This window comes from Scleromatobacter humisilvae (assembly GCF_023231945.1).
GTDB classification, from domain to species: Bacteria; Pseudomonadota; Gammaproteobacteria; order Burkholderiales; family Burkholderiaceae_C; genus Scleromatobacter; species Scleromatobacter humisilvae.
In genome coordinates this window covers 1-110,592 of the sequence record NZ_JAJLJH010000002.1, presented here as the reverse complement: position 1 = coordinate 110,592, position 110,592 = coordinate 1, and the positions used below count along the sequence as shown (strand labels likewise).

The window sequence follows — 110,592 nt, the reverse complement described above, 5'->3', positions numbered from 1 at the left end:
GCCCGAGGTAACGCGTAGACTCCGCGCCGGACCGAACTTTGTGCGGCCGATGGTCGTGATAATTCACGCTGTTCACGCCAGTCTTGGAGAAACACAGCATGTCCATGTTCCCCGCCGCCACCTACCAGGCCCGCCGCGCCGCCCTGCTCGCCCGCCTGCGCGACGCCGGCGCATGCGGCCTCGTGCTGCTGCCGGGCCACGTCGACAGCCCGATGAACTATCGCGACAACGCGTACGAGTTCCGCCAGGATTCGAGCTTCCTGTACTTCTGCGGCCTGCAGCAGCCCGAGCTCGCGCTGCTGCTGGACATCGACGACGGCAGCACGACGCTGCACGGCGACGACATCGGCATCGACCACCTCGTGTGGACCGGCCCGCTGCCCAGCGTGGCCGAACGTGCCGCGCTGTCCGGCATCGAGCGCACGGCGACGAATGCCCGCCTTGGCGCGACGCTGTCGACCGCCCGCACGGCAGGTCGCGACGTCCACTTCCTCAAGCCCTACCGCGGCGAGACGCGTCTCGCGCTGGCCGCCTGGCTGGGGCTGGCCGACGCGCAGATCGACGCCGCCGCCAGCCGCGCGCTGACGCTGGCCGCGATCGCGTTGCGCGCGGTCAAGAGCACGTCGGAAGTCGCCGAGATCGAGAACGCGCTGCACGTCACGCGCGACATGCACCACCTGGCGATGCGGCTGAGCCGCCCGGGCGTCGTCGAGCAGGAGATCGTCGGCGCGATGGAAGGCCTCGCGCTGGCGCACGGCCGCCGCCTCGCGTACCCGTCGATCTTCACGAGCCGCGGCGAGATCCTGCACAACCACGACCACTCGGTGAAGCTGAAAGGCGGCGAGCTGATCGTCAACGACACCGGCGCCAACTCGCCCATCGGCTACGCGTCCGACATCACGCGCACCATCCCCGTCGGCGGCAGGTTCACGGGACTGCAGGCCGAGCTCTACGACCTCGTGCTGGACGCGCAGACGCAGGCCATCGCCGCCGTCGCGCCGGGCGTGCCGTATCGCGACATCCACGGGCTCGCCTGCCGCGTGATGGTCGAGGGCATGAAGACGCTGGGCTTCATGCGCGGCGATGCCGCCGAGGCCGTGCAGGCCGGCGCACACGCGATCTTCTTCCAGTGCGGCACGGGCCACATGATGGGCCTGGACGTGCACGACATGGAAGGCCTCGGCGAGAACGACGTCGGCTACGGCGAGGGCTTCACGCGCAGCACGCTGTTCGGCCACAAGTCGCTGCGGCTCGCGCGGCCGCTGCAGCCGGGCTTCGTCGTGACGATCGAGCCGGGCGTCTACATCAACCGCTGGCTCACCGAGCGCTGGCAGGCCGAGGGCCGGCACGCGCAGTTCATCGACTACGCGATGTTCGACAGGCACGCCGACTTCGGCGGCATCCGCATCGAGGACGACATCCTCGTGACCGCCGACGGCCGGCGCGAACTGGGGCCGCCGATCGCGCGCACGCGCATCGACGTCGAGGCGCAATGCGCCAGTTGAGGAGCCGCCTGCCTTGAAAGCGTTTTCATACGCGGCCACAATCGGCCGCCCATGAACACGACCGCTTCCAAGACATGGCACGACGCCTCCTGACGGCGTGCCTCGCCGCCCTCGCGACCGGCTTGCACGCGCAGACGCCGATCGCGACCCCCGACGCGCCCGACTTCGGCCCGAACGTCCGCATCTTCGATCCGGCGACGCCCGCCGCGACGATCCAGGCGGCGCTCGACAAGGCGTTCGACTCGATGCTGCTGAGCCCCGACGCGGAGTTCGGCCCGCAACGCTTCGCGTTCCTGTTCAAGCCGGGCCGCTATGCCGTCACCGCCCGGGTCGGCTACTACACGTCGGTGCAAGGCCTGGGCCGCGAGCCGGACGACGTGCGCATCGCCGGCAACGTCGTCGCCGACAGCGGCTGGAACCTGCACGACCGCGACAACGCGCTGATCAACTTCTGCCGCTCGGTCGAGAACCTGGCGGTCGAACCCGCGGGCGGAACGACGACGTGGGCCGTCTCGCAGGCGGCGCCGATGCGGCGCGTGCACGTCGCCGGCAAGCTGCGCCTCAGCCCGTCCAACGACGGCAACGGCAAGGGCTACTCGAGCGGCGGCTACCTGGCCGACAGCCGTGTCGACGGCGTCGTGGAAACCGGTGGCCAGCAGCAGTGGTACGCGCGGGACAGCGAGGTCGGCGGCTGGCGCAGCGGCGGCTGGAACGCGGTGCTGTCGGGCGTGATCGGCGCGCCGCCGACATCATTCCCGACGCCACCCGTCACCACGCTGGCCACCACGCCGCGCTCGCGCGAGAAGCCGTGGCTCTTCGTCGACGAGTCCGGCAAGTACCGCGTCTTCCTGCCCGTGCTGCGCACCGACGCGTCGGGGGCGAGCTGGCGCGCGGGCTCGCCGACGCCCGGCACGTCCATCCCCTTGCGGCACTTCTTCGTCGCCCGACCCGGCGACACCGCAGCGACGATCAACGCCGCACTGGCAGCGGGCCTCGACCTGCTGCTGACGCCTGGCGTCTATCCGATCGACCGGACGATCCGCGTCACGCGGCCCGGCACCGTCGTGCTGGGCCTGGGCTTCCCGACGCTGCAGCCCGTGGCCGGCGTCACGCCGATGGCCGTGGCCGACGTCGACGGCGTGCGCCTCGCCGGCCTGCTGTTCGATGCCGGCACCGTCGACAGCGCCGCGCTGCTGGTGGTCGGCCAGGCCGGCTCGACGCTGCGCCACGCGGCCGATCCGGTGACGATCCAGGACGTGTTCTTCCGCATCGGCGGCGCCGTCGCGGGCAAGGCCACCACCAGCCTCGTCGTCGACAGCAACGACGCGATCATCGACCACGTGTGGGCCTGGCGCGCCGATCACGGCAGCGTGAAGCCGGGCTGGAACGTCAATCCGGCCGACACCGGCGTGCGCGTCGACGGCGACCGCGTGCTCGCCACGGGGCTGTTCGTCGAGCACTTCCGCAAGGCCGAGGTCGAGTGGAACGGCGAGGACGGCCAGACGGTCTTCTTCCAGAACGAGATGCCCTACGACGTGCCGGACCAGGCCGGCTGGAGCAGCGGCCGCGGCCAGGGCTGGCCTGCCTACAAGGTCGGCGACCGCGTGAAGCGGCACGAGGCCTGGGGCCTGGGCAGCTACTGCTTCTTCACGCGCGACGGCCGCGACTCGCACGTCGTCGCGTCGCGCGCGTTCGAGGTGCCCGAGACCGCCGGCGTGCGGCTGCACAGCCTCGTCACGGTCTCGCTGGCGGGCCGCGGCACGATCGCGCACGTGGTCAACGACAGCGGTGCCGCGACGAAGTCGGCCGGCGCCGAGGCGATCGACCTGGTCGGCTATCCGCAGACTGCATCGGACAATGGCGCGAAGCCCTGAAATCGACGCCCAACCTGTCTAGGGGACTGATGTCGAAACGCGACTCCGAGAATGTGCATAATGGGTTTCATGCCCGTGGAACAAGACCGTGCACTCCCAACAAGAAGCCGCCCAGGTTGCCTGCGCGGCTTTTTTGTTTCCTGAACCCCAACTCGCGACTCGTACGCACCCACATGCCACTTCCGAAGCCTCCCGCCACTCGCGCAGCTCTTCTGTCGGCTGCTGACTACGAATCGCAATCGGCTCCCAAGACGAGCCGCCGCAGCCAGAAGGCCGCGGACCCGAAGTCGAAACTGCTGGATCTTCATGACGACCGTGCGGAGACGGCCGTCGCCAAGGCGGCGCCCAAGCCCGCGCCAGCTCCTGGCGTCACGGCGCGCGCGCCCGGCACCGGCGGCGGCCTGCCCGTGAAGGCCCCTGCCGCGTATCCGATCGCGCCGGCCCCGGCGGCCAGGCCCAAGACGAGCCTCGGCGGCGCCCGCAAGCGCGCGCGCTCGGGCGGGCCGTCCAAGCTGTTCGTGCTCGACACCAACGTGCTGCTGCACGACCCGACGTCGATGTTCCGCTTCGAGGAGCACGACGTCTACCTGCCGATGATCACGCTGGAGGAGCTCGACAACCACAAGAAGGGCATGACCGAGGTCGCGCGCAACGCGCGCCAGGTCTCGCGCGACCTCGACGGCCTGGCCACCGAGGGCTCGCTCGATCCGGTCGCGGGCATCCCGCTGTCGAAGACGGGCCATCGCGAGGCCGGCGGCAAGCTGTTCTTCCAGACCCAGTTCCTCGATGCCAAGGCGCCCTCTGGCCTGCCGCAGGGCAAGGCCGACAACCAGATCCTGGCGGTCGTGCAGGCGCTGCGCGAACAGCATGGCGCGCGCGACGTGGTGCTGGTGTCCAAGGACATCAACATGCGCGTCAAGGCGCGCGCGCTGGGCCTGCCCGCGGAGGACTACTTCAACGACAAGACGCTGGACGACGGCGACCTTCTCTACACCGGCGTGCTCGCGCTGCCCCCGGATTTCTGGGACAAGCACGGCAAGACGATGGAGAGCTGGAACCAGGGCGGCCACACGTTCTACCGCATCGTCGGCCCGCTCGTGCCCTCGCTGCTGATCAACCAGTTCGTCTACCTCGAGACGCCGGGCGCCGCGCCGCTGTATGCGCGCGTCACCGAGATCACCGGCAAGTCGGCGGTGCTGAAGACGCTGCGCGACTTCACGCACGCGAAGAATGCCGTCTGGGGCATCACCGCGCGCAACCGCGAGCAGAACTTCGCGCTCAACCTGCTGATGGATCCGGAGGTCGATTTCCTCACGCTGACCGGCACCGCCGGCACCGGCAAGACGCTGGCCACGCTCGCCTGCGGCCTCGCGCAGGTGATGGACGAGCGCCGCTACAGTGAGATCATCGTCACCCGCGTGACGGTGCCCGTCGGCGAGGACATCGGCTTCCTGCCCGGCACCGAGGAAGAGAAGATGGGCCCGTGGATGGGCGCGCTCGACGACAACCTCGAGGTGCTGTCCAAGGGCGACGGCGGCGCCGGCGAATGGGGCCGCGCGGCGACGCAGGATCTCGTGCGCTCGAAGATCAAGGTCAAGAGCCTGAACTTCATGCGCGGCCGCACCTTCCTCAACAAGTTCGTGATCATCGACGAGGCGCAGAACCTGACGCCCAAGCAGATGAAGACGCTGATCACGCGCGCGGGCCCGGGCACGAAGATCGTCTGCCTCGGCAACCTCGCGCAGATCGACACGCCCTACCTCACCGAGGGCAGCTCGGGCCTGACCTACGCGGTCGACCGCTTCAAGGGCTGGCCGCACGGCGGGCACATCACGCTGGCGCGCGGCGAGCGCTCGCGGCTGGCGGATTTCGCGTCGGACGCGCTCTGAACAGGCGTCGCCGCCAACGAGAAGGGTCGCCGCGGCGACCCTTTTTTCATTGACCGGCCACGAACGTCACTTCTTCAGCCAGTCGAAGAACGCCTGCGAGCTGCCGTCGCGTCCGAGGAAATCCTTGACGACCTGCTGCGGCGGCTTCTGCGCGCCCTCGGCCAGCACGGTGGCGCGGAAGCGCGCGCCGACCTTGGGGTCGAGCTTGTCGGACGCGAACGCGGTGCGCATGTCGGCGGCCACCGCCTGGCTCCACAAGTAGCCGTAGTACCCGGCACCGTATCCACCGGCGATGTGCGCGAAGCCGCTCGGGAAGGTCGTTCCGGAGACGTAGCCCAGCGAGGTCGCGGCTTCCATCTTCTCCCACGTCTCCATCGGGTCGGGCGAGGCCGCGCCGTGCAGCGCGAGGTCGTAGGCCGCGTAGAGCTGCTGGCGCGCGACCTGCGAGCCCTTGCCGAAGTCGCGCGCGGCGCGGGCCTTGTCGACCAGGTCGTCGGGCACGGGCTTGCACGTCGGGCAGACCTCCTGGAAGACCTTGAGCACCTTCTTGTCGTAGACCCAGTCCTCCAGCATCTGCGACGGCGCCTCGGCGACGTCCTGCGCCACGTTCTCGCCGGCGTCGCTGGCGTAGCGCGTGGCCGACAGGTTGTCGCGCAGCGTGTGGCCGAACTCGTGCATCAGCGTCTCGAGCTCGCGCAGCGTCAGGCCCCGCTTGTCGAAGTTCACGACGAGCGCCGACTGCGCCTGGCGCGGCACGCTCGTCGCGCCATTGCGGTAGTTCCACGTGGCCGCGCGGTTGTACTTGCCGTCGCGCGGGGTCGGGTCGACGAACAGCGTGGCGATCTTCCTGTTGCTCGCGACGTCGGTGACGGCCCAGGCCTGCACCTCGGGCGCCCAGACGTTGGCGTTGGCGACCTTGTCGTAGCGGATGCCGAACATCTTCTCGGCGACGCGCATCACGAAGCGCAGGCTGTCCTGCGGCGGGAAGTACGGGCGGAACGCCTCGTCGTCGACGTTGAAGCGATCGTGCAGCACTCGCTCGGAATAGAACATCGTGTCCCAGCGCTGCAGCTTGGTGGACTCCAGCGGCTGGCCGAGATGGCGCGCCTTGGCCTGGCGCAGCTCGGCGACGTCGTGCTGGTCCTGCTCGGCGACCGCGGCGCGGACGTCGTCCAGGAACTTCGCGGCCCGCGCGGGCGACTCCACCATGCGCCGGCGCAGCACGAACTCGTCATAGCTCGCGAAGCCGAACAGCTTCGCCTGCTCCAGACGCAGCTGCTCGATCTGCGCAAGCAGCTTCAGGTTGTCGGGGCCGCCCTCGTTGGTCTTGGCGCGCCACAGGCGCTCGCGCGCGCCGGCGTCGTCGGCGGTCTGCATCACGGTGGCGTAGATCGGGCCGTCGATGGGCAGCGTCACCCTGCCGCCGGCGTCGCGCGGCTGCTCCTTCCAGGCTGACTCCGGCACGCCCTTCAGCTCGGCGTCGGTGAACGCGACGAGCGTGCGGGCGTCGCGGATGTTGCGGTTGAACTGCTGGCTCAGCGTGGCCAGCTTGTCGGCGATGGCCTTGGCGCGGGCCTGCTTGTCCTTGGGCAGCGCGACGCCGGAGTCCTCGAACGCCTCCAGCGCGCGCTGCGCGGCGCGCTTGTCGACCGGATCCTTCAGGACGGCCACCGTCTGCTTCGCGCCCTGGTAGACCGCCTCGTTCATGCCCAGCGTCGCCTGGAAGTCGCTCCAGCGCTGCTCGCACTTCTCGGACTCCGTGCGCACGTCGGCGTCCGGGTGCACGTTCTGCAGGAAGATCAGCGCGCCGCTCTGGTCTTCCTCCCAGTTGTAAAGGTTCTCCCAGCCCTTGAGCCAGTCGGCGCCGGCCTTGCGCTTTTCCAGTTCCTTGACGCGCATCAGCGCGCCCTCGAGGCCGGTGGTGCACGCCGAAGCCACCTGCGGGCCGTGGTCGAACTTCGGGAAAGGCAGGTCGGCGACCGGGTTCTCGACCACCGGCTTGACCGGAATCGGCTTCGGATGGGCCGGGGCGCGCCGGCGCGCGGGTGCCGCGTCGGCCGACGGCACGGCCGTCGCCAGGGCGGCCGCGAGCGCCAGCGCGGCGGGAAACACGTTCGATCTCTTCATCGGCTCTCCGGGAACGGGAAACGCTGCTCGACAGGGGTTCGTGGCGCCTTGCCGAGCGGCCGCGCGATTGTCACTGCGTGTAGACGGAAATTCCGCGCACGATGTGACGAGATGCAGATTTACCGACCCGAAACGTTCGTGCAAACCCTGCTGGACGGCACGTAACTGCATGCAAGTCTTTGTATTTGCTCAGGTTTTATCCGCCACCCTGGTTGACCCGAAAAGCTGGCATACGTTATGCTGGCCCCGTGCGAATTATCAAGAACAACCGAGGGGCCACGGCATCCGAGCCGTCCCGCCACCTCTCCCGACTCGTTGGGATCCTGATGATGTCGGCGGCGCTTGGAGCGCCGCTGGGCACGGCGCTGGCTGCCCCGCAGTCCGTGCGCCAACCCGCGATGCGCCCGGTCGACGACCAGGGCCTGCTCGACTCGGTGGCCAGCTCGGTCGCCAGCAAGGGCTCGCAGCTGATCTCCACGGTGCGCGACGGCACGACCAACCTGGTCGATTCCGCCATGAACTTCCTGGGCGTGCGCTACAAGCTGGGCGGCAACACCGCCGAGACCGGCTTCGACTGTTCGGGCTTCACCCGCTACGTCTTCGAGTCCAGCCTCGGCCGCGTGCTGCCGCACCGCGCCGACGAGCAGGCCAACGCGCCCGAGCTCGCCAAGGTCGACAGGAAGGACCTGAAGCCGGGCGACCTCGTCTTCTTCGACACGATGCGCCGCACCTTCTCGCACGTGGGCATCTACCTCGGCGACGGCAAGTTCATCCACTCGCCCCGGACCGGTGAATCCGTGCGCATCGAGGACATCAACATTTCCTACTGGGCGCGCCATTTCACCGGCGCGCGCCGCGTGCCCGAGCTGGCCGACGCCAACGGCAACGCCAACACCTCGATGCTGGCGTCGCTGACGGCGCGCTTCTCGGGGCAGAGCGCGCTGGACAAGCCGGTCGTCACGCCCGTCGCCGCGGCCGCCGCGCCGACGGCCCAGCTGGCCTCGCTCAATCCGTCGGGCCTGCGCCTGGGCAGCACGCTGCCGTCGCTGCCGGCCACGGCGCCGACGTCGCTTGGCCCGACGCACGAGCCGTTCGCCCGCGCGATCGCCGAGCGCTGAGCATTCCCCCGATTCCGCCTGCACGGCCCGCCTCGCGCGGGCCGTGTCGTTTCCGGCGATAGCCCGACCGCCGTCGCAAGCGCGCGGGCCGGGCACAATCGAGGCATGGGCAAGATCTTCGCAATCAACGACCTGCGGCGCGGCCCCGCGCCGACGGGCCTGCGCGCGCCCGCAAGCGGCCTCGCGCCGGGCCAGGATCGCCTCGACACGCTGGCCCGGCCGTTGCGCGACCTGCGCATCTCCGTCACCGATCGATGCAACTTCCGCTGCAGCTACTGCATGCCCAAGGAGGTCTTCGACAGCCACCACGTGTTCCTGCCGCAGTCGGCGCTGCTGAGCTTCGACGAGATCACGCGGCTCGCGGGCCTGTTCGCGCAGGCCGGCGTGCGCAAGCTGCGCCTGACCGGCGGCGAGCCGCTGCTGCGGCGCAACTTCGAGCACCTCGTCGAGATGCTGGCCGCGCTGCGCACGCCCGACGGCCAGCCGCTCGATCTCACGCTGACCACCAACGGCTCGCTGCTCGCGCGCAAGGCCGCGGCGTTGAAGGCCGCGGGGCTCGGGCGCGTCACCGTCAGTCTCGACGCGATCGACGACGCCATGTTCCGCCGCATGAACGACGTCGACTTCTCGGTGGAGGACGTGCTCGAGGGCATCGCCACCGCGATCGCCGTCGGCTTCGCGCCGGTCAAGGTCAACATGGTCGTCAAGAAGGGCACGAACGACGACCAGATCGTGCCGCTGGCGCGAGCCCTGCAGGCGCGCTTCGGCAACGATGTCGTGCTGCGCTTCATCGAGTTCATGGACGTCGGCTCGACCAACGGCTGGCGCCTCGACGACGTGCTGCCCTCGCGCGACGTGCTCGCGCGCCTGCGCGAGATCGGCCCGCTGACCGCATTGCCGGCGAGCGCCGAGGGCGAGACGGCGAGGCGCTGGCGCTTCGATGACACGGGGCAGGAGATCGGCCTCATCTCGAGCGTCACCGAGGCCTTCTGCGGCAATTGCAACCGTGCGCGGCTGTCCACGGACGGCCAGCTGTACCTGTGCCTGTTCGGCACGCACGGCCACGACCTGCGCGCGCTGCTGCGCGGCGGCGTGGACGACGGCGAGATCGCCGCGGCGATCGACCACCTCTGGGCGCATCGCGACGACCGCTACTCCGCGCTGCGCACCGCCGCCACGCCGCCGCACGCCGCCGAAGAACGCCGCGTCGAGATGCACTACATCGGCGGCTGATGCCCGCCACGCCCGCGCGCGACGCCATCACCGGCCTGGTCCTGGCCGGGGGCCGCGGCCAGCGCCTGGGTGGCGTCGACAAGGGCCTGCAGCCCTGGCAGGGGCAGCCGCTGGTCGACCACGCGCTCGCGCGCCTCGCGCCGCAGGTGCGCGGGGTGATGATCAGCGCGAACCGCAACGCGCTCGCATACGCGTCACGCGGCGCGCGCGTGCTGGCCGATGCCTCGGACGACTTCCCCGGCCCGCTGGCGGGCATCCTGGCCGGTCTGCGAGCGTCGACGACGCCCTGGCTGGCCGTCGTGCCCTGCGACTCGCCGCGGCTGCCGGCCGATCTCGTCGAACGCCTCGCGCAAGGACTGGGCGATGCGCCGGGCGCAGTCGTGCGGCGCGGCGAGCGGCTGGAGCCGGTCTGCTGCCTGTTGTCGACGGCGCTGGCCGACGATCTCGAACGCTACCTCGCGGACGGCGGTCGCAAGGTCGAAGGCTGGGTCGCGCGGCACGCGGCGCCGGTCTCGTTCGACCGCCCCGACGACGCGGCGGCCTTCGCCAACATCAACACGCTCGACGACCTCGCGCGCTGATCAGCCCTGGCCGCCCAGCGCGGCCTGCACGCCCTTGTTGGCCAGCATGTCCGCACGTTCGTTGCCCGGGTCGCCGGCGTGGCCCTTGACCCAGTGCCACTGCACGTCGTGCGCGTTGGCGAGCGTCTCGAGCTGCTGCCACAGCTCCACGTTCTTCACCGGCTTGCCGTCGGCCGTCTTCCAGCCGCGGCGCTTCCAGCCGTGGATCCAGGTCATGATGCCGTTGCGCACGTATTCGCTGTCGGTGTAGATCGCCACGCTGCAGCGCCGCGTCAGCACCGACAGGCCCTTGATGACCGCGGTCAGCTCCATGCGGTTGTTGGTCGTCTGCAGCGCGCCGCCGAACAGCTCGCGCTCCTTGCCGCTGGCCGACAGCCAGCAGCCCCAGCCGCCCGGCCCGGGGTTGCCCTTGCAGGCCCCGTCCGTGTAGATCGTCACTTCGGTCGTCGAGTTCTCTGTCATGGGCGGCATCGTACCCGGGCGGCGTCTGCCTCGCTGTCGCGCAAGGCGAGCCCGCCACGATGAGCGTCAATGTCGCCGCACGCCCCTCTGGCGAGGTCCTGCTATCGCCGGGTCGCCGCGGTGCCGGGCCTCGCGGTCGTCGTCGCCTTCAAATGACGTGCCCCGCTAACGCCGCCGATTGATCGTCGCCACCGCCGGTGCCGTCGCCGTCTTCACGGCCTGCTTGCGCACCTTGCCCACCAGGTGCATCCCGCGCACGCGCTTGACCGCCACGAGGAAGTAGACCGCGCCCAGCACCGGCCACCAGCGCTCGCCCACGCGCTCCATCCACTCGAAGCGCGACAGCCACTTCTCCGAGCTCCACGGCGGCCGGTAGCAGCCGAACTTGCCGACCTCGATGTCGAAGCTCAGCAGCCGCAGCCAGTCGCGCAGCCGCCAGTAGCCGATGAACTCGCCGGCGCTCGGCAGGAACAGCGATTCGTCGGCCATGCGCAGGCTGTGGCCGGTGCGGCCCAGGCGCTGGCGCATGGCCCACAGGCTCACCGGGTTGAAGCCGACGATGACGAGCTTGCCGTCGGGCACCAGGCAGCGCGTGGCCTCGGCCAGCGCCAGGTGCGGGTCGGCGGCCATCTCCAGCGTGTGCGGCATCACGATGAGATCCAGGCTGCTGGACGCGAACGGCAGCGCCTCGGCGCAGCAGTGCAACCCGACGGGTACCTTGAGCGGCTGCGTGGAGATGCCAAGATCGCGCGGCGGCGCGATCTCCTGCGCCTCGGGGACGACCAGGCTGTCGCTGGCGAGCCAGCGGTTGGGCATGCGGTTGGCGCGCAGGCCGTCGAGCGAGGGCAGGCCCATCTGCAGCGCGTGATAGCCGAAGATGTCGAACACGGCGCGGTCGATGCGCTCCTGCTCCCACGCGAGCAGCACCTGGCCGGGCGGCGTCTTGAGCCACCCCGCCAACTCTATAATCGCAGCGCTTCTCTCCATGGATCTGATCGCCCTCCCCGCCTTCGCCGACAACCTCATCTGGATGCTTCACGACGGCCGGCAGGCCATCGTCGTGGATCCCGGAGCGGCGGCGCCTGTCAGGAACGCGTTGCGCGAGCGGGGTCTGCGGCTCGCGGCCATTCTAGTGACCCATCATCATCCGGACCACGTCGGCGGCCTGGCGGAGCTCGAGCCGCTGGTCGAAGGCACGATCTTCGGCCCCGCGCACGAGGCCATGCCGGTCGCGGTGGAGAAGATGTCGCAGGGCATGGCGTTCGGGCTGCTCGGCGCGCGGGTCGAGGTGCTGGACGTGCCCGGCCACACCGCCGGGCACATCGCCTACGTCGTCACCGAGCCCGGCGGCGAGCCGTGGCTGTTCTGCGGCGACACCCTCTTTTCCGGCGGCTGCGGCCGGCTGTTCGAGGGAACTCCGGCGCAGATGCGGCACTCACTAGATCAGCTCGCCGCATTGCCGGGCGAGACGCGCGTCTGCTGCGCGCATGAATACACGCTCTCGAACCTGCGCTTCGCGCGCACGGTCGAGCCCCACAACGCGGCCCTGGCCGAGTACGAGACCCGCTGCAAGGCGTTGCGCGCCGAAGGTGCGTGGACGCTGCCGTCGACGATCGCCACCGAACGCGCCGTCAACCCGTTCCTGCGCGTGCGCGAGCCCGAAGTGGCCGCGTCCGCCCGGGCCCACGGCGCGGCGTCGGCCGATCCCACCGCTGTCCTGGCCGCCCTGCGCGAATGGAAGAACACGTTTTGAATCTCACTCCCCCGACCCGGCGCCTGCCGCTCGTCACCGCACTGTCCTTCGTCCTCGCGCTGACGCTGGCGGCCTGCTCCTCGGTCGACCTCGGCCGCGCGGCCGCGCCCGTCACGACGGCCGCCGCGATGGCGCCCGCCGAGACCGCGTCCGCGGCCGAGCCCGCGGCGAGCGCCGCCTCGACGCAGGTCGCGACGTCCACGAGCGGCGCGGCCGGCGCGCCGGCGGCGGCCGCGTCCGACGCGGAGGCCATGGACGCCGATGACGACGACGACACCGACACGGCCGCGAAGTCCGCGCCCGCCGTGCTGCCGCCGTACGACCCGCTGCAGCCGGAGGCCAAGGTCAACCTCGACAACAGCGCCGCGCGCTCCGACCTGTGGCATCGCGTGCGCGACGGCTTCGCGATCCCCGACCTCGACAACGCCGAGGTCAAGGTGTGGGAGCAGTGGTACTCGTCGCGCCCCGACTACGTCGGCCGCATGACCGCGCGCGGCTCGAAGTACCTGTTCCACATCACGCAGGAAGTCGAGCGGCGCCACATGCCCACCGAGCTCGCGCTGCTGCCGTTCACCGAGAGCGCGTTCAACCCGCAGGCGATGTCGGTGGCCAAGGCCTCGGGCATGTGGCAGTTCGTGTCGGCCACCGGCAAGGACTTCGACCTCAAGCAGAACATCTTCCGCGACGACCGCCGCGACGTGCTCTCGTCCACCCGCGCCGCGCTCGACTACCTGCAGCGCCTGCACGACATGTTCGGCGACTGGCGTCTCGCGCTGGCCGCGTACAACTGCGGCCAGGGCACGGTGCAGCGCGCGATCGCCCGCAACCTGAAGGCCGGCCTGCCCACCGACTACGAGAGCCTGAGCCTGCCGGTGGAGACGCGCCAGTACGTGCCCAAGCTGCAGGCGGTCAAGAACATCGTCATGCACCCCGATGCGTACGGCCTGACGCTGCCGCCGGTCGGCAACCACCCGTACTTCCTCAGCGTGCCCATCGAGCGCGACATCGACGTCGACACCGCGGCGAAGCTGGCCAACGTGCCCATCGACGAGTTCCGCATGCTCAACCCGCAGCTGGACAAGCCCGTGATCCTCGCGGCCGGCACGCCGCAGGTGCTGCTGCCCTACGACAACGCCGACGACTTCGTGCGCGCCGTGAAGTCGCACCAGGGCGCGCTCGCCACGTGGACGGCCTACGTCGTCGGCAAGACGATGCGTCCGGCCGACGCCGCCAAGGCCGTGGGCATGAGCGAGGCCGAGCTGCGCGAGGTCAACCACATCCCCGCGCGCATGCTCGTGAAGTCCGGCTCGACGCTGCTGGTGCCGCGCTCGGCGCAGCACATCGCCGACGTCTCGGTGGCCGTCGCCGACTCCGCCGCGATGGCGCTGGCGCCCGACCTGCCGCCCACCCGGCGCGTCAACATGCGCATCGCCAAGGGCGGCGAGACGGTGGCAGCCGTCGCCAAGCGCTGGCACGTGTCGCCCACTGAAGTCGCGACGTGGAACCACGTCAAGCCGACGGCGAAGTTTGCGGCTGGCAGCACCGCGGTGCTGTTCCTGCCGCGCTCGACTTCGCTCGCGCGCGCGCCGGCGCATCCGGCGCCGACCAAGGCGGTCGCGAACGCGCCGGCCGGCAAGGCGGTCGTCGCCAAGGCCCCCGCTGCGAAGACGCGCGTCGCCCAGACGCCCAACGCCCGCAGCGGCGCGCACGTGGCCGTGTCGAAGGCGCCGCGCAGGACCGTCGTCGCGCACAAGGCCGCCGGCACGCCCGCCAAGCCCGTCTCCAAGACCAAGGTCGCGCAGCCCTGAGTCCACGAACCTCGAAGGACACACGATGAGCGCTTCCGTGATCGAGACCTGGCACCACCTGGTGCGCACCGGCGACGTGGCCGGCCTGCGCGAGCTGGTCGACGAGGACGCCGTGATGCACTCGCCCGTGGTGCACACGCCGCAGCGCGGCCGCAAGCTGACCGTGATGTACCTCGCGGCCGCGTTCCAGGTCTTCCGCAACCCGACGTTCCGCTACGTGCGCGAGATCGTCGGCGCCCGCGACGCGATGCTGGAGTTCGAGACCGAGATCGACGGCATCCTCGTCAACGGCGTCGACATCATTCGCTGGAACGACGCGAACCGGATCGTCGACTTCAAGGTGATGCTGCGCCCGCTCAAGGGCGTCAACATCATCCACCAGAAGATGGGCGAGATGCTCGCCGCGGCGCAGAAGCCTGCGGCCTAACCCGGATCCCTCTCGAACGCGATCACGCCGTTCGGCAGGTGCACCCACGGGTGGCGCCGGCAGTCGTAGACCGAGACCTGCGGCGGCGGGAACGACGGATCGCCGAACGCGCCGACCGCCACGCCCACCGAGGCCTCGACGCCCTCTTCCGTGTGGAACACCGTCGAGCCGCAGATCGGGCAGAAGCGGAACCGGAACCGAGCGCCCGCGTCCCCGGCGCGCACGTAGTCGGTGGCCTCGCCGGTGACCATGAACGGCGCCTCGAAGCTCGCCAGCGCGGCGAACACGCTGCCCGTGCGGCGCTGGCATTCGAGGCAATGGCAGACGCCGATGCCACGCGGCTGGCCCCGCACCTCGATGCGAAGCTGGCCGCAGGAACACGAGGCGATGCGGGTCGCGGCGGGGTCGGTCATCACGGTCTCCGGGATCGGTTCGTCGAGCGCTGGGGCATCATGCCGGCGTGAACGATCAAGTCAAGGACGCCCCGCCGCACGCCGTCGCCCGCCTTCGTGCAACCTGCATCGCGCTGAGCCCGACGCGGCCCCGTCTCGACCGCGGCGAGCCGCGCCAGCAGCGCTGCGCCGCCTGCCGCCTGCCGCCCAGCCATTGCGCGTGCGCCCTGCGCGCGAGCGTGCCCACGCGCGCGGGCGTGTGCCTCGTGATGTCGGAGTTCGAGTCGCTCAAGCCCAGCAACACGGGCTGGCTCGTCGCCGATGTCGTGCCCGACACGTTCGCCTTCGCGTGGTCGCGCACCGCGGTCGATCCGGCGCTGCTCGCGCTGCTGGCCGATCCGCAATGGCAACCGGTGGTCGTGTTTCCCGGGGAGTTCGCGGCGCCGGAGCGCGTCGTCACCGAGTTGCCATCCGACCCGACGCGGCGTCCGCTGTTCATCCTGCTGGACGGCACCTGGGCCGAGGCGCGCAAGGCGTTTCGCAAGAGTCCGTATCTCGACCACCTGCCGGTGCTGGGCCTGCAACCGGAACAGCTCTCGCGCTACCAGCTGCGCCGCTCGTGGCACGAGCACCATTTCTGCACCGCGGAGGTGGCCGCACTGTGCCTCGCGCTGGCGGGCGACGCGCACGCGGCGCAGTTGCTCGAGGCCTGGCTGGACGTGTTCAGCGATCGCTACCTGCGCGCGAGGCAGAGCGTGGCGCCCGATCCCGAGGATTCGACTCATCGGCGCTTGCACAGCCTCGCTTCAGTGTCACGACAGACGACAACCAGCCCCTAATCCGCAGGCCTTGACGCTGCCCATGACACGGCGGCTAATCGGACACCTTTCGCCAGCACGGGAGTCCCTCCGATGTCGCACGCCCGCAAGCCCCTGACGCTGCCCGACGCGCTCCGCCGCGCAGGTTTCCTGAGCCTCCTGGCGCTGTCCGCGCCGATCGCCAACGCGCAGGTGACGGTCGTCTCCGGCACCTGGAACGCGTTCCGCGACAACCGCTCGACGAACGACATCCATTCCAGCCAGGGCGACGAGGTCCAGTACGGCGCCGACATCAGCGGCGGCTCCGCAGGCGACTTCGTGCGGGCCTTCGATCCGACCACCGGCATGGCGACGGGCTGGTCGCAGTGCGGGCCGTTGGCGGTCAACGAGAATTTCTGCTCCAGCTCCTTCAAGTATTCGTCGACCGTCATCAACGTCGACGATCCGTGGCGGATCCAGTTCACCAACAATCCCGCGGCCGGCCCCGAGGTTTCGGCGGCGGCGCCGAGCATCGCGGCGGCGCCGCTCATCCCCTTCCCGACCAACGTGACGATCTCGGCCGGCGCCACGCCGCTCACGCCCGTCATCAGCTGGACGGATCCGGCAGGCTATGTCCCGAACGGCATTCGCATCAACATCTACGACAAGGGCCAGATCCTCCCGAACGGCGTGGCCAACAACACCGAGAGCATCACGCTCACCGGCGCGGCCGCCGCCGCCACGTCGTTCACGCTGCCGGCGCCCGGGGTGGCGCTCAAGCTCGGTGGCAACTACGCGATCGGACTCCAGCTCATCTCGGGTCGCGGCGGCGTCGTGACATCGAACAACGCCACGTTCCTGTCGCGCTCGCAGTCGTACTTCGATTTCAGTCCGCAGGCGAGCGGGCCGCTCGACGTGCAGTTGCCGACGATCACGTCCGACGGCGTCTACAGCTTCCACGTCGGCGACGTTTCCTCGTCGTCCATCACCTTCATCGACCCGGCGGTCGCGACCGGCTACACCTATGCAACGGCGACCGGCGAGCCGAACTTCAAGTCGGTGCTGCTGCCCGACACGGGCGGCGGGCATTTCACGCTGACGTTCACGGTCGACGGCGTCACGCAGAGCGTCAGCCTCGATGCGGGGGCGCAGTTCTTCTTCCCGGGCGCCGGCGTGTCGACCTTCGTCGTTTCGGGCATCGACCCGGCGGCGGGGATCGATCCGACGAATGGCGAGGCCTTCATCACCGGACTGACCTTCGAGTCGGACGGGAGCTTCGACGGCACCATGACGCCCATGACCTTGACGGTCGGGGCCGTGCCGGAACCCGGCTCCCTCGCGCTGATGCTGGGCGGGCTCGCGTGCGTCGGCTTCGGCGCGCGCAAGCGAAGCGCAGCCGCGCGCGCGTCTCGCTGAAGCGCCTACAACTGCGCCTCGATCGCCGCCCTGTCGATGACCGACCACACCTGCGCGATCTTGCCGTCGCGAAATTCGTAGAACACGTTCTCCGCGAACACGATGCGCTTGCCATTGACGGCCACTCCCTGGAATTCGCCCGCGGGCGTGCAGTCGAACGCGAGACGGGCCGCGACATTCGGCGGATCGCAGGTCACGAGTTCGACGTTGAAGCGCAGGTCGGGGATCTCGCGGAAGTCGCTCTCGAGCATCTCGCGATAGCCCTGCAGCCCGAACGCGCGGCCGTTGTGGACGGCGTCGTGCGCCACATACAGCCCGAGCCGCGGCCAGTCCTGCGCGTTGAGGCAGGCGATGTAGTCGCGGTAGGTCGTGGCGAGTTCCGCTTCGGTCATGGGCATGGCGTTGGACGCAGTCTGGGGAAAGGAGAACGTGTCAGGATACCGGCTTGGCGGGCGCGGGCAGTCTCGACAGCATCGAATCGACCGCGCCCTTCAGGCTGCCGCGGCCGGCCAGCCAGGGCTGCCAGTCGTCGCGCAGCACCGGCACATAGGCCGGCCAGGCGCGACTGTAGACCCCGTTCTTCTGCGCGTACTCCACGTAGCCGCTCACGCCGTCCTGCGCGAGCACGTCCGACACCGTCGTGCCGACCGCCTCGAACAGCGCCGCGTGCCACAAGCTCTCCGGCACCGGGCGCCCCATCGCCTTGGCCTCGGTCTCGATCAGGTCGACCAGCTGGTCGTCCGCGCCGGTGTGCGACGCCTCGTGCCAGATCATCTCCAACGAGGCGAGGCCGTCGTAGCCCGGCCGGCCGCTGGGCAGCACGCTTTGCGGCGGGGGCGAGTCGGTGTACGCGCCGGTGAATTCGCCGGTCTCGACGACGATGTCGTCGCGGATGGACGCCGGGAAGCGCGCCTCGAAGATGCGCTCGAGCCGCGGCTGGATCCGCGCGCCGTAGCGCGCCTCGAGCACCTGCACGCGGGCGATCCATTCGCGATTGACGCGATCCTGGCCCGCCCACAGGCAACGCGCGTAGGCCGGCGCCGCGCGGTCGAGGACGGCCGCGAGCGCGGGCGGCAGGCCGAGTCCGTCGGCCCGCTCGAGCGCATCGTCGGCTCGCGCGAGCGCGTGCTTGATGTCGCGCAGCTGGTCGTCGAACAACAGGTTGCGCTGGCCGAAGGCGCTCGCGTAGTACGCCACGGCCTCGTGCATCGCGGCCATCTCGACGCCCGTCGGCGGCGCGCTCCACTTCACGTTGTCGATGCGGCCCGGGTGGCGCGCCGCATCGACCAGGAAGTGATGCAGGTTCATCAGGAACGCGCTGTGGAACTCGAAGCGCGTCGTCGTCGGCGCCGGCACGGGCGCCTCGGCGGCGCAGCCCGCGAACAGCGGCAGGGCGATGGCCAGCGCCAGCACGGATCGTTGGATCGTCATCGCGGCATGTTAGCGCCCTGCCCGCGTGCGCAGCGACACCTGCGTCGGCCCTGGTCGAGCCCGGCTCGATGGCCGGTCAGGACGCCTCAGCGCCGATCCGCCAACGCGTGCGCAATGGTCGACAGGTCGACGTATTCCAGCTCGCTGCCGGCGGGCACGCCGCGCGCCAGGCGCGACACGGTGATGCCGCGCGCCTTCAGCGCCTCGCCGATCACGTGCGCAGTGGCCTCGCCCTCGGCGGTGAAGCTGGTGGCCAGGATGACCTCGGCGGCCGGCTCGCGCTCGATGCGTTCGAGCAGCGGGCCGACGCCGATGTCGCGCACGCCGACGCCGTCCAGCGGGCTGAGCCGCCCCATCAGCACGAAGTACAGGCCCTTGTAGCTGCCGGTGCGCTCGAGCGCCGACTGGTCGGCCGGCGTCTCGACGATGCACAGCACGTTGGCGTCGCGCTCGGGATCGGCGCAGACGTCGCACAGCGTGTGCTCGGTGAAGGTGTGGCAGCGCTCGCAGTGGCGGATGTCGTGCACAGCGCCATCGAGCGCCGTCGCAAGCCGCATGGCGCCCTCGCGGTCGTGCTGCAGCAGGTGGAAGGCCATGCGCTGCGCCGACTTCACGCCGACGCCGGGCAGGATGCGAAGTGCCTCAACCAACGAAAGAAGTCGTGCCTCGCTCATGGATGTTCAGACTTTGCCGGCGCTGCCGCTCGGGCAGCGGCCGGAAGTTCAAGGGAGCGCGGGATCCGGCTCTGCCGGGCCCGTCGCGACCGGCCCCCTCGGGGGGCAGCGGGCGCCAGCGAGCGTGGGGGCGTCAGAAAGGCATCTTCATGCCGGGAGGCAGCGGCATGCCGGCGGTGACCTTGCCCATCTTGGCGGAGCTCACCTCTTCGGCATTGCGCAGCGCGTCGTTGAACGCGGCGGCCACCATGTCCTCGAGCATGTCCTTGTCGTCCGCGAGCAGGCTCGGGGCGATGGTGACGCGGCGCACGTCGTGCTTGCAGGTCATCGTGATCTTGACGAGGCCGTTGCCGGCCTGGCCGTCGACCTCGATCGTCGCGAGCTCGTCCTGCACCTTCTTCAGGTTGTCCTGCATCGCCTGGGCCTGCTTCATCAGACCGGCGAGTTGACCTTTCATCATGGGGTACGACCTTTCGTGTTCGTTGGAGCCATCAACGGCCCCGGGAGGGAATCAGAGCGGCTTGACGGAGCCGGGAAGGATGCGCGCCGTCTGGAACTGTGCCAGCAAGGCACGCACCGTGGCGTCGGACTGGATCTCGTCGATCGCGGCGCGCTGCCTGCGGTCGGCCTCGGCGGCGTCGCGCTTGAGCGGCGTGTCCTGCGGATCGCCCATCTCGACGACCAGCTGCAGGTTCTGGCCGGTGAGCTCGCGCAGGATCGCGCCCAGCTTGTCGGCCAGCGCGGGATTGCGCAGCGTCTCGAGGTTGACGCGAAGCCGCCAGATGGGCGCCTCGCCGTCGGCGTCGCAGTGGACGAGCTCGGACTGCATCGCCAGCGCGCGCACCATCGCGATCAGCTTGCCGGCCTCGGCGCACTGGCCGATCAGCGCGTACCAGCGCGTGCCGAGCTCGGTGCGCTCGAACGGCGGCAGCGCGGGCGGGGGCGCGACGCCTTGCGGCGCGGCCTGGCGCGGGGCGGGTTCGTCGTCGTACTCGGGCTCGAGTTCGTCGAGGCTCGGACGTGCACGCTGCACCGGCGGCGGCGGATTGCCGTTGCGGCCGCGCGTGGGCGCGGGCAGGTCGTCCAGCAGTTCGTCGGGCTCTTCGTCGGCCCAGGGCGGGCCGTCGTCGTCCGACACCGTGGCCGTCGCGACCGCACGCGCCGGCGGCGTGCGCAACAGCGGCGCCGCGGGCGCAGGCGCGACCGGCGCCGGCGCGGGACGGGCAGCGACGGCCGGCGTGGTCGCCGAGGCAACCGGTGCCGCGGCAACTGGCGCGCTGGCCGGCGCCGCCGCGGGACGCGGTGCCGCAACCGGACTCGCCGCGGCGACGGGCGCCGCAGCACGCGGCCCATCGGGCTGACGCGCCGCCGGCGGCGTACTGCCGCCTCCGCCGCCGGAACCGCCGCCATCGGACGGGAACGCCATGAAGCGCAGCAGCACCATCACGAGCCCGGCATATTCGTCGGGCGCCAGGCTCAGCTCGGCGCGGCCGTGCACGGCGATGCTGTAAAGCAGCTGCGTCTCGTCCGGCGCCATCAGCGCGGCCAGCGTGCGCGCGGCCTCGGTGTCGGAGTCGCTGGCGTCCAGCGAGCCCGGCAGCGCCTGTTCGACGGCCATCTGCTGCAGCAGCCGCGCCACTTCTTCCAGCGTGCCCGCGGCCGACAGCCCCAGCCCTCGCAGCGCGTTGACCTCGCCCAGCATCGCGCCGGCGTCGCGCCGCGCGAGCGACTCGACGATGCGGTTCGCATGGCTGCGGTCGACCGTGCCCAGCATCGCGCGCACCGCCGACTCCTCCAGCATGCCGGCGCCGTAGGCGATGGCCTGGTCGGTCAGCGACAGCGCGTCGCGCATCGAGCCGCGCGCGCCGCGCGACAGCAGCCGCAAAGAACCGGCGTCGAACGGGATGTTCTCCGAGCCCAGCACCTGCTGCAGGTGCGACGCGACCGTCTCGGGCGCCATCGGCCGCAGGTTGAACTGCAGGCAGCGGCTCAGCACCGTCGGCAGCATCTTCTCGGGGTCGGTCGTGGCCAGCACGAACTTGAGGTACTCGGGCGGCTCCTCCAGCGTCTTCAGCAGCGCGTTGAAGGCATCCTTGGTGAGCTGGTGCGCCTCGTCGATCATGAAGACCTTGTAGCGCCCCACGCTCGGCTTGTAGGCCGCGCGCTCGATCAGGTCGCGGATCTCGTCGATCGAACGGTTGGACGCGGCGTCGAGCTCGATGTAGTCGATGAAGCGGTCGCCGTCGATCTCGGTGCAGGCCGTGCAGACGCCGCACGGGTGCGCGGTGATGCCGCCCTGCCCGTCCGGCCCGGTGCAGTTGAGGCTCTTGGCCAGGATGCGCGACACCGTCGTCTTGCCGATCCCCCGCGTGCCCGTGAACAGGTAGGCGTGGTGCAGCCGGCCCTGCTCGAGCGCATGCGTGAGCGCGCGCACGACGTGATCCTGCCCCACCATCTGCTCGAAGGTGCGCGGGCGGTACTTGCGTGCGAGGACGACGTAGCTCATGCGGTCGATTCTAGTTGACGGCTCCGCCCGATCCGGCCGCCGCGAGGCATCGATTCCGCACCCCCCGAGGGCGATACCTCAAAACGCCGGCGCCGCATCGCGGATAATCCCGGGATGTCTTCGCACACCCCTTCCAACCCGGACACGCTCAGCTACGAACAGGCCGGCGTCAACTACGACCTGATCGACCCGCTGAAGGTCGCCGCCCAGCGCGCCGCCGCCGCCACCGCCACGCACCTGTCGGGCCACGGCTTCACCGAGGTCGCCGCGTCGCGCGGCGAGTCGGCCTATGTCGTCGACGTCGGCCCGTTCTACCTCGCCAGCATCGTCGAATGCCTGGGCTCCAAGGCGCTGGTCGCCGACGAGATGGCCGAGCTCACCGGCCAGAGCTACTACGCGGGCATCGCGCAGGACACCATCGCGATGTCCATCAACGACCTGATCACTGTCGGCGCCACGCCGCTGGTCGTGCAGGCCTACTGGGCGGCCGGCGGCAGCGACTGGTTCAGCGACAAGCAGCGCGCCAAGGCGCTGGTCGACGGCTGGAAGGCCGCCTGCGACACCTGCGGCGTGGCCTGGGGCGGCGGCGAGACGCCGGCGCTGGCGGGCATCGTCGAGAGCGGGCGCATCGACCTCGCGTCGTCGTGCACCGGCATCGTCAACCCGAAGAGCCGCCTGTCCGTGGGCGACAACCTGCAGGCCGGCGACGCCATCGTGCTGCTGAGCTCCAGCGGCATCCACGCCAACGGCCTGAGCCTGGCGCGCAAGCTCGTCGAGCGCCTGCCCAACGGCTACATGACCCAGGTCGAGCCGGGCGTGTCCTACGGCGAGGCCCTGCTGGCCCCGACCGCGCTCTACTCGCCCGTCACCGAGGCCATGGCCGCCGCCGGCCTCACGGTGCACTACAGCGCCAACATCACGGGCCACGGCTGGCGCAAGCTGCTGCGCCATCCGAAGCCCTTCACCTACCGCATCCACACGGTTCCGCCGGTGCCGCCGGTGCTGAAATTCATCCAGCAATGGGCCAAGCACGACGACCGCGAGGCCTACAGCACGCTCAACATGGGCGCGGGCTTCGCCCTGTTCATGCCCGCTTCGCAGGCCGCCGACGCGTGCCAGATCGCCGAGGATCTGGGCATCGGCGCGTGCATCGCCGGCAAGGTCGAGGATGGCACGAAGCAACTGCTGATCGAGCCGCTCAACATCCGCTTCGGCGACGACGACCTGCAACTTCGTTGACCCCCGGCGCCGGGCCGGCCCCGAGCCTCGCGTACAATGGTCTGTGACGGGCCTCCTCGCATGGAAGCACGGCCAACCGGGTCAGGTCGGGAACGAAGCAGCCCTAACTGTTGTGACCAGTGCCGGGGTAAGGCTCGTCACCTGTTCTTGCCCCTTGAAGACCGCCCTTGTGGCGGTCTTTTCGTTGGGGCATCGGCACGTCCGGGGCAGCCGAGTCCCGAGCCGACCCCCTGCCGCGTTGGCTACACTCCGCCCCATTCCGGGAGCACACGCATGGATTGGCTGGAGTTCACGAGCAAGACCATTGGCGAACTGGCCTGGCCGGCCGTCGCCGTGTATGTGCTGGTGACCCAGAAGCGCGGGATCGACGCGCTTCTCACGCGCATGAGCAAGCTCAAGGCGGGCGGCCTGGAGGCCGAGTTCAGTGCGAAGACGGAGTCCACCGCGGCCAAGATCGAAGTCCTAGAGGCGCGGCCGGTGGAGGCGCCCAAGCTGGATGCCGAGGCGATCCGGCCGCCGGTCGCGCAGGCGCGCGGACCAGGCGACCCGCATGCCGCCGGAACGGCTGGCACGCCGCCGGCGCTCGCGGGAGGCACCCAGTTGCTCTTTCGAAGCTACCTGGCGGAGAGCCAGCAGCAGCGCGAGATGCGGCTGCGCGACGAGCGACTGCGCGCCAGCGGGCTCATCATCGAGGAGTGGACCGACCTCGAGGACACCGTCCGCCACCTGGCAGCCAGCCATGGCCTGGCCAAGAGCGGGCAGATCGCCGCGATCCTCGCGGAGTTGCAGAAGCTGGGAGTCCTGTCGGCCCAGACCGTCGCGATCGTCAAGGAACTGGCCAATCTGCGCAACCAGGTCGCGCACGCCCGCTTCGAGCCAACCGAGGCGGCAGGCGACCAGTACGCCGACAGCTGCCGCAAGATCGAGAAGCGCATCGGCGAGGAAGAAGCGGCCTGGCAGGAGGCTGCAGCCTCCTTGAACGGCCCGTCGCATGCCGCGGTCGCGCCCACACCCTGACCTTGCCGGGAAGATGCCCGAACACGCGCCAGCCGCGCGCTGCTAGCATTTCGTCTCCCGGCTCGGAGGCGAAATCATGTCGCGCATCTCCCGAATCTGCGTCAGCGCCCTGCTCGTTGCCTGCGTTTCGTGGACGACTGCATTCGCGCAGCCCGCGCTGCTCGTCAAGCCACTTGCCGAACGACGCGTCGCCGACCTGCCGCCCGGCGAGCTCTTCTGGCGCATCGAGTCGGTCGACACCAAGGCCCAGGCCGACGCCGCAGCCGGGCCCCTGAGCCTGGTCGTCGAAGCGGACGGCAAGGCCTGGCTGTTCACGCTGGGCGCCGCCGGCGGCGCGACGCCAGGCACGGCCAAGGTCGCCGAAGTCGGCCCGATCCCGCGCGTCGCCGCCACGCACTACCTGCTGCGCATCAACGACGCCAGCGGCCCGCCCGGCAGCGTCACGCCCGTCCACAGCCACCCCGGCTCCGAGGCCTTCTTCGTGCTGAGCGGCGAGCAGAGCATCCGCGGCGAGCACGGCACCTTGCACGTGCAGGCCGGGCACGTCGAGCCGGGGCACGGCGCGGGCATGGCGATGCAGGTGTCCAGCAGCGGCACGAGCGACCTGCACGCGCTGGTGATGTTCGTGGTCGATGCCGACAAGCCGTTCTCGTCGCCGGCCGCGCTGCCCTGAATCAGCCCCCTCCTAGGTACGCAGCCACTTCTCGAGCCGCACGCCGTCCAGCCGATCGCTGTACATGCGCCGGACGATCGTGCGCTCGTGGTAGCCGCGTTCGCTGTAGAAGCTGCGCGCGGCCTCGTTGTCCATGCGCGCCTCGACGCGGATCCGCTGCGCGCCCGCGGCCCGTGCCGCGTCCTCGAGCCACTGCAGCAGGGCCGAGCCGACGCCCCGCCGCTGCTGCGACCGGTGCACCGCGAACAGCAGCAGGTGGGCGTCGTCCTCCGCGTAATACATGACGCCGAAGGCCGCCGCGGCCCCGGGCGGGCCGACGACGATGACGTTGGTGTCCGGGTCGTCGATCGCGCGGCGCACACGCGGCGCGCGCCACGTCCAGGGCAGGCCCGCTTCGATCTCGTCGCGGGACAGCGCGGCGATCGCGCCGGCATCGGCGCGCGTGGCGAGGCGAATGGTCAGGTGCGAGAGCATGGTGCGATGACAAGACTACCCGAAGCCGGGACGCCGGCGCCCAAGCCCGTTTCGCCGCAGGCGTGTCCCTTTTGGCGAAGGCAGGTCCGTGCGGGAGCGCCTATGCTCTGCGCCCATCCCGCCCGCCACGAAAGCCGCCCCTGAACGCCACGATCCACCCCGACGGCCTTCCGCTTCCTCAACGCACGTGGGCGATGCTCGCGATCGCCGTGGCGGTCACGATGGCGGTGCTCGACTCCTCGGTCGCCAACACCGCGCTGCCGTCGATCGCGCGGCACCTGGCCATCACGCCGGCCGAGTCGGTGTGGATCATCAACGCGTACCAGCTCGCCATCGTCGTGCTGCTGCTGCCGGTGGCCGCGCTCGGCGAGCGCATCGGCTACCGGCGGGTGTACCTGATCGGACTGGCGCTGTTCACGCTCGGCTCGCTCGCCTGCGCGCTGTCGGGCTCGCTCGAGGCGCTGGTGGTCTCGCGCATCGCGCAGGGCTTCGGCGCGGCCGGCATCATGGCCGTCAACGGGGCGCTGGTGCGCTACACCTTTCCGCAGGCCTCGCTGGGGCGCGGCGTCGGCCTCAACGCGCTGGTGGTGTCGGTCGCGGGCGCGATCGGGCCGACGGTCGCGTCCGGCATCCTGGCGATCGGGCCGTGGCAGTGGCTGTTCGCGGTCAACGTGCCGATCGGCGTGGCCAACATCCTGTTCGCCGCGCGCGTGCTGCCGTGGTCGACGCTGTCGGACAAGTCGCTCGACTGGCTCAGCGCCGCGCTCAGCGCGCTGACGTTCGGGCTGTTCTTCGTCGGCGTCGACACGCTGACGCACGGCGGCGGCCGGGGCGCGCTGGCCGCCGCCGAACTGGTGCTGGGCGTGCTCGCAGGCGTCGCGCTGTTCGTGCGCGAGCGCCACGAGCGGCGCCCGCTGATCCCGATCGACCTGCTGCGCATCCCGATCTTCGGCTTGTCGGTGGCGACGTCGATCTGCTCGTTCGCGGCCTACACGCTCGCGTTCCTCGCGCTGCCGTTCTGGTTCCAGACGGTGCTGCATCGCGACCAGGTCGAGACCGGCCTTCTGATGACGCCATGGCCCGCGGGCGTCGGGCTGGTCGCGCCCTTCGCGGGTCGCCTGGCCGACCGCATCCCCGCGGCGATCCTGGGCAGCGCGGGACTGCTGGTGCTGGCCATCGGGCTGGCGCTGCTGTCGCAACTGCCGCCGGACGCGTCGACGCCGGCCATCGTCTGGCGCATGGCGCTGTGCGGCCTCGGCTTCGGCTTCTTCCAGGCACCGAACAACCGCACGATGCTGGGCAGTGCGCCGCGCGACCGAGCCGGCGCCGCCGGCGGCATGCTGGCGACGGCACGGCTGACCGGCATGACCAGCGGCGCGACGATCGCCGCGCTCGTCTTCCGGCTGATGCCGCTGGATGGCGAGCACCTGTGCCTGCTGGTGGCCGTCGGCCTCGCGATCGCGGGCGGCCTGGCGAGCCTGTCGAGGCTGCGGCAGGCGGATGCGACTCGCGCCGGTTGACTGAACGACTGTCCTTGCGCCGCGGGAACTCCTTGTCCGCTGCAACCCTCAGTTAGCTCTCGCCGTGATCGCCGGCATCCCGATGAGCTGTTCCCGCATCTTCATCGGGGTTGCACCAAGCACCTTCGAACAGAGGCGGGCACGCGCGTTGCCGTATCGGTCGCGCTCGCAACGAATCACCACCGGAGCGCCGGTTTTCGCTCGCTCGGCAGGAAGAAACTTCCGATGTGGAAGTCCACACCCTGTCAACGAAGCCCCCGGCGTCCCGCGTTACAAGCACATGGACTCGATCGATGGTCGGTCGGTGATCCACACAACTCACCAAGGAAATCACAATGAGCAAGCTCCTCGCCGCCCTGATCGCTTCCCTCTTCGCTTCCGTCGCGATGGCCCAGGCCAGCGCCCCGGTCGCCACCCCCGCCGTGACCAAGGCCGAAGCCAAGGCCGACAAGGCCGACTCCAAGGCCATGAACTCGGAAGCCAAGACCGACGCCAAGGCTGACGAGAAGGTCAACAAGGCCGAGTCCAAGGCTTCGAAGAAGAAGGCCGAGGCGCACAACGACGCCATGAAGGACAAGTCGAAGGCGCAAGCCAAGGTCGACAAGGCCGACGCTTCGGACAAGCCGAAGATGGAAGCCAAGGCCGAGAAGAAGGCCGCCGATGCCAACGCCGACGAAGCCAAGGCCGACGTGAAGGCCGACACCAAGGTCTCCAAGGCCAAGGCCGAAGCGAAGTCGGACAAGACCAAGGCCGCCATCAAGACGGAGAAGACCAAGGCCGAAGGCCAGGCCGACGTCGACAAGGCTGCCGCCAAGCAGTAACCCGCACGCGCGAGGCCGTCGCCGCGAGGCGCGGGCTCGCCCGTCGAACGAAAAAGGCACCTCGACGAGGTGCCTTTTTCGTGCGCGATCGATACCCGGTGCCGTATCCGAGCCGGTCAGCTGGCTGGCGGTCTCACTCGGGAGCGCTCGCCGCGGCCGGCCCGGCCTTGCTGCCCGTCGACAGGAAGCGGTCCGCGCGGGCCTGCGCCTTCGCGATCGCGTCGGCGACGCTCTCCTTGCTCAGCGGCGCCGAGCGCTGGGCTGTCGACGCCGCCGGGGCGGCGCCTGGCGGCAGCGGAACCGCGACGCGCGCCGGGCTCGCCGCGCGCACGGACGCCGTCGGCACCGCAGCGGCGCGGGCCGCCGCGGCCAGCGCGGCGTCGACCTCCGCGTCGCTGCGCTGCGGCGGCAGGCCGGCCGGCGCCGCGACGGGGACGTCCTGCGCCTCGGATCGCACCCGCGCCGCCTCGGCCTGCGCCGCGACCGCGGGCGTGACAAGCGCCGCGTTGCTCGGGCTCGTGCCGGACAACAGGCCCGACTTCCACGCCAGCGCGCCGCCGGCCAGCACCACCGCCGCGCCGAGCGCCGCCGCCAGCACGAACTTCGCCGGCTCGCTGGAGCGGGCGCGCATGCGCGCGGGTGGTCTCGCGGCAACAGCTGGCGCCGCGGACGGCGCCAGCATCGGGATCACGGCCGGCTTGTCGTAGTGGGCGCCGGACAATACGGGCTCGGACTTCGGCGTCGGACTCGCCACGCGGTCGCTGCGCGGCGCCTGGCGCGACTCCTGCGCGAAGCGCGCCTGGGCCCCCGAGCGGGTCTTGATCGGCGAGTTCGCGATCGAGGCGCTCGGGTACTGCCGCCCGTGCTGCGAGGCGATGCCGGGATTGAAGCTGCCGCCCACCAGGTTGCGCGGCGCGTCGTCCTGCGGCGTGGGGTCGAACGCGACGTATTCGGTGCGGGTCCAGCCGCTGGTGTCGACGTCGTCGTCGGCGTGTTCCGCGCGCGCCTCGGCGTCTTCCGCGGCCAGCTGCGAATCGGTGAACGCCGCGCGCGCCATCGCCCGCGTGGCCATCAGTGCCGCCGAGGCGCGCTCCGAGCGTTCGATCTCGCGCTCGATGCGCGAGTCGAGCGTGGGCGGCGCGGGTCGGCCGAAATCGGACGCCAGCTCGTCGGCAGGCGGCACGGACGGGAACTCGCTCGCCGCGGCATCCCCGGGGGACGGCCGCGGGGCTTTCGAATGACTCATGACTGTGCTCGGGAAACACCCGGCCGCCGGTCCGTTCGAGCAACGACATCGCCGGTCAGTCCCGGCGCCAACACCGCTCCCCATCGTTTCACCACCGCGCGACCAACCAGTGGCAAATCTCTTGTTTGGACAAATTCTCCATGGAAATGCCGCGTTGGCAACAGAAACTTACACCCTCCTCCGAGGAATATCCGGTTGCGCATCCCCTGTTTGCCCGTCGCGGGGGCGATGCTAAACTGGCTGCTTGTCAGGAGAGAGCCGGTTCGCCGGCCGCCGAAGGCGCAGGGGCCGACGCCCCGAACGCTCAGGCAAAAGGACTGACGAGACGCCCGTCGACGCGGGCGTTCCTCACTGGAGAGAGACGATGCGGCCGCTTTGGCGAGATCGTCCACCGAAGGGGCAAGCGGCACCGGCACACCGGCGCTGCAATCTCTCAGGTAAAGCGGACAGCGAGGGCATCCACCCGCCCCTACGATGAGGGCGGACCCGACTGCCCTCGAAGGATTCCAGATGTCCGCTGACGCCAAGCTGCTCCACACCCCGCTGCATGCCCTGCACCTCGAACTCGGCGCCCGCATGGTGCCCTTCGCCGGCTACGCCATGCCGGTGCAGTACCCGGCCGGCATCCTGGCCGAGCACCGCCAGTGCCGCCACGAGGCCGCGCTGTTCGACGTCTCGCACATGGGCCAGCTGCTGCTCAAGGGTGCCGACGCCGCCGCGGCGCTCGAGACACTGGTGCCGGTCGACGTCATCGACCTGCCGCTCGACAAGCAGCGCTACGCCCTGTTCACCAACGCCCAGGGCGGCCTGCTCGACGACCTGATGATCACGCACCGCGCGGACGGCCTGTTCGTCATCGTCAACGCCGCGTGCAAGGACGCCGACCTGCAACACCTGCGCGACCACATCGGTGGCCGCTGCGAGATCGTCACGATGTTCGACCGCGCGCTGCTGGCGCTGCAGGGTCCGATGGCCGTGCATGCGATGGCGCGGCTGTCGCCCGGCATCGAGAAGCTCACGTTCATGACCGGCGGCTTCTTCGACGTCGCCGGCGTGCCCTGCTACGTCACGCGCTCGGGCTACACGGGCGAGGACGGCTTCGAGATCTCCGTGGCCGCGGCCGACGCCGACAAGCTCGCGCGCACGCTGCTGGCGCAGCCCGAGGTCAAGCCCGTGGGCCTGGGCGCGCGCGACTCGCTGCGCCTCGAAGCCGGCCTGTGCCTCTACGGCCACGACATCGACACCACCACGACGCCCGTCGAAGCCGCGCTGACCTGGGCGATCCAGAAGGTGCGCCGCCCGGGCGGCGCGCGCGAAGGCGGCTATCCCGGCGCGGACATCATCGGCAAGCAGCTGACCGTCGGCGCGCTGAGCAAGCGCGTGGGCCTGGTCGGCCTCGAGCGCGCGCCGGTGCGCGAGGGCACCGTGATCGTCGATGCCCACGGCCACAAGCTGGGCGTCGTCACCAGCGGCACGCTGGCACCCACCGTCAACCAGCCCGTGGCGATGGCCTACCTGCCGGTCGACCACGCGATCGTCGCCCACGAGGTCTACGCCGAGGTGCGCGGCAAGCGCCTGCCGATGCGCGTGGCCACGATGCCGTTCACCCCCAACCGCTACTACCGCGGTTGAACATTCCACTTCTCTCCCCGCCACCATCCAGGAGCCTTGCATGACGACCAAGTTCACGACCGACCACGAATGGATCAACATCGAAGACCATGACGCCGCTGTCGTCGGCATCACGCTGCATGCGCAGGACGCGCTGGGCGACGTCGTGTTCGTCGACCTGCCCGCCGTCGGCCGCACGTTCGCCAAGGGCGAGATCTCGGGCGTCGTCGAGTCCGTCAAGGCCGCGGCCGACATCTACATGCCCGTGTCGGGCGAGATCGTCGAGGTCAACGAGAAGCTGCGCGACGAGCCGGCGCTGGCCAACACCGACCCGCTGGGCGAAGGCTGGTTCTTCAAGGTGAAGATCTCCAACATGGCCGAGTTCGACGAGCTGATGGACGGCGCCGGCTACGACGCGCTGCTGAAGACGCTCTGACCGCTTCCCTTTCGCCCTGACCGGCGCGACGCGATCCGTCGCGCCCACCGCGCCTTTGCGGCCGCGTCCACCCGGCGCGCGCCGCGCGCCTCTTGCTGACCCACTGCCTGGAATTTCCGTCATGTCGCTGACCGCCCCGACCCCGCTCGCCGAGCTCGAGAACGCCGCCGAATTCATCGCACGCCACATCGGCCCCGACTCGTCGGACGAGACGCAGATGCTGAGCGTCATCGGCGCCGCATCGCGCGAGGCGTTGATCTCGGCGCTGGTGCCGGCCAACATCGTGCGCGACGCCGCGATGGCGATCCCCGACGGCACGACCGAGGCCAAGGCGCTGGCCGAGCTGAAGGCCCTCGCGGGCAAGAACCAGGTCCTGAAAAGCTTCATCGGCCAGGGCTACTTCGGCACGATCACGCCGGGCGTCATCCTGCGCAACATCCTCGAGAACCCGGCCTGGTACACCGCCTACACGCCCTACCAGGCCGAGATCTCGCAGGGCCGCATGGAAGCGCTGCTCAACTTCCAGACCATGGTCACCGACCTGACCGGCATGGCCATCGCCAACGCGTCGATGCTGGACGAGGCCACCGCCGCCGCCGAGGCGATGACGCTGGCGATGCGCATGGGCAAGAGCAAGAGCAAGGTCTTCTTCGTCGCCGACGACGTGCTGCCGCAGACGCTCGAGGTCGTGCAGACGCGTGCCCGCCCGATCGGCATCGAGGTCGTCGTCGGCCCGGCCGAGCAGGCCGCGGACAAGGACTGCTTCGCCGCGCTGTTCCAGTATCCGGGCGTCACCGGCCAGGTGCGCGTGTTGAAGCCACTGGTCGACGCGATCCATGCGCGCAACGGCCTCGTCATCGTCGCCGCCGACCTGCTGGCACTGACGCTGCTGCAGGCGCCGGCCGAGTTTGGCGCCGACATCGCCTGCGGCAACACGCAGCGCTTCGGCATGCCCATGGGCGCCGGCGGCCCGCACGCCGCCTACCTGGCCACGCAGGACGCGCTCAAGCGCTCGCTGCCGGGCCGCCTGGTCGGCGTCAGCGTCGACTCGCACGGCGCGCCGGCCTATCGCCTCGCGCTGCAGACGCGCGAGCAGCACATCCGCCGCGAGAAGGCGACGTCCAACATCTGCACGGCGCAGGTGCTGCCGGCGGTCATCGCCAGCATGTACGCGGTCTACCACGGCCCCGAGGGCCTGCGCCGCATCGCGCGCCGCGTGGCGTCGTTCACCGCGATCTTCGCGGCCGGGCTCAAGCTGCGCGGCGTCGACGTCGTCAATGCGCACGCCTTCGACACGCTCGAGATCGTCACCGGCCCGCAGACCGACGCCGTGCTCGCGCGCGCCGTCTCGGCCCACATGAACCTGCGCCGCGCCAGCGCGACGACGGTATCGGTCAGCTTCGACGAGACCACCACGCGCGCCTGCGTCGCCACCCTGTGGGGCATCTTCGCGCCGGGCCAGACGCCGCCGACCTTCGACGCCTTCGAGCAAGGCATCGAGCTGCGCCTGCCCGCCGAACTCGTGCGCACGAGCGGCTTCCTCGCGCACCCGGTCTTCAACACGCACCACAGCGAGACCGAGATGCTGCGCTACATCCGCCGCCTGTCCGACAAGGACCTGGCGCTGGACCGCAGCATGATCCCGCTGGGCTCGTGCACGATGAAGCTCAACGCCACCAGCGAGATGATCCCCATCACCTGGCCCGAGTTCGCGCACGTGCACCCGTTCGCGCCGGCCGACCAGCTCGAAGGCTACAAGCTCCTCGACGAGCAGCTGTGCAAGTGGCTCGAGCAGGCCACCGGCTACGCGGGCATCAGCCTGCAGCCCAACGCCGGCTCGCAGGGCGAATACGCGGGCCTGCTGGTGATCAAGGCCTGGCACGAGTCGCGTGGCGAGGGTTCGCGTGACGTCTGCCTGATCCCCGAATCGGCGCACGGCACCAACCCGGCGTCGGCGCAGATGGTGGGCATGAAGGTCGTGGTCGTGAAGTGCACGCCCGCGGGCGAAGTGGACATGGCCGACCTCGAGGCCAAGTGCATCGCGCACAAGGACGACCTGGCCGCGATGATGATCACGTACCCCTCCACGTATGGCGTGTTCGAGCCGGGCGTCAAGGCGCTGTGCGCGCTCGTGCACCAGTACGGCGGCCGCGTCTATGTCGACGGCGCCAACATGAACGCGATGGTGGGCGTCGCGGCGCCGGGCCAGTTCGGCGGCGACGTCAGCCACCTGAACCTGCACAAGACCTTCTGCATCCCGCACGGCGGCGGCGGCCCGGGCGTGGGCCCGGTCTGCGTGGTCGAGGACCTCGTCCCCTTCCTGCCGGCGCATCGCTCGGGCGGCCTGGGTGCGGACGACACCAGGCGCGTCGGCGCCGTCTCGGCCGCGCCGCTGGGCAACGCCGCGGTGCTGCCGATCAGCTGGATGTACGTGCGCATGATGGGCGCCGCGGGCCTGAAGCAGGCCACCGAGACGGCCATCCTCAACGCCAACTACATCGCGGCGCGGCTGTCCGGCCACTACGACATCCACTTCAGCGGCGGCGTCGCCGGCATCAAGGGCGGCGGCGTGGCGCACGAGTGCATCCTCGACCTGCGCCCGCTGAAGGACTCGTCGGGCATCAGCGCCGAGGACGTCGCCAAGCGCCTGATCGATTACGGCTTCCACGCGCCGACGCTGTCGTTCCCGGTCGCCGGCACCCTGATGGTCGAGCCCACCGAGAGCGAGCCGCTGGTCGAGCTCGACCGCTTCTGCGACGCGATGATCGCCATCCGCGCCGAGATCGCCAAGGTCGAACAGGGCAGCTGGCCGCGCGAGGACAACCCGCTGAAGAACGCCCCGCACACCGCGCAGGCCCTGCTCAAGGCCGAGTGGCCCCACGCGTACACGCGCGAGGACGCGGCCTATCCGGTGACGGCGCTTCGGCTGGGCAAGTACTGGTCGCCGGTGGGCCGCGTCGACAACGTCTACGGCGACCGCAACCTGTTCTGCAGCTGCGTGCCGATGAGCGACTTCGCCGAAGCCGCCGAGGCAGAGGCCGCGCAGGCCTGATCCCACCGTCGTTCACCGCTGCCAGGCCGCCGTCACAAGCGGTGGCCTGACCGCTCAAAGGCAATCATGGCAGTCTCGGTTTTCGACCTCTTCAAGATCGGCATCGGCCCGTCGAGCTCCCACACGGTGGGCCCGATGCGCGCGGCGCGCATGTTCTCCAGCCGCCTGCAGCACGAGGGCCTGCTCGAACGCACGGCGCGCGTGAAGGCCGACCTCTACGGCTCGCTGGGCGCCACCGGCAAGGGCCACGGCAGCGACAAGGCCGTGCTGCTGGGCCTGCACGGCCACGAGCCCGACACCGTCGACATCGAGCGCGTGCCGCTCGAGCTGGAGGCGATGCGCGCCAACAAGCAGGTGCTGCTGGGCGGGATGCACATCATCTCGTTCGACGAGGCCACCGACCTCATCATGCATCGCCGGGAGACGCTCCCGTTCCACGCGAACGGCATGCGCTTCACGGCCTTCGACGCGCAGGGCAACGAGATCGAGAATCGCGTCTACTACTCGGTGGGCGGCGGCTTCGTCGTCAGCGACGAGGTGGCGGCCGACGGCTCGAAGCAGAAGACGATCGCGCCCGACACCACGGTGCTGCCCTACCCGTTCCACAGCGGCGACGACCTGCTGCGGCTGACGGCGGAGCACGGCATCAGCATCGCCGAGCTGATGCGCCGCAACGAGCGCCACTGGCGCACCGACGAGGAAGTACACGCCGGCCTGATGAAGATCTGGCAAGTGATGCAGGACTGCGTGCGCCGCGGCTGCCGCACCGAGGGCGTGCTGCCCGGCGGCTTCAAGGTGCGGCGGCGCGCGGCGCAGCTCTACCGCGACCTCACCTTCAACCCCGAGGCCGCGATGCGCGACCCGCTGATGGTGATGGACTGGGTCAACCTCTACGCGCTGGCCGTCAACGAGGAGAACGCCGCCGGCGGCCGCGTCGTCACCGCGCCCACCAACGGCGCCGCGGGCATCGTGCCGGCCGTCCTCCACTACTACACGCGCTTCGTGCAGGGCGCCAACGACCGCGGCGTCGTCGACTTCATGCTCACCGCCGCCGCGATCGGCATCCTCTACAAGGAGAACGCCTCGATCTCCGGCGCCGAGGTGGGCTGCCAGGGCGAGGTGGGCGTCGCGTGCTCGATGGCCGCGGCCGGCCTCGCGGCCGTGATGGGCGGCACGCCCGAACAGGTGGAGAACGCCGCCGAGATCGGCATGGAGCACCACCTGGGCCTGACCTGCGACCCCGTGGGCGGCCTGGTGCAGATCCCGTGCATCGAGCGCAATGCGATCGCCTCGGTCAAGGCCATCAACGCCGCGCGCATGGCGCTGCGCGGCGACGGCACGCACCACGTGAGCCTCGACAAGGTCATCAAGACGATGCGCGAGACCGGCGCCGACATGCAGACCAAGTACAAGGAAACGGCCCGCGGCGGGCTGGCGGTCAACATCGTCGAGTGCTGAGATGCGAGGCCTCGTGCGCTCGCTGACGATGGCCGCGCTGGCCCTGGCCGGCTGCGCCTCGGCGCCGCAGCCCGGTGTCGCGCTGGACGAGGTGCGCGTCGACTCGCGCGGCGCCGACGCCGGCGGCGGCGGCGCCGCGTGCGGCGACTTCGCGCTGACGGCCGCGCAGGCGCGCTACTTCCTGGCGCGCTCGGTGGTCGTCAGCGACCGCCAGCTGCGCGACGGCTGGGACGTGCTGCCGTGCTACGTGCGCGGCACCGCGCGCTCGAGCGGCGGCGTCTGGCGCTGGGAGATCCGCGCCGGCGGCACCGCCACGCTGGAGACGCCGTCCGGCGCCACCGAGTTGCGCGCCTGCAGCGACTGCGACGCCGTCATCACCCGGCCCGCCAGGGCACGCAAGCCCTGATCACTTGACCGGCAGCGCCGGCGCCTTGTCCCAGTTCGCGAGCGCGGCCTGGGCCTCGCGGATGCGGCTCTCGTCGAGCTGCGTGAGCGCGTCGTAGCGCTTGTCGATCTCGACCAGCGCATCGCGCAGCAGCGCCGCGTTGCCGGGATCGTCGCCGAACTGCTTGCGCGCGTTGGCGATGTCGGCCTGCCGCTGTTGCACGCGGGCGGCCTTGTCGTCCTGCGCCGACTGCACGGCCTGCAACAGCGTGTCGCGCTGGCGCTGGCGCTCGTACTTGGCCAGCATGAGCTTGTCGACATTGGCCTTTGGCGGCGTGGCGACGGGCGGTGCGGCGGCGGCCACGGCCGACGCGCCCGAGGCCGCCGACGCCGGCCGTGCCGGCGGGTGCCCGTTCGGGATCACGGTCAGCTTCTCTTCCGACTTCGCGCCGAAGCACGGCGTCTGCTGGAACGTGATGGCGCCGTTGGCGGCGGTGCACTTGTACTGGGCGAAGGCGGTGCCGGCGCAGGACGCGAGCAGCAAGAGGATCAGGCGGGATTTCATGGCGCGGACCATATCATCCGCGCGTCCGTGCGCCGATTCGAAAAGGCCACCGGGCGCGAAACGTTCGCAACCGGTGGCCTCGCGTGAAGGCGGGGATCAGGCCATCACGGAGTCGGCCTCGGGCTCGGAGTCTGGCTGCGAGTCCGCCGCCTTCGACTGCGGCGCGATCATCGACAGCTCCTCCGGCGGGCCGCCGTCCTGGATCGGCCGCAGGAACGCGAGGATCATGAAGCCCAGCATGCCCAGCAGGCCCATCGCGGCCCAGCCACGGTGGTAGTGGTTGGCCTTCGCATACGACCAGCAGGCCCACACGCTGATCGCGATGGCCGCCGCCATCACGGCCGCAACGCCCGGCATCGGCACGCCGCTGATCGCCAGCACGATGCCCACCAGGCCGGTCAGCACCGCGGCGATCACCGCGCCGCGCGAGCTCGCGTCCAGGCGCGTCTTGAAGAAGCCGACCCACTGTTCGATGTAGGCGTAGATCACCGGCACCACCACCAGCGTCAGCAGCGTCGACGTGATGACGCCGCCGATGATGGCGCGGCCCATCGGTGCCTGCAGCTCGCCGCCCTCGTCGAGCGCGAGCGCCAGCGGGAACATGCCGAACACCATCGCCGCGGTCGTCATGATGATCGGGCGCATCCGGATCTGGCCCGCGCTGAGCACCGCCTCGGCCAGCGTCGCCCCGGCCTTGCGGGCGTGGTTGGCGAAGTCGACCAGCAGGATGGCGTTCTTCGTGACGAGGCCCATCAGCATGATCAGGCCGATCAGCGAGAACAGGTTGATCGTCGACTGGAACAGCTTCAGCGAGATCATCACGCCGATCAGCGACAGCGGCAGCGACGCCATGATCGCCAGCGGCTGCAGGAAGCTGCCGAACTGGCTGGCCAGCACGATGTAGATGAAGATCAGCGCCAGGCCGAGCGCCGAGCCGATGTTGCCGAAGATGTCGTCCTGGTCCTGCGCGGCGCCGCCGACGTCGAAGCGATAGCCCGGCGGCAGCACCGTGGCCTTGACGATCTTGTCGATGTCGGCGTTGACCTGCCCCACCGTGCGGCCCGACTTCACGTCGACGCCGGCATACACCGCCTGGCGGCGCTGCAGGTCCTGGCGCTTGATCACGTCGGGATTGGTGACGGGCTCGATGGTCGCGACGCTTTCCAGCGGCACCGGCGTGCCGTCGGCGGAGAACGCGACCGGCAGCTTGTTCAACTGCGCGACGCTTTCGCGGCTGGCCTGCGGCAGGCGCAGCTGCACTTCCACCTGCTGGCCGTCGGGCGTCGTCCAGTAGGTCGACACGTCACCCTGCACGTAGGCGCGCAGGCTGCCGGCCAGTTGCTGCGGCGTGATGCCCAGCTGGCGCGCCGCGTCCTGGCGCACGCGCACGGCGTACGCGGGCAGGCCCGGCTTGACCGAGGACTCGAAGTCGGTGACGCCCTTGACCTTCTTGATCTTCGCGCCGAGGTCGGCCGTGATCTGGTCGAGCACGGTCGGATCCGGGCCGAGGATGGAGATGAAGATCGGACGATTGCCGAGGGCGACCGAGATGCCCGGCAGCCCTTCGAGGCGCTTGCGGATCTCGTCCTCGACCTGGAACTGGTTGAGCTTGCGCTCGTGGCGCGGCTTCAGGACGATGCCGACGTAGGCCGTGTTGTGCCCGTTGTCGCCGCCGACCTGCGTCGACAGCGAGTCGACCTCGGGCAGCGCGCCGATGATGGCCTCGACCTGCTTCATCTTCTCGTCGGCGCGCGCCAGGCTGGTGCCCACCGGCATCGTGATGTTCATCCCGGTGTAGCTCTGGTCGGTCTGCGGGATCGCCTCGGCGCCGATGGTGGTGGCCAAGCCGATGGCGGCGACGAAGGTGCCGACCGCGGACCACAGCACGATGCCACGCGGGGTCAGCGTCGCGAAGCGCAGGCCGCGCTTGCCGCCGGTCAGGCGCTGGCCGTTGGCGCCGAAGCCGAAACCGTAGGCCGGCACCGGCGGCACGAACACGCGGTAGCGGCGGCCGCTGAAGGCCCAGGTGATCAGGCGTTCGTAGGTGTGGTGCAGCTTGGCCATCCCCCAGTCGACGCCGCGCATCATGTGGCCGATGCCCCACAGGCGCTGCATCGCCACGGCCGGCGGGTCGCGCCAGATCGACGACAGCATCGGGTCGAGCGTGAAGCTGACGAACAGCGAGACGATCACCGCGGACACCACCGTGATGCCGAACGGGAAGAAGAACTTGCCGACGATGCCCTTCATGAACGCGACCGGCACGAACACCGCGCAGATCGCGAAGGTCGTGGCCATCACGGCCAGGCCGATCTCGTCAGTGCCCTTGCGCGCCGCGGTGTGGTGGTCCTGGCCCATGGCGACGTGTCGCACGATGTTCTCGCGCACCACGATCGCGTCGTCGATCAGCAGGCCGATGCACAGGCTCAGCGCCATCATCGTCATGAAGTTCAGCGTGAAGCCGAAGGCGTTGATCGCGATGAACGACGCGATCACCGAGATCGGCAGCGTCAGGCCGGTGATGATGGTCGAGCGCCAGCTGTGCAGGAACAGGAACACGATGGCGATGGTCAGCAGCGCGCCCTCGCCCAGCGTCTTCTTGACGCCGTCCAGCGACTGCGCCACCCAGTCCGAGTTCGCGTAGATCATCTTCAGCTCGACGCCCGGCGGCAGCGTCTTGCGCATCTCGTCGGCGGCCGCCTTGATGGCGTCGCCGGTGCGCACGATGTTGGCGTCCTGCTGCTTGTAGATGTTGAACGTGACGGCGGCCTTGCCGTTGATGCGCGACAGCGAGTCGGGCTCCTGCTCGCGCTCGACGAGCTGGCCGACGTCGCCCAGCATCACCACGCCGCCGCTCGCGTTGCGCGAGATGACGACGTTGTTGAACTGCTTGGGATCGAGCACGCGGCCCTCGACGCGAACCAGCGAGTCCTCGTTCCTGTTCTGCAGCATGCCCACCGGCTGGTCGGTGTTGGCGCGCACGAGCGCGGCGCTGACGTCCGCCGGCGTCAGGCCGAAGCCGCGCAGGCGTTGCGGGTCGAGGTCGATGCGCACCTGGCGCGTGACCAGGCCCAGCGGCGTGACGCGGGCGACGCCCTCGACGCTGGTCAGGCGCTTCTGCACCGTCTGGTCGGCGATCAGCGACAGCTCGCGGTCGCTGCGGCCGTTGGCCAGCAGCGCAAGCACCACCGTCGGCTGCGCGTTCTCGTTGTCGAAGCGCGAGATGAACGGCGGCTTGACGTCGCGGTTGAAGCCGGACTGCACGACCGAGACCTTGTCGCGCACTTCCTGCGTCGCACGGGTCATGTCGACGGAGATCTTGAATTCGACGTAGGTCTCGCTGCGGCCTTCGTAGCTGTTGGAACGGATCATCTTGACGCCGGCGATGCCGTTGAGCGCATCCTCCAGCGGCTTGGTGATCTCGGTCTCGACCGCCCCCGGCGACGCGCCCGGGTACTGGACGTTGATGAAGACGACCGGCGGCGAGATGTCGGGCATCTGCTCGACGCCCAGCCGCTGGTACGAGAACAACCCGAGCACGCACAGGGCGACCATGACCATGGTCGCGAAGACGGGGTTGTTGATGGAGACGCGCGTCATCCACATGGGAACTCTCCTCGAAGTGAGGCCGTGGCTACGGCGCGGATCAACGGGTGGTCGTCGACAGGACGGCAGGCGTGGCGAGCGGCTTGGGCGTGGCCGCGGTGGCGACCGCGACGACGCGCGCCTTGGCGCCCTCGCGCAAGTTGTCGAAGCGCGCTCCCAGCACCGGGATGTCCGGCGACAGGCCCGCGAGCACCTCGGCGCGCTGGCGCACCGGGTCGCGCCGGCCGGTGGTGACGGTGCGGCGCAACAGCTTGCCGTTCTCCACCGTCCACACGTACTCCTGGCCCGAGGCCGAGCTGATCGCGCCGATCGGCACGGTCAGGCGCGGCGTCGCGTCGCCGATCTGCACCTGCGCGACGGCGTACTGGCCGGCGCGCAGCGTCTCCTTCGGGTTCTGCAGCTGCACGGCCACGCCGATCGAGCGCGTGCCCGCCTCGGCGGCCGGCGCGATGCGGGCCAGTTTGCCCTCGACCGGCTTGTCGATGCCCTCGATCTTGAGGCTCACCGACATGCCGGGCGACAGCCGCGCCACGTCCTGCGTGCCGACCGTGCCGGCGAGCTCCAGCAGGCGCAGGTCGACGATGTTGACGACCTGCTGCTCGGCGGTGACCTTCTCGCCGGCGACCACGAAGCGCTTGGAGACGATGCCGCTGATCGGCGCGATCAACGAGGCGTCGCGCAGCGCGATCTTGGCGGAGTCGAGCGCGGCCTGCGCGGCGGCGACCTGCGCCTTCGCGCTTTCGAGCTGGGACTTCGAGTTGTCGAGCGCGATCGGCGAGATGAAGTGGTCGTTGGCCAGGCCGATGTTGGAGTCGTGCGTGCGCTGCGCCTGGTCCATCGTCGTCCTGACCGCGGCCAGGTTGGCGCTGCGCTCGGCGACGTGGCTTTGCAGGTCGCTGATGTCGATCCGCCCGAGCAGCTCGCCGGCCTTGATGCGCTGGCCTTCCTGCACGTCCAGCGTCAGCAGCGTGCCGGTGGCCTTGGCGCGCACCATGGCCGTGTTCGGGGCGACCAGCGCGCCCGAGAACTCGACCATCTGCGGCAACGCCAGCGTCAGCGGCTTGGCCGCCTCGGACACGGTGAAGTCCAGCGGCACCTCGCTGGCCGCCGCGTCCGGCGCGTTGGCCGCCAGCGCGGCGCTGGCCGGCATGGCGGCCGCGCCCTTGCCGGCCTTGATCGCGAACCCTGCGCCGATAGCCACCACGATCGCCACCACCCCGAACACCAAGCGTTTGCGCATGTCCTCTTCCTTCGTCGTTTTTCCAGGCTCATCCTGAATTTCGACGGAGTGTGGATCGGGTGGCAGTGTCATGGGGGCAGATTGCGACGAAGTGCTGCTGGGCCGGGACGAGTTGCAGTGCGGTTGGACAGGCCGTGCGACCGGCCGACGAACCGCAGTCTACGGCGACGATCTGCGGCCGCCCAGCCCCCGCGCGGGCGGGCGCGTCACGCGACTGTCAAACGGCTGTCAGTCGCGTGGCGCGGACGCCGCAATCGGCGGCATGTCGAGCGCGACGTCGCCGCACTGGGCGCGGTGCGCCAGCACGTGATCCATCACCACCAGCGCCAGCATCGCCTCGACGATGGGCGTGGCGCGGATGCCCACGCAGGGGTCGTGGCGGCCGAAGGTCTCGACGACCGTCGGCTGGCCCGTGCGGTCGATCGAGCGGCGCGGCGTGCGGATCGAGCTGGTCGGCTTGATCGCGATGGACACGCGCAGGTCCTGCCCGGTGGAGATGCCGCCCAGCACGCCGCCGGCGTTGTTGCCGACGAAGCCGGCGGGCGTCAGCTCGTCGCCGTGCTCGCTGCCGTGCTGCGCGACGCTGGCGAAGCCGGCGCCGATCTCGACGCCCTTGACCGCGTTGACGCCCATCATCGCGTAGGCGATGTCGGCGTCGAGCTTGTCGAACAGCGGCTGGCCGAGCCCGACGGGCATGCCGCGGGCGATGACCTCGATGCGCGCGCCGCAGGAGTCGCCGGCCTTGCGCAGCTCGTCCATGCGGGCCTCGAGCGCCGGCACGACGTCGGCGTTCGGCGCGAAGAACGGGTTGAGCGGGATCTGCGCCTCGTCGACGAACGGGATGGCGATGTCCCCCAGCTGGCTCATCCAGCCGACGAAGGTGGTGCCGCGGTGCTCCTTGAGCCACTTGCGCGCCACCGCGCCGGCCGCCACCATCGGCGCGGTCAGGCGGGCCGACGAGCGCCCGCCGCCGCGCGGATCGCGCAGGCCGTACTTGCGCCAGTACGTGTAGTCGGCGTGGCCGGGGCGGAAGGTGTCGAGGATGTTGCCGTAGTCCTTGCTGCGCTGGTCCGTGTTGCGGATCAGCAGCGCGATGGGGGTGCCGGTGGTGAGGCCTTCATATACCCCGGACAGTATCTCGACCGCATCCGGCTCGTTGCGCTGCGTGACATGGCGCGAGGTGCCCGGACGGCGGCGGTCGAGCTCGATCTGGATGTCGGCCTCGCTCAGCGCCAGCCCCGGCGGGCAGCCGTCGATGACGCAGCCGATCGCCACGCCGTGGGATTCGCCGAAGTTGGTGACGCGAAAGAGTTCGCCGAAGGTGCTGCCTGACATGCGTCGATTCTAAGGGTCGGCGAGGTGGACGGCTTCGCGATGCGCGGGGCGGCGCTTCGCGCCCGTAATCGCCTCGTAATCCGGAAGGATTCCCATTCGCGCGCCGCCAATGCCGGGCGGCGTGAAATAGGCCACGCAGCCGGGCCTTATTCCCGCGTCGAGCGGCGCGCTTACGAGGCAAAGTGCTGGGATGCTGTTTCTCGGCCCCAGTTCAAGCGTCATGGGAGGCGCAATGGGCGCACAGGCGCGCCCGGCCGCCGTTCGCCTCGCCCCCCGCACGCTGCGTGTTTTCCCGGCGCTCGCCAGTGCGGCCGCGACCGTGCCCGCGTCCGCCGCGGCGGACGGCCGCGTCGAGCCGTCCATGGCCCTGCCGCTGTGGCTGTTCTGGCTCGTCGCCGCCACGCTGCTGGGCCTGGGCGCGGCCCTGTTCGCGCAGACGCTGCGCACCCGCCGCTCGCTGCAGCGCGAACGCCTGGCCAACCGGCTGATCGACCACAGCCCGCAGCTCGTCTGCGTGCTCGACCCCAACGGCGCCGTGCGCCACATGAACGGCACCGGCCGCCACTGGCTGCGCGTCACGCACCCGGAGATCGCCGGCCGCCGCCTCGACGAGATCGCCACGCTCGGCGTCGAGGAGCCGCAGGCGGCGACGCTGCGCGAGGCGGTCGCCCAGGCGGTCGGCGGCGCCATCGTCACGCACGAGCTCACCGTGAAACGGCCGGACGGCGGCGCCATGACGCTGGAGCTGTCGATCCGCGCGATCCCCCGCACGCGCGACGTGGCGCCCAACCTGCTGGTCGAGGGCCGCGACATCACCAAGCGCAAGTCCGTCGAGGACAAGCTGCACCTGGCCGCCGCCGTGTTCGAGCAGGCGCGCGAGGGCTTCGTGATCGCCGACCGCGATGGCCGCGTCGTCACCGTCAACCAGGCGTTCTGCGACATCAGCGGCTATGACGTCGACGAGCTGCAGGGCCAGCAGACCGCCGCGCTCGGCTTCGGCATCGGCCGGCGCGAGGTGCGCCGCCAGGTGCGCACCGCGCTGCAGACCAGCGGCCACTGGCAGGGCGAGGTCCGCACCTCGCGCAAGGACGGCAGCCTCTACACCTGCTGGGCCGCGATCACCCAGCAGCGCGACGCCCATGGCGCCGTCACGCACTACATCGGCATCCTCAACGACATCACGCAGTTCCGCGAGGTCGAGCGCAACCTGGTGCGGCTGGCGCATGTGGACACCCTCACCGACCTGCCCAACCGCAGCCTGCTCGCCGACCGCGTCGGCCAGCTGACGAGCGTGTCGCGCCGCGACCATCGGCCGTTCGCGCTGATGTTCATGGATCTGGACCAGTTCAAGAACATCAACGACACGCTGGGCCACAGCGTGGGCGACGCCCTGCTCAGCGAGGTTGCGCGCCGCCTGCAGGGCAGCCTGCGCGAGGTCGACACCGTGGCCCGCCTCGGCGGCGACGAGTTCGCGGTGCTGCTGCCCGGCGCCGACGCCGCCGGCGCGGAGCTGGTGGCCAGCAAGCTGCTGGAGCGCCTGGCCGAGCCGTGCATGGTGCAGGGCCACGAGCTCAGCATGACGATGTCGATCGGCATCGCGACCTATCCGTCGGACGGCGACGACTACGAGATCCTGTCGCGCAATGCCGACACGGCGATGTATCGCGCCAAGCACGAGGGCAAGGCGACGTGGCGCTTCTTCGCGGCGGGCATGCAGCAGCGCTCGGCGCGCCAGCTGCAACTGGAGTCGGCGCTGCGCCGCGCGCTGGAGCGCAACGAGCTGCTGCTGCACTACCAGCCGCAGCTGGACGGCAACGGCGAGCAACTCGTGGGCGTCGAGGCGCTGCTGCGCTGGAAGCATCCCGAGTTCGGCTTCGTCTCGCCGGCCGAGTTCATTCCGCTGGCCGAGACCAGCGGCCAGATCGTGGCGATCGGCGAATGGGTGCTGCGCACGGCCGTCGCGCAGCTGAAGGCCTGGATCGACGCCGGCGTGCCGCCGATGGTGGTGGCCGTCAACCTGTCGGCCGTGCAGTTCCGCCATGTGGGCCTGCCCAACGTCGTGGCGCGCGCGCTGAGCGACGCCGGCCTGCCCGCGCAATACCTCGAGCTCGAGCTGACCGAGAGCGTCACCGCCAACCCGTCGGCCGCCATCGCGACGATGGACGCGCTGCATGCGCTGGGCGTGCGGCTGTCGCTGGACGACTTCGGCACCGGCTACTCGTCGCTGAGCTACCTCAAGCGCTTCCCGCTGCACACGCTCAAGATCGACCAGTCCTTCGTGCGCGACATCGACACCGACCCCGACGACCGCGCCATCGTGCAGGCCATCATCCAGATGGCGCGCGCGCTGAACCTGAAGACCATCGCCGAGGGCGTCGAGACCGACGCCCAGCACCAGTTCCTGCGCCGCGAGGGCTGCGACATGATGCAGGGCTACCGCTTCTGCCGCCCGATGGACGCGGCGGCGCTCGAGATGTGGATCGCCGGCCGCGAGCCGCTGCCGTCACCCAACGTCGTGCCGATGATCGCGGCCTGAATGTGAGCCCCACGGTCGCTTGCGCTCCCTGCCCCCGAGGGGCCGGCCGCGAGCGGCCCGGCAGAGCCGGTTCCGCCGCTCCCTTGAACCTCAGTTGAGCCGCGCCCGCGGCAGCGCCGGCAAACAACGACGGCCCGAGGCGTGAGCCTTCGGGCCGCTTTTCTTTCGGGCGCCGAGCGCCTTAGAGGCTCTGGCCGACCTTGGTGTCCTCTTCCGAGGGCCAGTCGCGGATGTAGGCCTTGAGCATGCGGTTCTCGAAGTCCTGCGCCTCGACCACCGTTCGCGCGACGTCGTAGAACGAGATCACGCCCATCAGCGTCTGGCCGTTGAGGACGGGCATGTAGCGCGCGTGGCGGCCGAGCATCATGCGGCGCACCTCGTCGATCTCGGTCTCGGGCGTGCAGGTGAGCGGCGCGTCGTCCATCACCGAGCGGATGGTGACGGAGCCCAGCGTGCCGCCTTGTCGGACGGTGGCGCGGATGACCTCGCGGAATGTGAGCATGCCGGTGAGGTCGCCGTGCTCCATGACGACCAGCGAGCCGATGTCGTGCTCGGCCATCGTGACCACGGCTTCGTGCAGCGGCTGGTCGGCTGAAACGGTGAACAAGGTATTGCCCTTGACACGCAGGATGTCGCTGACTTTCATGGCAACGCCTCCTCGGGAATCCAGTGAAATGAGGGTTCCAACATAGCACACAATCGCGACGTTGGGCCCCCTGTCGGGCCCTGAGCGCAGCGCTTCGATACTGCACCGCAACACATCCCGGAAAGCCTCCATGCCCGGTCCGTCCGACCCCGCCTTCGATACCCTCGCCCTGCACGCCGGCGCAGCGCCCGATCCCGCCACCGGCGCGCGCGCCACGCCCATCCACCTGACGACGTCCTTCGTGTTCGAGTCGAGCGAGCACGCCGCGTCGCTGTTCAACATGGAGCGCGCCGGCCATGTCTACAGCCGCATCTCGAACCCGACCACGGCCGTCTTCGAGGAACGGCTCGCCGCGCTCGAGGGCGGCGTCGGCGCGATCGCCACGGCCAGCGGCCAGGCCGCGCTGCACCTGGCCGTCGCGACGATCGCCGGCGCCGGCTCGCACGTCGTCGCCAGCGCCGCGTTGTACGGCGGCTCGCACAACCTGCTCGCGTACACGCTGTCGCGCTTCGGGATCGAGACGACCTTCGTCAAGCCGCGCGACATCGACGGCTGGCGCGCCGCGATCCGGCCGAACACGCGGCTGCTGTTCGGCGAGTCGCTGGGCAATCCGGGGCTGGACGTCCTGGACATCCCGCGCGTCTCGCAGATCGCGCACGACGCCGGCGTGCCGCTGCTGGTCGACGCCACGTTCACCACGCCCTGGCTGCAGCAGCCGTTCAGGCTCGGCGCCGATCTCGTGTTCCATTCGGCGACGAAATTCCTGTCCGGCCACGGCACCGTCGTCGGCGGCGTGCTGGCCGACTCCGGCCGCTTCGACTGGGAACGCAGCGGGCGCTTCCCAGAACTGAGTGCGCCGTACGCGGGCTTCCATGACATGGTGTTCACCGAGGAGTCGACCGTCGGTGCGTTCCTGCTGCGCGCGCGCCGCGAAGGCCTGCGCGACTTCGGCGCCTGCATGAGTCCGCACACGGCGTGGCTGATCCTGCAAGGCCTGGAGACGCTGCCGCTGCGCATGGAGCGCCACGTCGCCAACGCGCGCAAGGCGGTCGCGTTCCTCGCGTCGCATCCGATGGTGGCGCAGGTCGGCTACCCCGAGCTCGAATCGCACCCCGACCACGCGCTCGCGAGGACGCTGCTGCCGCGCGGCTGCGGCTCGGTCTTCAGCTTCGACCTGCGCGGCTCGCGCGCACAGGGCGTCGCCTTCATCGAGGCGCTGCAGCTGTTCTCGCACCTGGCCAACGTCGGCGACTGCCGCTCGCTGGTGATCCATCCGGCCTCGACGACGCACTTCCGCATGGACGACGCCGCGCTCGCGGCCGCGGGCATCACGGCAGGCACGATCCGGCTGTCGATCGGGCTCGAGGATGCGGACGACCTGATCCTCGATCTGAAGTCGGCGCTGAAGGCCGCGGAAAGGGCCGCGGCATGAAGTTCGACGTGCAAGGCCGGACGGCCTACGCGTACACGGGCGGCAAGCCGTGGAGCGCCGACGGCCCCTGCGTCGTCTTCATCCACGGCGCGCTCAACGACCACTCCGTATGGACGCTGCTCGCGCGCTGGTACGCGCACCACGGGCACCGCGTGCTGGCCGTCGACCAGCCGGGCCACGGCCGTTCCGACGGGCCGCCGCTGGCCAGCGTCGAGGCGCTGGCCGACTGGGTGCTCGCGTTGATGGACGCCGCCGGCGTGCCGAGCGCGCACCTCGTTGGCCACAGCATGGGCTCGCTGATCGCGCTCGAGGCCGCGTCCCGCGCGCCCGAGCGCGCCGCGGCGCTCGTGATGGTGGGCACGGCCTACCCGATGAAGGTCAGCGACGCGTTGCTCTCGACCGCGCGCGACGACCCCGCGCGCGCCATCGCGATGGTCACCGCGTTCTCGCACTCGGGCATCGCCAGCAAGCCGTCGTATCCCGGCCCGGGCGCGTGGCTGCGTGGCGGCGCCAACGCATTGATGCACCGCATACAAAGCGATGCCGATGGCAACCTGTTCGAGCATGACTTCCGCGTCTGCGACGCCTATGCTGGAGGCGTCGAGGCGGCCCGGCGCGTGGCCGGCCCTGCACACCTGATCATCGGCACGCGCGACGTGATGACGCCGCCCAAGGCCACGAAAGAACTCGCGGGCATGCTCGATGCCACGGTCCATCGCATCGTTTCAGGGCATGCACTGATGCAGGAAGCGCCCGATGCGGTGTTGAATGCGATGCGCGCTGCCATTCCGGCGTGACGAACATGCCAACGATGAGGGGACGACGATGGCCAATGCAGTATTCGACGGCGACCCGAAGTCGTTGCACAGCTTCGCCGAGTTCTACCCGTTCTACCTGAACGAACACAGCAACACCACCTGCCGCAAGCTGCACTTCATCGGCTCGACGCTGGCGCTGATCTGCCTGTGGTCGCTGATCTGGACGCGCGAGCCGCTGTTCTTCGTCGCCGCGCTGGTCTGCGGCTACGGATTCGCGTGGATCGGCCACTACGGTTTCGAGAAGAACAAGCCCGCCTCGTTCAAGCGCCCGCTCTGGAGCTTCATGGGCGACTGGCGCATGTACTTCGACATCTGGACCGGCAAGATCGCGATCTGATCGCGGCAGGCTTCAGAACTCGTCCAGCAGCGCCGGCAGCCCCGGCAGGAAGGCGTCGCGCGCGCGCACGCCCGCGGGGCTGTCGTGCGCCTCGGTGTCCTGGATCTGACGCACGAACACGAACGTGCGATCGCCTTTCGTGGCCCAGCCCACGAACCAGCCGTAGCCATGCGCATGGTCGCTGCGGCCATCGGCCAATACCGGAAAGCCGGCGCCGGTCTTGCCGTGGATCTCCCAGCCGCCGTGTTCGCCGGCCATCGCGGTGATGCGCGCCGTCATCTCGTAGGCGATGGTCCTGACCGGCAGTTCGCGCCGCACGACGCGTTCAAGGAAACCGAGCTCCTCGCGCGGCGACACCTGCAACGACGAGTCGATCCACGCCCACTTCAGGCCGTCGTGCTTCTTCGGGTCGCCCGAGACGTCCGCGTTGCCGATCCGGAACGCCGTCGCATATTGCTGGAAGCGCTGCGCGCCGAGCGCCGCCGTCACGCGCTGCGAGTACCAGACGACGGAGTCGCGGATCCACTTCTGCGGGTCGGTGTCGGCGCGCCAGGAGTCGCGCCAGTCCGGATCGCCGCTCCGGTACTTCAGGACGGGCTGGTGCTCCGACTTGAGGAAGCCCGAATCGAAGCCCATGAGGCTGATGGCGATCTTGAACGTCGACGCGGGCGTGATGCGCGCGTCGCATGTGCCTTCCTGCTTGGCGATCTGCTTTGTCGATGCGTCGGCGATCAGGGTGCAATCTGCTTGGGCGGCGGTGGACAGGAGCGTCGTGACGGCGATGGCCGCGAGGATGTGATGTCTGGACTGTTTGGGCATGGGCGGCCACGTTATCACCTGGTGTGCGGTGCGTCGTTGCCTGCGGCGCTGGGGCGGCTTTGCTTCGCAAAGTCGCTTTGGTCTTTCTGGCCACGACCGCGCGGGCCGGGCTGGCTGGGAGTCCTGTCCCGCTCACGCCTCGCGACGGCACGCGTCGGCCTGCGGCCTCCCCGCACCTGCTCCGAGATCGCGGGACAGGACTCCCCGCCATCCCGGCTGCACCGCCGTGGCTTGTTGGGTTTAAGGATTGAAGTGCGATCGCGCAGGCGATCGAGTCGCACATTCACGTGACGTTGCTCGATCGCGAGAACGCGTCGATCTGCCCCTTTCCGTGGCCTGCGGCGCTCAACCAACCGCTGCCGGCGACTCAAGATGTCGTCATGCGACCTCAGACCAGTCGCGGGGAGGCCGCTCCGCACGAATGGCCGAAGCAACACACCACTTCCCGTCGCCGATCGACGGTGAATGCGGGTCACTTTCACCGTCGATCGGCGACGGGTCGCGACACCCACAGGTGGTAGTTCGTGCGGAGCGGCCTCTCCGCGATTGGTCTGAGGTCTCGCGACGGACTGTGCGGCTGCGCAACCGAATGGCTAACCCCGCAGGGCAAGCAGGCACGCTACAGAGGCGCGAAGCGCGATCCCTCCGCAATGTCGTGAACGGAATGTCCCGATCGCCTCCGCGATCGCACTTCAATCCTTGAACCAACAAAAGACACGGCGGTGCAGCCGGGGCGGCGGGGAGTCCTGCTCCGCGATCTCGGAGCAGGTACGCGGAGGCCGCAGGCCGACGCGTGCCGTCGCGAGGCGTGAGCGGAGCAGGACTCCCCGCCGCTCCGGCCCGCGCGGTCGTGGCCAACAACCAACAACGCGACTTTGCGAAGCAAAGCCGCCCCAGCGCCGCAGGCATTCACACCTGCGAACCGAGAACCAACGCAGCGCTCAGGCCGTCGCCTTGGCCTTCACGATCGGCGCCAGCTGCGTCAGCATCTCGTCGACCATCTCCTCGAGCCCGAACCTGGCCTTCCAGCCCCAGTCCTTGGCGGCCTCGCTGTCGTCGATCGAGCGCGGCCAGTTGGCGGCGATGGCCTGGCGGAAGTCGGGCACGCAGTCCATCGTGAAGCCGGGGATGCGCTTCGCGATGGCGTCGGCGATCTGGCGGGGCGTGAAGCTGATGGCCGACAGGTTGTAGCTGCCGCGCTGGCGGATCGAGCCGGCCGGCGCTTCCATCAGCTCGATGGTGGCGCGCAGCGCGTCGTCCATCAGCATCATCGGCAGCGCCTGGTCTTCGTTCAGGAAGCAGGTGTAGCGGCCGTCGCGCAGCGCGGCGTGGAAGATCTCGACCGCGTAATCGGTGGTGCCGCCGCCCGGAGGCGTCTTCCAGCTGATCAGCCCCGGATAGCGCAGGCCGCGCACGTCGACACCGTGGTTCTTGTGATACCACGCGCACCAGCGCTCGCCCGCGAGCTTGCTGATGCCGTAGATCGTCGTCGGATCCATGATGGTGTCCTGCGGCGTGTTGTCCGCGGGCGTCGTCGGGCCGAAGGCCGCAATCGAGCTGGGCCAGAACACCTTGTCGAGCTTGTGCGTGCGCGCCAGTTCGAGCACGTTGAGCAGGCCCACCATGTTGAGGTTCCACGCCCACTGCGGATGCTTCTCGCCGTTGGCCGACAGCGCCGCCGCGAGCAGGTAGATCTGCGTGATGTGGTGGCGCTCGACGACCGCCGCGAGGCCCGACGCATCGGTGACGTCCAGCTGCTCGTGCGGCAGCCCCGGGTTGCGGCCGGTCGGCGCGACGTCGCTGGTGACGACCTGCGCCACGCCCGGGCGCTTCGACAACGCGAGCGCCAGTTCCGAGCCGATCTGTCCGTTGGCGCCGATGATGAGGATGCGCGCGCCGCTCACTTCGAGGCTCCGATCAGGCCCAGTTCCTTGCCGGCTTGCGTGAAGACCTCGACCGCCTTCTCCAGGTGATGCCTGTCATGCACCGCGCTCATCTGCACGCGGATGCGCGCCTGGCCCTTGGGCACGACGGGGAAGAAGAAGCCGACCGCATACAGCCCGAGCTCGAGGATGCGCTGCGACAGCTGCTGCGCCTTGACGGCGTCGCCGATCATGATGGGCACGATCGGATGCTCGCCCGGCTTGATCTCGAAGCCCGCCTCGGTGATGGCCTTGCGGAACCACGCGGTGTTGTCGGCCAGCTTGTCGCGCAGCTCGGTCGAGCCTTCGAGCAGGTCCAGCACCTTCAGCGAGGCGCCGACGATGGCCGGCATCACCGTGTTGGAGAACAGGTACGGACGCGAGCGCTGGCGCAGCAGCTCGATCACTTCCTTCTTGCCGGTGGTGAAGCCGCCCGACGCGCCGCCCAGCGCCTTGCCCAGCGTGCCCGTGATGATGTCGATCTTGCCGAAGACGCCGCGATGCTCGTGCGTGCCGCGGCCGCGCGCGCCCAGGAAGCCGGTGGCGTGGCACTCGTCGATGCCCAGCAGCGCGCCGTACTGGTCGCAGATCGCGCGGATCTTGTCCAGCTGCGCGATCGTGCCGTCCATCGAGAACGCGCCGTCGGTGAAGACGAGCTTGAAGCGCGCGCCGGCGGCGTCGGCGGCCTTGAGCTGCGCCTCGAGGTCGGCCATGTCGTTGTGCGCATAGCGGAAGCGCTTGGCCTTGCACAGGCGGATGCCGTCGATGATGGACGCGTGGTTCAGCGCGTCGCTGATGATGGCGTCCTCCTCGCCGAGCAGCGGCTCGAACAGGCCGCCGTTGGCGTCGAAGGCGGCGGCGTAGAGGATGGTGTCCTCGGTGCCCAGGAAGCGCGCCAGGCGCTGCTCCAGCTCCTTGTGGATGTCCTGCGTGCCGCAGATGAAGCGCACCGAGCTCATGCCGTAGCCATGCGTGCGCAGCGCCTCGTGCGCCGCCTCGATGACCTGCGGATGCGACGACAGCCCGAGGTAGTTGTTCGCGCACAGGTTGATCAGCTCGCGGCCGTCGGCCAGCTTGACCAGCGCGCCCTGCGGCGTGGCGATGATGCGCTCGCTCTTGAAGAGCCCCGCGGCGCGGATGCCGTCCAGTTCGGCCTGGATGTGTTGGTTGAATGCGGCGACGCTGGTCATGAGCTTTGTCCTTCAGGCACAATCTTGTTCAATGCGAATTGCATTGTTCGATATATCGAACAGGCGTGCAGTATCGGAAACAACGGCGCTTTCGTCAAGCGACCGGGCATCGAACTTCGAGAAAACGATCATGACCCGCAACCTGTCCGTCGAGCCCCCCCGCGTGGGCAATACCCTGGCGGAACTGCGTCAATTGCGGGCGCTGTCGCTGGACGAGCTGTCGCGGCTGGCGGGGGTGTCGAAGTCGATGCTGTCGCAGATCGAGCGCAACCAGGCCAACCCGACCGTGGCCGTCGTCTGGCGCCTGGCCAACGCGCTGGGCGTGCCGCTGGGCCAGCTGCTCGATGGCGAGCGCCCCGCCCTGCCCGCGATCACCACCGTCGCCGGCCACGCCACGCCGTCGCTGCGCAGCCCGGACGGCAAGTGCGAGCTGCGCATCCTCGGGCCCATCGAGTTGGCCGGCCAGTTCGAGTGGTACGAGCTGACGGTGCAGCCCGGCGGCCGGCTCGAATCCGAGGCGCACGAGCCGGGTTCGCGCGAGCACCTGACCGTGCTGGGCGAAGGCTCGCTCGAAGTGCGCTCGGGAACGGATGTGTCGACGCTGCAGGCCAACGAGACGGCGCGCTACGTCGTCGACGTGCCGCACTCGATCTCTAACCCGACCTCGGCGCTCGTGCGCGCGCTGATGGTGGTGGTGCACGCGAGCTGAGCGCTCGCGCGCCGCTCATTCAGGCTGGCAAAGGCGCGGGGCGCACACCGGGTCCAGCGCGACGTCGACGATGCCCTTGCGGCTCGCATAGGCCGCGATCTGCTCGCGCACGTCGGGCGGCACGCTCACCGGCACGTTGCTCGACTGCGCCCATGGCGCCATGCTCGCGCCGACCGCCACGAAGCGCAGGCAGAGGTCGCCGCCATGGGCCAGGTCGATGTCGCGGTAGCGGGCCGGGATCAGCACGGCGTAGACGAAGCGGCGGCTGGCCTCGTCGCGCTCCAGCGGCAGCGGGTCGCGCCACGCCCCCACGGGCTGGCCGCCGTCGCACAGCGTCGCCTGCACCTCCGGATACGAGCTCTCGTTTCGTGCCAGCCGGAACATGTCGCGGTGCATCTCGACGCGCACGATCGCGTAGCCGGTGATGTTCAGCGCCGCACCGCCGCCGGAGACCTTCTCGCGATGATCGACGAAGCGCACGTCCACCAGCCGCACGTGCCAGCGCGCGCGCCCGAGCGCGACGGTCAGCGCCGCCACGACCGCGAGCAGGCCGACAGCGACCACCTTCCAGATGTGCACGCCGCCGGGCGGCGGGGGAAACGACGAGCTCGTGGGGATGGCAGGCTCCAGTCCGGTTCACGCTGCGGCTCAGGGCGGCAGCACCTCCGCCAATTGAATCGCATCGACGCCCAATTTGCCACGGGCCGACGCGAGCGCGGCGATTGGCGCGAGCAGCAGCACGTTGACCAGCGGCGCCAGCGCGGTGCGCGCAGGGTCGCACAGCAGCACGTAGCGCGGCTGGCCTTCCTCGTCGAGGCGGCCGACCCAGTCCAGCGTCATCAACGCCTCCAGCACGGATTCGATCTGCAGCGGGTCGAAGCGCAGGCTGTCGGCGAGGTCGACACCGCTGACGCCGTGCCCCCCGGCCTCGCGGCTGCGCTGCAGGCTGCGCACGATCTCGAGCGCCAGCGCGAAGCGCCCGCCCGGCACGCGGCCGTGCTGCACCAAGTTCAGCTTCAGGCTGGGCGCGTACGCCGCGATCACCGCGCCCAGCAGCACGATGACCCAGCCGAGGTAGATCCAAAGCAGGAAGATCGGCACCGTCGCGAACGCGCCGTAGATGCTCGAGTAGGACGTCATGTGCGTCAGGTACCAGCCCAGCGAGCGCCGCGCCACCTCGAAGCCGGTGGCGACGAACAGGCCACCCGCCACCGCATGTCGCCAGGCCACCGGCGCGTGCGGCACGTAGTGGTAGAGCGCGCTCATCGCCGTGGCCAGCACGCCGAACTCCGCGATCGACAGCGAGAAGCTCACGCCGCCCGACATCTGCTGCACCATGCCGCTCGACGCCGAGATCGCGTACGACATCAGCGTCAGGCTGGCGCCCAGGATCAGCGGCCCCAGCGTGACGGCCGACCAGTAGATCAGCACCCGCTGCGCGATCGGCCGCGGCTTCTTGACGCGCCAGATCGCGTTGAGCGTGCGGTCGATGGTCAGCATCAACGCCATCGCCGTGAAGCCCAGCGCGATCAGGCCGAAGGCGCCGAGGCGGCTGGCCTTGGTCGCGAACATCGTGAGCGTGCCCAGCACCGGCTTGGCGATGTTGGGCGGCACCAGCGTCTGCAGGAAATACTTCTCGAGGCCCGCCTGGAACGTGCCGAACATCGGGAACGCGGTGAAGACGGCCAGCATCACCGTCAGCAGCGGCACCAGCGAGATCAGCGTCGTGAACGTCAGGCTGCTGGCGGTCAGGCCCAGGCGGTCGTCGCGGAAGCGCGCGCGCAGCGTGCGCAGCGTCTCGAACCAGGGCCAGTTGCGCAGGGTCTGCATCGGGCCCGCGAGCATCGTGCCCAGGGGTGTCGTCAAGGTCTTGGAAACCGTCATGGCGACTATCATGCCAAACATGGTCGACGACTCCACGACAACCCCTGCCGCGCCCGATCGCGTGACGTCCGCGATACGCGTGGTCGCGGTCGCATCGGCGGTCGCCTTGATCGCGCTGAGCATCGCCTGGGAGCTCGTGTGGGCGCGCATCGGCCACGGCACGCTGGTGCTGAAGGCGCTGCCGCTGGTCTTCGCCCTGCCCGGCTTGCTGAAGCACCGCATGTACACGTACCGCTGGCTGAGCCTGGCGATCTGGTGCTATGTCGCCGAGGGCCTCGTGCGCATCACGGACCGCGCGCCGGCCAACTGGTGCGCCGGCGCGGAGGTGGCGCTGTCCATCGTGCTGTTCGTCGCCTGCGCGGCCCAGGTGCGCTGGCGCCACGCGGTGGCGAGGCGCCCGCAGTCGGCCGCCGACACGGGCGCCGCGCATTGAGATGAGCTCGCTGCTGGACGACCTGCGCGCGATCGTGGGCGAGGCCCACGTGCTGACCGGCGACGGGGAGGCCCTCGTCGCCTGGGAACGCGACTGGCGCAAGCGCTACCGCGGCCGCGCGCTGTGCGTCGTGCTGCCAGGGACGGCGGACGAGGTCGCCGCCGTCGTGCGCCGCTGCGCGCGCGAGGACGGCGTCAGCATCGTCACGCAAGGCGGCAACACGGGTCTCGTCGGCGGCGGCGTGCCCGACGACTCGCGCACGCAGGTCGTGCTGTCCACGAAGCGGCTGCGCGCGATCCGCCGCGTCGACGCCGACAACCAGACGATCACCGTCGAGGCCGGGCTCGCGTTGCAGAAGGTGCAGGCCGCCGCCGCGGAGGCCGGCCTGCTGTTCCCGTTGAGCCTGGCCGCCGAAGGCACCTGCACGATCGGCGGCAACCTCGCGACCAACGCCGGCGGCACGCAGGTGCTGCGCTTCGGCAATGCGCGCGAGCTGTGCCTCGGGCTCGAGGTCGTGACCGCGCAGGGCGAGCTCTGGAGCAGCCTGCACGGCCTGCGCAAGGACAACACCGGCTACGACCTGCGCGACCTGTTCGTCGGCAGCGAGGGCACGCTCGGCATCATCACGGCCGCGACCCTGCGCCTGTTCCCGCAGCCGCGCGCCGGCGTCACCGCGTGGGCCACCTGCCGCACGCTCGCCGGCGCCGTGGCGCTGATGCGGCGGTTGCGCGACGCGTTCGACGCCGAGCTGGTGGGCTACGAGGCGATGAACGCCGCGTCGCTGGCCCTCGTCGAGCGCCACTTCTCCGCGCTGCGCGTGCCGTTGCCGCTGGCCGACGCGTCGGGGCAGCCGCTGTGGTCGGTGCTGATCGATCTCGCGTCGCCGCATGACGAGCACGTGCTGCGCGAACGCGCCGAGGCCACGCTGATGTCGGCGATCGAGGGCGGCGAGGCGGTCGACATCGCCGTCACCCGCAACGAGCTGCAGGCGCGCACGCTGTGGCAGCTGCGCGAGGCGATTCCGCTGGCGCAAGGCGTCGAGGGCCTCAACATCAAGCACGACGTCGCGGTGCCGCTGTCGTCGCTGGCCGGGTTCGTGGCCGCCGCCGACGCCGCGCTCGAGGCCGTGGTGCCCGGCGCGCGCCACGTCACCTTCGGCCACCTCGGCGACGGCAACCTGCACTACAACCTCCAGGCGGCCGAGGGCAACGAGGCCGCCAGCTTCCTCGCCAGCCACGAGGACGCCGCCAACGCCTGCGTCTACGACGTCGTCGCCCGCTTCGGTGGCACGTTCTCGGCCGAACACGGCATCGGGCGGCTCAGGCGGCCGGAAATGGCGGCGCGCAAGCCCGCGCCGGCGCTGGCGATGATGCGCGCCGTCAAGTCGGCTCTCGACCCGCGCGGGCTGCTCAATCCGGGCGTGCTGCTGCCCGATTGAGGCCTCTTGCATAGACAGGCACGGGTAACCGCGCAGCGGGGAAACCTGTAGCACAAGGCCCGCGCGCTTTCACGGCGGCGTCATGCAAATCGTGCATGGGCGTCGATCCACTCGGCATTGGATCGTGGCTGGCGCTGCCTCTACAGTGCTGCCACAACTAGCGCGCCGTCCAGCTCATCGAGTCCGGAATGGCGACGCACCGGAGACAAGTCACACATGCATCCCTGCCGAGAATACTGGGGCCAGGACGTCGCCTACGGCTCGCTCGTCACCCGCGAGAATCCGCGCCGCGGCGAGCGTGCCGGCGCGCTGACCGAAGTCTGGATCCTCGACCTGCGCGGCGCCGCCCGCGCCGCGCCGCATGCCGACCTGGCCGGCGTGCTGCGCCGCATCGGCGGCCTGGACAGCGGCGAGGAAGCGCTGCGGCAGTCCGCCGCGCACCTGAAGGCCTTCCTGGCGACGGAGCCGGCACCCGCGCCCGTGCCGACCAACCTCTCGCGCGCCTACGGCGACCACGCCGACACCGACCAGAACATCCTGGGCATCGCGACCCTGCATCGCACGCGCATGCTGCCCCCCGGCTCGTTCGCCGCCGCCGCCGGCGTGCCGAGCCAGGCCGCGCGCGAGGAGTCCTCGGCGCTGCTGTGCGCGGAGTTCATGCGCCATCTGGGCGAGCTGGGTGCCGACGACGACGTCTCGCGCATCGACTGGGTGATGGTGCGCGCGGCCGACAAGACCGACGGCGCGCGTTCGCACCTCGGGGCGACGCGCGTCGCGCGCGTGGCGCTGAAGCCCTTCGCGCCCGGCGACGAGTCGCGCGACGCTACTGAAGCGGCGTCTTCGGTGGAAGGCCGCCCGGCATCGTGAAGACCTCGATGCCCTCGTCGGCGAGCGCCTCGCGCTCCTCCTTCGTGGCCTGGCCGCGGATCGCCCTGGAATCGCTCTCGCCGTAGTGGATGCGGCGCGCCTCCTCCGCGAAGCGCGGCCCGACGTCCTGCGTGTTGCGCAGGAATTCGGCGACGGCCTCGACGAAGCGCGCCGTGGCGGCGTTGCTGCTGACGGCAAGTTCCGTGGACGTCGCGGGCGCGGCCGCGGGCGCCGGCGCAGCGGCCTCGGGCGCACGCGCGCCCGACAGGTTCAGCCGCGGCGCACTCGGCAGGCGCATCACGTCGGCGTTGCCGCAGACCGGGCAATCGAGCAGGCCGCGTTCGCGCTGCGAGCCGTAGTCGTCCTCGGACGCGAACCAGCCCTCGAAGCCGTGTCCGGCACCGCAGCGCAGATCGAGCACCTTCATCGCGCGGCCCTCACTCCGAGGGCTGCCACGTGGGCGTCCACGCGCCGCTGCGCCACAGCTGCAGCTTGAGCAGCGCGACCATCGTCTTGGCGTCGGTCAGCTCGCCGCTGGCGGCCATCGCGAACAGAGTGGCCTCGGGCATGGTCAGCACGTCGAGGAACTCGCCGTCGTCCAGTTGCTGCGCGCCGGCGACGAGGCCGCGCGCGAACCAGATGTCGATGAACTCGTTCGAATACGCGGGCGCGTTGTGCAGGCAGCCGGCGTAGGCCCACTCGCGCGCGGCGTAGCCGGTCTCCTCGCGCAGCTCGCGCTGCGCGCAATGCAGCGTGGTCTCCTGCGGATCGAGCTTGCCGGCCGGCAGCTCCAGCAGCACGCGATCCAGCGGGTAGCGGTGCTGGCGTTCGACGACCAGCTGGCCGTCGTCGGTCATCGGCACGATCATCACCGCGCCCGGATGCACCACGTGCTCGCGCCGGGCCGTCTTGCCGCTGGGCAGCCGGATCTCGTCGCGGCGCACCTGGAGGAAGTGGCCTTCGTAGACGAGCTCCGAGCGGATGCGGCGTTCGACGAGGTGCTCGTCGACGCCCTCCATCGCGCGGACCGCAGAGCCCCCGGCGACGATGGGCTCCACGTTCTTGTCGGTCACGCGATTGATCCTGCGATCAGGTCGAGATGGCCTTGATGACCGCCTCGCGGCAGGCCGTCATCAGCCCGTCCGGCAACAGGCCGAAGCCGAGCGCGGCCAGGCCGTTGAGCGCCAGCAGCACGGTGGCGCCGACTTCGCCGCGGATCGGCGTGGTGTCGGCCGGCTCGTCGAAGAACATCGTCTTGACGATGCGCAGGTAGTAGTACGCGCCGACCAGCGACAGCAGCACCGCGACCACCGCGAGGATGATGTAGCCCTTGACGCCGGTGCTCACCAGCGCCTGCAGCACGGCGAACTTCGCGTAGAAGCCGACCAGCGGCGGGATGCCGGCCAGCGAGAACATGAACAGCGCCATGACGCCCGCGATCCACGGCGAGCGCTTGCCCAGGCCGGCGAGGTCGGAGATCTCCTCGCTTTCGAAGCCGTGGCGCGACAGCACCATGATCAGGCCGAAGGTGCCCAGCGTCGTCAGCACGTAGGTGACGATGTAGAACAGCGCCGAGCTGTAGCCGTTGGCGGCCGCGGCCGTGCCCATGTTGACGACCGTGGGCGTGAAGCCCAGCAGCATGAAGCCCAGCTGCGCGATGGCCGAATAGGCCAGCAGGCGCTTCAGGTTGCTCTGCGCGATGGCCGCCAGGTTGCCCAGCGTCATCGACACCACCGACAGCACGATCAGCATCTGCTGCCAGTCCGTCGCGAGGCCCGACAGGCCCTCGACCAGGATGCGGAAGGTGATGCCGAACGCGGCCAGCTTCGGTGCGCCGGAGATCAGCAGCGTGACGGCGGTGGGCGCGCCCTGGTAGACGTCGGGCACCCACATGTGGAACGGCGCGAGGCCCAGCTTGAAGCCGAGGCCGGCGACGATGAACACGAGGCCGAAGGTCAGCACCTGCGGATTGACCGTGCCCTTGTGGATCGCTTCGAAGACGGTCGGGATGTCGAGCGTGCCCGTGGCGCCGTACATCATCGACAGGCCGTACAGCAGGAAGCCCGAGGCCAGCGCGCCGAGGATGAAGTACTTCATCGCGGCTTCGGTCGACACGGCATGGTCGCGGCGCAGCGCGGTGAGCGCGTACAGCGACAGGCTCATCAGCTCGAGGCCGACGTAGACGACCAGGAAGTTGTTGGCCGACACCATCACCGAGATGCCCAGCAGCGAGAACATCGCCAGCGACAGGAACTCGCCCTTGAGAAGGTCACGCGAGGCCAGGTACGGACGCGAGAAGCCCAGCGTGATCATCGTGGCCAGCGTGCCGGCCAGCGCCAGCAGGTGGCCCAGCGGGTCGATCACGACCATGCGCTGCATGGCGTAGACGGTCTGCGCGCGCTGGAGTTCGTCCAGGTGCATCAGGGCGAGGACGCCCAGCGAGACCTGCGCGACGATGTAGGTGGTCTTCTGGCGCGACTCCGAGCCCCCGACGCCGAGCAGCGTCACGATGGACGTCATCAGCAGCAGGAATATCTCGGGGTAGATCGGCAACGAGGTGAAATGGCTCATGAGAATCTTTCCGCGGCGCTCAGATCAGCTTGGGCTGGGCGACGTGCTTCAGCAGTGCATCCACCGAGACTTGCATGACGTCGGTGAAGGGCTTCGGATACAGGCCCATCGCCAGGACGGCGACGGCCAGCACCGCGAGCATGAAGAATTCGCGGGGGTTGATGTCCTTCAGGCGGCTGACGCTGCCCTTGGTGACGGGGCCGAAGTAGACGCGCTTGACCATCCACAGCGTGTACGCGGCGCCGAAGATCAGCGCGGTGGCGGCCAGCGCGGCGATCCAGAAGTTGTAGCCGGTGGACGCGATGATGACCATCCACTCGCCGACGAACCCGGCGGTGCCCGGCAGGCCGCAGTTGGCCATCGCGAACAGCACCGCGAAGGCCGCGAACATCGGCATCGTGTTGGCCACGCCGCCATAGGCTGCGATGTCGCGCGAGTGGACGCGGTCGTACAGCACGCCGATGCCCAGGAACATCGCGGCCGAGACGAAGCCGTGCGAGATCATCTGGATGATGGCGCCCTGCATGCCCAGCGAGTTGAAGATGAAGAAGCCCAGCGTGCAGAAGCCCATGTGGGCGATCGACGAGTAGGCGACCAGCTTCTTCATGTCGGTCTGCACCATCGCGACCAGGCCGATGTAGACCACGGCGACGATGGACATCGCGATGATCAGCCAGGCCCAGTGGTGGCTGGCGTCCGGCGCGATCGGCAGCGAGAAGCGCAGGAAGCCGTAGGCGCCCAGCTTCAGCATGATCGCGGCCAGCACGGCGGAGCCGCCGGTGGGCGCCTCGACGTGGACGTCCGGCAGCCACGTGTGCACCGGCCACATCGGCACCTTGACCGCGAACGCGGCGAGGAACGCGAAGAACAGCGCCGTCTGCGCCGTCATCGACAGCGGCAGCTTCTGCCAGGCCAGGATGTCGAAGCTCGCGTTGGACTGGATGTACAGGTAGACGATGGCCACCAGCATCAGCAGCGAACCGAGCAGCGTGTACAGGAAGAACTTGAACGACGCGTAGATGCGGTTCGGGCCGCCCCAGACGCCGATGATGATGTACATCGGGATCAGCGTCGCTTCGAAGAACGTGTAGAACAGCAGGCCATCGACCGCCGCGAACACGCCCACCATCACGCCCGACAGGATCAGGAACGCGGCCATGTACTGGTTCACGCGTTCGGTGATGACCTCCCAGGCCGAGATGACGACGACCACGGTGATCAGCGCCGTCAGCAGCACGAACCACACGGAGATGCCGTCGACGGCCACGTGGTAGTGCGCGTTGAAGCGCTCGATCCACGTGAGGTCGGTCGAGAACTGCATGCCCGCCTGCGTCGTGTCGAAGCCCGTGATCAGCGGGATCGTGACCAGGAACGACGCGAGCGCGAAGACGAGCGACAACCAGCGCACGACACGCGCGTTGTCGTCGCGTCCCAGCGCCAGCAACACCACCCCCGCCAGGATCGGCAGCCAGATGGCCAGGTTCAGAAAAATCATTCTTGTTCTCCGCCGGCGTTGATCAGTGAGCGATGGTCTGGAAGTAAGGCCAGAGCTGCCAGGTCATCAAACCGAAGACACCCAGGATCATCACCAGTGCGTACCAATAGAGATGGCCGGTCTGCACCAGGCGCACGATGCCGGCGATCACGCCGACCAGGCGCGCCGAGCCGTTCACGAACAGGCCGTCGATCAGGCCCGCGTCGCCGCCCTTCCACAGGCCGCGGCCCAGCAGGCGGGCGCCGGCGGCCAGCACGTTCTCGTTGAACCAGTCGGCGTAGTACTTGTTCTCGAGCACCCGCTTGATCCACGCCATGAGCGGGTTCTTGCCGACGCTCACCGCCAGCGACGGCTTGACGATGTACATGATGTACGACAGCACGACGCCGAGGATCGCCAGGTACACGACCGGGTGCGCGAAGGCGGACAACGCCATCTCGGCCGGGCCGTGGAACTCCTTGGCGAGTTCTTCCATCGCCGGATGCTTCTCGCTGTTGAAGAAGATCGAGCTGCCGAAGAAGCTGCCGAACAGCATGGGCTTGATCGTCATGAAGCCGATGACGGCCGACGGGATCGCCAGCAGCACCAGCGGCAGCGTCACCACCCACGGCGACTCGTGCGGCTCGTGCGCGTGGCCGTGGTCGTCGTGACCATGGCCATGGTCGGCATGCGCGTGGTCGTCGTGCGCGTGCGCCGCGTGCGCGGGCGCTTGCCCGTGCGCATCGTGCGCGCCGTGACCGTGCGCGTCGTCTTCTTCCAGCTCGAGCTCGGGCTCGGCGTGCGCCATCGGGAACGGCGGATTGCGGAAGCGCTCCTCGCCGTGGAAGACCAGGAAGAACATGCGGAACGAGTAGAACGCCGTCACGAACACTCCCGCGGTCACCGAGAACTGCGCGAAGCCCGCGCCGTAGAGGTGGCTCGTGTAGGCCGCGTCGATGATCGAGTCCTTCGAGTAGAAGCCCGCAAAGAACGGCGTGCCGATCAGGGCCAGCGAGCCGATCAGTGACGTCCAGTACGTGATGGGCATGTACTTGCGCAGGCCGCCCATGTTGCGGATGTCCTGGTCGTGGTGCATGCCCATGATCGTGGAGCCGGCCGCGAGGAACAGCAGCGCCTTGAAGAACGCGTGCGTCATCAGGTGGAACACGGCCACCGGATAGGCCGACAGGCCCAGCGCCACGGTCATGTAGCCCAGCTGCGACAGCGTGGAGTACGCGACGACGCGCTTGATGTCGTTCTGGATGATGCCCAGGAAGCCCATGAACAGCGCGGTGATCGAGCCGATGATCAGCACCACGCTCAGCGCGGTGTCGGACAGCTCGAACAGCGGCGACATGCGCGTGACCATGAAGATGCCGGCCGTCACCATCGTCGCGGCGTGGATCAGCGCGGAGATCGGCGTCGGGCCTTCCATCGAGTCGGGCAGCCAGACGTGCAGCGGGAACTGCGCCGACTTGCCCATCGCGCCGATGAACAGGCAGATGCAGGTGACCGTGATCAGCATCCAGTCGGTGCCCATGCCGAAGGCCTGCGAGGCCAGGCCGCCGGCCTTGGTGAAGGCGTCGAAGGCCTCGCCGTAGTTCAGCGTGTGAGCGTAGGTGGCGATCAGGCCGATGCCCAGGATGAAGCCGAAGTCGCCGACGCGGTTGACCAGGAAGGCCTTCAGGTTGGCGAACACCGCGCTCGGCTTCTTGAACCAGAAGCCGATCAGCAGGTACGAGACGAGGCCCACCGCTTCCCAGCCGAAGAACAACTGCAGGAAGTTGTTGCTCATCACGAGCATCAGCATCGAGAACGTGAACAGCGAGATGTACGAGAAGAAGCGCTGGTAGCCCGGATCCTCTTCCATGTAGCCGATGGTGTAGATGTGCACCATCAGCGACACGAAGGTCACCACGCACATCATCATCGCGGTCAGGCCGTCGATCAGGAAGCCGACTTCCATCTTCAGGCCGCCGGCGTTCATCCACTCGTAGACAGTGCCGGAGAAATGGAAGCCGTCGTTGACGACGGCGTTGAGCGTCATCGCGGAGATGACGAAGGAGATGAAGACGCCCAGGATCGTGATGCGGTGCGCATTCGCACGGCCGATCTGCTTGCCGAACAGGCCGGCGACGATCGCGCCGACCAGCGGCGCGACCGGCACGAGGACGAGTTCGGTGAGGGAGATGTTGGCAGACATGTTTGGGATCAGCCCTTCAGCGCGTCGAGTTCGTCGGCGGCGATCGTGGCGCGGTTGCGGAACAGCACGACCAGGATGGCCAGGCCGATCGCGGATTCGGCCGCGGCCACCGTCAGGATGAAGAACACGAAGACCTGCCCGCCCATGTCGCCCAGGTAGTGGGAGAAGGCGATGAAGTTCATGTTGACGGCCAGGAGCATCAGCTCGATGGCCATCAGCAGCACGATCAGGTTGCGGCGGTTCAGGAAGATGCCGATCACCGAGAGGGCGAACAGGATGCCGCCCAGCGTCAGGTAGTGCGGCAGCGTGATGTCGGAAAAATTCATGCCTTGCCTCCCTCTTTGCCCGGCTCCGCCGCGGGAGCGGCCGGGACGGATGCGACCTCGATCGTCGGCGCCATCTTCACGATGCGCAGGCGGTCGGCCTTGCGCGCGCGCAGCGCGAGGTTCGGGTCGATGGCCTTGCTGTCCTTGCGCTCGCGCAGCGTCAGCGCGATGGCGGCGATGATGGCCACCAGCAGCAGCACGGCCGCGATCTGCAGCGGGTACAGGTAGTTCGTGTAGACCTCGATGCCCAGCAGGCGCGTGTTGCCCGCCTTCAGCGCGGCGGCGTCGGCCACCGGCGCGGCGCCGTGGCTGAAGCCGCCCATCAGCACCAGCGCCATCTCGAGCGCGATCAGCACGCCCACGAGGGCCGCCAACGGGAACGCCTTCCAGAAGCCGACGCGCAGTTCCTCGGTGTTGATGTCCAGCATCATCACGACGAACAGGAACAGCACCATGACGGCGCCGACGTAGACGAGGACCAGCGTGATGGCCAGGAACTCGGCCTTCAGCATCATCCACAGGCATGAGGCGTTGAAGAACGCCAGCACCAGGAACAGCGCGGCGTGCACGGTCGAACGCGCGGTGATCACACCGAACGACGAGGCCAGCAGCACGGCCGAGAAAATGTAGAACAGGGCGGATGTTGTTGTCATGGCAATGCTTGGCCAGTGACCACGAAGACGCTTGCGGCGCCTCAGCGGTACTTGGCGTCGGCCTCCTTGGCGGCGGCGATTTCGCGTTCGTAGCGGTCGCCGACGGCGAGCAGCATGTCCTTGGTGAAGTACAGGTCGCCCCGCTTCTCACCGTGGTATTCGAAGATGTGCGTCTCGACGATGGAGTCCACCGGGCAGCTCTCCTCGCAGAAGCCGCAGAAGATGCACTTGGTCAGGTCGATGTCGTAGCGCGTCGTGCGGCGGGTGCCGTCGTTGCGGACGTCGGACTCGATCGTGATGGCCATCGCGGGGCACACGGCCTCGCACAGCTTGCAGGCGATGCAGCGCTCTTCGCCGTTGTCGTAGCGACGCAGCGCATGCAGGCCGCGGAAGCGCGGCGACATCGGCGTCTTCTCTTCCGGGAACTGCACGGTGATCGTGGGCGAGAAGAAGTACTTGCCGGTCAGGCGCATCCCGCGGAACAGCTCGACGAGCAGGAAGCTCGAGAAGAAGTCCTTGAACGAGAACGACGGCTTGGACAGAGTGGTAGCGGTCATGGTGTTTTCAGCCTCGCCTTATTTCCAGATCGACAGCGGAGACTCGATCCACAGGCCGATGACGACCAGCCAGACCAGCGTCACGGGGATGAAGATCTTCCAGCCCAGACGCATGATCTGGTCGTAGCGATAGCGCGGGAACGTCGAACGCACCCACAGGAACATCGACACCACGCAGAACACCTTGGCGAACAGCCAGATGAAGTTGCCGTGGGGGCCGATGTCGAGGAAGCCGAACGGAGGCAGCCAGCCGCCCAGGAACATGACCACGCACAGCGTCGAGACCAGGATCATGTTGGCGTATTCGGCGAGGAAGAACATCGCGAACGCCATGCCCGAGTACTCGACCATGTGGCCGGCGACGATTTCCGACTCGCCTTCGACGACGTCGAACGGCGCGCGGTTGGTCTCCGCCAGGCCCGAGATGAAGTAGACGAAGAAGATCGGCAGCAGCGGCAGCCAGTTCCAGGACAGGAAGTTCAGGCCGTGCGAGGCCATCATGCCCTTGCCCTGGCCCGCGACGATGTCGCCGAGGTTCATCGTGCCCGAGACCATCAGCACCACGACCAGGCAGAAGCCCATCGCGATCTCGTAGCTGACCATCTGCGCCGAGGCGCGCAGCGCGCCCAGGAAGGCGTACTTCGAGTTCGACGCCCAGCCGGCCACGATCACGCCGTAGACCTCGAGCGAGGTGATGGCCATCACGTACAGCAGGCCGGCGTTGACGTCGGCCAGCACGACGCCCGGATCGAACGGCACGACGGCCCACGCGGCGAGCGCCGGCATGATCGTCATCACCGGAGCGACGAAGAACAGGCCCTTGTTGGCGGCCGTCGGGCGGATGATTTCCTTGAAGATCAGCTTGACGGCGTCAGCGATCGGCGTGAGCAGGCCCAGCGGGCCGACGCGGTTCGGACCCGGACGGATCTGCGACCACGCGATGGCCTTGCGCTCCCACAGCGTCAGGTAGGCGACCAGGCCCAGCAGCGGCAGGATGGTGACGACGATGCGCACCAGCGCCCACACGATCGGCCAGAGCACGGTGCCCAGGTGGGCGACGCCCCATTGATTGAGTGAATCGAACATTTGTTTTCTTCGCTCCGCGGGTTCAGGCCTTGGCCACCGAGATGGCGCCGAACGAGGCGCCCAGCGCCGCGGTCAGCACGTGGCCGGCCGGCACGCGAACGGCCGTCGGGGCGAGCGTCTTGTCGAGACGGGCCGCGAGCACGGCATCCGCCCCGCCCTGGCTCACGCGCACCTTGTCGCCGGCCGCGAGGCCGAGATCGGCCCACAGCTTCTCGGGCAGCGAGGCCTGCGGCGCGCGCGCGTCGGCGGTCAGCTGCAGCGAGAGCGCGCGGCGCACCAGGCTGTCGGTGGCATAGAGGGGAACGTCGGCGACGCGCTCGAAACCGGACACGGCGTCGCTCGGCAGCGACGTCGGCAGCGCAGCGTCGTTGCTCAGGCGCGAGGCCAGCGTCGTCTGGTCGCCCAGCGCCTCGGCCAGCACTTCGTCGGCCGACTGCTGGCCGAAGCCCGGCAGGCCCAGCATGTCGCCCAGCACGCGCAGCACCTTCCAGGCCGGGCGCGTCTCGCCCAGCGGACGGGCCACGCCCTGGAACGACTGCACGCGGCCTTCGGCGTTGACGAAGGTGCCGGCGGTCTCGGTGAACGGCGAGACCGGCAGCAGCACGTCGGCGACGTCGGCGGCGGCGTTGCGGAACGGGGTCATCGCGACCACCAGGCCCGAGCCGCCGAGGGCGGCGCGCGCGGCGGCGGCGTCGGCGGCGTCCAGCTCGGGCTCGACGCCCAGCAGGAACAGCGCCTTCATCGGCTGCGACAGCATCTGGCCGGCATTCAGGCCGCCGGCGCCCGGCAGCGCGTTGACCAGCTGCGCGCCGACGTTGTTGCCGGCTTCGCCGAGATAGCCGCAGGTCGCGCCGGTGGCGTTGGCGATCCATTGCGCCAGGGCCAGCAGCGTCGAGGCTTGCGGATGCTGCGCGGCGGCGTTGCCCAGCAGCACGGCCTTGGACGTGCCATTGAGCAGCGAGGCGGCGATGGCCTCGGCCTGCGGCGTGCAGTTGCCGGCGAACGGCGCGGTGCCGTCCTGGGCCTTGGCGATGCAATGCGCGACGTCGGCCAGCGCGGCGAGCCACGCGCTCGGCGCGACGGTCAGCTGCGTGGCGACGGGCATCAGCCAGTCGTCGGCCAGCGCGTTGACGCTGTGCACCTCGGCGCCGGCACGCACGGCCTGGCGCAGGCGTTGCGCGAGCAGCGGGTGATCCTTGCGCAGGAACGAGCCGATGACCAGCGCGCGATCGAGCTTGGACAGCGACGCGATCGTCGTGCCCAGCCAGCGCACGCCGCCGGTGTGCGTGAAGTCGGCGTGGCGCAGTCGGTGGTCGACGCTCTCGCTGCCGAGGGCGCGCACCAGCTTGGCCAGCAGGTGCAGTTCTTCCACGGTGGACGACGGGTGGCCCAGCGCGCCGATGCCGGCGACGCCGAACTCGCCCTTGACGCGCTTGACGCCGTCGACGACGTAGTTCAGCGCGGTCGGCCAGTCGACCGTCTGCCACTGGCCGCCCTGCTTGATCATCGGGGCGGTCAGGCGGGCGTCGGAGTTGAGCGACTCGTACGAGAAGCGGTCGCGGTCGGCGATCCAGCACTCGTTGACGTCCTCGTTCTCGTACGGGACGACGCGCAGCACCTGGTTGTTCTTGACCTGGACGACGACGTTGGCGCCGACCGAGTCATGCGGGCTGACGCTGCGGCGGCGCGAGAGCTCCCACGTCCGCGCCTGATAGCGGAACGGCTTGCTGGTGATCGCGCCCACCGGGCAGATGTCGATCATGTTGCCGGACAGCTCGGAGTCGATCGAGCGGCCGACGAAGGTCTGGATCTCGGCGTGCTCGCCGCGATGCGCCATGCCCAGCTCCATCACGCCGGCCACTTCCTGGCCGAAGCGCACGCAGCGCGTGCAGTGGATGCAGCGGCTCATCTCCTCCATCGAGATCAGCGGGCCAGCCGGCTTGTGGAAGACGACGCGCTTTTCTTCCGTGTAGCGCGACGCCGAGCCGCCGTAGCCGACGGCCAGGTCCTGCAGCTGGCACTCGCCGCCCTGGTCGCAGATCGGACAGTCCAGCGGGTGGTTGATCAGCAGGAACTCCATCACGCTCTGCTGAGCCTTGATGGCCTTGTCGCTCTTGGTGCGCACGATCATGCCCTGCGTGACCGGGGTCGCGCAGGCAGGCATCGGCTTGGGCGCCTTCTCGATGTCGACCAGGCACATGCGGCAGTTGGCGGCGATCGAGAGCTTCTTGTGATAGCAGAAGTGCGGGATGTAGGTGTCCGCCGCATCGGCCGCATGCATCACCATGCTGCCGGGGGGCACCGAGACCTTCTTGCCGTCGAGTTCGATTTCAATCATGAGTGTGGTCTCGTCCCGATCAGACCGCTGCCGGGACCTGGCAGGTCTTGTGTTCGATGTGGTGCACGAACTCGCTGCGGAAGTGCTTGATCATCGCGCGCACCGGCATCGCCGCGGCGTCGCCGAGCGCGCAGATGGTGCGGCCCTGGATGTTGTCGGCCACCGAGTTCAGCAGCTCGATGTCTTCCATCTTGCCGTGGCCGTGCTCGATGCGGTCGACCATGCGCCACAGCCAGCCGGTGCCTTCGCGGCACGGCGTGCACTGGCCGCAGGATTCGTGCTGGTAGAAGTAGGACAGGCGCAGCAGGCTCTCGACCATGCAGCGCGAGTCGTCCATCACGATGACGGCGCCCGAGCCCAGCATGGAGCCGGCCTTGGCGATGGAGTCGTAGTCCATCGTGAGCTCCATCATGATCGACGCGGGCAGCACCGGCGCCGACGAGCCGCCGGGGATCACGGCCTTCAGCTTGCGGCCGGTGCGCACGCCGCCGGCGAGTTCCAGCAGCGTCGAGAACGGCGTGCCCATCGGGATCTCGTAGTTGCCCGGCTTGTTGACGTCGCCGACCACCGAGTAGATCTTCGTGCCGCCGTTGTTCGGCTTGCCGCACGCGAGGTAGGCGTCGCCGCCGTTGCGGATGATCCAGGGCACCGCGGCGAAGGTCTCGGTGTTGTTGATCGTCGTGGGCTTGCCGTAGATGCCGAAGCTGGCCGGGAACGGCGGCTTGAAGCGCGGCTGGCCCTTCTTGCCTTCGAGCGATTCGAGCAGCGCCGTTTCTTCGCCGCAGATGTAGGCGCCGAAGCCGTGGAAGCCGTGCAGCTGGAAGTTGTAGCTCGAGCCGAGGATCTTGTCGCCGAGGTAGCCCGCCGCGCGCGCCTCTTCGAGGGCCTCCTCGAAGCGCTCGTAGATCTCGAAGATCTCGCCGTGGATGTAGTTGTAGCCGACGGAGATGCCCATCGCGTAGGCCGCGATGATCATGCCCTCGATGACGATGTGCGGGTTGAACGCGAGGATGTCGCGGTCCTTGCACGTGCCCGGCTCGCCTTCGTCGGAGTTGCAGACGAGGTACTTCTGGCCCGGGAACTGGCGGGGCATGAAGCTCCACTTCAGGCCGGTCGGGAAGCCGGCGCCGCCGCGGCCGCGCAGGCCCGAGGTCTTGACTTCGGCGACGACCTGGTCGGGCGTCATGCCGGCGTCGGCAGCGAGGATCTTGCGCAGCGCCTGGTAGCCGCCGCGCGCCTCGTAGTCCTTCAGGCGCCAGTTCTTGCCATCGAGGCCCGCCATGATCTGCGGGTTGATGTGGCGGTCGTGGAAGGCGGTCTCGACGCCCTGCGACTTGAATCGGGAAAGATCGACCATAAGGAACTCTTTAGCCTCTCACTTGGCCTGCGCGAGCGTGTCGAGCAGATCGTCGATCCGGTCGTTGCTCATGAAGCTGATCATCTCGCGGTCGTTGATCAGCATGACCGGCGAGTCGGCGCAGGCGCCGAGGCATTCGCTCTGCTGCACGGTGAACATGCCGTCCGTCGTGGTGCCGCCGACGGCCACGTGCAGCTTCTTGCAGATGTGGGCCAGCGCGGCCTGGCCGTCGCGCAGCTGGCACGGCAGGTTGGTGCAGACGTTGATCTTGAACTTGCCAACCGGCTGCTGGTTGTACATGTTGTAGAAGGTCGTGACCTCGTACACCGCGATCGGGGCCATGCCCAGGTAGGCGGCGACTTCGTCTTCCGACGCGCGCGACACGTAGCCGCGCTCCGCCTGCACGATGGTCAGGCAGGCCATCACGGCCGACTGCTTCTGGTCGGCGGGGAACTTGGCGACTTCGCGCGCGAAGCGTGCCTTCATCTCGTCCGAGAGCGGCACGTGCGTGGGGGTGGTATCGGACTGCATCATCGATCGATCTCGCCAAACACGATGTCCATGGTGCCGATGACGGCGACTGCGTCGGCGATCATGTGGCCGCGCGACATCTCGTCCATCGCGGCCAGGTGTGAGAAGCCGGGCGCGCGGATCTTGAGGCGGTACGGCTTGTTCGCGCCGTCGCTGATCAGGTAGATGCCGAACTCGCCCTTCGGGTGCTCGACGGCGGCATACGCTTCGCCCTCGGGCACGTGGAAGCCCTCCGTGAAGAGCTTGAAGTGGTGGATCAGCTCTTCCATGTTGGACTTCATCTCCGTGCGCGTGGGCGGCGCGACCTTGTGGTTGGTCGTGATGACCGGACCCGGGTTCGCGCGCAGCCACTTGCTGCACTGCTGGATGATCTTGTTGGCCTCGCGCATCTCCTGCACGCGCACCAGGTAGCGGTCGTAGACGTCGCCGTTGACGCCCACGGGCACGTCGAAGTCCATCTTGGCGTAGACATCGTAGGGCTGCGTCTTGCGCAGGTCCCATGCGATGCCGGAGCCGCGCAGCATCGGGCCGCTGAAGCCGAGGTTCTTCGCGCGCTCGGGCGTGACGACGCCGATGCCCACCGTGCGCTGCTTCCAGATGCGGTTCTCGGTCAGCAGCGTCTCGTACTCGTCGACGCGGCCCGGGAACTTGCGGCAGAAGTCGTCGATGAAGTCGAGCATCGTGCCCTGGCGGTTCTCGTTCATGCGCGAGATCGCCTTGGCGTTGTGGATGCGGGACGCCTTGTACTGCGGCATCGTGTCGGGCAGGTCGCGGTAGACGCCGCCCGGACGGAAGTAGGCCGCGTGCATGCGCGCGCCCGACACCGCCTCGTACAGGTCGAACAGGTCCTCGCGCTCGCGGAACGCGTACAGCAGCACGTTCATCGCGCCGCAGTCGAGCGCGTGCGCGCCCAGCCACATCAGGTGGTTGAGCAGGCGCGTGATCTCCGCGAACATCACGCGGATGTACTGCGCGCGCTCGGGCACGTCGACGCCCAGCAGCCGCTCGATGGCCAGGCAGTACGCGTGCTCGTTGGACATCATCGACACGTAGTCGAGGCGGTCCATGTAGGGCAGCGACTGGATGTAGGTCTTGGACTCGGCCAGCTTCTCGGTGGCGCGGTGCAGCAGGCCGATGTGCGGGTCGGCGCGCTGGATGACTTCGCCGTCCAGCTCCAGCACGAGGCGGAGCACGCCGTGCGCGGACGGATGCTGGGGCCCGAAGTTGAGCGTGTAGTTCTTGATTTCAGCCATTGCGTTGCTGTCCGGTCAGAAAGCGCGCGGAAAAACGGGAAGAGCGTGGCGGGCGGCGCGCATCAGTGCAGGCCGCCGTAGTTGTCTTCGCGGATGACGCGCGGCGTGATCTCGCGCGGCTCGATGGTGACGGGCTGGTAGACCACGCGGCGCTGCTCGACGTCGTAGCGCATCTCGACGTGGCCGCTGACCGGGAAGTCCTTGCGCATCGGGTGCCCGATGAAGCCGTAGTCGGTGAGGATGCGGCGCAGGTCGTCGTGCCCTTCGAAGATGATGCCGTACATGTCGAACGCTTCGCGCTCGAACCAGTTGGCGGCGTTCCAGACCGGCGTCAGCGCCGGCACGACCGGCAGGTCTTCATCGGGCGCGAACACCTTCAGGCGCACGCGCCAGTTGTTGGCCAGAGACAGCAGGTGGGTGACGACGCAGAAGCGCGGGCCGTCCCAGGGCATGTCCTTGTACGACGAGTAGTCGACGCCGCACAGGTCGATCAGCTGCTCGAAGGCGAGCGTCTTGTCGTCGCGCAGCTGCTTGGCGACGGCGATCGAATCGGCTGCGGACACGGTGATCGTGATCTCGCCGCGCTCGCGCTTGAAATGGGTGATGCGTGCACCGAGGGCGGCTTCGAGAGCGGCCTGCAGGGCGTCGAGTCGTTGGGTCATTGTTGGCTGTCTTCCTGAAAGACGCTCGGACGCGGGGTCAGGCGCGCGCGATGGTGTTTTCGCGGCGGATCTTGGCCTGCAGCTGCAGGATGCCGTACAGCAGCGCCTCGGCCGTGGGCGGGCAGCCCGGCACGTAGACGTCGACCGGCACGATGCGGTCGCAGCCGCGCACGACGGAGTAGCTGTAGTGATAGTAGCCACCGCCGTTGGCGCACGAACCCATCGACAGGACCCAGCGCGGCTCGGCCATCTGGTCATAGACCTTGCGCAGCGCCGGCGCCATCTTGTTGCACAGCGTGCCGGCGACGATCATCAGGTCGCTCTGGCGCGGGCTGGGACGGAACAGCATGCCGAAGCGGTCGATGTCGTAGCGGGCGGCGCCCGCATGCATCATCTCGACCGCGCAGCACGCGAGACCGAAGGTCATCGGCCACAGCGAGCCGGTCTTGGACCAGTTGACGAGCACGTCCACCGAGGTGGTGACGAACCCTTCCTTCAGGAGGCCTTCATTTCCTTTTGCCATAGCTGTCGCTCCGGTGCTCGGGATCACTCCCAGTCCAGTGCGCCCTTTTTCCATTCGTAGATGAAGCCGACGACCAGGATCGCCAGGAAGATCATCATTGCCCAGAAGCCGGTGGGGCCGATGTCCTTCAAAGCGACGGCCCACGGGAACAGGAATGCGATCTCGAGATCGAAGAGGATGAACAGGATCGCCACGAGGTAGTAGCGAACGTCGAACTTCATGCGCGCGTCTTCGAAGGCCTCGAATCCGCACTCGTACGGAGAGTTCTTCTGCGCGTCGGGACGACGGGGGCCGAGCAGGAAACCCAGCGCCTGGGGCAGGATTCCGATGACGGTGCCAACCAGGATGAACAGGATGACGGGGAGGTAGGCAGACAGGTCCATGGCTAGCTTCGTGTCGTTTGCAGGCTGCGTCGTTTGTCTGGGGGCAGAAAAAAGAGCGCCTCGACAGATCACAGCTTGCTGATCCCGAGTGCGCCCCGTCGTTGTCGCCTTGTACCGCGTGGTTGACGCAGGGCGCGTCGGCCGCGGCGCTCACGAGGAACCCACGACCATCTCATATCCGAAAACCTGGTGCCGACGGCGAGACTCGAACTCGCACAGCTTTCGCCACTACCCCCTCAAGATAGCGTGTCTACCAATTTCACCACGTCGGCTTGAACGGCCCTATTGGCCATTCGGAATACCTGATCAGTTCAGTTTGCGTGAGGGTTTTGGCTCACTGAACAGCCTCACATTCTATAGCGAAAAAAACCGCGTTTACCTCTATCCGCTACAGAAAAATGACGCGATCGTCGTATCAACGCGTCGGCACGCCCTGCACGGCCGACGGCGCCGAGGCCGGCACCACGATGGCAGCCGAGGCGCCGGCGACCGGCGCGCTCGCGACGGCGGCCGGGGCGCTCAGCTGATCGAGGCGGTTGGCCTCGATGGCGCGCACCGAGCCACGGCCGGTCGAGACGACCGACATGCCCAGCGTCGTCGCGAAGAAAATCGTGGCGCAGATCGCGGTGGAGCGCGACAGGAAGTTCGCGCTGCCGGTCGCGCCGAACAGGCTGCCCGAGGCGCCGCTGCCGAACGACGCGCCCATGTCGGCGCCCTTGCCGTGCTGGATCAGCACGAGGCCGATCATGGCCATGGCCGACAGGATCTGCAGGATGAAGAGAAGGTTGGACCAGACTTGCATTTGCTTGGAGCTCCAGGGAAATTCGTTCGTTGAAAGATCAGCCACCTCGGGCCAGCGCGCGGCCGCTCCGGAGCGGCCCGAGGGCCCCTCGGGGGCTGCGCGCGCAGCGAGCTGGGGCCGTCATGTCGCGCGGCAGATGGCGACGAAGTCGGCGTGCTTCAGCGCCGCGCCGCCGATCAGCCCGCCATCGATGTCTTGTTGCGCCAGCAGCGACGCGGCGTTCTCGGGTTTCATGCTGCCGCCGTACAGCAGCTTCATCGCCTCGGCATGCGGCGTGGCGGCGTGCAGCTGCGCGCGGATGAGCGCGTGCATCTCCTGCGCCTGCTCGGGCGTGGCGACGACGCCGGTGCCGATGGCCCAGACCGGCTCGTAGGCCACCACCATCTCGCCGACGCAATGCCCCAGCGCGTGGATGACGGCCGACAGCTGGCGCTTGACGGTGTCCTGCGCCGTGCCCTGCTCGCGCTGGCCCAGCGTCTCGCCGACGCAGACGATGGGTGTCAGCCCACGCGCGAGCACGGCCTTGGCCTTCTCGGCGACGACGGCGTCCGTCTCGCCATGCATCGCGCGGCGCTCGGAGTGGCCGACGATCACGTAGCGGCAGCCGAACTCGGCCAGCATCGAGGCCGAGACCTCGCCCGTGAACGCGCCCTTGTCGTGCTGAGAGCAGTCCTGCGCGCCCCAGCGCACGTCGCTGCCGGCCAGCGCCACCGCGGCCTCGCTCAGGTAGGGAAACGGCACGCACACGGCCACGTCGCACGCGAACGGACGCGCGGCCAGGATGCCAGACAGCAGCTCGGCGTTGGCCGAGTGCGATCCATGCATCTTCCAGTTGCCGGCCACGAGTTTCTTGCGCATGTGTCTGTTCTTGTTGGTTGGATGTTTCAGACCCACGACAGCATCAGCTTGCCGACGTGGTGCCCCTCTTCCATCGCGGCGTGCGCGCGCGACGCCTGATCCGCGGGAAAGACTTCCTGGATCACCGGCTGCACCTGGCGCTTTTCCAGCAGCGGCCAGACCTTGTCGCGCAACGACGCGGCGATCGCCGCCTTGAACGCGATCGGGCGCGGACGCAGCGTCGAGCCGGTGATGGTCAGCCGCTTGCGCATCACGACGCCGGCATCGAACTGCGCCTTCGTGCCACCCTGCGTCGCGATCAACACGAGGCGGCCCTCGTCGGCCAGGCAGGAGATCTCGCACGCGATGTAGTCGCCCGCGACCATGTCCAGCACGACGTCGACGCCCTTGCCGCCCGTGAACTCCAGCGCCTTCGCGGCGAAGTCCTCGGTGCGGTAGTTGATCGCGTGGTCGGCGCCGATCTCGAAGCAGCGATAGCACTTGTCGGCCGAGCCCGCGGTCGCGATGACCTTCGCGCCGAACGCCTTGCCCAGCTGGATCGCCGTGACGCCGATCCCGCTCGTGCCGCCCTGCACCAGCAGCGTCTCGCCGGCGGCCAGGCGGCCGCGGTCGAACACGTTGGACCAGACGGTGAAGAAGTTCTCGGGCAGCGCGGCGGCCTCGATGTCGCTGAAGCCCGCGGGCACCGGCAGCATCTGGCCCACCGGCACCGTGCAGTACTCGGCATAGCCGCCGCCCGCGACCAGCGCGCAGACGCGGTCGCCGATCGCGAAGCCGCCCGCGGCCAGCGCAGCGGCATCGCCATCGACGATCTCGCCCGCGAGCTCCAGGCCCGGCAGGTCGGACGCCCCGGCGGGCACCGGATAGTGCCCCTTGCGCTGCAGAACGTCGGGGCGGTTGACGCCCGACGCCGTCACGCGCACCAGCGCCTCGCCCGCGCCCGCGACCGGGCGCGCGCGCACGACCGCACGCAGCACCTCGGGACCGCCGAAGCCGGCGATCTCGATGGCGCGCATGGTCGGCGCGTTGAAGGCGTCGTTGCTCACGTTGGGGCGTGCAGCGGCTGGCCGCTTATTGCGGCTGGCGGTCGCCCTGCGGCTCGCGCTCCAGCAGCGCCTTCATCGACAGCTTGACGCGGCCCTTCTCGTCGGTCTCGAGCACCTTGACCTTCACGATCTGGCCTTCCTTCAGGTAGTCGGTGACCTTCTCGACGCGCTCATGGGCGATCTGGCTGATGTGCAGCAGGCCGTCCTTGCCCGGCAGCAGGTTGATCAGCGCGCCGAAGTCCAGGATCTTGGTGACCGGGCCTTCGTAGATCTTGCCCACTTCGACTTCGGCCGTGATCTCCTCGATGCGCTTCTTGGCGTGCGCGGCGCGGTCGGCGTCGGTCGACGCGATCGTGATCGTGCCGTCTTCCTCGATGTTGATCTGCGTGCCGGTTTCCTCGGTCAGCGCACGGATGGTCGCGCCGCCCTTGCCGATCACGTCGCGGATCTTTTCCGGGTTGATCTTCATCACGTACAGGCGCGGGGCGAACTCCGACACCTCGGTGCTGGCACCGGCGACGGCCTCGACCATCTTGCCCAGGATGTGCAGGCGCGCTTCCTTGGCCTGCGCCAGGGCGACCTGCATGATCTCCTTGGTGATGCCCTGGATCTTGATGTCCATCTGCAGCGCCGTGATGCCTTGGGTGGTACCGGCGACCTTGAAGTCCATGTCGCCCAGGTGATCTTCATCGCCCAGGATGTCGGTCAGCACCGCGAAGCGCGCGCCGTCCTTGATCAGGCCCATGGCGATGCCGGCGACGTGCGCCTTCAGCGGCACGCCGGCGTCCATCAGCGACAGGCAGCCGCCGCAGACCGACGCCATCGACGACGAGCCGTTGGACTCGGTGATCTCCGAGACCACGCGCACCGAGTACGGGAAGTCTTCCTTGGACGGCATGACAGCGACCAGCGCGCGCTTGGCGAGGCGGCCGTGGCCGATCTCGCGGCGCTTCGGCGAACCGACGCGGCCGGTCTCGCCGGTGGCGAACGGGGGCATGTTGTAGTGGAGCATGAAGCGCTCCGAATACTCGCCGGCCAGCGCGTCGATGGTCTGCGCGTCGCGCTCGGTGCCCAGCGTCGTGGCGACGACGGCCTGCGTCTCGCCGCGGGTGAAGATGGCCGAGCCGTGGGCGCGCGGCAGCACGCCGGTGCGGATCTCGATGGCACGGACGGTGCGGGTGTCGCGGCCGTCGATGCGCGGCTCGCCGGCCAGGATCTGGTCACGCACGATCTTGGCTTCGATGTCGAACAGCATCGCGTCGACCTTGACCGAGTCGACCTTCGCGTCCTCGGCGGCGAGCGCAGCCTTGACTTCCGACGTCGCGACGCGAAGCGCCTGCGTGCGGGCCTGCTTGCTGCGGATCTGGTACGCGGCTTCCATCTTGGCCTGCGCCAGGCCGCCGATCTTGGCGATCAGCGCTTCGTCCTTGACCGGCAGCGTCCATTCGCCGGATTCGAGCCACAGCGGCTTGCCCGCGTCGCGCACGAGTTCGTGGATCGCGTTGATGGCGGTCTTGCCCTGGTCGTGGCCGAACACCACGGCGCCCAGCATGATGTCTTCCGGCAGTTGGTCGGCTTCGGACTCGACCATCAGCACGGCGGCTTCGGTGCCGGCGACGACGAGGTCCAGCTTCGATTCGGTGCGCTGGGTCTTGCCCGGGTTCAGCACGTATTCGCCGTTGATGTAGCCCACGCGCGCGGCGCCGATCGGGCCCGCGAACGGGATGCCCGAGACGGACAGCGCGGCGCTCGACGCGACCAGCGCGGCGATGTCGGCGTCGACTTCGGGGTTCAGCGACATCACGTGCACGACGATCTGCACTTCGTTGAAGAAGCCTTCCGGGAACAGCGGGCGCACCGGGCGGTCGATCAGGCGCGACGTCAGCGTCTCGAGCTCGCTCGGGCGGCCTTCGCGCTTGAAGAAGCTGCCCGGGATCTTGCCGGCGGCGTAGGTCTTCTCGATGTAGTCGACGGTCAGCGGGAAGAAGTCCTGGCCCGGCTTGGCTTCGCGCTTGGCCACGACGGTGGCCAGCACCACGGTGCCTTCGATGTCGACCAGCACGGCGCCGGTGGACTGGCGTGCGATCTCGCCCGTCTCCATGCGAACGGTGTGGGAGCCCCACTGGAACGTCTTGGTGACCTTGTTGAACATGCTCATGTTGTTCTTTCTCCGATGTTTATAGGGCGCCGTATCGTGGCGCGGGAGACGGGAGGCGACCGTTCAGTGGCGTGATGCCATTCCAGCGAAGCTCAGGCTGCGAACTTCGGTGGAATGACACATCGACGCCGGCAAGGCAACGGTTCGAACTCCAAACGCAAAGAGCCTGTCCTGGAGGGTTCCAGACAGGCTCTTTTCATGCATCGCTGCTTACTTGCGCAGGCCGAGCTTGCCGATCAGGGCGAGGTAACGCGGAGCGTCGGTCTTCTTCAGGTAGGCCAGCAGGCTCTTGCGCGAGTTGACCATCTTCAGCAGGCCGCGGCGGCCGTGGTGGTCCTTGGCGTGCTGCTTGAAGTGGGGAGTCAGCGCGTTTATGCGCGCGGTCAGCAGGGCGACCTGGACTTCGGGGGAGCCGGTGTCACCGGTGCCACGGGCGTGGGCGGCGACGATTTCGGCCTTGTTGAGATCAGTCATTGCGGATTTCCTTGATGTTGAATCGGAAACCGGCAGCGCTGGCCCGGGCGCACCCGGATTCGCAGCCGCGACGCGTCCGCAAGGGGCGGCGTGGCCTGCTCGGTTTCCTTGACGACTTGCGCACCCGAGTGAAACCGACCCGGGGCGTGCTGGACTTGGCCTCGACGACTCTTCCAAAGAGGAAAGGGTCATCGAGGTCAAGCGTCGGATTATAGACGAAAGCCGACGCTCCCGCCACCTGCCCGGCGCGCCGCCGGCGCGGGCGCCCTGCCCTCGTGCTGTCGAGCTGCGCGCCCCCGTCTGCACAAGACGGCGGTGGACCGTAGGTCCGGCAGCGCGAATTTCAATGCTCGATTGCCTAAAAAATAGGCTCTTGAAATGGTTTCGGGCGCTGCCAACTGGGGAGTCATGCGACGCTGACCTCGCGCCGAGACCCTCGGCAAGGACGACGTCCACGAACTCCCCAACCCAAGGAATCCATCATGTTCATCGTCCCCGTCTCCCGCCGCGCCGCCGTCCGTGCCCGTCACTTCGACCGCCTGTTCGACACCGCCGTCGACCAGTTGTTCGCGCAACCCGTTGCCGACACCGCGCCGGTGCGCCGCCCCGCCATCGACGTCACCGAATCCGACCGCGGCTACGTCGTCACGCTGGACGTGCCGGGCGTCACCCGCGAGGACGTCAAGGTGTCGATCGACGGCCGCCGCGTGAGCATCGTCGCCGAGGCGCGTGCCGCCGAAGCGCCGGCCGCCGATGCGACCGCCGCCGAGGCCACCGAGACGCCGAAGCCCACCGACCGCGTGATCCTGCGCGAACGGGCGTTCGCCAGCTATGCGCGCAGCTTCACGCTGCAGTCCGAGATCGACCAGGCCTCGTCGCAGGCCAAGCTGGACAACGGCGTGCTGACGCTGACGCTGGTCAAGCGCGACCCGGTCGCCACGCAGATCTCCGTCAACTGAGTTCCTCGAACGGCCGGGCAGCCCGTCAGCTTGTCCGGCCTTGACGGCGGACTCCCAACCTCTTCGCCGTCACCGAGTCCTTCGCGCCGCAGGGTGCGAGGGACTTTTTTTATGCCTGGACGAGCGGCCAGCGCGGCTTGACGTCGAACGCGTAGTCCATGCGTGCCGCCGATGGATCGCGCTGCAGCCGCAGCGCGCCGGCGAGCGCGATCATCGCGCCGTTGTCGGTGCACAGCGCGAGCTCCGGATAGTGCACGCGCAGACCGCGCCTGGCCCCCGCGGCGTTGAGTTGCTCGCGCAGCCGCGTGTTGGCGCCGACGCCTCCGGCCACGACCAGGCGCGACAGCCGGGTCTCCTGCAACGCACGCAGCGACTTCTTGACCAGCACCTCGCAGATCGCGGCCTGCGTGCTGGCCGCGAGGTCGGCGCGCTGCTGCCCGGTCGGCGCGGGGCCGAACTTCGTCATCGCGGTCATCACGGCCGTCTTCAGGCCGGAGAACGAGAAATCGAGGTCGCCGCTGTGAAGCAAGGGACGCGGCAACGCGATGGCTTCAGGATTGCCGTGCGTCGCGAGCGCGGCCAGCGCCGGGCCGCCGGGATAGCCCAGCCCCAGAAGCTTGGCGGATTTGTCGAAGGCCTCGCCGGCGGCGTCGTCGATGGTCTCGCCCAGCATCTCGTAGCGCCCCACGTCGTCGACGCGCATCAGCTGCGTGTGGCCGCCCGACACCAGCAGCGCGACGAACGGGAACTCGGGTGGATCGGCCGACAGGAACGGCGACATCAGGTGGCCCTCGAGGTGGTGCACGCCCAGCGTCGGCTTGCCCAGCGAGGCGGCCAGCGCGCACGCTACGCCCGCGCCCACCAGCAGCGCGCCCGCCAGGCCGGGGCCGCGCGTGAAGGCGACGACGTCGATGTCGTCCTTCGTCAACGAGGCGTCCGCCAGCGCCGCCTCGAGCAGCGGCAGCACGCGGCGGACGTGGTCGCGCGACGCCAGCTCCGGCACCACGCCGCCATACGCCTGATGCATGCGGATCTGGCTGTGCAAGGCCTGCGAACGCAGGCGCGGCACGCCGCCGGCGACGGTCTCGACGAGCGCGACGCCGGTTTCGTCGCAGGAGGATTCGATGCCAAGAACGATCATGAGGCAGTGTAAGTGTGCATTAGTCGACTCAAGTCGTTACAAACTCGGGTCGAGTTCGCTTCCGAAAATCGGATGGCCCGGTTTTAATTGCGCACGTGGTGATATTCGGCCTCACCCGCCGGTTCGACGATTCATTCGTCGGCCGGAGCAAAACCAAACACAAGGCCGTCGACAGTCGTTGGGAATCATGAAGCAATACAAACTCACTGCTTGGCCGGACCTGCCTCCGCGATTCCAGAAGACCACGATGCGCCGCGTCGTGAGCGAGTTGTCCCAGCGCTTCGTCAGCGTACGGGACCTGGCTCGCAGCAGCGGCGCTTCCGCTCGCGACGTCGAGGAACTCCTCGGCAAGCTCGAGAAGGACGGCATGCTGATGACGCGCGCCACGCCGCAATCCGTCGGCCAATCCAGCGCCTGGCATCGGTGGTGGCCCGTCGCCGCCGTGCGCGGCATGGTGCGCGACTGGCGCTGAACGCGTTTCGATTCGCGATTTGCAAGGCGGCCTCCGGGCCGCTTTGTCGTTTTCGCAGTTGTCACATGGCGCCCCATGACAATTCGATGGCGCCCTTTGCTAATGATTCTCGCGGGCGTGGTTGATCGTGTATTTCGGAATCTCGATCACGAGATCCGTCGCGGCGACGATGGCCTGGCAGGACAAACGGGATTGCGGCGTCAGGCCCCAGGCCCGATCGAGCAGGTCGTCCTCGGTTTCGTCGGCCTCGCCGAGTGAGTTGAAACCCTCGCGCACGATCACGTGGCAGGTGGTGCAGGCGCAGCTCATGTCGCACGCGTGCTCGATGGCGACGCCGTTTTCCAGCAGCGCCTCGCAGACGGAGGTGCCCGGCGCGGCCGAGATCGTCTTGCCCTCGGGACAGAGCGCGGCGTGCGGAAGAATCCTGATGACGGTCATTTAGATCTCGTTGACATTGCGGCCCGCGAGCGCGTCGCGGATGCCACGGTTCATGCGGGCGGCGGCGAAGCCCTCGGTGCCGTCGGCGAGCGCCTCGACGGCCGCCTCGATCGCGCGCGGCCCTTCAGCGGGACTCGCGTCACGCGCGGTGGCGCGCACGCGCGCGACGAGTGCGTCGATGCTCGCGCGTTCGGCGGCGTCCAGCAGGTCGCCGTCCGCGGCCAGCGCCGATTCCGTGGCCAGGATCATGCGCTCGGCGTCGACCTGGGCCTCGCGCAGGCTGCGCGCGACCATGTCGGACTCGGCGGACGCGAAGCCCGCCTTGAGCATGCCGGCCACCTGCTCGTCGCTCAGCCCGTAGCTGGGCTTGACGACGATGGCCGCCTCGACGCCCGAGCCCAGCTCCTTCGCGCTGACGCTCAGCAGCCCGTCGGCATCGACCTGGAACGTGACGCGGATGCGCGCGGCACCGGCCACCATCGGCGGGATCCCGCGCAGCTCGAAGCGCGCCAGCGAGCGGCACTCCGAGACCAGCTCGCGCTCGCCCTGCACCACGTGCACGGCCATCGCGGTCTGGCCGTCCTTGAACGTCGTGAAGTCCTGCGCCTTGGCGGTCGGGATCGTCGAATTGCGCTCGATGACGCGCTCGACCAGCCCGCCCATCGTCTCCAGGCCCAGCGACAGCGGCGTGACGTCCAGCAGCAGGATGTCGCCGCTCGTCGCGTTGCCGGCCAGCGCGTTGGCCTGGATCGCGGCGCCCAGCGCCACGACCTCGTCCGGGTTCAGGTTGGTCAGCGGCGGCTTGCCGAACAGCGTGGCCATCGCCTCGCGCACGACGGGCATGCGCGTCGAGCCGCCCACCATCACCACGCCCTGCACGTCGTCGACGGACACCTTGGCGTCGCGCAGCACGCGCTTGAGCAGGCGCAGCGTGGTCGCCGTCAGGTCGGCGGTCGCCACCTCGAACTCGGTGCGGTCGACGTCGAGGTCGTGCACGACGCCGTCCACCTCGAAGGTGACGGTGGCCGAGGCGACGCCGCTCAGCGCCTCCTTGGCGTGCCGCGCCGCGGTCTGCACGCGCCGGCGCTCGCCGGGCTTCAGCTGCTCCAGCGTCTGCAGGCCGGCGCGCTGCAGCAGCGCGCTGGCGAAGCGCTGGTCGTAGTCGTCGCCGCCCAGCGCCGAATCGCCGCCAGTGGCCACCACCTCGAACACGCCGCGCGCCAGACGCAGCAGCGAGATGTCAAAGGTGCCGCCGCCGAGGTCGTAGACCGCGTAGAGGCCTTCGACGCCCTGGTCGAGGCCATAGGCGATCGCCGCGGCCGTCGGCTCGTTGATCAGGCGCAGCACGTTGAGGCCGGCCAGCTGCGCGGCGTCCTTCGTCGCCTGTCGCTGCGCGTCGTCGAAGTACGCGGGCACGGTGATGACCGCGCCGTAGACGTCGTCGTCGAAGGTGTCCTCGGCACGGAAGCGCAGCGTGGCCAGGATCTCGGCCGACACCTCGACCGCAGTCTTGACGCCGTCGCGCGTGTGCACGCCCACCATGCCGGGCTGGTCGACGAACTGGTACGGCAGGCGCTCATGGCCCGCGACGTCCGCCAGCGCGCGGCCCATGAATCGCTTGGCCGAGACGACGGTGTTCTCGGCGTCGTCGCCCTGCGATGCGAGCGCGTCGTGGCCGATCTGGCGGCCGCCGCCTTCGAGGTAGCGCACCGCCGACGGCAGGATCACGCGGCCCTGGTCGTCCGGCAGGCACTCGGCGATGCCGTGGCGAACGGCGGCCACCAGCGAGTGCGTGGTGCCGAGGTCGATGCCCACGGCGATGCGGCGCTGGTGCGGATCGGGCGCCTGGCCGGGTTCGGAGATCTGGAGCAATGCCATGTCTGGAACTTCTTTTTTCTTATGAGAGCGCGTCGACACGCTTGTCGATATCGCTCATGAACTTGTCGACGAACATCAGCCCGCGCACCGTGCCGGCGACGGCGCGCCAGTCCACGCTCGCGGCGTCGTCGATCTGCGCCTGCAGCGATTTCAGCGTCGCGTTGCGCGAGGCGATCACCTCGTCGGACAGCGCATCGACCGCGTCCAGCGACGCCGCGTCGGACAGCGCGTCGCGCCACTCCATCTGCTGCATCAGGAACGCGGCGGGCATCGCAGTGTTGCTCTCGGCCTCGATGTCCGCGCCGTGCAGCGAACACAGGTAGGCGGCACGCGCGAGCGGATCCTTCAGGCGGCGATACGCCTCGTTGATGCGGATGGCCCACTGCATCGCGACGCGCTGCGCCGCGGCGGTCTCGGTCGCGAAGCGATCGGGATGCGCCGCGCCCTGCAGCTGCTTCCACTTCGCGTCGAGCCGGGCCATGTCGATCGCGAACCGTTCGGGCAGTCCGAACAGTTCGAAATCCGAGGCCGCGAGGCTCAGTCCGTCTTCCATCGTTTCTCCAGGAAGAGCGACGAACCGTTGTCCGGATACTCGCCGAACGGCCCGCGTTCGACGTAGCCGTTGGCGCGGTACATGCGTGCCGCGGCCGCGAGCTCCTCGCCGGTCTCCATCAGCGCGCGGTCGATGCCCTGCGCGTGCAGCACCGTCTCCAGCGCCGCGAGGATGCGCGGGCCGAGACGCGCGCCGCGCTGCGCGGGCGTGACGAACATGCGCTTGATCTCGCCGTAGGGCTTGCCGTCGGTCGCCGGCTCGGCCGGCATCGTGCGCACGGCGCCGCAGCCGACGACGGTGTCGCCCATCCAGGCGCCCAGGAAGGTGACGGACGGATGCATCAGGCCCGACAGGTCGAGCAGGTAGTTCTCTTCCGGCGGATAGACCGACAGCAGGTACGCATCGAGCTCGGCGATCAGCGCGAGCACCTGCGGGTGGTCGGGCGGCGTGGGGCGGATGTCGAATGTCATGGGAAAACGGGAGTCACCAACAAAAAGGCGCGACAGCTGCCGCGCCTTCGAGGCGTCCGCGCATGAGGAGATCAGACGCGGAACGATTCGCCGCAGCCGCACTTGTCCTTCTCGCGCGGGTTGTGGAACTTGAAGCCTTCGTTGAGCCCCTCGCGGACGAAGTCCAGCTCCGTGCCGTCGATGTAGGGCAGGCTCTTCGGGTCGACCAGCACCTTGACGCCGTGGCCCTCGAAGATCACGTCCTCGGCCGCCACGTCGTCGGCGTACTCGAGCTTGTAGGCCAGGCCCGAACAGCCGGTCGTCTTCACGCCCAGGCGCACGCCGACGCCACGGCCGCGCTTGGTGATGTAGCGCGTCACGTGCTTCGCGGCGCGCTCGGTCAGGGTCACCGCCATCGTTGCGGCCTCAAGCGTTGACGGACGCGGTCTCGGCGACTTCGCTGCCGTGGCGCGCCTTGTAGTCGCTCACCGCCGCCTTGATCGCGTCTTCCGCGAGGATCGAGCAGTGGATCTTGACCGGCGGCAGCGCGAGCTCCTCGGCGATCTGCGTGTTGCGGATGGCCATGGCTTGGTCGAGCGACTTGCCCTTGACCCATTCGGTGACCAGCGACGACGACGCGATGGCCGAGCCGCAGCCGTAGGTCTTGAAGCGCGCGTCCTCGATCAGGCCCGTGGCCGGGTTGACCTTGATCTGCAGCTTCATCACGTCGCCGCACGCCGGCGCGCCGACCATGCCGGTGCCCACGGTGTCGTCACCCTTGTCGAAGCCGCCCACGTTGCGCGGGTTCTCGTAGTGGTCGATGACCTTGTCGCTGTATGCCATGATGTCTTGCCCTCAACGATATTTATGGGGTGATGCGTTTCAGTGGGCAGCCCACTGGATCGCGCTGATGTCGATGCCGTCGCGGTACATGTCCCACAGGGGCGACAGTTCGCGCAGGCGCGCGACCGTGTCCTTGAGCATGGCGATCGCGGAATCGATCTCTTGTTCGGTGGTGAAGCGGCCGATCGTCATGCGCAGCGAGCTGTGCGCCAGCTCGTCGCTGCGGCCGAGCGCGCGCAGCACGTAGCTGGGTTCCAGGCTGGCCGAGGTGCACGCCGAGCCCGACGACACCGCCAGGCCCTTGACGCCCATGATCAGCGACTCGCCCTCGACATAGTTGAACGAGATGTTCAGGTTGTGCGGCACGCGGCGTTCCAGGTCGCCGTTGACGAACACCTGCTCGATGCCCTTCAGGCCGGCATACAGGCGCTGCTGCAGCGCGCGGATGCGCTCGCGCTCGACGCCCATCTCCTCGCCGGCGAGCCGGAAGGCCTCGCCCATGCCGACGATCTGGTGCGTGGGCAGCGTGCCCGAGCGCATGCCGCGCTCGTGGCCGCCGCCGTGCATCTGCGCCTCGAGGCGAACCCGCGGCTTGCGGCGAACATACAGCGCGCCGATGCCCTTGGGGCCGTAGGTCTTGTGCGAGGCCAGGCTCATCAGGTCGACCGGCAGCGTGGCCAGGTCGATGTCGACCTTGCCCGTCGCCTGCGCGGCGTCGACGTGGAAGATGATGCCGCGCTCGCGGCACAGCGCGCCCAGGGCCGGGATGTCCTGGATCACGCCGATCTCGTTGTTCACGTACATGACCGAGGCCAGGATCGTGTCGGGACGGATCGCCGCCTTGAACTTCTCGAAGTCGACCAGGCCGTTCGGCTCGACGTCGAGGTAGGTGCACTCGAAGCCCTGGCGCTCCAGCTCGCGCATCACGTCGAGCACGGCCTTGTGCTCGGTCTTGACGGTGATCAGGTGCTTGCCGCGCGTGCTGTAGAAATTGGCCGCGCCCTTGATGGCGAGGTTGTTCGACTCGGTGGCGCCGGACGTCCAGACGATCTCGCGCGAGTCGGCGCCGATCAGCGCCGCGACCTGGCCGCGCGCGCGTTCGACGGCCTCCTCGGCTTCCCAGCCCCACGCATGCGAGCGCGAGGACGGGTTGCCGAAGTGTTCACGCAACCAGGGAATCATTGCATCGACCACGCGCGGGTCGACCGGCGTCGTCGCGCCGTAGTCCATGTAGATCGGGAGATGCGGAGTCATGAGTCGAGAAAACGAAGTTACTTCGAGAACGCGTTGCCGAGCGCGAACACCGAGTTCGGCGCGTTGATCTTGATCGGCTTGACGACGGGCTGCGACGAGATCGCGCGGCGCACCGGCACTTCCTCGATCGACACGCCCTTGGCGAGCTGCTCGTCGACCAGCTTCTTCAGCGAGATCGAATCGAGGAACTCGATCATCTTGACGTTGAGGCTGGCCCACAGGTCGTGCGTCATGCAGCGGCCGGTGTCGTCGCCCATGCAGTTTTCCTTGCCGGCGCAGCCGGTCGCATCGATGGGCTCGTCGACGGCGACGATGATGTCGGCGACCGTGATGGACTCGGCGCCGCGGCCGAGCGAGTAGCCGCCGCCGGGGCCACGCGTGCTCTCGACGAGCTCGTGGCGGCGCAGCTTGCCGAACAGCTGTTCCAGGTACGACAGGGAGATCTGCTGGCGCTGCGAGATGGCAGCGAGGGCGACCGGACCATTGCTGGAGCGGAGGGCCAGATCGATCATTGCCGTGACAGCGAATCGGCCTTTGGTGGTCAGACGCATGGGGTGCTCTCCTGGGGGTGTTTTGGGCAATCGACTTCGGTCCGTAACCGTGGGAGCGGCTGGAGGTCGGAGAGGAGTGATAACCCTTGGTTGATTCCGAGCGTTTTAGTCGATTATGCCAGAAGCCTAGCGTTTCCGTCGACTATGAGCTGCCGCAATGCTGCGGCGCCGCAGAGCATGCGCGTTTCCCCGTAATTCCCGAGGAAACCCTCACAAAACCCATGCTCGACAACGCGGTCTTTGCCCCAGACGACACGCCATTGCACATGCATCGCCGACGCCGGCCCTGCGCCAGACACACCCCATAGAATGCCGCCGATGACATCCCAGCGGATCGAGTGGCTCGACCTCGTGCGCGGCCTGGCGGCGATTGCCGTCGTGGTCTTCCACTACCAAGCCTACCTGCAGGTCAGGCATGCGGGCTATGGCCTGACGGCCGTCGACATCTTCTTCGCGCTCAGCGGGATCGTGCTGGCGCTCAAGTACACGCAGGCGATCGAATCCGGCATGGGCCCGCTCGAGTTCGCCGGCGTCCGTCTTCGACGGCTCTATCCGATGGTGCTGGTCGCGGGCACCTTCATAGTGGCACTGGACCTTGCGGGCGTGCCGTCCGGCGCGTCGATGCCCGCCGCCGACACCGACGCCTGGGCAATCTTCCTGGTCATGCCCGTGTCGACCGGTGGCATGAACAGCGCCTTCCCCGCGGATCCGCCGATGTGGTCGTTCTGGGCCGAGCTCGCGGCCAACGCGGTGTGGTTCGTCGTGCTGAAGTTCGGACGCCGCTGGATGTTCCCGCTGGGCGTTGCGTCGATGGCGATCCTGATCTTCGCGACGCTGCGGGCGAACAATCTCAACCTGGGCTGGGAGGCCGGCGGGCTCTATCGGCTGATCAGCGTGGCGCGCGCGCTCGCGTGGTTCAGCGTGGGTTGTGCAATCGCCATGCGGCCATCGACCCTGCGGATGTCCGCGGTGATGCTGGTGGCGGCGCTGACCGTGTTCGTGGTGGTGGCGCACTTCGCCGGCGGACGCGAAGGGCTGAACCAGTTTCTCTGCGCGACGACCGGCGTCGCCCTGCTGAACCTCGCCTATCGGCTGCCCTCGCCCGGGATGGCACTCGGCGCGATCTCGCGCTGGCTGGGAATGCTGTCGTTCCCGCTGTACATGATGCACGCGCCGGCCGGACGGCTGCTGCCCTACGTGCACGGCCTGCCACGCTGGGCCACGCTCGTGCTCGTCGTCGGCGCCGCCGCGCTGGCGGCGACGCTGGTCAACGAATCGCTGGTCGACCGCGTCAACCGGTTCTACCGCGAACGCCGCAAGGCCAGCCCGGCACGGATCGGCGAGGGCTGACGGCTCAGCGCCCGAGCGTCGCCGCGATGAAGCCCGCGGACGCCGCGTCCACCAGGTCCAGCACCCGCTCGAAGCCGTCCGCTCCGCCGTAGTACGGATCGGGCACCTCGCGCGAGCCCGCGTGCGGCGCAAACGACATCAGCAGCGCGACCTTCGCGCGCGAGCCCGGCGGCCGTCGCCGCTTCAGGTCGTCGAGGTTGTCGTCGTCCATCGCCAGGATGTGGTCGAAGCGGTCGAAGTCCTCGCGGGCGACCTGGCGCCCGCGCAGCGCCTGCATCGCCAGGCCGCGGCGCTCGCCATGCGCGATCGCGCGTCGATCCGGCGGCGAATCGACGTGGTAGTCGGCGGTGCCGGCGGAGTCGACCTCGATGCGGTCGTCGAGGCCGGCCTCATGCGCCTTGAGCCGCAGCATCGCCTCGGCCGTGGGCGAGCGGCAGATGTTGCCGAGGCAGACCATCAGCACGCGGATCTTGTCGGGGCGGGGATCGGACATGCACGCATTGTGGCGCCAGCCGACGCGGCGACGCTCAGCCCGGCGGCGTGGCGACCGTGCTGCCGGAGATATGGCGGCAAATTCCAGGAGGCCGCCGCCGCATTTGCGGCGTCCTCGCGAGCGGATTCAGGCCGCGACGAGGCAGTCCTGCACGAGTCGCGCGCCTGGGCGCCGGCCAGCGCGACCCGGCCCGTCACTTCCGCGCCGCGCCGGCCGCGGGCACGGCGACCGTGTCGTGGCCCGCCGCTCCGAACGCCTGCTCGCGCAGCAGCGCCAGCTGGTCGCGCACGCGCGCCGCTTTCTCGAATTCGAGGCTCTTCGCGTGTTCCAGCATCTGCTTCTCGAGCAGCTTGATGCGCTTGCCGAGATCCTTCTCGCTCATCGCCTCGACCTCGGCGGCCTGCTGCGCGAACTTCAGGTCGTCCTTGCCCGAGCGCTCGGCCGCGACGCCGTCGATCAGGTCGCGGATCGTCTTGCGGATGCCGCGCGGCGTGATGCCCTGCGCGAGGTTGTGCGCGATCTGCTTCGCGCGCCGGCGCTCGGTCTCGTCGATGGCCCGGCGCATCGAGTCGGTCATCTTGTCCGCATAGAGGATGGCCTGGCCGTTGACGTTGCGCGCCGCGCGGCCGATGGTCTGGATCAGGCTGCGCTCGGCGCGCAGGAAGCCTTCCTTGTCGGCGTCCAGGATGGCCACCAGCGAGACCTCGGGGATGTCGAGGCCTTCGCGCAGCAGGTTGATGCCGACGAGGACGTCGAACACGCCCAGCCGCAGGTCGCGCAGGATCTCGACGCGTTCGACCGTGTCGATGTCCGAGTGCAGGTAGCGCACCTTGACGCCGTTCTCGGTGAGGTAGTCGGTGAGCTGCTCGGCCATCTTCTTCGTCAGCGTGGTGATCAGCACGCGGTCGCCGGCGACGGTGCGCTCGCGGATCTCCTGCAGCACGTCGTCGACCTGGGTCGTCGCCGGGCGCACCTCCACCGTCGGGTCGATCAGGCCGGTCGGACGCACCAGCTGCTCGACGACCGCGCCGGTGTGCGTCTTCTCGTAGTCGGCCGGCGTGGCCGAGACGAACACGCACTGGCGCATCTTGCGTTCGAACTCCTCGAACTTCAGCGGCCGGTTGTCGAGCGCGGACGGCAGGCGGAAGCCGTAGTCGACGAGGTTGGTCTTGCGCGCCTTGTCGCCGTTGAACATGCCGCCGATCTGGCCGATCATCACGTGGCTCTCGTCGAGGAACATGATGGCGTCCCTGGGCATGTAGTCGACGAGCGTCGGCGGCGGATCGCCCGGCTTCGCGCCGGACAGGTGCCGCGTGTAGTTCTCGATGCCCTTGCAGTGGCCCACCTCCTGCAGCATCTCGAGGTCGAAGCGCGTGCGCTGCTCGAGGCGCTGCGCCTCCACCAGCTTGCCCTGCTTGACCAGCTCGTCGAGGCGCCAGCGCAGCTCCTCCTTGATCGTCTCGACCGCCGCGACGACGCGCTCGCGCGGCGTCACGTAGTGGCTGGACGGATAGATCGTGAAGCGCGGCACCTTCTGGCGGATGTGGCCGGTCAGCGGGTCCAGCAGCTGCAGCGACTCGACCTCGTCGTCGAACAGCTCGATGCGGATCGCCAGCTCCGAATGCTCGGCCGGGAACACGTCGATCGTGTCGCCGCGCACGCGGAACGTGCCGCGCGAGAAGTCGGTCTCGTTGCGCGTGTACTGCATGCGGATCAGCTGCGCGATGACGTCGCGCTGGCCGAGCTTGTCGCCGTTGCGCAGGATGAAGCGCATCTGCGTGTAGTCCTCGGGCTTGCCGATGCCGTAGATGGCCGACACGCTCGCGATGATCACCGTGTCGCGCCGCTCCAGCACGCTCTTGGTGGCCGACAGCCTCATCTGCTCGATGTGCTCGTTGATCGACGAGTCCTTCTCGATGAACAGGTCGCGCTGCGGCACGTAGGCCTCGGGCTGGTAGTAGTCGTAGTAGCTGACGAAGTACTCGACCGCGTTCTTCGGGAAGAACTCGCGGAACTCGCTGTAAAGCTGCGCGGCCAGCGTCTTGTTGGGCGCGAAGACGATGGCCGGGCGGCCCATCTTCGCGATGACGTTGGCCATGGTGAACGTCTTGCCCGAGCCGGTGACGCCCAGCAGCGTCTGGAACGCGAGGCCGTCCTCGATGCCCTCGCACAGCTGCGCGATGGCCGTGGGCTGGTCGCCCGCGGGCGGGTACGGCTGGAACAGCTGGAACGGCGAGCCCGGGTAGGTGATGAACTCGCCCTGCGGCGGTTCGCCGTCGGCGGGCGCGGTGGAGGCGGCGTGCGAATAGCCGGCCGCGGTCGGCTCCGGCATGACGTCAGAATCAATCGGCATCGGGTTATCCCTGGCTCATGGCCTAAAATCGGCACGCTGCCGCAGGTGGTTCGTCTCGTCGAGATCCGTCGACGGCCAATCCGACAGCGTAGCGCAACGTGCAGGAGAAAGCTCCCGGCCGCGGCGCAACTCCTTCATCTGCCGCCACACACCGGGCTTTTCAAGCCCTTGCCAGGAACCTGACTCCATGTCGCTGTTTGCCTCCGTCGAGCTCGCCCCGCGTGACCCCATCCTCGGCCTGAACGAGCAGTTCAATGCCGACACCAACCCCGCCAAGGTCAACCTCGGCGTCGGCGTGTACACCGACGAGAACGGCAAGCTGCCGCTGCTGGCCTGCGTGGCCGCGGCCGAGAAGCAGCTCGTCGACGCGCACAAGGCGCGCGGCTACCTGCCCATCGACGGCATCGCCGCCTACGACAAGGCGGTGCAGGGCCTCGTGTTCGGCGCCGACTCCGACGTCGTCACGCAAGGCCGCGTCGCGACGATCCAGGCGCTCGGCGGCACCGGCGGCCTGAAGGTGGGCGCCGATTTCCTCAAGCGCCTGCGCCCCGACGCCAAGGTGCTGATCAGCGACCCGAGCTGGGAGAACCATCGCGCGCTGTTCACCAACGCCGGCTTCGCCGTCGAGCAGTATCCGTACTACGACGCGGCCACGCGCGGGGTCGCGTTCGACGCGATGATCGCCAAGCTGGCCGCGTCGCCCGCCGGCACCATCGTCGTGCTGCATGCCTGCTGCCACAACCCGACGGGCGTCGACCTGTCCAGCGAGCAATGGGACAAGGTCATCGCGACGATCAAGCAGCACGGCCTCGTGCCGTTCGTCGACATGGCCTACCAGGGCTTCGGCTTCGGCATCGCCGAGGACGGCGCCGCCGTGCGCCAGTTCCTGGCCGCCGGCCTCGACTTCTTCGTCTCGACCTCGTTCTCCAAGAGCTTCTCGCTGTACGGCGAGCGCGTCGGCGCGCTGAGCGTCGTGTGCTCGAGCAAGGACGAAGCGTCGCGCGTGCTGTCGCAGCTCAAGATCGTCATCCGCACCAACTACTCGAACCCGCCGACGCACGGCGCGCAGATCGTCGCCACCGTGCTGACCACCCCCGCGCTGCGCGCGCAGTGGGAAGGCGAGCTGGCCGGCATGCGCGAGCGCATCAAGCGCATGCGCGGCGCGCTGGTCGACCAGCTGACCAACGCCGGCGTCAAGGGCGACCTGAGCTACATCGTCAAGCAGAACGGCATGTTCAGCTACTCGGGCCTGTCGGCGACGCAGATGCAGCGCCTGCGCAGCGAATTCGGCGTCTACGGCGTCGACTCCGGCCGCATCTGCGTGGCCGCGCTCAACGACGGCAACCTGGCCTACGTGGCCAAGGCCATCGCGGCCGTGTCGGCCTGATCCGCGCCGCTCCGTGACGAGCCCGGCGACGCCGGGCTTTTACTTGTCCGAACCTCAGCGGAGCGCATCCCGCAGAGCCGTGGTCAACCACGCGATGTCGCCGGCCGAGGCCCGTTTCGCGCTTCGCACGAGCGCCGTGCACGCCAGCAGCATCAGCGCGCAGAAGAGGCCACCGGCCCAGGCATCGCGCTGTCCCGCGACGACCGCGGCGAACAGGATGCGCGCCAGTGCCACGCCGAGGCCGCCGAACCAGACGACCAGGAAGACCTGCGTCGCGGCCGCCATGCCGAATTCGCCCACCAGCACGACCGCGGCGCCCTCTTCGCGGAACTCGCCGCTGAACACCGGGCGGAACGAATTGAGTCGACCGTCGGCCCGGCATGCCAGGCGGACGCTGCCGCCCAGGACGTGGCCAGCCATTGCCGACGCTGCCACGCAGCGCTCGTCCAGGCGCGCCACCGAGTCGGCCAGCGAATGCGCGCTGACGATGCGCCGGTCAAGATCGCCGGGGAAGCGGCATCCGCGCGCCACGCAGAAGATGACCAATCCGACATAACCGAGGATCGCGAGCGATTCGAGCAACGAAAGCAGTGCCATGGACGGAAGCCGGCAGCCGGACGTGCGCGGCAGTGTACGGTCAGGTCAGGCCGCCAAACCGGACGCTGTTCCGCCGATCGGCCGCCCGCCGCAGGTTGCATCATCGTGACACGACCGGAAGACCCGCCCGCGCAACGGGAGCGCGCGTTGCCTTGATGAGCGCGATCCGTGAAATCGGCGTAGTATCCAGACGAATGTTGCACCGCACCAATTAATATCCGAACAAACGCGACAAGCTTTTGTTCAGCAATCGCAGAGAATCCCTGTCGCGACCTGCTGTCGCGCTGCACCGACCGAGCCTCCCGAGGCTGAAAGCGCCATGCTCTACCAACTGTACGAAGCCCAGCGCGCCCTCATGGCGCCCTTCGCCGATTTCGCCGCCGCCACCGCCAAGCTCTACAAGCACCCGCTGTCGCCGTTCACGCACACGCCCGGCGCCCAGCGCCTGTCGGCCGGCTTCGAGCTGCTGCACCGCCTCGGCATGGACTACGAGAAGCCCGAGTTCGAGATCCGTTCGGTCACCAGCGGCGGCGTCGACGTCGCCGTGCAGGAACAGATCGCGCTGCAGAAGCCGTTCTGCCGCCTGATCCGCTTCAAGCGCTTCAGCGACGACTCGGCCACGCTCGACAAGATGAAGGCGCAGCCCTCGGTGCTGGTGGTCGCCCCGCTGTCGGGCCACCACTCGACGCTGCTGCGCGACACGGTCAAGAGCCTGCTGCAGGACCACAAGGTCTGGATCGCCGACTGGACCGATGCCCGCATGGTGCCGGTCGAGGCCGGCCCGTTCCATCTCGACGACTACATCAAGTACGTGCAGGAGTTCATCGGCCTGATCGGCCCGGACGTGCACGTGATCTCCGTGTGCCAGCCCACCGTGCCGGTGCTCGCCGCCATCTCGCTGCTGGCCAGCGAGGGCAAGCCGACGCCGCTGAGCATGACGATGATGGGCGGCCCGATCGACGCCCGCAAGTCGCCCACCGCGGTGAACAACCTGGCGATGAACCGCAGCTACGAGTGGTTCGAGAACAACGTGATCCATCGCGTGCCGCAGAACTACCCGGGCGCCAACCGCGAGGTCTACCCGGGCTTCCTGCAGCACACCGGCTTCGTCGCGATGAACCCCGATCGCCACGCCACGGCCCACTACGACTACTTCCTCGACCTGGTGCGCGGCGACGACGACTCCACCGACGCCCACCGCAAGTTCTACGACGAGTACAACGCGGTGCTGGACCTGCCCGCCGAGTACTACCTCGACACCATCAAGACGGTGTTCCAGGACTTCTCGCTGGTCAAGGGCACCTGGGAGGTCGACGGCCACCTGGTGCGCCCGCAGGACATCAAGACCACGGCGCTGCTGACGATCGAGGGCGAGCTGGACGACATCTCCGGCGCCGGCCAGACCAAGGCCGCGCACGGCCTGTGCACCGGCGTGCCCAAGGAGCGCCAGTTCCACTACGACGTGGAAGGTGCCGGCCACTACGGCATCTTCTCGGGCCGCCGCTGGCGCGACATCGTCTACCCGCAGGTGCGCAACTTCATCTCGCGCTTCGAGACCGAACGCGTCGGCAAGACGGCGGCGGCGAAGAAGACGCGTGCCCCGGCGGTTGCCGCGAAGAAGACACCGGCGCGGGCCCGCAAGACCGCCAAGGCCACGGCCTGAGCCCTGGGATAATCCCAACGGTGAGTCCCACCGTCCCGCCTTTTCGCCAGACCGCGACGCCTCCCGAAGGCGTCGCGTCGCTTCCATTCGCTGCGGTTGCCGAACGCATCGACGCGCTGCTGCCGCAGACGCAGTGCACGCGCTGCGGCTATCCCGATTGCCGCGCGTACGCCGACGCGATCGCCGGCGGCGAGGCCCCGATCAACCAGTGCCCACCCGGCGGTGCCGAGGGCATCCGGCTGCTCGCGCGACTGCTGGGCCGGCCCGAGCTGCCGCTGAACCCCGCGTTCGGCGACGAGGGCCCGCGCCGCGTCGTCTACATCGAGGAGGCCACCTGCATCGGCTGCACGCTGTGCATCCAGGCCTGTCCGGTGGACGCGATCGTCGGCGCGCCCAAGCGCATGCACGCGGTCATCGAGGCCGACTGCACGGGCTGCGAGCTGTGCCTGCCGGTGTGCCCGATGGACTGCATCGCGCTGGAGGACGCCAGCGCCGGCGCCACCGGCTGGGCCGCGTGGTCGCCCATGCAGGCGGACGCGGCGCGCGCGCGCTACGCCGGCCGGCACGCGCGCCTCGCGCGTGACGCGCGCGAGCACGACGAGCGCCTCGGCGCGATGGCCGCACCGGCCGCCGTCGAGGCCGAGTCCGAGTCCGCCGACGACCCGAAGCGCGCCGCGATCGCCGCCGCGCTGGCCCGCGCCCGCGTGCGCGCGAAGGCGCGGCCGCAATGACGCTGGCGGGACGCCGATGACCGGCGCGATCCTCCTGGCCGCATCGGTCGTCGCGGCACTGGGCGCGCTCGTCGTGACGGGCGTGCTGTTCGTCCAGGGCCGCCGGAAGCCGGACACGACAGGCGAGTACGTCGCGCTCGGAAGCTCGTTCGCGGCCGGCATCGGGCTCGGGCCGCGGCCGGCGGGCAGTCCGATCGCGTGCATGCGATCGGCCAACGGCTATCCGTCGCTGCTGGCCAGGCAGCTGGGGCTGTCGCTGGTCGACATGTCCTGCTCGGGCTCCAGCACCCGGCACATCCTGCAGGGCGGCCGGGCCTTTCTCGGGGCGCAGATCGATGCGGTCGGGGCGGCCACGCGCCTGGTGACGATCACGTCGGGTGGCAACGACGTCGGCTACATCGGCGACCTGTTCGCGGCCGCAGGCAAGGCCGGCTTCATCGCTCGATGGCGCGCGACACCGGCCCTGCCCGTCGATGCCCGGGACTTCGGCCAGGTGACCGCGAATCTCGTGCGCATCGTCGACGAGGTGCGCCGGCGGGCACCGAACGCGCGCGTCGCGCTCGTCGGCTATCCGACCGTCGTGCCCGCCACCGGGCCGTTCGGCGCGCTGGAGATCGCCGACGAGGCGGCCGTGCTGTCGCGGCAGGTCGGCGAAAGGCTGCACGAGGCGACGCGCCGCGCGGCCGACCAGGCCGGCGCCATCTTCGTCGACATGCACGCGCCCGGCGTCGGCCACGACGCCTGCTCGGCGCAACCCTGGATCAACGGGGCCTCGCCGACGTCGGGCACGCCGTTCCATCCGAACCGTGCGGGCGCGCAGGCGGTGGCCGATGCCATCGCGAAGGTCCTCGCAGACAAGGCGGAGTCTCCATGACGCAACCCGTTCAGGCCGACGCCTCGACCTTCGACGACGTCGTCCTTCCTTCGCAGACGCACGTGCCGTTGACGCGAGCGCGCTCGAATGCGCTGCTGCTGCTCGTCGCGGTCATCTGGGGCTCGGCCTTCGTCGCGCAGTCGTTCGCGATGAGAAGCCTCGGATCGCTGATGTTCACGGGCCTGCGCTTCGCGCTCGGCGCCGCGGTGGTGGCGCCGTTCGCGTGGCGCGAGTGGCGCATGCTGCGGGCGCGCAACCGGCAGCCGCGGCCACGCGACCTGGTCCATATCGCCGGGCTCGGCACGCTGCTGTTCCTCGGCGCGGCGATGCAGCAGGTCGGCATGCAGACCACAACGGTGACCAACGCCGGCTTCCTGACCGCGCTCTACATCCCGCTGGTGCCGGTGCTCGGCTGGATCGCGTCGCGCCACCTCCCCCACTGGACGACCTGGCTCGCCGCGGCCGGCTGCGTCGCGGGCTCCTGGCTGCTGACGGGCGGCGGCAGCCTGGCCAACTTCCGCACCGGCGACTGGTGGATCATCGCCAGCAGCCTGCCGTGGGCGGTGCACGTGATGCTCGTCGGCCGCGCGGCCAACAAGCTGCACGGCGCGATGCTGGTCGCGTGCGGGCAGTTCATCGCGTGCAGCGCGCTCGCGCTGGTCCTCGGCCTCGCCACCGAGCCCGTCACGGCGCACGGCGTGGGCCAGGCGTTCGGCGCGATCGTCTACACCGGCGTGCTGTCCGTCGGCATCGGCTTCACGCTGCAGGTGGTGGCGCAGCGCCACTCGCGCCCCGCCGACTCGGCGATCGTCCTGTCGTCGGAGAGCGTCTTCTCGGCCGCCGCCGGCGCCCTCTTCATGGGCGACCGCATCGGCGCGACCGGCCTGTTCGGCTGCGCGCTGATCCTCGCGTGCGTGTTGATGGTTCAATTGCAGCCCATCGTCTGGCGATGGTTCGCCGACTCCAACCGCAAGCCCGCATGACGCCCGCCGACATCGACACCTTCTTCGCCACGCTCCAGGCCGCGAACCCGAACCCCGCCTCGGAGCTGCACTACGCGAGCGTGTTCGAGCTGCTGATCGCGGTGCTGCTGTCGGCGCAGGCCACCGACGTCGGCGTCAACAAGGCCACGCGCACGCTGTTCGTCGCGGCGCCGACGCCCGAGCGCATGCTGGCGCTCGGCACCGAAGGCGTGGAGGCGCACGTGCGCACCATCGGCCTCTACCGCACGAAGACCAAGCACCTGCTCGAGACCTGCCGCATCCTCATCGACAAGCACGGCGGCGAGGTGCCGCGCGATCGCGAGGCGCTCGAGGCGCTGCCGGGCGTGGGCCGCAAGACGGCCAACGTCATCCTCAACGTGGCCTTCGGCGAGCCGACGCTGGCGGTGGACACGCACGTGTTCCGCGTCTCCAACCGCACGGGCCTCGCGCCCGGCAAGACGCCGCTCGCGGTGGAGCTGAAGCTGCTCGAGCGCGTGCCGGAGAAGTACCTCGACGACGCGCACCACTGGCTGATCCTGCACGGCCGCTACGTCTGCCTGGCGCGCATGCCCCAGTGCGGCAGGTGCGCGGTCACGGCCGCCTGCGACTGGTACAAGGCCCTGCCCGCGACGGCGCGCCCGAAGCCGGGCCAGGCCGCGCCCGACGCGCGCGCGCTGCGCGACGCCGGAATCGAACCATGAGCCTGCGACCGCTCGTGCTCGCCGCGGCCCTGCTGGTCGCCGCCGCCACGGCGTCCGCTGATCAGGCGGTGCTGCGCATCGTCGACGACGCCGGCCACGAGGTCGTGCTGTCGCATCCCGCGCGCCGCATCGTCGCGCTGGCGCCGCACCTGACCGAGCTGGTGTACGCGGCCGGCGCCGGCGAGCAACTGGTGGCGGTCGGCAAGTTCAGCGACTTCCCGCTCGAGGCCCGGTCCAAGCCCGTGATCAGCGACGCCTTCGCCGTCAACTACGAGGCGCTCGCGCAACTCCGACCCGACCTGGTCCTCGTGTGGGGCAGCGGCACGGCCGAGCGCACCAAGGCCAAGCTGCGCTCGCTGGGCGTGCCGGTCTACGAGATCGAGATCCGCAGCGTCGCCGGACTGGCCGACACCTTGCGCAGCATCGGCCGGCTGGCCGGCACCGACGGCGTGGCGCAGGCGCGCGCGCAGGCGATCAGCAACGACTGGGCAGCGCTGCAGTCGGCCTACGCCGGCCGCAGGCCGGTGCGCGTGTTCTACCAGCTGTGGGACGCGCCGCTGATGACGCTCAGCAACCAGCACCTGATCGCGAGCGCCATCAGCGCGTGCGGCGGCAGCAACGTGTTCGGCGAACTGTCGACGCTGACCGCCACGGTCAGCTGGGAGGTGGCGGTGCAGCGCGATCCCGAGCTAGTGCTGACCGGCGGCGCGCCGGGCGAGGCCGCCAAGCCGGGACGCTGGGCCGAGTTCGCGCAGGTGAGCGCGACGAAGCACGGCGAGTTCGCCAGCATCGAGGGCGACCTGATCGCGCGCAGCGGTCCGCGCTTCGTCGACGGCGCCCGCGAGCTGTGCATGGCGGTCGACCGCGCCCGCCAGGGATTGCCGCCGGTGGTGTTCCCCGCGGCCAAGGCCGCCAGCGCGACGCGCTGAACCCGCCGCCGGGAGAAGAAAGGCCGGTCTTCCCGGGACATTTAACTGTCGGGAAGACCCGGCCTTATCGGCGCTTACCGAAAGCTGCAATTTCTAACAATCAGCTCATGTTTCGGCCACGACGCGCCGAAATCCAGACCATGAGCGCCCTCCTCCATCGCCTTCTCCACCGCAAGCCTGCCGCGCCGACGACGCTTCGCATGAACGTGTGCCCGCCGGACGTCATCCCCAAGAGCGAATCGCTCTGGAGTGCCACGCTGCGCTGGCTGGTCGGCGGCAACGTGGAAGTGGTGCCGGCCCTGCGCACGCCGCTGGAGCGGGCCCGCAGCGAGTTCGTCGCGGCGATGGCCGGCCTGGCCGAGTCCGACCACCACGGCCTGCTCAAGCGCGCCACGCACGCGCGCTCGCTGCGCGAGCTCTGGCACCTGCGCTCCGAGCTCTACACCCTCATCGCGCGCCGCGTCGGCCAGCCCGAGGCCGACGCCCGGCTCGCCCGCGTCAACCAGCATTTCCCCACGCGTGCCCAGCGCACGAGCACGCCCGCTCCGGAGATCGCCGATGTCAACTAGCCCCCGCATCGACCTGCTCGGCCTGTCCGAGCTCGACTCCCAGCTGCTCGTCGAGGCCGACGAGGCAATGTTCGCGGCGCAGCTCTCGCTGCCCGACACGCGATCGGCCCGCATCGAGTCGCGCCGCGCCTTCGTCGAGATGAAACAGCTGTTCATGCGCGCCGTCGAGAACCTCGAGCACCGCAAGGGCGCCTGGCTGCGCGCGCAGGTGCGCGCCGCCGAGGATCCGGTCGACCTGTGGCTGCTGCGCGGTCCGCTCCTGGCGACGCTGCGCGAGGACGACGTCGCCACGCGCACGATGCGCGCCGCGCTCTACCGCACGCTGGACCGGACCTTTCCCGAGGCCTTCGGCAGCGCCGAGGTCGGCGTGCTGTCCGCGCAGCGCTTCTGAGCGGCCCCCGATCGCGCCACGGCCGCCCACGGGCGGCTTTTTTGCGGCCGCCTCCGACACGGGTCGCCGCACCGCAGGCGCCATAATCGGCCGCGTGAACATCATCATCCTCGACGACTACCAGGACGCGGTGCGCAAGCTGCCGTGCGCTTCCAAGCTCAGCGATCTGAACGCCAAGGTGTTCACCAATACCGTCAAGGGGATCGGCCAGCTGTCGGTGCGGCTGCGCGATGCCGAGGTGCTGGTGCTGATCCGCGAGCGCACGCGCTTTCCGCGCCAGTTGCTCGAGAAGCTGCCCAAGCTGCGCCTGATCGCCCAGACGGGCAAGGTCGGCGAGCACATCGACATCGACGCCTGCACGCAGCAGGGAATTGCCGTGGCCGAGGGCGTCGGCTCGCCCTATGCGCCGGCCGAGCTCGCGTGGTCCCTGATCATGGCCTCGATGCGCCGGCTGCCGCAATACATCGCCAACCTCAAGCACGGCGCCTGGCAGCAGTCGGGCCTGAAGGCGGCCTCGATGCCGCCCAACTTCGGCATCGGCATGACGCTGCGCGGCAAGACGCTGGGCATCTGGGGCTACGGCAAGATCGGCAAGCTCGTGGCCGGCTACGGCAAGGCCTTCGGCATGGAGGTGGCCGTCTGGGGCTCGGACGAGTCGCGCGAGCGCGCCAGCGCCGACGGCTACCGCGCCGTCGCGTCGCGCGAGGAGCTGTTCGCCTCGGCCGACGTGCTGAGCGTGCACCTGCGGCTCAGCGAGCGCACGCGCCACCTGATCAAGCTCAACGACCTGCTGCAGATGAAGCCGACGGCGCTGTTCGTCAACACCTCGCGCGCCGAGCTGCTGGAAGAGAGCGCGCTGGTCGCCGCGCTGAACCGCGGCCGCCCGGGCATGGCGGCGGTCGACGTGTTCGAGAGCGAACCCATCCTGGCCGGCCATCCGCTGCTGCGGCTGGAGAACGCGGTCTGCACGCCGCACATCGGCTACGTCGAGCAGAGCAGCTACGAGATGTACTTCGGCGCCGCGTTCGACAACGTCGTCAACTTCATCAACGGCACGCCGACCAACATCGTCAACCCGGACGCCCTCAAGGTCCTGCGCTGAGCCTCGCCGCCGGCCGGACGCGCGAAGTCCGATTGCTTTAGTCTTATATAAGACATAAGACTTCCCTTGCCGGCGCGGCGGGAGTACGCTCGAGCATCGCTTTCGAGGCCATGCCGATGTCCCACACCCCCATCGCCACCGACGCCGAGCCCGCCAGGCTGCCGGCGGCCGACGAGGCGCCCAGCGTGATGTCGGCGACGGCCGGCGTGCCGGTCGACGACGCCGCGCCGCACTCGATCCTCGACGACGATTCGCCGCGCTCGCCGAGATCGCCCGGCGAGATCTTTCTCGTCTTCACGCGGCTCGCGATGCAGGGCTTCGGCGGCGTGCTGCCGATCGCGCAGCGCGAGCTGGTCGAGCGCGAACGCTGGCTCACGCGCGAGCAGTTCCTCGAGCTGCTGGCCGTCGCGCAGGTGCTGCCCGGGCCCAACGTCGTCAACCTGTCACTGATGTTCGGCGACCGCGCCTTCGGCCTGCGCGGCGGGCTCGCGGCACTCGGCGGCATGCTGCTCGCACCCTGGTGCGTGGTGCTCGTGCTGACGGTGCTCTATGCGCACTACGCGCAGCATCCGATCGTCGCGGGCGCGCTGCGTGGCATGGGCGCCGTGGCGGCCGGACTGATCTTCTCAACCGGCCTGAAGCTGTTGCCCGCGCTGCGCAAGAACGTGCTGGGGGCGCCCGCGGCCTACGCGCTGGCGGCGCTGATGTTCGGCTGCATCGCGCTGCTGCGCGTGCCGCTGCTGTGGATGCTGGCCGGCCTCGGCGGCGCGGCCTGCGTCGCTGCGTGGCGGAGGCTGGCGCCATGACGCCGGTCCTGTCCGGCGGCGACTGGCTCGCCGTCTTCGCGCAATACCTGCTGCTGTCGCTCCTGTCGATCGGCGGCGCCATCGGCACCGCGCCCGAGATGCACCGCTTCCTGGTCGAGCAGCACCACTGGATGACCAACGAGCAGTTCAGCGCGTCGGTCGCGATCGCGCAGGCCGCGCCCGGGCCCAACCTGCTGTTCGTCGCCGTGCTCGGCTGGGGCATCGGCGGCTTCTTCGGCATGTGCGTGACGATGGCCGGCATCCTGCTGCCCTCGACCACCCTCACCTACCTCGCAGCGCGCTGGGGCGAGGCGCGGCGCAACACGCGCGGCGTGCAGGCCTTCGTGGCCGGCATGGCGCCGCTGACGGTGGGCCTCGTGCTGTCGACCGGCTTCATCCTCGGCAAGCCCGGCTACGGCAACCCGTGGCTGCTCGTGGCGATGCTGGCGACTGTCGCCGTGTGCGTGCGCACGAAGATCAGTCCGCTGTGGCTGATCGGCGCCGGCGGACTGGTCGGGGCCGTTCTCGGCTAGACCGCGGCCTTGGTGCGCTGGCGCAGCGCCTCGAACAGGCACACGCCCGCGGCCACCGACACGTTGAGGCTCTCGACCGCGCCGGCCATCGGGATGCGCACCAGCTGGTCGCAGGTCTTGCGCGTGAGCTGGCGCATGCCGTCGCCCTCGCTGCCCAGCACGAAGGCGACGGGGCCGGTGAGGTCGAGGTCGTAGAGATCCTGCTCGGCGTCGTCGCTGGTGCCGATGATGCGGATGTCGAAGTCCTTCAGCTCGTTCAGCGTGCGCGCGAGATTGGTGACCATGATGTAGGGCACCGTCTCCGCCGCGCCGCTGGCCACCTTGGCGACCGTCGCATTGACGCCGACGGCGTGATCCTTGGGCGCGACGATCGCGTGCGCGCCCGCGCCGTCGGCCACGCGCAGGCAGGCACCGAGGTTGTGCGGGTCGGTGACGCCGTCGAGGATCAGCAGCAGCGGCGGCCCTTCGATCGCCTCGACGACCTCGTCCAGCGAATGCGGCATCGCCACATGCTCGACGCGCGCGACCACGCCCTGGTGGCGCGAGGTGCCGGCCATCTTGTCCAGGCGTTCGCCGTCGGTCTCGACGATCTTGATGTCGGACTCGCGCGCGCGATCGACGAACGACCGCATGCGCGCATCGCGCCGGTTGGCCTCGACGTGCAGCTCGATGACGGACTTCGGCGCGGTCTTCATGCGCACCGTGATGGCGTGAAAACCGAAGAGGACGCGAGGGCTGCTCATTTGAAGACCAATCTGAAAAGTTCCAGCGAGCCTATCAGGATCGGCTGGTGGAGCATGTAGAAACTGAGCGACCAGCGTCCGAGCACGGACAGTGGTCGCACGAACGACGGGACGCCGCCGGTGAACACGGCGCGCGCATGCACCAGCAGCAGGCTGGCGGCGAGGTAGCCCGCCAGCATCATGCCGAACCAGGGCAGCACGGGCACGTAGTCCTCGGTCTGCGGCAGGTGCGTGATCAGGCCGACCCAGTTGGTGAGGCGGCTGTCGAAGAACGGATCGGAGACGGCGTGCGGCAGCAGCCACGCGACGATCGCGAGCGCCGCCACGCCCGCGAGCGCGAGCGGCGCGCGCGCGAGACGCGCCGGCGGGAGCGCGGTGCCGAGCAGGCGCAGCAGGATCAGCATCACCGCCATGCCGTGCAGCACGCCGAAGCTGATCCAGCTGTGCGGGAACATCTGCAGCGAGCCGATCGACACCAGAAGCGCGCAGCCGGCGACCTGGCCCCAGCGGCGCCAGAAGCGCGCCCAGGTCTGGCCGGCATCGATGGCCACGGCCTGGCCCGCGCCCGCGCCGAGCAGGAACATCGAGACGATGCACAGGCGTTGCGTGGTCCAGAACGGGTCGCCGTAGAAGTTCTGCCGCGCGATGACGTGGAACTGGTTGAGGTCGAACGAGAAGTGGAAGCAGGCCATCCAGACCATGGCGAGGCCGCGCCAGAGGTCGAGACGGTCGAAGCGTTGAGCGGGGAGTCTATTCGTCACGGGCGGGACGATACCTCACGCGGCCGTTGGGTAGCATGGCTGCCATGTCATCCGACCCCGCACACCGCTCCGCCGCCGAACAGGCCCGCTTTCTTGCCGCGCTCACCGAGATGTTCGAGCAGCGCATCCGCTTCAACGAGGTGCTCGGGCTGCGGCTGCAGTCGATCGCGCCGCCCACGCCGTCGCTGCGCTTCGACATGAAGCCCGAGCTGGTGGGCCATTTCCTCTACGGCAGGCTGCATGGCGGCGTGATCAGCGCGGTGCTGGACGCCACCGCCGGCCTCGCGCTGATGGCGGCCATCGCCGACAAGCATCCCGCCGACTCCGCCGACCAGGTGCTGCAGCGCTTCTCGCGCATGGGCACGATCGACCTGCGCGTCGACTTCCTGCGCCAGGGCGTCGGCAAGCATTTCGTGGCGAGTGCCGAGGTCACGCGCCTGGGCGGACGCGTCGGCTCCACGCAGATGCGGCTCGTCAACGAGGACGGCGTGCTGATCGCGACGGGCGCGGCGTCCTACATCCTCGCCTAATCCGCGCGCTTGAGCAGCACGATCATCAGCAGCACCCAGAAGCTGCCGACCAGGTTGGACACCGGCAGCTGCAGCGCGCCCGGCAGCAGGTAGATCGCCACCACCGCCGGCAGCCAAACCATCGCGTTGCCGAGCATCGCGGCGGGCAGGCGCGTGGCGAAGAAGTCGCGATCGAGGCGCGGGCGCATGCGCCGCCACGAGAAGCCGGCCTCCTTCCACTCGAACGCGAGCGCGATCTCGGACACGGCCCACAGCGGGCTGTAGAGCAGCTGGTCGACCGCGGTCTTGGCCAGCACGACGTTCCAGTCGGCGGCGGCGCCGAACCAGTGGGCCTGCAGCCGGTAGAACAGGTCGACCTCGACGCTGCGCCAGCCCCAGAACGCCATCGCGAAGGCCAGCTCGACGGCGAAGTGCTGGCCGCCTGCGCCTTTGAGGCGAAGCACGAGGCGCGGCAGCAGGCCGGCGAACAGCGCGCCGGCCAGGAACGAGTAGGCCGCGCCCCAGGAGAGCTTCAGGCGCAGCAGGTGTTCGAGGACGTCGTGCGCGGGCGTCCAGCGGTCGTAGCCGAGCAGCAGCAGGAGCGTCAGCGTCTGCAGCACGGCACCGGGAATGGCGTTCTGGCGCGCGGCGTCGCGCAGGCGGGCGAGGAGCGGATGGGTCACGGCCGGGCAGTCTAAGCGGCCGTCGTGACGAACGCCCAGGCAGGAGGTGCACAAAATCGCGGCAGCTGCGATAATCCGACGTTGCGCGCGCCACTGGCCCACCTGCCGTCGAAGCGCGCCCTGCCGGACGCCGTCGTCCGCACCCGCCGCCTTCGCCGCGCCCTCGCGACCGCCGCCCACGAGGCGCCGCACTCGCCCTTCTCGAGCCAGACACCATGCATTCGACCCCGTTCAACTTCACCTCGGTGGCGCCGGCCGTCACCGCCGAGATCGAGCTGCTCGCGCCCGCGAAGAACGCCGACATCGGCATCGAGGCGGTGAACCACGGCGCCGACGCGATCTACATCGGCGGCCCGGCCTTCGGCGCGCGCGCGTCGGCGGGCAACGATATCCGCGACATCGAGCGCCTCACGCGCCATGCGCACCGCTACGGCGCGAAGGTGTTCATCACGCTCAACACGATCCTGCGCGACGACGAGCTGGAAGATGCGCGCAAGATGGCCTGGGCCGTGCACGAGGCCGGCGCCGACGCGCTGATCGTGCAGGACATGGGCCTGCTGATGTTGGACCTGCCGCCGATCCAGCTGCACGCCAGCACGCAGACCGACATCCGCACGCCCGAGAAGGCGAAGTTCCTGCAGGACGTCGGCTTCTCGCAGATGGTGATCGCGCGCGAGCTCGACCTGCGCCAGATCCGCGACATCGCCGCCGTCACGCCCAACGCCACGCTCGAATTCTTCATCCACGGCGCGCTGTGCGTCGCCTACAGCGGCCAGTGCTACCTGAGCCACGCGCACACCGGGCGCAGCGCCAACCGCGGCGACTGTTCGCAGCCCTGCCGCCTGCCCTACACGGTCACCGATGCCAAGGGCGGCATCGTGGCGCACGACAGCCACGTGCTGTCGATGAAGGACAACAACCAGACCGCCAACCTCGACACGCTGGTGGATGCGGGCATCCGCAGCTTCAAGATCGAGGGCCGCTACAAGGACATGGGCTACGTGAAGAACATCACCGCCCACTACCGCCGCCAGCTCGACGAGATGCTGGAGCGCCGCCCCGAGCTGCGCGCCTCGTCGGCCGGCAAGGCGACGTTCAACTTCGTGCCCGATCCCGATCGCAACTTCAATCGCGAGTCCACCGACTACTTCGTCACGGGCCGCAAGATGGACATCGGCGCGTTCGACACGCCCAAGCACGCGGGCCTGTTCGTCGGCCACGTCACCAAGGTTGCGGCCGACCACTTCGAGGCGGAGCTCGACGACGCCGACACCGTCCTGAACAACGGCGACGGCCTGACCTACCTCGACCTGCAGAAGGAACTCGTCGGCCTGCAGGCCAACGTCGTCGCGCGCCTGCCGGGTCAAGCGAACCGCTGGCGCATCGAGCCGAACCAGCCGATGTCGGAGCTGAAGGACATCCGCTCGAAGCCGCAGCTGCATCGCAACCGCGACATGCAGTGGGATCGCCTGCTGGAACGCAAGTCGGCGGAGCGGCTGATCGGCGTGTGGATGACGTTGTCGGACGTCGCCGGCGGCCTGCGCCTGGCGGTCAGCGACGAACGCGGCTTCGCGGCGCACGCCGACGCGCTGCTGGAACTGCAGCCGGCGCGCGACGTCGAGCGCGGTGTGGCCATGCTGCGCGAGCACCTGTCCAAGGTCGGCGGGACCATCTTCTCGCTGACCGAGCTGACGATCGCGACGTCGCAGCCGTGGTTCGTGCCGGCCAGCCGACTCAACGCGCTGCGCCGCGAAGCGCTGGAACGCCTGGAGCAGGCGCGCATCGACCAGCGCGAGATCCTGCCCCGCGCCATGCCCGTCGAGCCGCCTGCGCCCTTCCCCGAAGACACGCTCAGCTACCTCGCCAACGTCTACAACCAGCCCGCGCACGACTTCTACCTGAAGCACGGCGTCAAGGTCGTCGAGGCGGCCTACGAGAGCCACGAGGAACTGGGCGAGGTCAGCCTGATGATCACCAAGCACTGCGTGCGCTGGTCGATGTCGCTGTGCCCGAAGCAGGCCAAGGGCGTCACCGGCGTGCAGGGCACGGTGCGCGCCGAGCCGCTCGTGCTGCAGAACGGCAGCGAGAAGCTGACGCTGCGCTTCGACTGCAAGCCGTGCGAGATGCACGTCGTCGGCAAGATCAAGAAGCAGGTGATCAACGAGGCGATGGCCGTGCCGATGACCTTCTTCCGCACGCGTCCGGCGCCGCAGCGGGCGGGGCACTGAGTCAGGCGCCGGCGTCCCTGCGAGCCCGCGCGTCGGCCAGCTCGCTGTCGTTGCGCGCGATGGCCACGCGGAAGCTGGCCGGGTCGTGCAGCTGATCCTGCTGCAGGTCCAGCAGCACGAGATCCGGCCACAAGCCCAGCGCCAACTCGAACAGCCGCGCCGCATGGCTCCAATGCGCGTGCATGCGCAGGCTGACGACGTTCGCGACCGCGCTCACCTCGATCTGGCCGCCGTCGGGCGTTTTCCAGGTGAAGCGCTCGTCGCCGTCGATGCGGATCGCGTCCGGCGCGAACAGCGCGCTCGAACGCGCCGCGTCGCGCAACGGCGCCAGGCTGGCGATCGGCTGCTGGGCCGCCTCGTCGCTGACCCGCTCGCTGACCGGGCCGGGCGACGGCATCGGAGACAGTCTCATCAGCATGAAGTCGTAGCTCACCTGGAACTCCTCAACCGAACCACCAGCGGCGATCGTCATCGACGCTGCGCTCGAACTGGATCAAGCCGAACGCCGCGGCCAGCAGGATCGCGATCGGGATCAGCATGAACCACTTGCGCGCGTTCGGCCGCGCGACGGCCTCGTCGCCGCGGCGGATGCCGTCGCAGGACTTGAAGACGCGGCTGGTGTCGACGGAGACCTCGTCGCCGTCGGCGAGCGCGTTGAACGCCGACCAGCCGACCTCGCACGATTCCACGCGGCCGCCGATGAAGTGCAGGCGGTAGGTGTCGTCGTGGCGCCAGCTCGAGCCGTGGGTGAGCGTGTGGCGGTCGACCCGCAGCGTCTCCGTGCGCTCGCCCGAGAACGCGTCGATCGCCAGCAGGATGGCGACGAGCAACGCCGCGAGGCGGGTGATGACGTCCATGGCGGGCGCGACTTCGAAGTGGGTGCGGCCCAGTCTAGGGACGCCGCCGCGCCCGCGCGCCCTTCAAATTGGGGTGTCGTCGGCTATACGCGACAGTCGCGCCCTCAGGCAGGCACACCGGCGTTCCACGCGTCCACGTAGGCGCGGGCGCGCGAGGCGATCTCCAGGATCGTCAGCTCCGGCTTGAACAGCCCGCCGCCGAGGCCGAAGCCCGTGGCGCCGGCGCGGCGCCACGGGCCGAGGTTGTCCGGCGCAATGCCGCCCACGGGCCACAGCGGCAGGCCCGGCGGCAGCACGGTCGTCAGGCCCGCGAGTCCCGCGTGGGTCATCGCCTCGGCCGGGAAGATCTTCAGCGCGTCGGCCCCGGCGCGCCACGCGGCGAAGGCCTCGGACGCGGTGAACACGCCGGGCACGACGCGCATGCCGCGTTCGCGGGCGCGCCGCACCACGCCGGCGTCGAAGTGCGGCGAGACGACCAGCGACGCGCCCGTGTCGCCGACGGCGTCGACCTGCGCGGTGTCGAGCACGGTGCCGGCGCCGATCCAGGCATCGGCCGGCGCCAGCGGCACGATGGTGGCGATGGCGGCGATCGCGCCGGGCCGGTTGAGCGGCACCTCGAGCGCGCGGAAGCCCGCGTCGAACAGCACCCGCGCGACGTCGGCCGCCCGTTCGGGCTGCAGGCCGCGCAGGATCGCCACGAGCGGCAGCTCGGGCGGCCAGGTGGTCGGATTCGATTCGGTCATGCAGTCAACTCCTGCGTCGCCAGCGCGCGCCAGGCGGCCAGCTGGATCTGCCGCGCATCGAGCGATTCGAGGCGCCGGCCGTGGTGGTGTGCGCAGGCGGCATGCAGCGCGGCCAGCGCCGGCTCGCCGATCACCCGCACGGGCTCATCGGGCGAGACCTGGCGCTGGGCATCGGCCCATTCGGCGCCGATCAGCAGGCCGCTCACGTAGGCCGCCGCCGCGCCCGGCGCGAGCCCGCCCGTGACGACGCGGGCGCGAGCGCCGAACAGCGCGTGCGTCAGCACGGGATGCGCGGCGGCCTCGGCGACGCCGCGCAGGAACTCGGGATCGTCGGCGACGCTGTCGTGCCGCAGGCCGGCGGCGTCGTCGGCACTGGCCGTCTGCATCGCGCTGGCGAGCGTGCCGTGCTGGCGCAGCAGCGCGAACAGCTCGCCGGTCATGTAAGTGCGCAGCTCGGTGATGCGGCCGGCGTGCAGCCGCACCCACTTGCTGTGCGTACCGGGCAGCACGTAGCTGCCGTCGGCGGCGTCCGCGCCCAGCAGATGCAGCGCACCGAACAGCTGCGTCTCCTCGCCGCGCATCACGTCGACCTCGCCGGCCGCGCCGCGCACGCAGTAGCCGGGCGCGATGGACCAGCGCTTGCCGGGCGGCGCCTCGGCCACGGGCGCGAGATGTCGCGCCAGCGCGGACAACGGCGTCGCGGCATCGAGATAGGGCACGGCCTGCCAGCCGATGGCCGCGCCCACCATGCCGGCCATGACGACCGGCAGCGACGCGCTCGCTTGCGGCAAGCTTGCCACGAGCGCCTCGAGCGACGCGCCGAAGCGGCCCTTGCAGGCCAGCGCGCCCTCGCCGTCCGCGCGCTCCGCGATCAGCGTGCCGTCGCCGGCGATCAACGCGGCGCGGCGATGCGTGGTGCCCCAGTCGATGCCGATGAACGCAGCGGTCATGTCGAAGATAAGGTCGGGGCCGGACCAGGCCGACCCCTCGCGGTCACGGGATCAGAACCAGATTTCCAGCTGCGCGCCGTACGACACGGCACTCGTCTTGTTGGCCGGGAAGTTGTAGTTGTTGGCGGTGTCCTGCGCCGCGGCCTTGTTGTAGTCCGCGTA

At 69.3% G+C, this 110,592-nt stretch carries 108 protein-coding genes, 1 tRNA gene, 1 other RNA gene and 2 riboswitches; of the genes, 47 read left to right on the top strand and 63 right to left on the bottom strand.

Annotated elements, in window-relative coordinates; all coding sequences use genetic code 11:
* Nucleotides 1–98: 98 nt before the first annotated feature.
* The 3 genes from LPC04_RS09865 to LPC04_RS09855 all read left to right on the top strand — a co-directional run bounded on the left by LPC04_RS09865 (nt 99) and on the right by LPC04_RS09855 (nt 5,268).
* On the top strand, nt 99–1,505 hold the full coding sequence (locus tag LPC04_RS09865; RefSeq protein WP_275682047.1) for an aminopeptidase P family protein: 1,407 nt from the start codon (nt 99–101) through the stop codon (nt 1,503–1,505).
* 74 nt (nt 1,506–1,579) lie between these two features.
* A complete protein-coding gene (locus tag LPC04_RS09860) occupies nt 1,580–3,379 on the top strand; it encodes a hypothetical protein (protein ID WP_275682046.1) in 1,800 nt (599 codons plus the stop codon).
* 173 nt (nt 3,380–3,552) lie between these two features.
* Nucleotides 3,553–5,268 (top strand): PhoH family protein, encoded by a 1,716-nt coding sequence (locus LPC04_RS09855; protein ID WP_275682045.1) that lies wholly within the window; start codon nt 3,553–3,555, stop codon nt 5,266–5,268.
* A 66-nt stretch (nt 5,269–5,334) separates the two neighbouring features.
* Here the strand turns inward: LPC04_RS09855 and LPC04_RS09850 are convergent, their stop codons facing one another.
* Nucleotides 5,335–7,395 carry a M3 family metallopeptidase gene (locus LPC04_RS09850; RefSeq protein ID WP_275682044.1) on the bottom strand — a complete coding sequence of 687 codons (2,061 nt, stop codon included), beginning with the start codon at nt 7,393–7,395 and terminating at the stop codon, nt 5,335–5,337.
* Between the two features lie 329 nt (nt 7,396–7,724).
* Between LPC04_RS09850 and LPC04_RS29070 the strand changes: the two genes are divergently transcribed.
* The 3 genes from LPC04_RS29070 to mobA all read left to right on the top strand — a co-directional run bounded on the left by LPC04_RS29070 (nt 7,725) and on the right by mobA (nt 10,327).
* Nucleotides 7,725–8,513, top strand: coding sequence for a C40 family peptidase (locus tag LPC04_RS29070; protein ID WP_420854712.1), 789 nt, complete (start codon nt 7,725–7,727; stop codon nt 8,511–8,513).
* Between the two features lie 105 nt (nt 8,514–8,618).
* Nucleotides 8,619–9,746, top strand: a complete 1,128-nt coding sequence (moaA, locus tag LPC04_RS09840; protein ID WP_275682043.1) for a GTP 3',8-cyclase MoaA — start codon at nt 8,619–8,621, stop codon at nt 9,744–9,746.
* A complete protein-coding gene (mobA, locus tag LPC04_RS09835; protein WP_275682042.1) occupies nt 9,746–10,327 on the top strand; it encodes a molybdenum cofactor guanylyltransferase MobA in 582 nt (193 codons plus the stop codon). The genes moaA and mobA overlap by 1 nt, the downstream gene beginning before the upstream one ends.
* Here mobA and rnhA read toward each other — a convergent pair whose 3' ends face one another.
* Both rnhA and LPC04_RS09825 read right to left on the bottom strand, forming a co-directional pair.
* Nucleotides 10,328–10,789: a ribonuclease HI gene (gene rnhA, locus LPC04_RS09830; protein ID WP_275682041.1), complete on the bottom strand. Its 462-nt coding sequence runs from the start codon at nt 10,787–10,789 to the stop codon at nt 10,328–10,330. It lies immediately after the preceding gene.
* 165 nt (nt 10,790–10,954) lie between these two features.
* Nucleotides 10,955–11,776, bottom strand: coding sequence for a class I SAM-dependent methyltransferase (locus LPC04_RS09825; protein ID WP_275682040.1), 822 nt, complete (start codon nt 11,774–11,776; stop codon nt 10,955–10,957).
* Between LPC04_RS09825 and gloB the strand changes: the two genes are divergently transcribed.
* The 3 genes from gloB to LPC04_RS09810 are packed head-to-tail and all read left to right on the top strand — an operon-like array spanning nt 11,775 to nt 14,777.
* Nucleotides 11,775–12,542 (top strand): hydroxyacylglutathione hydrolase, encoded by a 768-nt coding sequence (gloB, locus tag LPC04_RS09820; protein WP_275682039.1) that lies wholly within the window; start codon nt 11,775–11,777, stop codon nt 12,540–12,542. The genes LPC04_RS09825 and gloB overlap by 2 nt on opposite strands.
* Nucleotides 12,539–14,350, top strand: a complete 1,812-nt coding sequence (locus LPC04_RS09815) for a transglycosylase SLT domain-containing protein (protein ID WP_338055432.1) — start codon at nt 12,539–12,541, stop codon at nt 14,348–14,350. The genes gloB and LPC04_RS09815 overlap by 4 nt, the downstream gene beginning before the upstream one ends.
* A 25-nt stretch (nt 14,351–14,375) precedes the next feature.
* On the top strand, nt 14,376–14,777 hold the full coding sequence (locus LPC04_RS09810) for a nuclear transport factor 2 family protein (RefSeq protein ID WP_275682038.1): 402 nt from the start codon (nt 14,376–14,378) through the stop codon (nt 14,775–14,777).
* Here the strand turns inward: LPC04_RS09810 and LPC04_RS09805 are convergent.
* Nucleotides 14,774–15,190: a GFA family protein gene (locus LPC04_RS09805; RefSeq protein ID WP_275682037.1), complete on the bottom strand. Its 417-nt coding sequence runs from the start codon at nt 15,188–15,190 to the stop codon at nt 14,774–14,776. The two genes, LPC04_RS09810 and LPC04_RS09805, sit on opposite strands and share 4 nt — an antisense overlap.
* A gap of 47 nt (nt 15,191–15,237) precedes the next feature.
* On the opposite strand from LPC04_RS09805, the gene LPC04_RS09800 reads away from it, so the two are divergent.
* On the top strand, nt 15,238–16,008 hold the full coding sequence (locus LPC04_RS09800; protein ID WP_275682036.1) for a tRNA-uridine aminocarboxypropyltransferase: 771 nt from the start codon (nt 15,238–15,240) through the stop codon (nt 16,006–16,008).
* Between the two features lie 72 nt (nt 16,009–16,080).
* Nucleotides 16,081–17,382, top strand: a complete 1,302-nt coding sequence (locus LPC04_RS09795) for a PEP-CTERM sorting domain-containing protein (protein WP_275682035.1) — start codon at nt 16,081–16,083, stop codon at nt 17,380–17,382.
* Between the two features lie 5 nt (nt 17,383–17,387).
* On the opposite strand, the gene LPC04_RS09790 is transcribed toward LPC04_RS09795, so the two are convergent.
* The 5 genes from LPC04_RS09790 to dnaX form a co-directional block, all read right to left on the bottom strand.
* The gene (locus LPC04_RS09790; protein ID WP_275682652.1) at nt 17,388–17,774 is read right to left on the bottom strand and encodes an ester cyclase; all 387 of its coding nucleotides are present in this window, start codon (nt 17,772–17,774) and stop codon (nt 17,388–17,390) included.
* A 40-nt stretch (nt 17,775–17,814) separates the two neighbouring features.
* Nucleotides 17,815–18,813, bottom strand: coding sequence for a hypothetical protein (locus LPC04_RS09785; protein ID WP_275682034.1), 999 nt, complete (start codon nt 18,811–18,813; stop codon nt 17,815–17,817).
* Nucleotides 18,814–18,899: 86 nt separating this feature from the next.
* Nucleotides 18,900–19,487, bottom strand: coding sequence for a recombination mediator RecR (recR, locus tag LPC04_RS09780; RefSeq protein WP_275682033.1), 588 nt, complete (start codon nt 19,485–19,487; stop codon nt 18,900–18,902).
* Nucleotides 19,488–19,620: 133 nt separating this feature from the next.
* Complete coding sequence (locus LPC04_RS09775) at nt 19,621–19,947, bottom strand: YbaB/EbfC family nucleoid-associated protein (protein ID WP_275682032.1); 327 nt, start codon at nt 19,945–19,947, stop codon at nt 19,621–19,623.
* Between the two features lie 51 nt (nt 19,948–19,998).
* Nucleotides 19,999–21,993, bottom strand: a complete 1,995-nt coding sequence (gene dnaX, locus LPC04_RS09770; protein ID WP_275682031.1) for a DNA polymerase III subunit gamma/tau — start codon at nt 21,991–21,993, stop codon at nt 19,999–20,001.
* A 114-nt stretch (nt 21,994–22,107) separates the two neighbouring features.
* Here dnaX and LPC04_RS09765 point away from each other — a divergent pair, with 114 nt between their 5' ends.
* The 4 genes from LPC04_RS09765 (at nt 22,108) to LPC04_RS09750 (ending at nt 24,922) form a co-directional block, all read left to right on the top strand.
* Nucleotides 22,108–23,232, top strand: coding sequence for an AIR synthase related protein (locus tag LPC04_RS09765; protein WP_275682030.1), 1,125 nt, complete (start codon nt 22,108–22,110; stop codon nt 23,230–23,232).
* 45 nt (nt 23,233–23,277) lie between these two features.
* Nucleotides 23,278–23,374, top strand: an RNA gene (ffs, locus tag LPC04_RS09760) — signal recognition particle sRNA small type.
* A 131-nt stretch (nt 23,375–23,505) separates the two neighbouring features.
* Nucleotides 23,506–24,249, top strand: coding sequence for a hypothetical protein (locus LPC04_RS09755; protein WP_275682029.1), 744 nt, complete (start codon nt 23,506–23,508; stop codon nt 24,247–24,249).
* 76 nt (nt 24,250–24,325) lie between these two features.
* Entirely contained in the window at nt 24,326–24,922 is a 597-nt protein-coding gene (locus LPC04_RS09750) for a cupin domain-containing protein (RefSeq protein WP_275682028.1), read from the top strand.
* A 12-nt stretch (nt 24,923–24,934) separates the two neighbouring features.
* On the opposite strand, the gene LPC04_RS09745 is transcribed toward LPC04_RS09750, so the two are convergent.
* Nucleotides 24,935–25,396, bottom strand: a complete 462-nt coding sequence (locus LPC04_RS09745) for a GNAT family N-acetyltransferase (RefSeq protein WP_275682027.1) — start codon at nt 25,394–25,396, stop codon at nt 24,935–24,937.
* Nucleotides 25,397–25,590: 194 nt separating this feature from the next.
* Here LPC04_RS09745 and LPC04_RS09740 point away from each other — a divergent pair, with 194 nt between their 5' ends.
* Nucleotides 25,591–26,916: an MFS transporter gene (locus LPC04_RS09740; protein ID WP_275682026.1), complete on the top strand. Its 1,326-nt coding sequence runs from the start codon at nt 25,591–25,593 to the stop codon at nt 26,914–26,916.
* Nucleotides 26,917–27,251: 335 nt separating this feature from the next.
* The gene (locus LPC04_RS09735) at nt 27,252–27,737 is read left to right on the top strand and encodes a hypothetical protein (RefSeq protein ID WP_275682025.1); all 486 of its coding nucleotides are present in this window, start codon (nt 27,252–27,254) and stop codon (nt 27,735–27,737) included.
* A 133-nt stretch (nt 27,738–27,870) separates the two neighbouring features.
* Here the strand turns inward: LPC04_RS09735 and LPC04_RS09730 are convergent, their stop codons facing one another.
* Nucleotides 27,871–28,983 (bottom strand): hypothetical protein, encoded by a 1,113-nt coding sequence (locus LPC04_RS09730; protein ID WP_275682024.1) that lies wholly within the window; start codon nt 28,981–28,983, stop codon nt 27,871–27,873.
* 238 nt (nt 28,984–29,221) lie between these two features.
* Nucleotides 29,222–29,313, top strand: a riboswitch (glycine riboswitch).
* Between the two features lie 11 nt (nt 29,314–29,324).
* A riboswitch (glycine riboswitch) is annotated at nt 29,325–29,443 on the top strand.
* A 50-nt stretch (nt 29,444–29,493) separates the two neighbouring features.
* On the opposite strand from LPC04_RS09730, the gene gcvT reads away from it, so the two are divergent.
* From gcvT to LPC04_RS09705, 5 genes are all read left to right on the top strand, one after another.
* Nucleotides 29,494–30,615 carry a glycine cleavage system aminomethyltransferase GcvT gene (gene gcvT / locus LPC04_RS09725; protein WP_275682023.1) on the top strand — a complete coding sequence of 374 codons (1,122 nt, stop codon included), beginning with the start codon at nt 29,494–29,496 and terminating at the stop codon, nt 30,613–30,615.
* 40 nt (nt 30,616–30,655) lie between these two features.
* Nucleotides 30,656–31,030 (top strand): glycine cleavage system protein GcvH, encoded by a 375-nt coding sequence (gcvH, locus tag LPC04_RS09720; RefSeq protein ID WP_275682022.1) that lies wholly within the window; start codon nt 30,656–30,658, stop codon nt 31,028–31,030.
* 121 nt (nt 31,031–31,151) lie between these two features.
* On the top strand, nt 31,152–34,082 hold the full coding sequence (gcvP, locus tag LPC04_RS09715) for an aminomethyl-transferring glycine dehydrogenase (protein WP_275682021.1): 2,931 nt from the start codon (nt 31,152–31,154) through the stop codon (nt 34,080–34,082).
* Between the two features lie 66 nt (nt 34,083–34,148).
* Entirely contained in the window at nt 34,149–35,540 is a 1,392-nt protein-coding gene (locus LPC04_RS09710; RefSeq protein ID WP_275682020.1) for an L-serine ammonia-lyase, read from the top strand.
* 1 nt (nt 35,541) lies between these two features.
* Complete coding sequence (locus tag LPC04_RS09705; RefSeq protein WP_275682019.1) at nt 35,542–35,946, top strand: hypothetical protein; 405 nt, start codon at nt 35,542–35,544, stop codon at nt 35,944–35,946.
* On the opposite strand, the gene LPC04_RS09700 is transcribed toward LPC04_RS09705, so the two are convergent.
* From LPC04_RS09700 to LPC04_RS09680, 5 genes are all read right to left on the bottom strand, one after another.
* Complete coding sequence (locus LPC04_RS09700; protein WP_275682018.1) at nt 35,947–36,489, bottom strand: DUF4124 domain-containing protein; 543 nt, start codon at nt 36,487–36,489, stop codon at nt 35,947–35,949.
* Nucleotides 36,490–36,585: 96 nt separating this feature from the next.
* Nucleotides 36,586–40,095, bottom strand: a complete 3,510-nt coding sequence (locus LPC04_RS09695; RefSeq protein ID WP_275682017.1) for an efflux RND transporter permease subunit — start codon at nt 40,093–40,095, stop codon at nt 36,586–36,588.
* Nucleotides 40,096–40,135: 40 nt separating this feature from the next.
* The gene (locus LPC04_RS09690) at nt 40,136–41,335 is read right to left on the bottom strand and encodes an efflux RND transporter periplasmic adaptor subunit (RefSeq protein ID WP_275682016.1); all 1,200 of its coding nucleotides are present in this window, start codon (nt 41,333–41,335) and stop codon (nt 40,136–40,138) included.
* Nucleotides 41,336–41,563: 228 nt separating this feature from the next.
* On the bottom strand, nt 41,564–42,670 hold the full coding sequence (gene aroC, locus LPC04_RS09685) for a chorismate synthase (protein WP_275682015.1): 1,107 nt from the start codon (nt 42,668–42,670) through the stop codon (nt 41,564–41,566).
* 9 nt (nt 42,671–42,679) lie between these two features.
* Nucleotides 42,680–42,892, bottom strand: coding sequence for a hypothetical protein (locus LPC04_RS09680; protein ID WP_275682014.1), 213 nt, complete (start codon nt 42,890–42,892; stop codon nt 42,680–42,682).
* Nucleotides 42,893–43,031: 139 nt separating this feature from the next.
* Between LPC04_RS09680 and LPC04_RS09675 the strand changes: the two genes are divergently transcribed.
* Complete coding sequence (locus LPC04_RS09675) at nt 43,032–45,206, top strand: putative bifunctional diguanylate cyclase/phosphodiesterase (RefSeq protein ID WP_275682013.1); 2,175 nt, start codon at nt 43,032–43,034, stop codon at nt 45,204–45,206.
* 181 nt (nt 45,207–45,387) lie between these two features.
* Here LPC04_RS09675 and LPC04_RS09670 read toward each other — a convergent pair whose 3' ends face one another.
* Nucleotides 45,388–45,852: a CBS domain-containing protein gene (locus LPC04_RS09670; RefSeq protein ID WP_275682012.1), complete on the bottom strand. Its 465-nt coding sequence runs from the start codon at nt 45,850–45,852 to the stop codon at nt 45,388–45,390.
* Nucleotides 45,853–45,982: 130 nt separating this feature from the next.
* Between LPC04_RS09670 and LPC04_RS09665 the strand changes: the two genes are divergently transcribed.
* The 3 genes from LPC04_RS09665 to LPC04_RS09655 are packed head-to-tail and all read left to right on the top strand — an operon-like array spanning nt 45,983 to nt 48,439.
* Entirely contained in the window at nt 45,983–47,284 is a 1,302-nt protein-coding gene (locus tag LPC04_RS09665; protein ID WP_275682011.1) for an O-acetylhomoserine aminocarboxypropyltransferase, read from the top strand.
* Nucleotides 47,281–48,081 (top strand): alpha/beta fold hydrolase, encoded by an 801-nt coding sequence (locus LPC04_RS09660; protein ID WP_275682010.1) that lies wholly within the window; start codon nt 47,281–47,283, stop codon nt 48,079–48,081. The genes LPC04_RS09665 and LPC04_RS09660 overlap by 4 nt, the downstream gene beginning before the upstream one ends.
* A gap of 28 nt (nt 48,082–48,109) precedes the next feature.
* Nucleotides 48,110–48,439 (top strand): Mpo1-like protein, encoded by a 330-nt coding sequence (locus LPC04_RS09655; RefSeq protein ID WP_275682009.1) that lies wholly within the window; start codon nt 48,110–48,112, stop codon nt 48,437–48,439.
* 12 nt (nt 48,440–48,451) lie between these two features.
* Here the strand turns inward: LPC04_RS09655 and blaOXA are convergent, their stop codons facing one another.
* From blaOXA to kbl, 3 genes are all read right to left on the bottom strand, one after another.
* Nucleotides 48,452–49,258, bottom strand: a complete 807-nt coding sequence (gene blaOXA, locus LPC04_RS09650; RefSeq protein ID WP_275682008.1) for a class D beta-lactamase — start codon at nt 49,256–49,258, stop codon at nt 48,452–48,454.
* Nucleotides 49,259–50,199: 941 nt separating this feature from the next.
* Complete coding sequence (locus tag LPC04_RS09645) at nt 50,200–51,162, bottom strand: NAD-dependent epimerase/dehydratase family protein (RefSeq protein WP_275682007.1); 963 nt, start codon at nt 51,160–51,162, stop codon at nt 50,200–50,202.
* A complete protein-coding gene (gene kbl, locus LPC04_RS09640; protein ID WP_275682006.1) occupies nt 51,159–52,370 on the bottom strand; it encodes a glycine C-acetyltransferase in 1,212 nt (403 codons plus the stop codon). Before kbl ends, LPC04_RS09645 begins: the two co-directional genes overlap by 4 nt.
* 130 nt (nt 52,371–52,500) lie before the next feature.
* Here kbl and LPC04_RS09635 point away from each other — a divergent pair, with 130 nt between their 5' ends.
* Complete coding sequence (locus LPC04_RS09635; protein WP_275682005.1) at nt 52,501–53,079, top strand: helix-turn-helix domain-containing protein; 579 nt, start codon at nt 52,501–52,503, stop codon at nt 53,077–53,079.
* Nucleotides 53,080–53,094: 15 nt separating this feature from the next.
* On the opposite strand, the gene LPC04_RS09630 is transcribed toward LPC04_RS09635, so the two are convergent.
* Entirely contained in the window at nt 53,095–53,658 is a 564-nt protein-coding gene (locus LPC04_RS09630; protein WP_275682004.1) for a hypothetical protein, read from the bottom strand.
* A 69-nt stretch (nt 53,659–53,727) separates the two neighbouring features.
* Nucleotides 53,728–54,963 carry a YihY family inner membrane protein gene (locus tag LPC04_RS09625; protein WP_275682003.1) on the bottom strand — a complete coding sequence of 412 codons (1,236 nt, stop codon included), beginning with the start codon at nt 54,961–54,963 and terminating at the stop codon, nt 53,728–53,730.
* Nucleotides 54,964–54,982: 19 nt separating this feature from the next.
* Between LPC04_RS09625 and LPC04_RS09620 the strand changes: the two genes are divergently transcribed.
* From LPC04_RS09620 to LPC04_RS09610, 3 genes are all read left to right on the top strand, one after another.
* Nucleotides 54,983–55,396, top strand: coding sequence for a DUF2069 domain-containing protein (locus LPC04_RS09620; protein WP_275682002.1), 414 nt, complete (start codon nt 54,983–54,985; stop codon nt 55,394–55,396).
* A gap of 1 nt (nt 55,397) precedes the next feature.
* The gene (locus LPC04_RS09615) at nt 55,398–56,834 is read left to right on the top strand and encodes an FAD-binding oxidoreductase (protein ID WP_275682001.1); all 1,437 of its coding nucleotides are present in this window, start codon (nt 55,398–55,400) and stop codon (nt 56,832–56,834) included.
* A 216-nt stretch (nt 56,835–57,050) separates the two neighbouring features.
* Nucleotides 57,051–57,701: a hypothetical protein gene (locus LPC04_RS09610; RefSeq protein ID WP_275682000.1), complete on the top strand. Its 651-nt coding sequence runs from the start codon at nt 57,051–57,053 to the stop codon at nt 57,699–57,701.
* On the opposite strand, the gene LPC04_RS09605 is transcribed toward LPC04_RS09610, so the two are convergent.
* The 22 genes from LPC04_RS09605 to rpsO all read right to left on the bottom strand — a co-directional run bounded on the left by LPC04_RS09605 (nt 57,658) and on the right by rpsO (nt 78,956).
* A complete protein-coding gene (locus tag LPC04_RS09605; RefSeq protein WP_275681999.1) occupies nt 57,658–58,128 on the bottom strand; it encodes a DUF1178 family protein in 471 nt (156 codons plus the stop codon). The genes LPC04_RS09610 and LPC04_RS09605 overlap by 44 nt on opposite strands.
* 10 nt (nt 58,129–58,138) lie before the next feature.
* Nucleotides 58,139–58,774 carry an NUDIX domain-containing protein gene (locus LPC04_RS09600; protein WP_338055431.1) on the bottom strand — a complete coding sequence of 212 codons (636 nt, stop codon included), beginning with the start codon at nt 58,772–58,774 and terminating at the stop codon, nt 58,139–58,141.
* 16 nt (nt 58,775–58,790) lie between these two features.
* Nucleotides 58,791–60,272: an NADH-quinone oxidoreductase subunit NuoN gene (nuoN, locus tag LPC04_RS09595; protein WP_275681998.1), complete on the bottom strand. Its 1,482-nt coding sequence runs from the start codon at nt 60,270–60,272 to the stop codon at nt 58,791–58,793.
* 19 nt (nt 60,273–60,291) lie between these two features.
* Nucleotides 60,292–61,767, bottom strand: coding sequence for an NADH-quinone oxidoreductase subunit M (locus LPC04_RS09590; protein ID WP_275681997.1), 1,476 nt, complete (start codon nt 61,765–61,767; stop codon nt 60,292–60,294).
* 22 nt (nt 61,768–61,789) lie between these two features.
* On the bottom strand, nt 61,790–63,949 hold the full coding sequence (nuoL, locus tag LPC04_RS09585; protein WP_275681996.1) for an NADH-quinone oxidoreductase subunit L: 2,160 nt from the start codon (nt 63,947–63,949) through the stop codon (nt 61,790–61,792).
* An 8-nt stretch (nt 63,950–63,957) separates the two neighbouring features.
* Nucleotides 63,958–64,275 carry an NADH-quinone oxidoreductase subunit NuoK gene (nuoK, locus tag LPC04_RS09580; RefSeq protein ID WP_275681995.1) on the bottom strand — a complete coding sequence of 106 codons (318 nt, stop codon included), beginning with the start codon at nt 64,273–64,275 and terminating at the stop codon, nt 63,958–63,960.
* On the bottom strand, nt 64,272–64,928 hold the full coding sequence (locus LPC04_RS09575; RefSeq protein ID WP_275681994.1) for an NADH-quinone oxidoreductase subunit J: 657 nt from the start codon (nt 64,926–64,928) through the stop codon (nt 64,272–64,274). Before LPC04_RS09575 ends, nuoK begins: the two co-directional genes overlap by 4 nt.
* Nucleotides 64,929–64,969: 41 nt before the next feature.
* Nucleotides 64,970–65,485, bottom strand: coding sequence for an NADH-quinone oxidoreductase subunit NuoI (nuoI, locus tag LPC04_RS09570; RefSeq protein ID WP_275681993.1), 516 nt, complete (start codon nt 65,483–65,485; stop codon nt 64,970–64,972).
* Between the two features lie 18 nt (nt 65,486–65,503).
* Nucleotides 65,504–66,571: an NADH-quinone oxidoreductase subunit NuoH gene (nuoH, locus tag LPC04_RS09565; RefSeq protein ID WP_275681992.1), complete on the bottom strand. Its 1,068-nt coding sequence runs from the start codon at nt 66,569–66,571 to the stop codon at nt 65,504–65,506.
* 22 nt (nt 66,572–66,593) lie between these two features.
* Entirely contained in the window at nt 66,594–68,909 is a 2,316-nt protein-coding gene (gene nuoG, locus LPC04_RS09560; protein ID WP_275681991.1) for an NADH-quinone oxidoreductase subunit NuoG, read from the bottom strand.
* Nucleotides 68,910–68,928: 19 nt separating this feature from the next.
* Entirely contained in the window at nt 68,929–70,266 is a 1,338-nt protein-coding gene (gene nuoF / locus LPC04_RS09555) for an NADH-quinone oxidoreductase subunit NuoF (RefSeq protein WP_275681990.1), read from the bottom strand.
* An 18-nt stretch (nt 70,267–70,284) separates the two neighbouring features.
* Complete coding sequence (locus LPC04_RS09550; protein WP_275681989.1) at nt 70,285–70,797, bottom strand: NADH-quinone oxidoreductase subunit NuoE family protein; 513 nt, start codon at nt 70,795–70,797, stop codon at nt 70,285–70,287.
* Nucleotides 70,797–72,050, bottom strand: coding sequence for an NADH-quinone oxidoreductase subunit D (locus LPC04_RS09545; RefSeq protein WP_275681988.1), 1,254 nt, complete (start codon nt 72,048–72,050; stop codon nt 70,797–70,799). Before LPC04_RS09545 ends, LPC04_RS09550 begins: the two co-directional genes overlap by 1 nt.
* A 62-nt stretch (nt 72,051–72,112) precedes the next feature.
* Nucleotides 72,113–72,712 (bottom strand): NADH-quinone oxidoreductase subunit C, encoded by a 600-nt coding sequence (locus tag LPC04_RS09540; protein WP_275681987.1) that lies wholly within the window; start codon nt 72,710–72,712, stop codon nt 72,113–72,115.
* Between the two features lie 37 nt (nt 72,713–72,749).
* Entirely contained in the window at nt 72,750–73,235 is a 486-nt protein-coding gene (locus LPC04_RS09535; RefSeq protein WP_275681986.1) for a NuoB/complex I 20 kDa subunit family protein, read from the bottom strand.
* Between the two features lie 23 nt (nt 73,236–73,258).
* Nucleotides 73,259–73,618: an NADH-quinone oxidoreductase subunit A gene (locus LPC04_RS09530; RefSeq protein WP_275681985.1), complete on the bottom strand. Its 360-nt coding sequence runs from the start codon at nt 73,616–73,618 to the stop codon at nt 73,259–73,261.
* A gap of 187 nt (nt 73,619–73,805) precedes the next feature.
* A tRNA-Leu gene (locus LPC04_RS09525) sits at nt 73,806–73,890 on the bottom strand.
* 143 nt (nt 73,891–74,033) lie between these two features.
* On the bottom strand, nt 74,034–74,420 hold the full coding sequence (gene secG / locus LPC04_RS09520; RefSeq protein WP_275681984.1) for a preprotein translocase subunit SecG: 387 nt from the start codon (nt 74,418–74,420) through the stop codon (nt 74,034–74,036).
* 120 nt (nt 74,421–74,540) lie between these two features.
* Complete coding sequence (tpiA, locus tag LPC04_RS09515) at nt 74,541–75,278, bottom strand: triose-phosphate isomerase (protein WP_275681983.1); 738 nt, start codon at nt 75,276–75,278, stop codon at nt 74,541–74,543.
* A 26-nt stretch (nt 75,279–75,304) separates the two neighbouring features.
* Nucleotides 75,305–76,294 (bottom strand): NAD(P)H-quinone oxidoreductase, encoded by a 990-nt coding sequence (locus LPC04_RS09510; RefSeq protein WP_275682650.1) that lies wholly within the window; start codon nt 76,292–76,294, stop codon nt 75,305–75,307.
* 55 nt (nt 76,295–76,349) lie between these two features.
* Nucleotides 76,350–78,482 carry a polyribonucleotide nucleotidyltransferase gene (gene pnp, locus LPC04_RS09505; RefSeq protein WP_275681982.1) on the bottom strand — a complete coding sequence of 711 codons (2,133 nt, stop codon included), beginning with the start codon at nt 78,480–78,482 and terminating at the stop codon, nt 76,350–76,352.
* Between the two features lie 210 nt (nt 78,483–78,692).
* On the bottom strand, nt 78,693–78,956 hold the full coding sequence (gene rpsO / locus LPC04_RS09500) for a 30S ribosomal protein S15 (RefSeq protein WP_275681981.1): 264 nt from the start codon (nt 78,954–78,956) through the stop codon (nt 78,693–78,695).
* 482 nt (nt 78,957–79,438) lie between these two features.
* Here rpsO and LPC04_RS09495 point away from each other — a divergent pair, with 482 nt between their 5' ends.
* Nucleotides 79,439–79,915 (top strand): Hsp20/alpha crystallin family protein, encoded by a 477-nt coding sequence (locus tag LPC04_RS09495; protein WP_275681980.1) that lies wholly within the window; start codon nt 79,439–79,441, stop codon nt 79,913–79,915.
* Between the two features lie 109 nt (nt 79,916–80,024).
* Here LPC04_RS09495 and tsaD read toward each other — a convergent pair whose 3' ends face one another.
* Nucleotides 80,025–81,056 (bottom strand): tRNA (adenosine(37)-N6)-threonylcarbamoyltransferase complex transferase subunit TsaD, encoded by a 1,032-nt coding sequence (gene tsaD, locus LPC04_RS09490; protein ID WP_275681979.1) that lies wholly within the window; start codon nt 81,054–81,056, stop codon nt 80,025–80,027.
* 247 nt (nt 81,057–81,303) lie between these two features.
* On the opposite strand from tsaD, the gene LPC04_RS09485 reads away from it, so the two are divergent.
* On the top strand, nt 81,304–81,528 hold the full coding sequence (locus LPC04_RS09485; RefSeq protein WP_275681978.1) for a hypothetical protein: 225 nt from the start codon (nt 81,304–81,306) through the stop codon (nt 81,526–81,528).
* Between the two features lie 99 nt (nt 81,529–81,627).
* Here the strand turns inward: LPC04_RS09485 and fdx are convergent, their stop codons facing one another.
* The 8 genes from fdx to iscR all read right to left on the bottom strand — a co-directional run bounded on the left by fdx (nt 81,628) and on the right by iscR (nt 87,494).
* The gene (gene fdx / locus LPC04_RS09480; protein ID WP_275681977.1) at nt 81,628–81,966 is read right to left on the bottom strand and encodes an ISC system 2Fe-2S type ferredoxin; all 339 of its coding nucleotides are present in this window, start codon (nt 81,964–81,966) and stop codon (nt 81,628–81,630) included.
* Complete coding sequence (hscA, locus tag LPC04_RS09475) at nt 81,967–83,844, bottom strand: Fe-S protein assembly chaperone HscA (RefSeq protein WP_275681976.1); 1,878 nt, start codon at nt 83,842–83,844, stop codon at nt 81,967–81,969. It lies immediately after the preceding gene.
* Nucleotides 83,845–83,863: 19 nt separating this feature from the next.
* Nucleotides 83,864–84,397: a Fe-S protein assembly co-chaperone HscB gene (gene hscB / locus LPC04_RS09470; protein ID WP_275681975.1), complete on the bottom strand. Its 534-nt coding sequence runs from the start codon at nt 84,395–84,397 to the stop codon at nt 83,864–83,866.
* On the bottom strand, nt 84,382–84,867 hold the full coding sequence (locus LPC04_RS09465) for a GNAT family N-acetyltransferase (protein ID WP_275681974.1): 486 nt from the start codon (nt 84,865–84,867) through the stop codon (nt 84,382–84,384). The genes hscB and LPC04_RS09465 overlap by 16 nt, the downstream gene beginning before the upstream one ends.
* A gap of 71 nt (nt 84,868–84,938) precedes the next feature.
* Entirely contained in the window at nt 84,939–85,262 is a 324-nt protein-coding gene (gene iscA, locus LPC04_RS09460) for an iron-sulfur cluster assembly protein IscA (RefSeq protein WP_275681973.1), read from the bottom strand.
* Between the two features lie 10 nt (nt 85,263–85,272).
* The gene (gene iscU, locus LPC04_RS09455) at nt 85,273–85,689 is read right to left on the bottom strand and encodes a Fe-S cluster assembly scaffold IscU (RefSeq protein WP_275681972.1); all 417 of its coding nucleotides are present in this window, start codon (nt 85,687–85,689) and stop codon (nt 85,273–85,275) included.
* 39 nt (nt 85,690–85,728) lie between these two features.
* Nucleotides 85,729–86,943 carry an IscS subfamily cysteine desulfurase gene (locus tag LPC04_RS09450; protein WP_275681971.1) on the bottom strand — a complete coding sequence of 405 codons (1,215 nt, stop codon included), beginning with the start codon at nt 86,941–86,943 and terminating at the stop codon, nt 85,729–85,731.
* Between the two features lie 17 nt (nt 86,944–86,960).
* Nucleotides 86,961–87,494, bottom strand: a complete 534-nt coding sequence (iscR, locus tag LPC04_RS09445; RefSeq protein ID WP_275681970.1) for a Fe-S cluster assembly transcriptional regulator IscR — start codon at nt 87,492–87,494, stop codon at nt 86,961–86,963.
* A gap of 318 nt (nt 87,495–87,812) precedes the next feature.
* Between iscR and LPC04_RS09440 the strand changes: the two genes are divergently transcribed.
* A complete protein-coding gene (locus LPC04_RS09440) occupies nt 87,813–88,844 on the top strand; it encodes an acyltransferase family protein (protein ID WP_275681969.1) in 1,032 nt (343 codons plus the stop codon).
* 4 nt (nt 88,845–88,848) lie between these two features.
* On the opposite strand, the gene LPC04_RS09435 is transcribed toward LPC04_RS09440, so the two are convergent.
* The gene (locus LPC04_RS09435; protein WP_275681968.1) at nt 88,849–89,337 is read right to left on the bottom strand and encodes a low molecular weight protein-tyrosine-phosphatase; all 489 of its coding nucleotides are present in this window, start codon (nt 89,335–89,337) and stop codon (nt 88,849–88,851) included.
* Nucleotides 89,338–89,530: 193 nt separating this feature from the next.
* Nucleotides 89,531–91,669: an excinuclease ABC subunit UvrB gene (uvrB, locus tag LPC04_RS09430; protein WP_275682649.1), complete on the bottom strand. Its 2,139-nt coding sequence runs from the start codon at nt 91,667–91,669 to the stop codon at nt 89,531–89,533.
* A 208-nt stretch (nt 91,670–91,877) separates the two neighbouring features.
* Between uvrB and LPC04_RS09425 the strand changes: the two genes are divergently transcribed.
* Nucleotides 91,878–93,077 carry an amino acid aminotransferase gene (locus LPC04_RS09425; protein ID WP_275681967.1) on the top strand — a complete coding sequence of 400 codons (1,200 nt, stop codon included), beginning with the start codon at nt 91,878–91,880 and terminating at the stop codon, nt 93,075–93,077.
* Between the two features lie 54 nt (nt 93,078–93,131).
* Here the strand turns inward: LPC04_RS09425 and LPC04_RS09420 are convergent, their stop codons facing one another.
* Nucleotides 93,132–93,659, bottom strand: coding sequence for a hypothetical protein (locus LPC04_RS09420; protein WP_275681966.1), 528 nt, complete (start codon nt 93,657–93,659; stop codon nt 93,132–93,134).
* A gap of 334 nt (nt 93,660–93,993) precedes the next feature.
* Between LPC04_RS09420 and LPC04_RS09415 the strand changes: the two genes are divergently transcribed.
* The 11 genes from LPC04_RS09415 to LPC04_RS09365 all read left to right on the top strand — a co-directional run bounded on the left by LPC04_RS09415 (nt 93,994) and on the right by LPC04_RS09365 (nt 102,956).
* Entirely contained in the window at nt 93,994–95,337 is a 1,344-nt protein-coding gene (locus LPC04_RS09415) for a polyhydroxyalkanoate depolymerase (protein ID WP_275681965.1), read from the top strand.
* 20 nt (nt 95,338–95,357) lie between these two features.
* Nucleotides 95,358–96,068 carry an electron transport complex subunit RsxB gene (rsxB, locus tag LPC04_RS09410; RefSeq protein ID WP_420854711.1) on the top strand — a complete coding sequence of 237 codons (711 nt, stop codon included), beginning with the start codon at nt 95,358–95,360 and terminating at the stop codon, nt 96,066–96,068.
* Between the two features lie 16 nt (nt 96,069–96,084).
* Nucleotides 96,085–96,942, top strand: a complete 858-nt coding sequence (locus LPC04_RS09405; protein WP_275681964.1) for an SGNH/GDSL hydrolase family protein — start codon at nt 96,085–96,087, stop codon at nt 96,940–96,942.
* Nucleotides 96,939–97,925 (top strand): DMT family transporter, encoded by a 987-nt coding sequence (locus tag LPC04_RS09400; RefSeq protein ID WP_275681963.1) that lies wholly within the window; start codon nt 96,939–96,941, stop codon nt 97,923–97,925. Before LPC04_RS09405 ends, LPC04_RS09400 begins: the two co-directional genes overlap by 4 nt.
* Nucleotides 97,922–98,626 carry an endonuclease III gene (gene nth, locus LPC04_RS09395; protein WP_275681962.1) on the top strand — a complete coding sequence of 235 codons (705 nt, stop codon included), beginning with the start codon at nt 97,922–97,924 and terminating at the stop codon, nt 98,624–98,626. The genes LPC04_RS09400 and nth overlap by 4 nt, the downstream gene beginning before the upstream one ends.
* Nucleotides 98,623–99,555 (top strand): cobalamin-binding protein, encoded by a 933-nt coding sequence (locus LPC04_RS09390; protein ID WP_275681961.1) that lies wholly within the window; start codon nt 98,623–98,625, stop codon nt 99,553–99,555. Before nth ends, LPC04_RS09390 begins: the two co-directional genes overlap by 4 nt.
* Before the next feature lie 140 nt (nt 99,556–99,695).
* Nucleotides 99,696–100,124 carry a hypothetical protein gene (locus tag LPC04_RS09385; RefSeq protein WP_275681960.1) on the top strand — a complete coding sequence of 143 codons (429 nt, stop codon included), beginning with the start codon at nt 99,696–99,698 and terminating at the stop codon, nt 100,122–100,124.
* Nucleotides 100,114–100,515 (top strand): hypothetical protein, encoded by a 402-nt coding sequence (locus LPC04_RS09380; protein ID WP_275681959.1) that lies wholly within the window; start codon nt 100,114–100,116, stop codon nt 100,513–100,515. The genes LPC04_RS09385 and LPC04_RS09380 overlap by 11 nt, the downstream gene beginning before the upstream one ends.
* Nucleotides 100,516–100,609: 94 nt before the next feature.
* Nucleotides 100,610–101,617 (top strand): D-2-hydroxyacid dehydrogenase family protein, encoded by a 1,008-nt coding sequence (locus LPC04_RS09375; protein ID WP_275681958.1) that lies wholly within the window; start codon nt 100,610–100,612, stop codon nt 101,615–101,617.
* Between the two features lie 116 nt (nt 101,618–101,733).
* Complete coding sequence (locus LPC04_RS09370; RefSeq protein ID WP_275681957.1) at nt 101,734–102,423, top strand: chromate transporter; 690 nt, start codon at nt 101,734–101,736, stop codon at nt 102,421–102,423.
* Complete coding sequence (locus LPC04_RS09365) at nt 102,420–102,956, top strand: chromate transporter (protein WP_275681956.1); 537 nt, start codon at nt 102,420–102,422, stop codon at nt 102,954–102,956. Before LPC04_RS09370 ends, LPC04_RS09365 begins: the two co-directional genes overlap by 4 nt.
* Here LPC04_RS09365 and rlmB read toward each other — a convergent pair.
* Both rlmB and LPC04_RS09355 read right to left on the bottom strand, forming a co-directional pair.
* Nucleotides 102,953–103,699: a 23S rRNA (guanosine(2251)-2'-O)-methyltransferase RlmB gene (gene rlmB, locus LPC04_RS09360; RefSeq protein ID WP_275681955.1), complete on the bottom strand. Its 747-nt coding sequence runs from the start codon at nt 103,697–103,699 to the stop codon at nt 102,953–102,955. The genes LPC04_RS09365 and rlmB overlap by 4 nt on opposite strands.
* Nucleotides 103,696–104,460: an acetyltransferase domain-containing protein gene (locus LPC04_RS09355; RefSeq protein ID WP_275681954.1), complete on the bottom strand. Its 765-nt coding sequence runs from the start codon at nt 104,458–104,460 to the stop codon at nt 103,696–103,698. Before LPC04_RS09355 ends, rlmB begins: the two co-directional genes overlap by 4 nt.
* A 44-nt stretch (nt 104,461–104,504) precedes the next feature.
* Here LPC04_RS09355 and LPC04_RS09350 point away from each other — a divergent pair, with 44 nt between their 5' ends.
* Nucleotides 104,505–104,990, top strand: a complete 486-nt coding sequence (locus tag LPC04_RS09350) for a thioesterase family protein (protein WP_275681953.1) — start codon at nt 104,505–104,507, stop codon at nt 104,988–104,990.
* On the opposite strand, the gene LPC04_RS09345 is transcribed toward LPC04_RS09350, so the two are convergent.
* Complete coding sequence (locus tag LPC04_RS09345; protein WP_275681952.1) at nt 104,987–105,652, bottom strand: hypothetical protein; 666 nt, start codon at nt 105,650–105,652, stop codon at nt 104,987–104,989. The two genes, LPC04_RS09350 and LPC04_RS09345, sit on opposite strands and share 4 nt — an antisense overlap.
* A gap of 215 nt (nt 105,653–105,867) precedes the next feature.
* Here LPC04_RS09345 and LPC04_RS09340 point away from each other — a divergent pair, with 215 nt between their 5' ends.
* Nucleotides 105,868–107,880 carry a peptidase U32 family protein gene (locus LPC04_RS09340; protein ID WP_275681951.1) on the top strand — a complete coding sequence of 671 codons (2,013 nt, stop codon included), beginning with the start codon at nt 105,868–105,870 and terminating at the stop codon, nt 107,878–107,880.
* A gap of 1 nt (nt 107,881) precedes the next feature.
* On the opposite strand, the gene LPC04_RS09335 is transcribed toward LPC04_RS09340, so the two are convergent.
* The 4 genes from LPC04_RS09335 to LPC04_RS09320 all read right to left on the bottom strand — a co-directional run bounded on the left by LPC04_RS09335 (nt 107,882) and on the right by LPC04_RS09320 (nt 110,430).
* Nucleotides 107,882–108,352: a hypothetical protein gene (locus tag LPC04_RS09335; RefSeq protein WP_275681950.1), complete on the bottom strand. Its 471-nt coding sequence runs from the start codon at nt 108,350–108,352 to the stop codon at nt 107,882–107,884.
* Complete coding sequence (locus LPC04_RS09330) at nt 108,324–108,737, bottom strand: hypothetical protein (protein ID WP_275681949.1); 414 nt, start codon at nt 108,735–108,737, stop codon at nt 108,324–108,326. The genes LPC04_RS09335 and LPC04_RS09330 overlap by 29 nt, the downstream gene beginning before the upstream one ends.
* Before the next feature lie 104 nt (nt 108,738–108,841).
* Nucleotides 108,842–109,480, bottom strand: coding sequence for a 2-dehydro-3-deoxy-6-phosphogalactonate aldolase (locus LPC04_RS09325; RefSeq protein ID WP_275681948.1), 639 nt, complete (start codon nt 109,478–109,480; stop codon nt 108,842–108,844).
* The gene (locus tag LPC04_RS09320) at nt 109,477–110,430 is read right to left on the bottom strand and encodes a 2-dehydro-3-deoxygalactonokinase (RefSeq protein ID WP_275681947.1); all 954 of its coding nucleotides are present in this window, start codon (nt 110,428–110,430) and stop codon (nt 109,477–109,479) included. Before LPC04_RS09320 ends, LPC04_RS09325 begins: the two co-directional genes overlap by 4 nt.
* Nucleotides 110,431–110,592 lie beyond the last annotated feature (162 nt).

Bases quoted from the DNA above. Each gene is read 5' to 3' on its own strand.
- moaA (WP_275682043.1), top strand. From the start codon at position 8,619: ATGGGCAAGATCTTCGCAATCAACGACCTGCGGCGCGGCCCCGCGCCG.
- LPC04_RS09635 (WP_275682005.1), top strand. From the start codon at position 52,501: ATGACCCGCAACCTGTCCGTCGAGCCCCCCCGCGTGGGCAATACCCTG.
- LPC04_RS09610 (WP_275682000.1), top strand. From the start codon at position 57,051: ATGCATCCCTGCCGAGAATACTGGGGCCAGGACGTCGCCTACGGCTCG.
- nuoL (WP_275681996.1), bottom strand. From the start codon at position 63,949: ATGTCTGCCAACATCTCCCTCACCGAACTCGTCCTCGTGCCGGTCGCG.
- secG (WP_275681984.1), bottom strand. From the start codon at position 74,420: ATGCAAGTCTGGTCCAACCTTCTCTTCATCCTGCAGATCCTGTCGGCC.
- iscA (WP_275681973.1), bottom strand. From the start codon at position 85,262: ATGGCGGTGACCCTGACCGAGCGCGCCGCGAAGCACGTGACGCGCTAC.
- fdx (WP_275681977.1), bottom strand. From the start codon at position 81,966: ATGACCGTCATCAGGATTCTTCCGCACGCCGCGCTCTGTCCCGAGGGC.
- iscR (WP_275681970.1), bottom strand. From the start codon at position 87,494: ATGCGTCTGACCACCAAAGGCCGATTCGCTGTCACGGCAATGATCGAT.
- LPC04_RS09450 (WP_275681971.1), bottom strand. From the start codon at position 86,943: ATGACTCCGCATCTCCCGATCTACATGGACTACGGCGCGACGACGCCG.
- LPC04_RS09675 (WP_275682013.1), top strand. From the start codon at position 43,032: ATGGCCCTGCCGCTGTGGCTGTTCTGGCTCGTCGCCGCCACGCTGCTG.
- rlmB (WP_275681955.1), bottom strand. From the start codon at position 103,699: ATGAGCAGCCCTCGCGTCCTCTTCGGTTTTCACGCCATCACGGTGCGC.
- LPC04_RS09530 (WP_275681985.1), bottom strand. From the start codon at position 73,618: ATGGACCTGTCTGCCTACCTCCCCGTCATCCTGTTCATCCTGGTTGGC.
- mobA (WP_275682042.1), top strand. From the start codon at position 9,746: ATGCCCGCCACGCCCGCGCGCGACGCCATCACCGGCCTGGTCCTGGCC.
- LPC04_RS09680 (WP_275682014.1), bottom strand. From the start codon at position 42,892: ATGACGCTTGAACTGGGGCCGAGAAACAGCATCCCAGCACTTTGCCTC.
- LPC04_RS29070 (WP_420854712.1), top strand. From the start codon at position 7,725: ATGTCGGCGGCGCTTGGAGCGCCGCTGGGCACGGCGCTGGCTGCCCCG.
- LPC04_RS09545 (WP_275681988.1), bottom strand. From the start codon at position 72,050: ATGGCTGAAATCAAGAACTACACGCTCAACTTCGGGCCCCAGCATCCG.
- LPC04_RS09665 (WP_275682011.1), top strand. From the start codon at position 45,983: ATGCCCGGTCCGTCCGACCCCGCCTTCGATACCCTCGCCCTGCACGCC.
- LPC04_RS09425 (WP_275681967.1), top strand. From the start codon at position 91,878: ATGTCGCTGTTTGCCTCCGTCGAGCTCGCCCCGCGTGACCCCATCCTC.
- LPC04_RS09390 (WP_275681961.1), top strand. From the start codon at position 98,623: ATGAGCCTGCGACCGCTCGTGCTCGCCGCGGCCCTGCTGGTCGCCGCC.
- kbl (WP_275682006.1), bottom strand. From the start codon at position 52,370: ATGACCAGCGTCGCCGCATTCAACCAACACATCCAGGCCGAACTGGAC.
- LPC04_RS09805 (WP_275682037.1), bottom strand. From the start codon at position 15,190: ATGACCGACCCCGCCGCGACCCGCATCGCCTCGTGTTCCTGCGGCCAG.
- LPC04_RS09705 (WP_275682019.1), top strand. From the start codon at position 35,542: ATGCGAGGCCTCGTGCGCTCGCTGACGATGGCCGCGCTGGCCCTGGCC.
- LPC04_RS09855 (WP_275682045.1), top strand. From the start codon at position 3,553: ATGCCACTTCCGAAGCCTCCCGCCACTCGCGCAGCTCTTCTGTCGGCT.
- LPC04_RS09590 (WP_275681997.1), bottom strand. From the start codon at position 61,767: ATGATTTTTCTGAACCTGGCCATCTGGCTGCCGATCCTGGCGGGGGTG.
- nuoK (WP_275681995.1), bottom strand. From the start codon at position 64,275: ATGAATTTTTCCGACATCACGCTGCCGCACTACCTGACGCTGGGCGGC.
- LPC04_RS09785 (WP_275682034.1), bottom strand. From the start codon at position 18,813: ATGACGATCCAACGATCCGTGCTGGCGCTGGCCATCGCCCTGCCGCTG.
- LPC04_RS09700 (WP_275682018.1), bottom strand. From the start codon at position 36,489: ATGAAATCCCGCCTGATCCTCTTGCTGCTCGCGTCCTGCGCCGGCACC.
- LPC04_RS09325 (WP_275681948.1), bottom strand. From the start codon at position 109,480: ATGACCGAATCGAATCCGACCACCTGGCCGCCCGAGCTGCCGCTCGTG.
- LPC04_RS09495 (WP_275681980.1), top strand. From the start codon at position 79,439: ATGTTCATCGTCCCCGTCTCCCGCCGCGCCGCCGTCCGTGCCCGTCAC.
- uvrB (WP_275682649.1), bottom strand. From the start codon at position 91,669: ATGCCGGAGCCGACCGCGGCCGGCTATTCGCACGCCGCCTCCACCGCG.
- LPC04_RS09690 (WP_275682016.1), bottom strand. From the start codon at position 41,335: ATGCGCAAACGCTTGGTGTTCGGGGTGGTGGCGATCGTGGTGGCTATC.
- LPC04_RS09625 (WP_275682003.1), bottom strand. From the start codon at position 54,963: ATGACGGTTTCCAAGACCTTGACGACACCCCTGGGCACGATGCTCGCG.
- LPC04_RS09370 (WP_275681957.1), top strand. From the start codon at position 101,734: ATGTCCCACACCCCCATCGCCACCGACGCCGAGCCCGCCAGGCTGCCG.
- LPC04_RS09320 (WP_275681947.1), bottom strand. From the start codon at position 110,430: ATGACCGCTGCGTTCATCGGCATCGACTGGGGCACCACGCATCGCCGC.
- LPC04_RS09485 (WP_275681978.1), top strand. From the start codon at position 81,304: ATGCGCCGCGTCGTGAGCGAGTTGTCCCAGCGCTTCGTCAGCGTACGG.
- LPC04_RS09535 (WP_275681986.1), bottom strand. From the start codon at position 73,235: ATGGCAAAAGGAAATGAAGGCCTCCTGAAGGAAGGGTTCGTCACCACC.
- nuoF (WP_275681990.1), bottom strand. From the start codon at position 70,266: ATGGTCGATCTTTCCCGATTCAAGTCGCAGGGCGTCGAGACCGCCTTC.
- LPC04_RS09435 (WP_275681968.1), bottom strand. From the start codon at position 89,337: ATGTCCGATCCCCGCCCCGACAAGATCCGCGTGCTGATGGTCTGCCTC.
- LPC04_RS09745 (WP_275682027.1), bottom strand. From the start codon at position 25,396: ATGCTCTCGCACCTGACCATTCGCCTCGCCACGCGCGCCGATGCCGGC.
- LPC04_RS09350 (WP_275681953.1), top strand. From the start codon at position 104,505: ATGTCATCCGACCCCGCACACCGCTCCGCCGCCGAACAGGCCCGCTTT.
- recR (WP_275682033.1), bottom strand. From the start codon at position 19,487: ATGAGCGAGGCACGACTTCTTTCGTTGGTTGAGGCACTTCGCATCCTG.
- hscB (WP_275681975.1), bottom strand. From the start codon at position 84,397: ATGGAAGACGGACTGAGCCTCGCGGCCTCGGATTTCGAACTGTTCGGA.
- LPC04_RS09710 (WP_275682020.1), top strand. From the start codon at position 34,149: ATGGCAGTCTCGGTTTTCGACCTCTTCAAGATCGGCATCGGCCCGTCG.
- LPC04_RS09405 (WP_275681964.1), top strand. From the start codon at position 96,085: ATGACCGGCGCGATCCTCCTGGCCGCATCGGTCGTCGCGGCACTGGGC.
- LPC04_RS09765 (WP_275682030.1), top strand. From the start codon at position 22,108: ATGTCTTCGCACACCCCTTCCAACCCGGACACGCTCAGCTACGAACAG.
- LPC04_RS09655 (WP_275682009.1), top strand. From the start codon at position 48,110: ATGGCCAATGCAGTATTCGACGGCGACCCGAAGTCGTTGCACAGCTTC.
- LPC04_RS09330 (WP_275681949.1), bottom strand. From the start codon at position 108,737: ATGGACGTCATCACCCGCCTCGCGGCGTTGCTCGTCGCCATCCTGCTG.
- LPC04_RS09755 (WP_275682029.1), top strand. From the start codon at position 23,506: ATGGATTGGCTGGAGTTCACGAGCAAGACCATTGGCGAACTGGCCTGG.
- blaOXA (WP_275682008.1), bottom strand. From the start codon at position 49,258: ATGCCCAAACAGTCCAGACATCACATCCTCGCGGCCATCGCCGTCACG.
- tpiA (WP_275681983.1), bottom strand. From the start codon at position 75,278: ATGCGCAAGAAACTCGTGGCCGGCAACTGGAAGATGCATGGATCGCAC.
- LPC04_RS09660 (WP_275682010.1), top strand. From the start codon at position 47,281: ATGAAGTTCGACGTGCAAGGCCGGACGGCCTACGCGTACACGGGCGGC.
- pnp (WP_275681982.1), bottom strand. From the start codon at position 78,482: ATGAGCATGTTCAACAAGGTCACCAAGACGTTCCAGTGGGGCTCCCAC.
- gcvH (WP_275682022.1), top strand. From the start codon at position 30,656: ATGACGACCAAGTTCACGACCGACCACGAATGGATCAACATCGAAGAC.
- LPC04_RS09790 (WP_275682652.1), bottom strand. From the start codon at position 17,774: ATGACCGAAGCGGAACTCGCCACGACCTACCGCGACTACATCGCCTGC.
- gcvP (WP_275682021.1), top strand. From the start codon at position 31,152: ATGTCGCTGACCGCCCCGACCCCGCTCGCCGAGCTCGAGAACGCCGCC.
- LPC04_RS09865 (WP_275682047.1), top strand. From the start codon at position 99: ATGTCCATGTTCCCCGCCGCCACCTACCAGGCCCGCCGCGCCGCCCTG.
- LPC04_RS09795 (WP_275682035.1), top strand. From the start codon at position 16,081: ATGTCGCACGCCCGCAAGCCCCTGACGCTGCCCGACGCGCTCCGCCGC.
- gcvT (WP_275682023.1), top strand. From the start codon at position 29,494: ATGTCCGCTGACGCCAAGCTGCTCCACACCCCGCTGCATGCCCTGCAC.
- dnaX (WP_275682031.1), bottom strand. From the start codon at position 21,993: ATGAGCTACGTCGTCCTCGCACGCAAGTACCGCCCGCGCACCTTCGAG.
- rpsO (WP_275681981.1), bottom strand. From the start codon at position 78,956: ATGACTGATCTCAACAAGGCCGAAATCGTCGCCGCCCACGCCCGTGGC.
- LPC04_RS09735 (WP_275682025.1), top strand. From the start codon at position 27,252: ATGAGCAAGCTCCTCGCCGCCCTGATCGCTTCCCTCTTCGCTTCCGTC.
- gloB (WP_275682039.1), top strand. From the start codon at position 11,775: ATGGATCTGATCGCCCTCCCCGCCTTCGCCGACAACCTCATCTGGATG.
- LPC04_RS09620 (WP_275682002.1), top strand. From the start codon at position 54,983: ATGGTCGACGACTCCACGACAACCCCTGCCGCGCCCGATCGCGTGACG.
- LPC04_RS09510 (WP_275682650.1), bottom strand. From the start codon at position 76,294: ATGCGCGCCATCGAGATCGCCGGCTTCGGCGGTCCCGAGGTGCTGCGT.
- nuoI (WP_275681993.1), bottom strand. From the start codon at position 65,485: ATGACCGCTACCACTCTGTCCAAGCCGTCGTTCTCGTTCAAGGACTTC.
- nuoG (WP_275681991.1), bottom strand. From the start codon at position 68,909: ATGATTGAAATCGAACTCGACGGCAAGAAGGTCTCGGTGCCCCCCGGC.
- aroC (WP_275682015.1), bottom strand. From the start codon at position 42,670: ATGTCAGGCAGCACCTTCGGCGAACTCTTTCGCGTCACCAACTTCGGC.
- rnhA (WP_275682041.1), bottom strand. From the start codon at position 10,789: ATGACAGAGAACTCGACGACCGAAGTGACGATCTACACGGACGGGGCC.
- LPC04_RS09365 (WP_275681956.1), top strand. From the start codon at position 102,420: ATGACGCCGGTCCTGTCCGGCGGCGACTGGCTCGCCGTCTTCGCGCAA.
- iscU (WP_275681972.1), bottom strand. From the start codon at position 85,689: ATGGCATACAGCGACAAGGTCATCGACCACTACGAGAACCCGCGCAAC.
- LPC04_RS09810 (WP_275682038.1), top strand. From the start codon at position 14,376: ATGAGCGCTTCCGTGATCGAGACCTGGCACCACCTGGTGCGCACCGGC.
- LPC04_RS09825 (WP_275682040.1), bottom strand. From the start codon at position 11,776: ATGGAGAGAAGCGCTGCGATTATAGAGTTGGCGGGGTGGCTCAAGACG.
- LPC04_RS09385 (WP_275681960.1), top strand. From the start codon at position 99,696: ATGAGCGCCCTCCTCCATCGCCTTCTCCACCGCAAGCCTGCCGCGCCG.
- nth (WP_275681962.1), top strand. From the start codon at position 97,922: ATGACGCCCGCCGACATCGACACCTTCTTCGCCACGCTCCAGGCCGCG.
- LPC04_RS09540 (WP_275681987.1), bottom strand. From the start codon at position 72,712: ATGACCCAACGACTCGACGCCCTGCAGGCCGCTCTCGAAGCCGCCCTC.
- LPC04_RS09605 (WP_275681999.1), bottom strand. From the start codon at position 58,128: ATGAAGGTGCTCGATCTGCGCTGCGGTGCCGGACACGGCTTCGAGGGC.
- LPC04_RS09550 (WP_275681989.1), bottom strand. From the start codon at position 70,797: ATGCAGTCCGATACCACCCCCACGCACGTGCCGCTCTCGGACGAGATG.
- LPC04_RS09440 (WP_275681969.1), top strand. From the start codon at position 87,813: ATGACATCCCAGCGGATCGAGTGGCTCGACCTCGTGCGCGGCCTGGCG.
- LPC04_RS09850 (WP_275682044.1), bottom strand. From the start codon at position 7,395: ATGAAGAGATCGAACGTGTTTCCCGCCGCGCTGGCGCTCGCGGCCGCC.
- LPC04_RS09380 (WP_275681959.1), top strand. From the start codon at position 100,114: ATGTCAACTAGCCCCCGCATCGACCTGCTCGGCCTGTCCGAGCTCGAC.
- LPC04_RS09335 (WP_275681950.1), bottom strand. From the start codon at position 108,352: ATGACGATCGCCGCTGGTGGTTCGGTTGAGGAGTTCCAGGTGAGCTAC.
- LPC04_RS09740 (WP_275682026.1), top strand. From the start codon at position 25,591: ATGCTCGCGATCGCCGTGGCGGTCACGATGGCGGTGCTCGACTCCTCG.
- LPC04_RS09670 (WP_275682012.1), bottom strand. From the start codon at position 45,852: ATGAAAGTCAGCGACATCCTGCGTGTCAAGGGCAATACCTTGTTCACC.
- LPC04_RS09730 (WP_275682024.1), bottom strand. From the start codon at position 28,983: ATGAGTCATTCGAAAGCCCCGCGGCCGTCCCCCGGGGATGCCGCGGCG.
- LPC04_RS09860 (WP_275682046.1), top strand. From the start codon at position 1,580: ATGGCACGACGCCTCCTGACGGCGTGCCTCGCCGCCCTCGCGACCGGC.
- LPC04_RS09750 (WP_275682028.1), top strand. From the start codon at position 24,326: ATGTCGCGCATCTCCCGAATCTGCGTCAGCGCCCTGCTCGTTGCCTGC.
- LPC04_RS09340 (WP_275681951.1), top strand. From the start codon at position 105,868: ATGCATTCGACCCCGTTCAACTTCACCTCGGTGGCGCCGGCCGTCACC.
- LPC04_RS09400 (WP_275681963.1), top strand. From the start codon at position 96,939: ATGACGCAACCCGTTCAGGCCGACGCCTCGACCTTCGACGACGTCGTC.
- nuoN (WP_275681998.1), bottom strand. From the start codon at position 60,272: ATGAGCCATTTCACCTCGTTGCCGATCTACCCCGAGATATTCCTGCTG.
- nuoH (WP_275681992.1), bottom strand. From the start codon at position 66,571: ATGTTCGATTCACTCAATCAATGGGGCGTCGCCCACCTGGGCACCGTG.
- LPC04_RS09775 (WP_275682032.1), bottom strand. From the start codon at position 19,947: ATGATGAAAGGTCAACTCGCCGGTCTGATGAAGCAGGCCCAGGCGATG.
- tsaD (WP_275681979.1), bottom strand. From the start codon at position 81,056: ATGATCGTTCTTGGCATCGAATCCTCCTGCGACGAAACCGGCGTCGCG.
- hscA (WP_275681976.1), bottom strand. From the start codon at position 83,844: ATGGCATTGCTCCAGATCTCCGAACCCGGCCAGGCGCCCGATCCGCAC.
- LPC04_RS09575 (WP_275681994.1), bottom strand. From the start codon at position 64,928: ATGACAACAACATCCGCCCTGTTCTACATTTTCTCGGCCGTGCTGCTG.
- LPC04_RS09465 (WP_275681974.1), bottom strand. From the start codon at position 84,867: ATGACATTCGACATCCGCCCCACGCCGCCCGACCACCCGCAGGTGCTC.
- LPC04_RS09695 (WP_275682017.1), bottom strand. From the start codon at position 40,095: ATGTGGATGACGCGCGTCTCCATCAACAACCCCGTCTTCGCGACCATG.
- LPC04_RS09615 (WP_275682001.1), top strand. From the start codon at position 55,398: ATGAGCTCGCTGCTGGACGACCTGCGCGCGATCGTGGGCGAGGCCCAC.
- LPC04_RS09415 (WP_275681965.1), top strand. From the start codon at position 93,994: ATGCTCTACCAACTGTACGAAGCCCAGCGCGCCCTCATGGCGCCCTTC.